Here is a 115,343-nt window from a genome sequence, read left to right as displayed (position 1 = left end):
ATAAAGGAAATAAATTATGGCTAGGACAACATTTAAACGTAACACCACGGCGATTGTGATGAGCGGGTTCATGGTCTGGACTGGCGTGATGGCAACGACCGCATCTGCTGGGGTAATTAGCACGGATCGTATGGTGGCGGAGTACGCAATTGATACGAATCGCGCAGAGATGAAAGCGGCACTTGCACAGGAGAATGTGCGTGAACGCTTAGTAGAATTAGGTGTATCGCCAGCGGACGTTGAGGCGCGAATTGATTCGCTGACCCCGACTGAATTGGCCATGCTGCAAGAAAAAATGGATCAATTGCCTGCCGGTGCAGGCGCGGTTGGTTTATTGGCCTTGATCGTCTTGATTTTCTTCATTACTGATATTCTAGGTATCACTGACATATTCCCGTTTGTGAATGCGGCTAACTAGTATTCTCCTCGCATGCCTGCTGTTGCAGGCATGCTCATCCATTCCATTAAATGACAACGTCAGCTCACTCGCCAAGCAGCGATTGTTGGCAGTGCCGTTTGTTGCTCAGCAAGACTTCTATTGCGGGCCGGCCGCGCTTACTGAAATTGCGCGCTTTTGGCATATCAATACTGATCAGCAATCCTTAGCGAAGCAGCTATTTATTCCAGGAAAGAAAGGCTCCTTGGCGATTGAAATGCAGGCCTCGTCACGACGGCTTGGTTTGCTTCCCTATCCTTTAGCTAAGAATTTGTCTGCGGTACTCACCGAAATAGACGCGGGCAATCCGGTATTGGTATTCCAAAATCTCGGCTTTGCTTGGTGGCCACAGTGGCATTACGCGGTTGCTGTTGGCTATGACTTAATGACGGAAGAGCTAATTTTGCATTCCGGCACCCATCAAAATTATCGCTTATCATTTGCCACATTTATGGCGACCTGGGCGCGCACGGATCACTGGGCGAGAGTCCTCGTTGACAGCCAGCGCTTGCCTGCAACAGCTAAAGCGACGCAATACATTGCGACAGCGTATGAGTTTGAGCAGGTGGGCGATGTTGAATTGGCCATGGCTTTTTACGCGCTGGCGGCGGAGCAGTGGCCAAATTCCAAACCGGTGCTCACCGCCTTGGCTAACGCTGCTCTCATGCAGGGCGACGCTAGTCTCGCGGTGGATTTGTTTGGCCAGTTGCTGCAGACCAACTCTGACGATCCCGCGCTGTGGAATAACTATGCCTTTGCACTGCTTGAAAATAATTGCGGCGGTGACGCGGTATTAGCTATTGATCAAGCGGTAAAACTTGCTGACAACAATCCAGCCTTTCAGCAGAGCCGCAAGGAAATTATGACGAGCAATGAAAGCAAAAATCAGCAGTGTGCTGGGGTGCTTTTACCCAGTCATTGATGTGGCTGAGGGAGAGGAAACGGGGCGGTGATACCGCCCCGTTTAGTTCAAAGACGACCGCTTTTGTTTTGCTTCGCTTGAGCGAATAGCGCTGCCATTGTTGAATTCACTTCTTTTTGTGGTGCTTGCTTCGGCGCGGCAGGCGACCTGCGGCTTCCGCGACGCTCGCCACCACTATTGCTCGACTCCTGCTCGCTAGCCTTGTCATCTAAACGCATGGACAACGCAATTCGCTTGCGCTGCGCGTCTACTTCCATGACCTTTACTTTGACAATATCACCGGCTTTGACGACGGTGCGTGGATCTTTCACAAATTGATTTGCCAGTGCCGAAATGTGAACCAAACCGTCCTGATGCACGCCAATATCAACAAATGCACCGAAGTTGGTGACGTTGGTCACGACTCCTTCCAGAATCATGTCAGGCTCAAGATCGGAGATCTTTTCGATGCCGTCTTTGAAGCTTGCCGTTTTAAAATCGGGTCGCGGATCGCGGCCGGGCTTGTCCAACTCGGCGATGATGTCGGTAATGGTGGGAATACCGAAGCGCTCGTCGGCGTATTCGCTAGGTTTGACGGTTTTGAGGAAGCTACTGTCACCGAGCACATCATTCACAGCGCGACCGCAACGCTTCACGATCTTTTCAACGACGCTATAGGACTCGGGATGCACTGCTGAGCCGTCTAGAGGATTATCACCGCCCATTACCCGTAAAAACCCTGCAGCTTGCTCAAAGGTTTTGGCGCCAAATCGGCTGACTTCCATTAATTGCGCGCGGTTTTTAAATGCGCCGTGTTGGTCTCGGTATTCAACGATATTGGCCGAGATACTTTGGTTCAGGCCAGATACACGGGCCAGCAAAGCCGGAGAGGCGGTGTTTACGTCTACACCTACGGCGTTTACACAGTCTTCCACCACCGTTTCTAGGGTGCGAGACAAGGCAGTTTGTGAAACATCGTGCTGGTATTGGCCGACGCCAATGGATTTCGGATCGATTTTCACTAGTTCAGCCAAGGGGTCCTGCAGGCGGCGAGCGATAGAAATTGCCCCGCGAATAGTCACGTCGAGGTTTGGAAATTCACGGGCAGCGTATTCGGATGCAGAATAAATAGACGCGCCAGACTCGTTAACCATTACGCTGGTGCAGCCTAGTTCTGGGTGTGCCGAAAGTAAATCTTTAACAAAGCGCTCTGTTTCACGACTTGCTGTGCCGTTACCAATCGCGATGAGTTCAACATTGTGGGTTTTAATCATGGCAAGCAGGATGGCAGCCGATTCTGCAATTTTGTTTTGCGGTGGGGTGGGGTAAATCGCGCAGTGGTCCAGTACTTTGCCAGTGGCGTCGATTGCGGCCACTTTTACACCGGTTCGTAAACCGGGATCGAGGCCGATAGTCGCGCGCTGCCCGGCGGGCGCTGCCAGCAGTAAGTCCTTTAAGTTTTGCGCAAACACGTCAATCGCGGCGGTGTCGGCCAGCTCACGCAGCTGCCCCAATAAGTCTGTTTCTAAATGGGTGTAAAGCTTTATGCGCCAGGTCCAGCGAATCACTTCTTTTAGCCAGCTATCCGCGGCGCGACCTTCATCAACGACGTTCCAATGCTTGGCGACCATGATTTCGCAGGGGTGAACACTGCCTTCTTCTTCGTTAAATTTTATGGCTAGGCTGAGAATACCTTCGTTGCGACCGCGGAACATGGCTAAAGCGCGGTGTGAGGGGGTCGTTTTCAAGGCTTCGCTGTGAGCGAAGTAGTCGCGGAATTTCTCACCTTCCGATTCTTTGCCTGTCATTACCGTACTGCAAAGCAGTCCTTCTTCCCACAGGAAGTTGCGCAGCTTGGCGAGCAGGTCGGCATTTTCGCTGAGGCGTTCCATAAGAATATATTTGGCGCCGTCCAAGGCCGCCTTCACATCTGCGACACCTAGTTCCGCATTGATATATTCCAGGGCAAGTGTTGCGGGGTCTTGGTTTGGATTGTCGAACAAGGTGTCTGCCAGCGGCAGCAGGCCCGCTTCGATTGCAATTTGACCCTTGGTGCGACGCTTTGGTTTGTAGGGCAGGTAGAGGTCTTCGAGGCGGTTTTTGGTGTCTGCGGTGAGAATGTCCCTTTCAAGTTCCGGGGTTAATTTTTCCTGTTCTTTAATGCTATTGAGTATGCTGGTGCGACGATCTTCCAGTTCCCGCAGGTAGCCAAGCCGTGTTTCTAAGTCTCGCATTTGAGTGTCATCGAGTCCACCGGTGACTTCTTTACGATAGCGAGAAATAAACGGAACGGTAGCGCCTTCGTCGAGCAAGGCAACGGCAGCGCTGACTTGCGCTTCTTTGACGCCCAGTTCTTGGGCTATACGGCTGGGAATGGAATTCATAGGTCTGCTTAGTCTGGTTTTAGAAGCCGGACATTATGCAAAATCTAGGGGGCGGGCGCGAGCCTTGACAGCTTAATTTAAGCTGGGTCGGAAATTGCGAGAGCCTCGAATAGCGCGCAGCATTCATCGTAAAAGTAGCGAAACTCCGGTCGTAGGTGCTGAGACACCAGCGACATCACCTGAAATACTCCCTGGTGAATTAATAATTCATTGCTGGTGTTACGCTCACGGAGTTGGTTGTAATTGAGCCAGAAGGTCAGCGACATGGCGACATTGTCGCAAAGTCGCTCTAGTAGTATGTCATCGACGTCGATAAAGTTTTGCGACCGCAACTCCAAAGCAACTGCGCGAACGGCCTGCACTTTTAGCTCTAACAGTTTAGAGAATTTTTTAGCAATTTGAGGATAGCGCTGAAGAATATCATTGAGATTGCGGTACAAATAGCGATGGTTGAAGATGTGCTCAAAAACGATATACAAATAAAACCAAGCGTCTTTTGCTCCCAATGTTTTCTCAATTGGCGCGGTTAAAATATCAATTAACTCAATTTCAAATGCGGCGAATAATTCTTGAATAATTTCTTCTTTGCCGTGGAAATGATAATAGAGGTTACCGGGACTAATATTGAGTTCATTGGCAATGTCGACGGTTGTGACGTGTGGTTCGCCTTCCGCGTTAAACAGACTTAGGCTGCGTAATAATATTTTGTCGCGGGTTTTCATTGGTACATCGATATTCTTGTGAGCGAGGCCACAAGGTGCCATGAAGCGATGGTGGTGTCTAGGGCTAAGCTTGTGGTTGGAATTTTTTGCGAAAAACCACAAGGCGAAAAAATAGCCCGCAACCTATTTGACTAGGAAGCAGGCTCTTATATGCTTTTTGCTGACCGTTGCTTGGACGATCTAGCTAATCAGCGTTAAACGGCTTTCTTGGCAGGTGCCTTGCGAGCAGCTTTTGCTTTAGGCGCTGCGGCTTTGGCAGCAGGTGCAGCAGCTTTCTTGGCAGGCGCTTTGGCGGCAGCTGGTTTATTCGCTTTGGCAAGTGCGTCTACTTTCTTGCTTAAAGCGTCTAGCTTTTTCTCTAAGCGCTCTACGTCATCTACGCTGGCAGTATGACCGAAGCCAAGACTGGCACGCATTTTACTAATGCGCTCTTCAATCGAAATTGTTTTGCCAATGCTAGTTACTTCACCGAGTTTTTCACGGGCCTGGCTTTCAAGGCGAGAGCCTTTGTCAACTAAGTCGGTGAATAGGCGTGGAGTTTCTTTGCTCGCCTTTTCATAGCGATCATGGGCTTCGTCGTAGGCGCGGCCATAGGCGCCAAGCCCGGCGAGCCAAATGCTTTTCGCTAATTCGCTAGCTTGATTTGTTACGTCTTTAAGATCTTGCAGGCTTTTTTTACTTTCTTTGCTCATGGTTTTCTCCATTGCAAACGGTTTACTAAATTAAGTGGCGTATGCTTTAAGTAACATACCAACTGAAACTTGTTCTGCGCTCAGGTATGAAAAAAGCACGATGGCCAAGCGGCGCATCGTGCAAAAGCATAGGTGAGATACAGACCTAGGATTTGATACCCGAAAATAGGTATCGAATGCTTACGATGCTACGGTTTCAACCACTTCATCGCTGTTGCGAGATACTTTGCTTTTAACTTTGTCAAAGCTTTCACGCAGGGTTTTCATTTGACCTTCAACAGCTGCGTTGCTTTCGCTTTTCAGTTCTTCAAACTTGGCGATAGCCTGTGCTTTGGTGTCTTTAAACTTAGCCACTGCTTGTGATTTGTTGCTTTCAATCTTGCTGCTTAGTTCAGTTTTGCCTTCTTCGAACTTGGCAATGGTGTCGTTCTGAACTTTTTCGCCGCGGGCGACCAGACTGTCAAAGAATTCGTTGCGCTTGCTGTAAGCGTCTTTGCATTTGCTTTCAGTTTCTTTAAGCTTGGCTTCAGTTTGCTTCAGCAGATCTTGGCTTTGTTCAAAAATTTTGCCTGCCAAACCAAGATTAGCTAAAAATACATCTTTCGCTAAGGCGTTGGCTTTTTCGATTTTACTTGCTTCGGTCATACTGATGTCCTCATCCAAAAATTAGGGGGTTTTGTTTAACCCGGTTCAGCCGAGAACGACATAAACTCGCTGATTGGAGCCAAGACTACGGATTAAAATTAGAAATCGCATACTAATAATTAAGTTCGCTCCGTGATTTCCCTTATTCAGCTGATGATGAACCCTTCGCTATTGTATTTACTCGGTAATTGACGATTGCACTGTTGGCAATATTACGGTTATATAACTGTCACTATTTGTAAGCCAGAGCTCTAGCAGCTTACGCCTGTGCTGCCAGTTAGCGCCAGCGTGGTTAAGGTAGGCTAAGGGGATAAGATGGATAATAAGAATAGCGTTGCCGGTGTTCGAGCGCCGAGTTTTTTAAGTACCGCAAAAGAATTGCGGGTTATCTTCGAAATGTTGGCGATGGCGTCTTTTCGCTCTCGCTTAGATAGTATTAAGTGCGGTGATGGCCATCCGATCGTTGTCGCGCCGTCGTTTATGACTGGCGACGGTGGTACCGCGGCTATGAGGGCGTTTTTACGACGGTCGGGGTTTGCAGCTTATGGCTGGGAGCAAGGTCGAAACACGGGTTTGCGCGAGCAGGTATACCTTGATTTTGAGCGCCATGTAAAAGACTTGGCCGCTCGTTACTGTCGAAAGGTCAGTCTAGTGGGCTGGAGTTTGGGCGGTGTCTATGCGCGAACCTTGGCGAACAAAAATCCAGATATTATTAGACAGGTAATCACCTTGGGCTCGCCTATCCATATTCCTGATATGAGCGGCGTTACTGGCCCTGTTTTAAAACTATATGAGATGTTAAATCCCGGTGCGATGACGGATCCTATGTTGGAATGGGGGGACTGCTGGCGTAATACGCCGAGTGTGCCATCAACGGCGATCTACAGTGAGGGAGACGGTATTGTAGATTGGAATTTGTGCGTCGATAAAACCCTGAGTGCGCAAACCGAGAATTTACGGGTGCCGGGAAGCCATGTTGGATTAACGCATAATTTGGCGGTGATGTACGCTATCGCCGATCGCTTGGCCCAGCGCGAAGGTCAGTGGCGGCCCTTTGATTTGAGCGGTTTGCGCGGGCGAGTGTATGGCCGTACTCCTACTTTGGCAGCGGTGTAGCGTTAATCGACCTGCTGGTTAAGGAGCTCTTCTAGGCAGTGTTCTTTAACGCCATAGAAGCGTTTTAAGTCGGCAATTTGTGTCAGTATCGCGCTATTGTCGCGCGGTACTTTGCGTTTTTGCGCCAAAATCATCTTATTCTTGTTAGTGTGTTCCAGTGAAATAAACTCAAAAACCTGCGTGTCGTAATCATGTGCTTCTAACAATAGGGCCCGCAGGCCATCGGTTAGCATTTCTGCTTCTTGCCCAAGGTGAATGCCATGTTGCAGCAAGGGCGCCAGTATCGACGGACTTTTTAGCTGAGGGCGAATTTGTTTGTGGCAGCATGGCGAGCACATAATAATGTCGGCGTTACTGCGAATGCCCATATTGATAGCGTAGTCGGTGGCGGTATCACAGGCGTGCAGCGCGATCATAATATTGATATTTTGCGCCGCGAAATGCTGAACATCCCCCTGCTCAAACTTGATTCCCTGCAAGGCTAATTTGGCGGCGGTTTGATTGCATAAATCGACTAAGCCCTGCCTAAGCTCGACGCCAGTGACTTGGGGTTTAACCGTCAATGTGTCACATAGGTAGTCGTGTACGGCGAAGGTCAGGTAGGCCTTACCTGAGCCAAAGTCTGCTATATGAATTTCTTGCCGCTCGACCAGCCCTGTGTTTTCAATCGCGCCGGACAGTACCTCGATAAATTTATTTATTTGCTTCCACTTGCGTGACATGGCGGGAATAATTTGGCCCCGCGCATCTGTCACGCCGAGCGCTGCTAAATAGGGACGATCCTGTTTCACAAAGCGGTGTTTCTCGCGGTTGTGCGCTAGGTTTTGACTAAGGTCGGGCTGTGCGAGTTCAGTCTTTGCGCCTATTACACGGTGTTCGTTAATTAGCGCCTTTCCTTTTTTACTGAATCGCAGTTGAATTTCCTTGGTGTCACTTACCATGTGGGCGTTTTTGTAATGCGTAGACAGCTCTTGTGTTAGCAAAGCCAGTGACTCATTGAGGCTTAGATTTTTGGTTACGTGTCGTGTTTGATATTCGTATAAAAACGACAGCGCGACAGCGTTCTTTAGTAAAACCGGTCGAATGGTAACGCGATTTAAGTCTGCCTCGTCGCCTTGGTATTTCGAGAGCACTACGCGTTGCAGGGTATTGTCGGTAAATGCCTGCTGATATTGATCCAAGAAATATTGTATTTGTTCAGGCTGGTTAGCTGCAGACATAAGCGCTTCGGTTCGGTGTGAATTAGTTGCTGACAGTATAGAGTAAAGACGGTACAGATTATTGGGACGAAAAAAAGGGCAGCCTGGCTGCCCTTAATATGCTTACCTTATTGCTCAGCCTTTAGGGCCTGCGGCAACGATAGCGTCAGAAACATCAAACTTCTTGATGTTCTCCTGGAACAACTTAGCCAATTTGCTGGCCTCGGTGTCATAGGCATCGACATCGCCCCACGCTTTGCGCGGGTTAATGTATTTTTCGTCGACACCTGGAATTGACTTGGGAATCGTCAAGTTCAAGGCTTCTAAGGTTTCGGTTTCAGCACCGATCAGCAAACCATTCTGGGCCGCCGCAACCACAGCGCGAGTGACTGGAATTGGGAAGCGTGAGCCAGTGCCGCCAGCGGCGCCTGAACCACCAGTCCAGCCAGTATTGATTAAGTAAACTTGCGAGTCGAAGTCGTCAATGCGCTTCATCAGCAATTCAGCGTATTCGCCAGCTGCGCGAGGCATAAACGGCGCGCCGAAGCAGGTAGAGAAGGTCGGGTGAATACCAGCTTCTGCGCCTAGTTCGGTTGAGCCAACACGTGCGGTATAGCCACTTAGGAAGTGGAATGCGGCAGCTTCTTTAGACAGAATGGAAATAGGTGGGATAACACCTGACACATCACAGGTTAAGAAGATAACGGTTTTCGGTTCGCCAGCGGCGTTTTCGATAACACGTTTCTCAACGTTCTCTAGCGGATAGCAGCAGCGGCCGTTTTCGGTCAGGCTGGTATCGTCGTAGTCAGCGTGGCGGCTTTGCTCGCCAATCACCACATTCTCTACAATAGAACCAAAGCGGATCGCGTCCCAAATAATGGGCTCGTTTTTCTGGCTTAGGTTGATCGTTTTTGCGTAGCAGCCACCTTCGATATTGAACACCGAGCCTTTCGCCCAGCCGTGCTCGTCATCGCCGATTAAGTAGCAGCTTGGATCCGCTGACAGAGTGGTCTTACCCGTGCCAGACAAACCAAAGAATAGGGTGGTGTTGCCTTGCTCATCTACGTTTGCAGAGCAGTGCATTGGCATAACGTCTTTTTCTGGCAGCAGGAAGTTCTGAACAGAGAACATCGCTTTTTTCATTTCGCCTGCGTAGCGCATACCGGCGAGTAACACTTTGCGCTGTGCAAAGTTAATAATGACACAGCCGTCAGAGTTGGTGCCGTCGCGAGCTGGATCGCAAACAAAACCGGCGCAGTTGAGGATAGTCCACTCTTCCTTGCCTTTTGGGTTGTACTTGCTGGGGCGCACAAACATATTGCGGCCAAACAGGCCTTGCCATGCGGTTTGGGTGTTCACAACAACGGGAATGTAGTGATCTTCGTGAGCGCCAACATGGAGATTAGAAACAAAGCTGTCGTGGTCTGCGAGGTAGTCTTCTACGCGATCCCAAAGAGCGTCAAATTTTGCTGCGTCGAAGGGACGGTTTACGCTTGTCCAATCGATTGAGTCAGAGGTAGATGGCTCTTGAACAATATAGCGATCGCCGGGAGAGCGGCCGGTGCGTTTTCCGGTAGTCACAACTAGCGCGCCGGTATCAGCTAATTGGCCTTCGCCACGGCTGAGGGCCTGCTCAATCAATTGCGCGGGGCTTAAATCTTTGTAAATCGTCGTTTCAGCACTCATTCTCTGTTTTCCTGTCACGTAATCCTGAGAGCAGCCTGGGTCTAGCAGCGGGGTCGGAGAGCAAGGAGAACCCCCATGATGGCTGGTAATTTGGGGCGCCATTATTACAAAAAACCCATAGCAGCGCTAACCTTTGATCACATAAATCTGCGTTTGGGTATTTTTGCGGATTTAGTGCCGCGTTATGGGGATGTTTTGATCGAACATGGCAGCGATGTCTGTCGGGCTAAATTGATATAAGCGATTGCAGAACTCACAGTTGGTTTCGATTTGCCCTTGTTCTTGAATAATGTCGTTCAATTCCGCCTGACCAATAGATATCAGCGCCTTTTCGACCCGTTCGCGGCTGCACTGACAGCGCGCGATCAATGGTTTGGCGTCGAATAAGCGCACGGCGTCTTGATGGTAGAGACGGTAAAGCAAGGTGTCGGCATTTAGGGTGAGTAGTTCTTCGTCTTTTACGGTATCGGCAATGGTAACGAGGTGTTGCCAGCGGTCTTTGTCTGGGGATTTGCTGGGTAGTTCTTGCAGCATAAGACCGGCGGCGCTATTTGCGTCAGCGCAAAGCCAAATGCGGGTGGAAAGTTGCTCGCTTTGTTCGAAATAGGCTTCTAAGCAATGCGCAAGGCTGTCGCCGGCCAGGCTAACGATCCCTTGGTAGCGCTTGCCATGTTTCGGCTCAATGGTCATCGCGAGCTGGCCATTGCCGATTAAACTTTTAAAGTCGAGATTCATTGCCTGATTTGCGTCGTGGGCGATGGCCCTGAGTTCGCGCTCGGAATTGGCCTCAGCCATAATCAGCGGAATTTCACCGTCACCGCGAACTTGCAGAATGAGGGAACCCTCGAATTTAATGGTTGCACTCAGCAAGCTGGCCGCAGCAAGAAATTCGCCTAGCAAATTGGCCACGCCAGGTGGGTAGTGATGGATAGTGAGAATTTCTTGATAGCTTTTTTCCAAACGAACGTGTTCTCCGCGGACATCGGTATTGTCGAAAATAAAACGGTTGATGCTGTCGCTCATAGGAATACGGACTTTGGTGACTTAATAAAGGCGGAATTATACGGCTTCTAGCGTAATTTATCTTTGCTCAGCGAGAAATAAGAGGCGTGCTTGAAGTTCACTAGACAATAACTAGGTTTGCAGCAGGTGGGCTGCAAAAAGGATCTTCACCTACGCTGAGTACGGACGGCTATTGAGCAAATTGAGAGAGCCGCCTTAGCGATGTCCGGGCAATAGGATCAAAACACTCGGCAATTTGCTAGGTTTCGTCAGTTATACGCTGAAAGCGATGAATTTGCCGGCGCTGCTTTTTATTCGGGCGCTCGGGATGTGCGAAGGCGCTGCCCAGTGCCTTGCGGTCTGCTGCGTCTTGCTCCCGGGCGGCGATACTCTCTGCTGTTTCAGTGTATAAGAGCGCCGCTTCTGGTGCACCGCGGCGCTGGTCTGACAGGGCAATAATGTCGACGACTTTGGTGTCGAAGCCAACGCGAATGGTAAGTTGGGTACCCACCTGCACTTCTTTACTCACTTTACAGCGGTCGCCATTGTATTGGACTTTACCACCCTCAATAGCTTGTTTCGCCAAGCTGCGGGTTTTAAAAAAGCGCGCCGCCCACAGCCATTTATCGATGCGAATTCCACTTTGGGGTGTTTTATTCATAGCATTGCTAATTTGGTCGTCGTCATCAAGATTGACGAGTAATGGGTAAAACTTCGGCAAAGCTTAACACCGCTGGATAGGTGAGTGAATCCCGCACGGCTTGCTTGCTATCTGGTTGGCGTAAGGTAAGCAGGTGGCGAATACCAAAGGCGGCTGCGGAGTCTAAAACGCTGGCGGTATCGTCGACGAGCAGACTGCGAGTGGGGTCAAAATGCCAGTGTTGTTGTAGCTTGCGCCAAAACTCCGTGTCTTCTTTTGGGATGCCGAGTTCGTGGGAGCTAATGATTTTGGATATATGCTCACCCAAATCTGTGTGTTCAAGTTTTAGGTCTAAGCTGCCGCGATGGGCATTCGTAACCAGCCACACGTCGCAATGACTGGCCTTTAGTGCATGGAGAAACTCATTGGTACTGGGGTGCGGGGCGATGAGGTGGGCAACTTCACGTTTAAGCGCAACAATGTCGAGTTTTAACTGATCAGACCAATAATCCAGGCAATACCAGTTAAGTGAGCCTTTCTCCGCCATGATGCGGCTCATAAGCTGGTCGTTAATTTTTTCTGGGTCGCCGCCGTGTATGTCTGCGTAACGGCGGGGTAGGTGTTGGGTCCAAAAAAAGTTGTCGTAGTGCAGATCTAACAGGGTGCCATCCATATCGAGGAGGACGGTATCAATTGCGTGCCAATCAATCATAGGGTGCCATCGTTAATGGCACGGGATTAATTTACAACCCGTACCTGTCTGAATTTCGTGCTAACCGCGTCGCGCATTTCAATAACTTCGGCATAGTTGACGTTTAACCACCATTCTGCGCGGTTACTACCAAATTGGCTGATAGCACTTAAGTTGCGACGAATTTCATGGAAAATTGCGCTGTCTTGTTTGCCTGAGTTATTCATTGTTGACGCCCTCATGTACTTAATGATCTGGTAAATCGCTTACCGAGTGATCAAGGTACGTGGGAGGAGCTGTTTGAAGTATAGGGAAAAGCACTTACTGAGTGAACCCGCGTATGAAAACTGTGAACAAGATCTAGTTTTTCTGTGTCACAGTGCGACCCGATTGGGCACTTTATATCAATCGGATCGCGATAAGCCTGTATTTGGCCTCAGCGGCTTTGATTTCCGCTGGGTATTTCGTTAAATGCGAGGCCTTTGTCGGCGCGGGGCTCTTGCGGCAGGCCAAGTACCTGTTCGGCAATGACATTGCGCATAACCTCATCGGTACCGCCTGCTAAACGTATGCCAGGGGAAAACAGCACGGTTTTTTGGAAGTGTGCTTGTTGTTCGGCAATGTTTGGCTCGCAAATAACGCCGGCGTCACCTAGCAGCTGTATCGCGTAATCGGCAATATCTTGATTCATTACCGCGCCCACCAGCTTACCTAATGCAGCTTCAGCGCCAGGCATTCCACCTTTGGCAACGGCGGTTAGCATGCGGTTTGTCGATGCCTTTATTCCCGCGTGTTTGTAGTACCACTCGGCAAGACGCTCGCGCACCGCTGGGTTAGCACTGATTGGCTCGCCGTCTATGTGCAGGGTTTTGACTAATTGTAAAAACTCTGGGAATCCATCGGGTTGAACACCAGCAATGGCTAATCGTTCGTTCATTAACACCAATAGCGCGGCGCCCCAGCCACCGCCGACCTCGCCCAAGCGATAGGCATCGGGTATAACGGCATTATTGAAAAATACTTCATTGAAATGGGCGCCGCCGTCCATCTGTTTGATGGGTTTAACTTCAACACCGGGCTGGTTCATGTCGATAAAGAACATGGTCATACCGCGATATTTAGAGATAGTCGGGTCGGTGCGGCAAAGTATTACGCCGTAGTCGGAATGCTGCGCGCCGGATGTCCAAATTTTTTGGCCGTTAATTATCCAATTGTCGCCGTCAGCGATCGCGCTGGTGCGCAAGCCGGCGACATCTGAGCCTGCACTGGGCTCAGAAAACATTTGGCACCACACCGTTTCAGCGCTGGCCATGGGTGGCAGCAGCGTTTGTTTCTGCTCCTCTGTGGCGAAATGCATGATGGCGGGGCCGCAATTGCCGATACCAATCACAAAATAGCCATCGGGTTCGGCGTAGTTTGCGACTTCTTGTGACCAAATGACTTTGTGAATATCGCTGAGGCCAGCGCCGCCGTATTGTTTGGGCCAATTCAGGCAGGCGTAGCCCGCATCGGCGACTTTTTTATACCAAGCTTTGGCATCTTCGTAGGCGTCGGATTGATCTTTGCGTCCGCCACCCGCAGATTTTGCGGTGGCGTTGGCTTGTAACCAGCTCCGTATTTCGGCGCGAAACGCGGCCTGTTCAGGTGAATCTTTAAAATCCATGCTTATTCCTCAGCAATACTATGGCGGCTTAGGCGGCGAGAAGTCGGTCGACAAGCAGGCTTTTCCAATAGGGATTGCCACCTAAAAGGGTCGACAGCGCTTGTGCGCGACGGTAGTAAAGGTGGCAGTCGAACTCCCAGGTAAAGCCCATGCCGCCGTGGGCCTGTATGTTTTCTTTGCTGCAAAGATAGTAGGCGTCTATGCCGCTAACCCGTGCTGTTGCTGCGGCGAGAGCCAGTTCTGGAGCATCGGCGGACAGCGCCCACGCGCCGTAATAGGCATTGGACTTGGCGAGTTCTTTTGCCACAAACATATCGGCCAGCTTGTGTTTAATAGCCTGAAATGAGGCGACTTGGCGACCAAAGGCGTAGCGATCGGTGGTGTAGGCTTTGGCCATGTCGATGGCGGCTTCGCAGCCACCGACTTGTTCAAATGCCAGCAAGACCGCCGCCCGGTCGAAAACACGACTTATCGCAGCTTTGGCAGAGAGTGTGCCGCTAAGCTTGATCGCGGGCGTGTTGTTAAAAACCAGCTCCGCACGCGGCAAGCTTGGGTCGAGGCTATTCTGAGTTGTACACTGAATACTATTGTGGTGTAAATCCACCAGATATAACTGCAGTTCATCTTGCTCGTCGCTAGCGGCGACAATAGCGCGATTTGCAATCATACCGTGTAAGACCGCTGATTTACTGCCATTGAGGGTGTCGTTGCTTGCGCGGCAGGATGACTTATCGCTGCCAATCGCCACCGTACTAATCACTTCTCCGCTTGCCAGTTCTGGTAGCCATTCAGCTTGTTGTTGCTCTGATGCTGCAGCTTTGATGATTTCGGTGCCGAGATACACCGAGGCGATAAACGGCACCGGCGCCAGAGAGCGGCCCAATTCGGTAGCGATAACGCATAGTTCGAGATAGCTGAGGCCGAGACCGCCGTGCTGCTCTGGGATACTAATAGCTGGCCAGCCCAAGGCAATAATTTGCTGCCATAAGGCCTCATCAAAGCCGCTGTTGGTATCAATAACTTGGCGTACAACGCTGCTATTGCACTCTTTAGCCAACATTGATCGCGCTTGATCCTGGATATTTTTCTGGTCGTCAGAAAAGTCGAAATTCATAGCTTGCCCCTTTGCATCTGACGCGGAATTACGATGCTCCGAAGCTTAGGCGGCTGGCTAATAAGGCACAATAGCAAAATTGACCAAGAGAATACCGGATGGGGCCAGCGGGCAAATTGCCCGCTGTGATTAAAGCGCTAGTGCTTTGAGGCTGGCTTTGAATTGTTCTTTCGTAGAGGGCAATTGGCGATAGGAGAGTACCAGCCGACCGACAATTGGAATGAGGTCTTCGAGATCTACGCTACGATTGTTACGCGCGTTGTAAGCTTCTAATGGTTCTTTTAGTAGCTCGCGCCAGTGCTCAACAGACTCATCTGTGTCTATATGCGGTGCGGTTTCTGGGCCATTCGCACCCGAAACAAGATCCAATTTACCAGCTTCAGGCGGTTTATAGCTGGCCGCAAACCATATGCACTCTTCGAGCATTAAGGGGAAGTTATTGTCGTACAGTTTGGCAATATCGTAAATTTTGACGAACATGCGTTCGCGCTCGATATCAATTAGCGCGGCAATGATGTCCGACTTGCCGTTAAAATAGCGATATACCGTGCGACGAGTGACGTTCGCCACTTTGGCTACATCTTCTATCGTCGTGGATTTGATGCCTTTGGTAATGAAACAATCAACGGCGGATTTGAGAAGGATTTTTTTACCAGTGTCGAGATCATCTACCCTGGCTCCGTTTCCCCAGCGTTTGTTTGTTTTCATCCTTTGCACCTTGCTAAATTTGCAGTGTCACTATCTTAGCATGTTGTAATCTTGTCTTTGCGTCTAAAAGGTGCTTATTTTATAGGGGATTGTACGTAGTTCTGCTGTCAATTTTGCCCGTTTCGCCCTTGTCGGCTGGGTGACAGTGCTAACATTGCTCGGCATAATGCCGATCATTCACACAGAATAAGAGGCCATTATGCAATTTGCGAATATCACAGGTTGGGGAAAATGCTTGCCGCCTGCGGTGCTTAGCAACGAAGATTTGGCCACGTTTCTAGATACCTCTGACGAGTGGATCTCAACACGTACTGGCATAAAAGAGCGCCGTATTTCCCATGTGTCTACCGCGACGCTCGCTAGTTTGGCTGCTAAGCGCGCCTTAGCCGCTGCGGGTTTAGATGCAGCCGAATTAGATATGGTGATTTTAGGCACAGCGTGTCCCGACACATTAATACCCAATGCGGCGTCTTTTGTTCAGGCCAGTATTGGCGCGGTGAATGCAGCGGTTTTTGACCTTAATGCGGCGTGCACCGGCTTTGTATACGGTTTGAGTATCGGCACCGCTATGATTCGCAGCGGCGCGATGAAAAAGGTGTTGGTCATTGGCGCTGACCGTATTCCTTACTTTCTCGATTACACGATACGGGATGTATCGGTGCTGTTTGGCGATGGTGCTGGCGCGGTGGTCTTAGAGGCCTGCGATGAAGAGTGCGGTTTGATCGCAGAAAAATTGGGCTGCGACGGCGAAGCGCGAGATATATTAGCGGCGCGAGATTCAGGTACGGTACGCGAGCGCTTTGCTGGAGTTGACGGTTTTTTTGATGTGAATTTTGAGGGTCAAGAAATTTTCAAACGAGCGGTTCGCGGCATGGGGCAGGCCATCACCAGTGTGCTGGAGAAGTTGGCATTAGAGCCCGAGCAAATTGACCTCTTGGTTCCGCATCAAGCAAATTTAAGAATTATCGATACCTTGGCGAAACGAATGAAATCCCCACCGGAAAAGGTGGTGGTTAATATAGAGAAGTACGGCAATACGTCCGCTGCTACCGTGCCGATTGCATTATGCGAAGCCTTGGAAGAGGGCCGTATTCAACCGGGTGATAAAATTTTAACCGCCGCCTTTGGCGCAGGTTTAACCTGGGGCGCTGCGGTCATTAAATGGGGCTCACGGATTAGGCCATTGGCGGAGTGTCACGACGAGCTGCCAGAAAATGACAAAACAGCCCTGGAACTACTTATGCCTTGGGTTGAGGGCTGTCGAGCGGCAGTGGCGGAAAAAGCGAAGTAGCTTTTCTCACTGGCAATAAAAAAGGCCGCTACATTCGCGCGGCCTTTTTTATTGCTGTTTTAACCGCTCGCTAATGTTGCGCTGGCTTTTCCAGCACGAACTGATAAACGTCGATGGAATTACCGCGGAAGCCGCCCTCGCAATAAGTTAAATAGTAATGCCACATTCTTTGAAAGCGTTTATCAAAGCCCAGTGGCGCAATCTCTTCCCATCGCTGATGGAATTTATCGCCCCACTCACGGAGGGTGCGGGCATAGTCTAAGCCGAAGGCTTCTTCATCGGCGACACTCAAGCCCGCTAGTTCCGCTTGTTTCTTGAAGATGTTTGGTGTTGGCAGCATGCCGCCGGGGAAAATATAGGTCTGAATAAAGTCGGGATTAGTGCTGTACTGCGCAAAACGTTTGTCTTCAATGGTGATAATTTGCACCGAGGCTTTGCCACCCGGCTTGAGGCGCTTGCAGACAGTCTCGAAGTAATTTGGCCAATATTTTTCGCCCACCGCTTCTAGCATCTCAATAGAGACAATGTGGTCGTACTCACCCTTGGTATCGCGATAGTCGGTGAGACTGAACTCGGCACTGCCCAGTGTCGCCGTTTTGGCTAAGCGCTGTTGAGCAAACTCTAGCTGTCGCTCAGAAAGCGTGATGCCATGCAGGGAGACTTTCTTTTGGCTGCAGACTTGTTCCGCAAACCCGCCCCAACCGCAGCCGATTTCGAGAATGCGGTCGCCGTCTTTGATATCAAGCAGATCTATGATCCGCTGATATTTAGCGTACTGCGCTTCGGCCAGCGTTTGATGATCGTCGGTGTAATAGGCAGCCGAGTAGGTCATGCTGGGATCTAGCCACTGCTGGTAAAATTCATTACCTAAGTCGTAGTGATAGGAAATATTGCGTCGGCTGCCACGTTTGCTATTGGCATTGCGTTGATGCCGCCACTTTTGGAAGGCACCCTCGATTTTGCCACTGTCCAGCATGCCGCCAAAATAGTCTTCGTTAATGACAATCCATTCCACTAACATCGCGACGTCGGGGCTGTCCCAGTCGCCATCCATATACGCTTCACTCCAGCCCACTGAGCCGCCGGTAAAGGCTTTGCGTACAGCCTTCCAGTTGTGCAGCACAATCACGGGGTTGAAATGATCGCAGGGGTGTTCGCCGAATTCAATGCTGTTGCCGTTGGGCAGGGTGAGCCGCAAAACACCTCGCTTTGCATGTGATAGTGGGGCGAGAACTTTCGCAACCATTTGCTGTTGGCGCTTCGCCCACCAGCCAGTACCGATATTATTTTCGAGAGCAGCAGTGGCTGTCTTCATAGTGAACCCTTAGCATTTTCTATCACAATTATTGGTCAATACGTGAAACTGACGCTTTCGGTTCAGCTGGGCGAGGTACTAATTTCACACCTTTGATAAAAAGTTTTAGGGCTTCCCAGTGAATACCGACTACGGCCTTAACGGTCATTAACGGCAAGCTGACAAGATTCTTAAGTAACTCCCAATCTGAGAAAGGACGTCTTTCGCCCCGGAATACGGCGTGAAGAAGCGGCTTTTCGTGCTCGGTCTCGCGAATTGCCAAGCTGATACGCTCAGTCGGCAGGTGCATTCGAAAATGATAGCGCACAGCCATGGGAATAAATGGCGATACGTAAAAATTTTTATCGCATTGCTGGCGGACTATACCTTTGCCCTGGTCGCTTTCAGATACGGGGATTAAGTAGGTATGGCGCTGCTTAAACGTGTTACTGACTTCGTACAAGATAGCGAACAGCTGCGAATCGTCACCGTAGCAATAATAAACGCTCAGCGGATTGAAGGTGAATCCTAAAATGCGCGGGTAGCAGAGCAGGCTTGCGGACTTAAGAGGGGTACTTACGCCGTGCTCGAGTAAGGTGCGCTCAAGATATTCGCGCGGCGCTTCACCGCTGCCATTGCCGACGTCGCGATTGTAAAAGCTAAAGAAGTTAAAACTATTAAACGAGAACAGCTTGCAGCGGTGTGCCGTCTCATCCAGTTTGTCTAGGTCGAATAAAAAGCTGCTCATGCGATACACAAAGCGATGTTTGCGCGGATAGAAGCGATGGTGCATCACTTCTCCACAGTATATCGCCGTGTGATCGTCGGCAGTCATGCCGCAGCGGTTAAGGTGCTTGCGGCGTGCACGTGGATGCGGTCGCTGGCCTTTTCCGTATTCCAAGGCCGCGCAACGCCACCTAATTGTTCGGCGACGGCAAGGCCTGATTGAATGCCATCTTCGTGGAAGCCATAGCCAAAATAACTGCCGCAAAACCAGGTACGCTGTTTGCCCTGCAGGCTCCAAAGGTGTTTTTGCGCATTGAGGGCGGCATCGTCGAACACCGGATGTTGGTAGCTAAACTGCTCGTAAACCAAATGTTTTCTCGGTCTGCGTAGCGGGTTTAGGGTAACAATTAACTGCTCGTTACAGGGCAAGTGCTGCAGGGAATTCATCCAGTAGCTAACCGATACTTTGCTACCATCTTGTTCTCTGTCGGCTAGATAGTTCCAGCTCGACCACACTTCACCGAGCACTGGCATTAGTTTTTCATCGCGGTGCAGTACGGCGTCATTTTGCTCGTAGGCAAAGGCACCTAGCAGGCGTTGTTCATCGGCATTTGCGTCGTCGAGCATCGCTAGCGATTGATCGGCGTGACCGGCCATCACGACATGGTCAAAGCGGTGATTTTCACCATTGTTGTCGGTGATTATGACGTGGTCGTGAAAGCGACGCACTTTGGCTACTTTGCAGTTTAGTCGGATATCGCCAGTGAAGGTTTGCTGAATACGCTTTACGTACTCCCGCGAACCGCCTATGACCGTTTGCCACTGGGGGCGCTCGTTAACTTGTAGCAAACCGTGATTGTCGCAGAAGCGCAGAAAGGTTTTGGCTGGGTAGGCCATGAATTTTTCTACCGGCGTTGACCAAATGGCGGCTCCCATCGGGAGCAGGTGATCTTGGCAAAAGCCGGGGCCAAATTTCTCGCGTTCTAGTAACTCGCCCAAGGACATATCGTCTGGCAGTGAATGCAGCCAAGCTGCGCTTTGTTTATAAAAGCGCAGTAGGTCGCGGATCATGCCCCAAAATCGCGGCCGGAAGAGATTTCGTTTTTGCGCAAACAAGGTCGATATTGAATTAGAGCCACTGTATTCCAAGCGGCCTTTATCTAGCGATACGCCGAAGGACATATCGGTGCCTTGATAGACAACGCCTAGCTCTTTGAATAAGGCGATCAAGTTGGGATAGCAGCGTTGATTAAACACAATAAAGCCGGTATCGACGGCAACGGTACCGGCGCTGGTCATCACATCAACGGTATTGGTGTGGCCGCCTAAGCGCGAGTCTTGCTCGAACAAGGTGACCTTGTGATGCTTGCCGAGCAGCCACGCGCTGCTCAGGCCAGAAATGCCCGAGCCTATGACGGCAATATTGAGAGGCGCGCTTGGTGTTAGTGTTTGCATAGAAATATCAGTGATCTCACAATCTCGTTGTTACGTATACTGCCATTGATCAGATCACTTTGCGTGAGTCTGCAATGGGCCGTCCTTGGCCGCTACGGAGTTTGTATGCGGAGTCCTTTAGCCTATTGGCGATTTATTCGCTATGCGCTGCCCGGCTTGCCGCTGGCGGCATTGGGGCTGCCGTTTTATATCTATGCGCCGCTGTGGTTGGCTGAGCAAGGTGGCTATGGTTACACCGTGGTGGGAACCATATTTATTCTAGCTCGCTTTAGCGATGTTGCCAGTGACCTGCCTGCTGGTGCGTGGGTAGATCGTCACGGCAGCGGTCGAGCACTGTGGTTGGGCTCTTGGCTTTTAATTGCTGCCAGCGCAATGTCATTGGCATTTATTCCTCATCCTTGGCCGCCAAGCATACTGGCGCTCGCGCTGGTACTACTCATGCTGGGTTGGACGGGTATTACTGTACCGTGGTTGGCCTTGCCTGTGAACCTCTCACAACACAATATGGATCGTCTGCGTTATAACAGTAGTCGCGAGGGCACGCTGTTATTAGGTACTTTAATAGCCATGTTAGCGCCCGCGCTCGTGGCGCCGTCATCTCTACCCTCGGCACTAATCGTGTTGCTAGCGGCGCTGTTTGTTGCCGTTTATTTGCAAGGTAGTCAGAATTTTTCTGCCGGCGCGAATAGTACCCTAAGTGTTAAGGTCTTGCTGGCTGATTGTCGGGTGCGGAGCCTGGCGCTGCCCTGGTTTGTGAACATGTTTGCAAATGCGATACCCGGAGCAGTCTTACTGTTGTTTATGCGAGAGGTGTTAGGCGCCGAAGATGCGGTGCCGATGGCACTACTTAGTTATTTTTTAGCAGGTTTAATTGGTGTGCCGTTTTGGTATTTTCTGGCGAAAAAGCTGGGTGACCTGCGCTCTTGGCGAATTGGTCTGTGCTGCTCGGCGCTGCTGTTTAGTTTTGCGGCATTACTTGGCGAAGGCGATGTGTACTGGTTTATCGCAATTAGTATTGGTACTGGCTTGATGCTGGGTGCAGATCAGGCTCTACCTTCAGCGATGCAAACCGGCTTGGCGCAAGCGTTGTCTAAAGAGCATGGGGGTGCTGCGCTGGGGGCAAGAATGTTTGCACTGTGGAGTATGCTGAGCAAAGCGGCAATGGGCTTGGCGGTGGGTGTGTCTTATTTATGGCTGGGTAGTCAGGCAGACATTGACGTGCCGCCAGTGTGGGCAATTACGGCGGCTTACGTGCTTGCGCCGGTAGTCCTGAAATTATGCGTGTTTTATATGCTGGGGCGCGAATCAGTGGCTTGGCTTGGAAAGAGGGCAGATGTATGAATCGCAAGCAAAAAGTGTGTGGCAGGGTTTGGCGCAGGACCTGGCTCAATTCTCTGATGATGGCGGGCGTGATATTCATGCAAAGTGTTGCCCAAGCCACCGAGTGGCAAACGGTCAGCAGCGAGACCTACACCTTGTTGTGGAAAGACCTGACCTTTACCCGATTACAAGTAGATCCTCAGCAAGCATTGCCCGAGAACGGTGATATTTTAAACCCGAGTTATGCAAAGCAAATTATTATTGAATACAAGGTCGGTGTGTCCGCCGAACGTTTTCAGAAAATGACCAATAAGGCTTTAGAGGGTGCGTTTAGCGAGCAGGAGTTGGCGCCGGCAGCTGCTGATATCGCCCGCTTTTGCAGCTGGTATTTAGCGGTTGAGAAGGGAGATCACTACCAACTCACCTGGGTGCCAGACGAGGGGCTTGGCTTGGCTTTGAATGGCCGGCAGCTGGGCATTGTTAGCTCACCTGAGTCGGCGGCGATTATTTTGAGCGTATGGTTGGGCCGAGCGGCGGTAAGTGAGGAGCAGCGCGACACCATGCTTGCCGCATGGCGCGAGGCGTTGAGTGGCTAAATACCATTGACTACCCTCCAAATTGGAAGGCAGTCACTGCGGTTAGCGCTTCCGAAGAATGAGGCTGCCGATGGAGTAACCGGCGCCGAAGGAGCAAATCACGCCGATATCGCCAGCGGCTAAATCTTCATGATGTTTTGCAAACGCAATGATCGAACCCGCTGAGGCGGTGTTGGCATACTCGTCGAGAACAATCGGTGCCTCTTCAAGGGTGGCGTCGCGACCCAGCAATCGCTTGCTGATCAAGAGATTCATATTGATATTGGCTTGATGCAGCCACCAGCGTTTCAACTCGGCGACTTGAATACCGTTGCTGTGCAAATGAGTCTCAATGTGGTCGGCGGCCATGGGGCACACTTCTTTAAAGACTTTGCGACCATTTTGATGGAATAGCATATCCGCAGCATAGGGGTCTTGGTCGGTTGTCCGCGATGTGTAGCCAAAGTTTGAGCGAATGTTATTGGAGTACGCCGTCACACATTTGGTGCTTACCACATCGAAGGCGTGGGCAGATTGGCACGATTCGCTGCTCTCGACCACCACGGCTGTTGCCACGTCGCCAAAAATAAAGTGGGAATCCCTATCCATGTAATTAACTTGCGGAGAGGTGAGTTCAGGGCTAATGACTAATACACCTTTTGACGTGCCGCATTTTATTGCGTCAACGGCTCGCTCCAAGCCAAAAGTGGCTGCCGAACACGCGACTAGCATATCAAAACCAAAACCTTCGATTCCTAAGGCCGCTTGTACTTCAATCGCAATCGCGGGATAGGAGCGTTGAGTGTAGGCACAGGACACAATGACCATATCAATATCAGCAGCCGTTTTATTTGCGGCTATAAGCGCCTTTTTTGCTGCGGAAATAGCCATCTCTGCTTGATGCGAGACCTGCTCATCATCGCGTACTTCCAGCAGCGGGCGCATACGATGGATATCTAAAATACCTTCTTTTGAATAGGCGTAGCGGCTTTTGATGCCAGATGCTTTTTCAATAAAGGCGGCAGTGGAGAGTGGCTTAGCGTCTAACTCGCCCGCTTCAATAGCAGCGTGATTCTCGTGGTTAAAGTGTTCGGCCCACGCGTTGTAGCTACTTACGAGTTCTTCGTTGCTAATGCTATTTGCTGGGGTCCATAGGCCCACTCCGCTAATAACGACTGAGGAGTTCATGTTTGTAATCCCGATATTATTTTAAAGTGGCTTATACACAATTGTTGCTTTGCTCTCTGCCAGTCCTACTTTTGCTTAAATCGTAGCCAAAGCGCTCGCTCCGCTGCGTACCGGGCATAAAGGGCAGGCTCTATTAAATCGGTCATTTATGATAATCAACCCGACGCCCTATTGCGTGCGATTTTTCTTTGTCAGAGAACAAAATTCCAGTTCGAGTAAGGGCCTCTTTCAATTAGTTAGAGGCGAGAGTGTGGCTGACATCGTTGATGCAGTCCATATTTTGGTATAACAAAATTAAATTTAGGCCGCGTCGTTACTGGTCTACGTGTGAACTTTCGATCGCCGCCTTTGCCTCATTAATGCAATAGTCACTGCGACAGCGTAGCATGGTAAGCACTATTCACTGATCTAAACGTTTGTATCGCAAACCACTACAGCTCAGAGAGGGTACTATGATTGGCCTGTTAGCATTTCTTGCAATTGTTATTGCCACCGCCTTAATTTTTTCTTTCCAGTTATCTCGGCGTCGCGGCTGCGCGGTGTTTGTTAGCGCTTGGTTGCTGGCTGGTTTGTGCAGTGACTTCTTTATTCATCCCATCGTTTTACTGGTCTTATTGGCCGTGCTGGCGGTGATTATTGTCGACAGCTTAAGAATCCGTTTTATCAGCGCACCGGCAAAAGTGGCATTGAAAAAAATGATGCCCGCGATGAGCAGTACTGAGCGCGAGGCGCTGGATGCCGGCACCACCTGGTGGGAAAAAGATTTATTTTCCGGTCATCCCGATTGGTCTAAGTTCGAGGCGATCGAGCTTTCAACACTGAGTGAAGCAGAGCAAGCCTTCCTTGATAATGAAACCGCAGAGCTCTGCGAGATGCTCGACGAGTGGCAAATTCATCATCACGATAAAGACCTGTCACCAGCGGTGTGGCAGTTTATAAAAGACAAAGGCTTTCTCGGTCTAATTATTCCCGGTGCATACGGCGGCCTCGAATTTACGCCTTACGCGCAAAGCCGCGTTGTGAGCAAAATTGCCAGTCGCTCGACAGTGGCGGCGGTCAGCGTGATGGTACCCAATTCATTAGGTCCCGGTGAGCTGTTGCTGAAATACGGAACCGATGAGCAAAAAGACTTTTGGCTGGCGCGTTTGGCTAAGGGCGAAGAAGTGCCCTGTTTTGGTTTGACCAGTCCCGAGGCGGGCTCGGATGCCGGTGCGATTCCCGATACTGGTGAGGTCTGCGAACAAGAATACAACGGCGAAAAAGTCCTAGGCGTAAAACTCAATTTTTCAAAACGCTGGATTACCCTTGCGCCGATCGCGACTGTTGTTGGGTTGGCATTTCGCCTCAGCGACCCCGACGGATTAATAGGTGACGAGGTTGAGCGTGGTATTACCTGCGCGCTGGTTCCCGCAGATTTGGCGGGGGTGGAAATCGGTCGCCGTCATTATCCGGGTTCGGCATTTATGAATGGCCCGATAACCGGTGTCGATGTCTTTATACCCATGTCGATGTTGATCGGTGGGCAAAAATATATCGGCCAAGGCTGGATGATGCTGGTGGAGTGTTTGGGTGCTGGGCGCGGTATTTCACTGCCCGCACTATCCACTGCCGGTGGCGAAATGAGCTATTTGATGGTCGGTGCTTTTGCGCGAATTCGACGCCAGTTTGGCATTTCGGTTGGCAAGTTTGAGGGTGTTCAAGAAGCCAGCGCAGACATTGCGGCGGGTGCGTATATGCTAGAAGCCTATCGTGCCCTAGTGACTCGCGCCTTGGCTGATGGCGCGCCGTCGGTCTTAACGGCGATGGCCAAATATCACGCGACGGAAACCATGCGCAGTTTGATTAATCACAGCATGGATATTCTGGGTGGTCGGGCTATTCAAATGGGGCCAAGAAATTTTATGGCGCTGGTTTACCAGACTATTCCCATCGCGATTACCGTTGAGGGCGCAAATATTCTTACCCGCTCGATGATTATATTCGGACAGGGAGCAATGCGTTGTCACCCCTATTTGGCGGATGAACTCGAAGCCCTGTCTGATGACGGCGACGGTGCTTTAGAGCGCTTTGATGGTTTGCTTAGCGCTCACTTAGCGCACACCGCTGGCGTGTTTAGTCGCGGATTTTTGCAGGGTTTGACGGCGAGCAAGTTTTCAAAAACGGATTGCGGAAATAGCGCTTTGTCGGCGCGCTGGTATCCGAGAATTGATCGCTACAGTGCCGTGTTTGCGGCGACGGCGGACTTTGCATTACTGCTACTGGGTGGCGATCTTAAACGTCGGGAGTTACTGTCGGCGCGACTTGGGGACGTGCATAGTCAGCTTGTTATCGCCTGCGCTATTCTCAAATTTCATGATAATCAGCATGCCAGCGAAGCAAATACGCTACATGCGGAGTTTGCCTTAAAACGCAGTTTTACAGCATTGAATAAAGCGCTAATGGGCTTTTATCAAAATATGCCACAGCGTTGGATGGGTTGTGTGTTACGCGTAGTATTTTTCCCCTGGGGTGTGCCGAGCTTCGACGTGTCGGATAATGATATTCGCGCTTTGGGCGATATGATTATGACCCAAAATCCGGTGCGGTCGATATTGGCAGATGCGGTACATATGAGCGACAACGACGAGGACGCCCAAGGCCGTATTCATCGCGCTTTTCAATTGTTGAGTGAAATTGAAAACGACTACGATGCGGTTCTTCATAGCAAATTACCAGGCGATAGCTTTGCTGAAAAATTACAATCGGCAGTGGCGGCTGGTCTGTTAACTGAGCAGCAGTCGCAGCGGCTTGCAGAGTACGATGAACGCCGTTATGACTGCTTGCTGACCGATGCCTTCGACGCCAAACTGAACGATATTGATGTGCGTCCGGTTCGGCCATAGTGTGCGGAGTGGTAGGTGGAAAAAATATTTACCGATCAGAATTTGATGTTGGTTGTGAATGTGCAAAATCTGTTGTCGGCAGAGGGAATAGCTGGCGAACTTCGCAATAGGTATGCAGGTGGCGCGTCCGGAAGCTTGGCCTTCACGGACGTGTGGCCAGAGTTGTGGATTGATGAGCGCCATTTGGCCAAGGCAAAAAGCTTGTTGACAGAGTTGAGCCAGCGGCCAGAGCAGGCTTGGGTTTGTTCTCGTTGTGACGAAGAGAGCCCGAGCAGTTTTGATTTTTGCTGGCAGTGCGGCGAGCCATCGCCCAGTTCAGGGCCATAGGTTTTGCGCTTGAATACTACTACAAAAATTAGGGGTAATTGCCTATCAAAAGTTGACCGTTTCTAGGCTATATTACGCCTACTGTCTTTTTAGCGGCTACTTGCTGAGAAGATAATGGGACGGGTTTTGTCTTCTGTTGCGTGAAGATACAGCCAAATTTAAAGGGGCCATTTGGCCCCTTTTTTATGCACTCAAAATAGCGGATTAAAGCTGGTTTATATCCCGCACTGCACCTTTGTCGGCGCTGGTGACCATTTTTGCATAGGCTTTAAGGGCTGCAGATACTTTGCGTGGACGCTCGTTAACGGGCTTCCAGCCATCGGCGCCTTTGGCGTCCATCGCTTTGCGGCGTTTATTGAGCTCACCCTCGTCGATCAGCACGTTAATGCCGCGATTCGGTATGTCGATTCGAATAATATCGCCCTGTTCCACCAAGCCAATAGCGCCGCCAGCGGCTGCCTCTGGCGAAGCGTGACCGATAGACAGGCCCGATGTGCCGCCAGAGAAGCGGCCGTCAGTTAATAGCGCGCAGACTTTGCCCAGTCCCTTGGATTTGATATAGCTGGTTGGGTATAGCATCTCTTGCATACCAGGACCGCCTTTGGGTCCTTCGTAGCGAACGATAACCACATCGCCGGCTTTAACTCGGTCGTGGAGAATATCGTCTACCGCGCCTTCTTGGCTTTCGCAGATATGCGCGGGGCCCTCAAATACCAAAATGCTTTCATCAACACCGGAGGTTTTTACGACGCAGCCGTCCTCAGCGATATTGCCGAACAGCACCGCCAAGCCACCTTCTGTAGAAAAGGCGTTCTCTAAATTGCGGATACAGCCATTTTCGCGGTCGGCGTCCAGTGAGCCCCAGCGTGTGTCTTGGCTAAAGGCAGTTTGGGTTGGGATGCCGGCGGGGCCTGCTTTGAAGAAATTTTTCACGGCATCGTTATCGGTGCTCATGATGTCCCACTGGGCTACGGCGGCGCCCATGGTGCTGGCGTGTACGGTTGGTAGGTTAGGCTCGAGCAAACCGGCGCGATGGAGTTCGCCGAGAATAGCGAATACACCGCCGGCTCGATGCACGTCTTCCATGTGGTAGAGCGGTGTATTTGGCGCAACTTTGCACAGCTGCGGTACTTCACGAGACAGTTTGTCGATGTCTTTTAAGGTGAAGTCCAGCTCGGCTTCCTGGGCTGCCGCAAGCAAATGCAGAATAGTATTTGTAGAGCCGCCCATGGCGATATCCAGCGCCATGGCATTTTTAAACGCGTCATACGAGGCAATGCTGCGTGGTAATACGCTGTCGTCATCTTCTTCGTAGTAGCGCTTGGCGAGTTCTACAATACGGCGGCCAGCTTCTAGGAATAACTTTTTGCGGTCGGCGTGGGTGGCTAACATTGAGCCGTTGCCAGGCAGAGACAAGCCGAGTGCTTCGGTTAAGCAGTTCATGGAGTTAGCGGTGAACATACCGGAACACGAGCCGCAGGTAGGGCAGGCGGAGCGTTCGTATTCAGCGACTTTCTCGTCAGATGCGGAGTCGTCAACGGCGATAACCATGGCGTCAACCAAGTCGAGCTTGTGCTCAGACAGCTTGGTTTTACCCGCCTCCATTGGCCCGCCAGAGACGAATACCACGGGAATGTTTAAGCGCAGCGCTGCCATCAACATGCCGGGGGTGATTTTGTCGCAGTTGGAGATACACACCATGGCATCGGCGCAGTGGGCGTTAACCATGTATTCGACTGAGTCGGCGATAATGTCTCGGCTGGGCAGGCTGTACAGCATACCGTCGTGACCCATGGCGATACCGTCGTCGACCGCGATGGTGTTGAATTCTTTGGCGACACCGCCGGCTTCTTCAATTTCTCGGGCGACTAGCTGACCCATGTCCTTTAGGTGGACGTGGCCGGGCACAAATTGCGTAAATGAGTTAACCACGGCAATGATTGGCTTCTCGAAGTCACCGTCTTTCATGCCGGTGGCGCGCCACAATGCGCGTGCCCCCGCCATATTGCGGCCGGAAGTGGTGGTTTTAGAACGATATACAGGCATAAATTCCTCTTTGGCGATCGCCGAGCCGTGTCGTGCATAGAGTATAAAAGCGCGTCAGTTTAACACATAGCCCCGTGTCGTCGCATGGACGAATCCGCCATACTCTGGGCTCTAATGTGCAATTGTCTGCGTACATTGGCAAGATGATCTACTTTGTAATTGCAGTAATCAAATTTTGCTTGGTTTGCTGCGTTCGCGGCCAATAAGAAATTCACAGCGGGAGTTAAAAGATGGATGAGGCACTGGGTGCAGTAAATAGCGTAGCACCCGATTGGCTGGGTGTTTGGGGGCCTTTTGCCGTCGTGATGCTCTTTTTGTTTGGCGTCTGGTTGTTTACCCGCAAGATATTTGCAGTTCAAAAAGATCACGGTGCGGATATTCGCTACCGTGAGCAGGGCACTAAACTTGTTTTTCGTTTGAGCGGTTTGCTACTGGGCATCACTACCTTCCCGATGGAAAGCGAACTCCGGGGTCAGTTGTTGAGCTTGGTGGGTTTGCTACTCAGTGCCGCTATTGCGCTGTCTTCTACCTCGGTGATGGGAAACTTAATGGCGGGTTTCATGTTGCGCACGGTCAATAGCTTTCGCGCCGGTGACTACATTGAATTTCGCAATGAGTTGGGCCGAGTTTCGCAGCGGGGCTTGCTGCACGTCGAGTTTCAGAACGAAACCAGCGAGCTGGTGACGGTACCGAATTTATTATTAGTGCAAGAACCCTACAACGTAGTGCGGTCATCCGGCACGGTGGTGTCTGCCGAAGTGTCGCTGGGCTACGACGTTGATCGCCGCGATATTGAAGAGGCGCTGTTGAAAGCGATTGAGGCCGCGGAACTGGGTGACGGTTTTGTGCAAATTCGCAATCTCGGCGACTTTTCGGTTAATTACCGCGCCAGCGGCTGGTTGAAAGAGGCGGGGCTTTTGGTCAGCGCCCGCTCCCGCTTGCGAGGCAAAATGCTAGATGCGTTGCACGACGCTGGAATTGAGATTGTATCGCCGTCATTTATGAATCAGCGACCTTTGCCGCCGGAATTAAAATTTATTCCAAAACGCAAGAAAGTAAATATGCCGGAAGAAGATAAAAACGGACACGCTGAAGAAATCCTGTTTAGCAAAGCAGAAGTGGCCAGCGCCGTTGAAAATCTTGAGGCAAAAATAAAAAAATTGAAGGAAAAATTAAAAATCGAGCCGATAGAGGGCGAGGAAGATATAGATCGAGAAGCCGTAAAAGAAGAACTATCTGCCTTAACCGAAGAGCTTGAGACGGCGCGGGAAAATGCCAAGGTAGAGTCTGCGCGAGATCGTCACGGCAAGGATGAAGATGATACCGAGGAAGTAAAGGAGGATAAACCGCTAAAAAAATAGGCTAGGCAATAGGATCGTTTACCGAAAATGATAATAGCGATGCCTAGCTTTTGTATAAGTGACCCGGTCAAGGTGATGAAGATCCGGCATGAATAAGGCCCGTTCTCGGCGTAGTAAGTTTAGCGTCGGTTTGAGCGATAAAAACTGAAAGCGTTGAACAAAGGTGAACGCTATGGATCAAGAAAAGCGTAGGGGAGATGCTCCTATTCCACAGGGCGCGGCAGACATGCTAAATGAGCTGCAACAACTGGCATTGCGCCAAATGGAGGGCTTTGGTTGGCGACTTCATTTTATCAGGAGGCCGCTTTTCCAAGAGCGCGTTGTGGTGGTGATCGACGCCTCTGGCGAGAATATTGGTATCTTAGAGGAAGATGGCAGCATCAATATGTCGCCCGCCATCGCCCATCGCTAATTAATACCCCTTAGCTGCCGATTTGGGTCTTTATCCAATCTGTTAACGCGAGCCCTGTACCCATCGGCCAAGGTTTAATGTCTGCTGGAGCAACAATTTTGTAATCATCTAATTCGTGGTTGAGTTTTATCTCGCCGGCTGCTTTTACGTGGTAGGCAATAATGACCTGATTTTGCTGCGCAAATGGGTAGACCCCAACTAGTGATGTCTCCAAAGCGTGTAGATTGAGTTCTTCCATGGTTTCACGGCGCGCGCATTCCTCGGGATCTTCGCCAGCTTCTAAAAAACCGGTGATAATAGAATAGAACGTTTTTGGCCAGGTCACGTTATGGGCCATGACAACACCGCCCTCGACTTCAACAATCATGGCGACCACCGGTACGGGATTATTCCATAATACAAACCCACAGGCGGGATCGGGACAACCCTTGCGGATTTCACTATCGATCAATCTTTCGGCAATGGGGCTGGCGCATTGGGGGCAGAAATTCATGGAGCAACCTCGATATTATTGTTGGGTAACATAGTCAATTCAGAGATTTTGCCACAGAGCGGCGGTATGCGACTATGTTTGTGGTAAATCAGTGGCTTACTTGCCCTTAATTCAGACACAAGCGGTATCTTGGTATGGATCTTAAATTAAAGAATAAAATCGCCTTAGTGACTGGAAGTCATCGCGGCACAGGCGAAGTGATTGCTCAGACTCTCGCCAGAGAAGGTGCAGTCGTTGTTTTTCATGGCAACGAAGAAGGTGCCGCTGAGCAAGTAGCGGCTGGTATCGAGAACGCGCATGCGGTTTGGGGCGACATAGCTAGCGATGCAGGTTGTGATCAAGTATTGCAACAAACCCAAAGCGCGGTGGGTGCCATTGATATTTTGGTAAACAATTATGGCACTGCAACGGCGGGTAAGTGGGCGGTAAGCAACACCGAAGGTTGGTTGGATATGTACCAGAAAAATGTGCTGTCGGCGGCCCGTTTGATTCAGGGCTTCAGCCCTGCAATGCGTGAAAAAGGCTGGGGGCGAATTGTTCAGCTGGGCACGATCGGCAGTCATCAACCCAATAGCATCATGCCGCACTATTATGCCTCCAAAGGTGCACTGGCGACTATGAGTGTGAGCTTGACCAAAGAGTTGAGTCATACCGGTATTACCGTTAACACCATCTCGCCAGGTTATATTCGAACCGCGGAATTGGAAGCGGGCTTTCGCCGTCGCGCGGAGAAAAAAGGCTGGGGTGATGATTGGAGTGATATTGTGAAAAATATTGTTGCAACGGAATACCCAAATCCCAGCGGTCGTATTGCCGAGCGTCAGGAAGTCGCCGACTTGGTCGCGTTTATTTGCAGCGATTTAGCGGGTTTTATCAACGGCCAGAATATTCGCATTGATGGTGGTGCGGTGGCGTATGTGTGAGATCTTTTGTGCTAGTCAGTCGGCTAAGAACTCGGCGAGCACGGAATCGAGCATATCGTAGCCGCGCGGTGTTGGTGAGTAATTGTCGCCAATCAGTTGCAGCAATTCATTCGCAATAAATTTTTCGATAGGGCGGCTAATGGTCTGCCAGTGCAAGCCCGTGCGAGATTCAAATAAGGTCCTAGAGAAGCCGTCTTGAAGACGTAGCGCATTCATCATAAATTCTAGTGGTAAATCTGCGCGGGCAATGACCTCTGTTTTACTTGTTCTAGACGGTGCGCGACTCAAATAATCTTCTGGTTTGCGAGTTTTTTGATAGCGAATAATATTGCCATCTGCCTGGCTGATTTTTCCGTGAGCGCCGGCACCGATCGCGAGATAGTCACCAAACTGCCAGTAGTTAAGATTGTGTCGCGCTTGGTGCCCAGCCTTGGCAAAGGCAGAGACTTCGTAACGCGTAAAGTTTGATTCAGATAAAAGGTCGACGCCGGCGCTTTGAATGCGGTGCATCTCCGTTTCTACGGGTAGGCTCGGCGGTCTTTTAAAAAACTCGGTATTGGGTTCGATGGTAAGTTGATACCAGCTAATGTGGGGTGCACCGGCGTCAATGGCAATCTGCAAATCACGCAAGGCATCGTCTTGGGTTTGCTCATTGAGGCCGTGCATAAGATCGACATTAAAATTATCGAAGCCGGCATTTCTTGCGCAGGCTATCGCCCTCAGCGCGTCATCGTTGCTGTGTATTCTGCCTAGTTTTTGAAGCTGCGTGGCATCAAAGCTTTGCACGCCAATGGATAGACGGTTGATTCCCGCATGGCGATAACTATCAAAGCGGGCTTGTTCAACCGTACCGGGATTTGCCTCTAGGGTAATTTCAATATCTGCTGCGAAGTGTAGCCGCGCGCGTAATTCTTTAAACAGGGTTTGGTATGCCTGCGGGCTAAACAAGCTGGGCGTGCCGCCGCCGATAAAAATGCTTTGTAACTCTCGACCTTGAATAAATTCTAAATCCTGATCAAGGTCCTCTAGCATCGCCTCGATATAAGCTTGCTCTGGCAACGCACCCTTTTTTTCATGGGAATTAAAGTCGCAGTAGGGGCATTTGCGAACGCACCAAGGGATATGGATATATAGGGAAAGTGGTATATGGGTTAGCAAGCTCGCTTCAGCATTGTGATCGGGCAATTTGGAATTGTTCATAGCCGGGGTGTTCTTAAGCTGCTTGTTGCGGACTGTCAGTTTAGCATTAATTGAGCGAGTGTTTTTGATTTTCGGATCTGACTCGAGTGACTTTCCGTTTGAAATTTTTACAATTAAAGGCACCTGACCTGAGAGGTAAATCGTGCTGAATAACTACGTCTTCCTGGAAGGGTGAGTAAACTTAGAGGAAACTGCAATAAAATTACGCAGAGGGATTGTTTATTCTAATGCTGAAATCACTTTTGTAAGAGATGGCTTAAGCTTAAATCGCCAGTTCGAGGTAAACGAAACGGGCGATTTAAGCTCGTACATTTACTTTGTGCTATTCCACAATAACTTGAATGGTGCCGGACACATCGCCGCTATTTTTCAGTACTTGTTCACCCGGGTCCTGTTGCGTTGCCGGGGGCGAGGCCAATACAGAATCAAAGAAGCTGGCATAAATCATTACTTGAGATCCACTAGCCATCGCAGGTATCGTCCAGCGTTTACCCGAAGGCAACACACCGTCTAAACAGGTCGTTGCGCCGCCTGGTGGATTTGTCAAAGGAAGCACATTTACTTCTTGGCCATTTTCATCGTAGGTATGTATAACGAAAATGATATTATTACCCGATTGAAGGCCTTCAACGGGTTTAGCAGAGCAGGCAAGATCTATTTTCAATTCGTAATCGGCTTCGGCTTCGTGATCGAAGACCCAGGCCATAATGTAACTGCCCAATGCGCCAGAGGTAATGCAATCGGTACCTTTTTCACCCTCCGAATATTCAACTTCAATACACCGCCCCTGCGTTTCGCTTGAGGTACCAAAGCCGATGGTGTTGTCGCCCATATTCTCTATAGTGCCGGCGCTGTCTGCAATCAACGCCACGCTCGTAGTTAGGCATTGATCGCCGCGCTCTTCAGAAAACACCAAATTGTCTGAATCCGACTGATCAAAATTAAATGGGCGGCCCTCAGACAGTGAGCCCATTTTTTGACGGATATTCGCCGGTGACAGACCCTGGTAATCGGGGTTTACCACACCAAAGATGGTTTCTACTTCGACGTCCTCAGGATTACTGTTGGTGCAATCTTCTCTTGGTGAGCTGGCATTCGTTACCACGTTTGCATTCATATAGACATTGCCCGCGCAATCTAGTGTATTGATTGTCACATTGGCCTTTATGCTGCTGTCTTCATTACTGGTGGCGGTGAGTACAAACGTGCCTACGTCCTCCGTACTGAATCGCACCGTATTATTGGCGAGCTCTGTCAGCGTGCCGCCATTGGAAGTCCAAGTTACAGAGTCATCATTGCTAAACCCGGTGATGATGGCGCGATTTTCTTCCGTGTAGACGGTTTCGTCGCAACTACCGGCTAGTGTTTCCTCAATACTTATCTTTAAGTCTGCCAGTTTAACTTCTGCGGTTGTCCTGCGAGGCTCTGTTGGCACTAGGGTTTTGGATGTAGAGGTTAATGTAATGTACTGAGGGTAGCCCTCTGGATCCGAGGGAGTTGCTATCCTTAATTGTAATGAGTCACCACTTCGTGTCTTGGACACGCTAAGATTACTGGAGGTCTGCATTTCATGTTTTTCGGGAAGCACTGAATTGAGAATGCTCACATTGACATCAATGACTTCTCCTGGTGTGTTGACAACAATTGGGCTAGAAGAAAACAAAAATGATTTCGCGAGGTTTTCCATCACGATGGTGTCTTGCTCCATCGCGAGCGTGTTGGTATATGAGGGGAACTTCCCTGACTTCAGTTTCACCTCGAGTTCAGATTGACCAACTTCCTGTGGCGTGATTTTACGATCTTGTCCGGTGTTTAAAGAAAATGCAGTGCCTGAAATAAACTTTGGCTCAGCATAGTCACTGCCAATCTGGATGTTATTCCAGCTGATAGGAGGCACAATTAGCTCGCAATCCTGAGCCCCCGCTTTAGACGTGACCCGGTTGGCGACTTCACTTGCCCCGAACATTAAATTGGGATCGACTGGACTCTTTGGGGCACCCAAGGCGGCAAAACCAGTGTCTACAACCAATTTAGAAAAGTCATATTCTTTGCTTCGCGCATCGACGCGGAAAAGCCAACTCGGTTCTGAAAATTTTTCGGTGTAATCTTCTTCGAGGCGTGGCTTCGGAATAATTGTCAGTTTGGCTTCCGTGATTTCAGATGGCAGCAGCGCTGCAACCATGTCAATTTCCATATTGTTGGTAATACTGCTAATCGCCATCGCGGTCGTCAATACCGCTAAGGGTGTTGCAGCTGCCCCTTTGCCTAATTGGCCACCTACGGTAAATAACGTGTTTAGTGCAGAGCTCTTTGCCGCCTGACTTGCGGCGGCACTTTGGGCGTTTCTTTGCTTAGTTTGCGCCTCGTAAGATAACTTCATGCCGCGAGACAATGTCTCGCCATTATTTATCGCTACTTTGTGCTTAGTATTATCTGCATAGCTGCCCGTGCATTGGGCGCGGCGTACCATCGGTTCCGCTGCGGCAACATTGGCTATTTCGCCTGAGTCTGGGGTTGTCGTAAAGATCGGCCCATCAAAACGGCTCGCAAAATTCTCTAGTAAAGTTTTGAGATCCAGTTTTTCCATTACTTGCGCGATGTAGGCCTTATCATTTGCGGACATCGTAGCGAACACGTTGCGCTGATAAGCCAAGCTAATTTCGCTGGCGGGATCGTTGAATAACTCGTGGATGTAGTGGGCCGCCAAAAGATAGGGGTCATTTTGAATATCTTCGTCTGATACTGTCTCCGGATCGTAACCGAAGGCCTCTTCAAACTTGATAAGCGCCTGCTCAAGGGTATCCAGTACATCGGCGTAATTATCGGTATCGCTAGCCGGTGGGAGGGCATCAACCGTGATAGCTGGGATGTTGCAGCGTGCGCCGCCCATTTCGGCAACTAGCGTAATTTCGCCACCGTTTGCCGCTAGGTCCGGTGTTATGGGCGCATTGACGATGTACCCCATGTCGCTAGTAATACTGCTCAATGGGACTTCGCTGTCTGACAGAACAATATAGACGGCGTCGAGGGTTTCGTTTGTTTTGAACTCTATCGGATCGCCGGGCAGTATGGTGTCCGTTGTCAGAAGAGTCAGCCTATCGCAGACCTGATTTGCACTACTTCCACCTCCGCCGCCTCCGCCACCACAGGCACCTAGTAATATGGTCGAAATCACCAGGATATAGCCTAGCGGTTTGCGAAGAAGTTGTTTAAATAGGAGAGAATTCAACTGGTTAAAATACATTATACAATTCCATTTGAGATGTTCATCATCTGAACGCTATTATGAAGATCTAGCAACGTCTTCGTATTCCGTCACTAAATTAAGTGCCCCCCATATAATGATACTCTTAGGGTCGTTTTATCAAGCCCAAATTGAGTAGTCCACCAGCAGCTAATAGGACATTTTGTTTGCGTATGTAGTGGCCAGCGGCAAATTCTTTGGAAGAAATTATCGAGCTCACAAGGGAGGGCCTGGCAAGTATCTGTTGATACCAAACCCTGGATTTTGTATCTAGATTCGCAAAATGATTATCTTTTTTTCGATACCAAATATGCGAAATGTTTTATAGATCTACGGCATCTTGGGTTTTCCCAACGAGTGAAAAACAGCGTCACGCCGAGCAGAATATCATTTAAGGTGAGCCAATTAATTTATAGCTGTGGAATTCACGTGCAGCGTGGGAGGCTTGCACAATATTCACTATTTCGTGAAGTGCTTTAGGTACTTAGTTTGTTCTTATTGCGGCGTTGATTTGAGAGGCGTCGTTGCCGCTTTTTCCACCATAAATAGACGCCGCTACCAAATAAAACGGTGGGCGTGATGCCGGTAATCAGAAGTAGCCAGCGACCACCTAAGCCAAGCGCATCGCCACTGTGTAAAGGGAATTGCCATATTAAAAATTTATTACCCATTGGCGCCGTCAGTGGGTTCCAGCTGGCTAATACTTCGCCAGTGTATTGATCTACCCACACCTTACTAGCGCCGTAATTTGTCCACGCCTCTTCGCTTTGCGTTAAGAGCAACTGGTAGCTGGCGGTGTCGCTGTCTGGTAAATAAATTCGTTTTAAGGTTGCGCCGGGGAAAACGGCTGATGCTTTTGCGACGGCGATATCTGCGCTAATCGCTTGGGTTTCAATCGTGTTTCTCGGTGCTGAGCTAGGCGACGGCAGCTTGCTTACGGGACTCACAAAATTGACTGCGGCTTCCATTGGGCCATGAAAAATTAAGCCAATACCTGTAAATGCGGATAATCCCAGCAGTACAGAGAAAAAAATACCAATGAATTTGTGTAGGTCGTAGTTTAATCGCATCGCGCCTTTGTGACGCTCAATACGCAGCGCGCCGCGCCATTGCCCGCGGCGTGGCCACCAGATTACGATGCCACTGAGACAAAAGAAAAGTAGTGCTATACCCATTGTGCCAACAATGTATTTGCCGGTTTGGCCAGCGGTTAAACTGTGGTGAAAACTGTATAGCCATGTCATTGGGTAGTTACCCCATACGCGCACGGCGAGAACGTCAGTTGAATCTGGAGCGATGCTAACTTCTAAGGCTTTGCCGTCATTTGCGCCGCCGGGAAAGCGGGCGACATGTGGACTGCCCGCTGCGCGAGACAGGTAAAGTCGGCTGAGAGTCGCGTCGTTTGGTGCCGCTTCTCTTGCAGCGCTAATAACTGATTCTAGCTCTATTGGCTTGGCCGATGGATTGCTGCGCAGTTCAGGTGTTAGGGCTTCATCGATAGCGTGATCGAATACCAGTAGACTACCGCTAATACCAATTAGGCTAAGTAGTACACCGAAGATCAATCCGGCGTACTTATGCAGCTTTAATAGAACATTTCGCATGTCGATATTTATGTTTAAAACTGTTTAGTAAACGACACGTTAACGCTACGTCCCAAGCCTTTAAAGTTTCGAGAATCAGATCCAGTGGTTTGTGAATAGTAGGTGAAATAATCTTCGTTGTTGAGATTTTGTATTCCTACGCTAATCGTTCCAAAGCTTGCAGCGTAATCGAGGTTGGTATCTACGGTGGTGTAGCCATCAAATTTCGTGCTGGTTTGGCCGCTGCTGTTTTTAAAATTGCGGTCTTGAACTTGACTGACTTGTATACGTGAACTCAATTTGTCAGTCCACTCGCGGTCCCAGCTAATATTGACGCGATTCGGGCCGATATTCGCACCGGCGAGGTCGGTGTCTACTTTGCCGTTGCCGTCAGAGTCGTATTCCCCCTCCTGACGAGCGATGCGAATATTGAGGGTGTCGGCGTCGCTGGCAAACCAACTGGCGCGAAGTTCGATACCGCTGATTTCAGTGCGTTCGCGTTTTACACTGTAAATGCCATTGGCGTCGGCCTCTAGGCGCTGGCCAAAATCAGAGTCCGATTGGTAGTAGCTCAATTGGGCTTGGAAATTGCGATTTGTATATTCTGCACCAATCTCGGTGTTGTCGGTAATAATGGGCTCTAGATCCAGAAAGGTTTCAACGCTTTGATTAGCGGTATTGATTCCTCGCAATACACGACCGACATCGGCCATAGAAAACCCTTCAGACATATTGCCAAACAAGCGCCAGTTGTCAGTAATTTTGTAGGTGGCGCCAACATTAAATAGGGTGTCGTCGAATTTTGGATTGCCACCTTTTACAAATTGGCCGCCGTTATATGATGCCAAGGTGTTGAAATCGTCGACCATTAATTCGGAGTTTTCCTGACGAACGCCGGCGGTAAGCGTGAGATTTTGAATGCCGACATACTCCGCTTGTAAGAATGGCGCGTAGTTTTCATACTCGGTTTTTGGCACCCAGTAGCGACCAGTGGTGATTAATTTTTGGTAAGTAGTGTCGGTAAAAATATCCATGCCGTAAACCAAGTTTAGTGGCATGCCAGCGATGTCATCTTTGATCAAAGTAATCTTAATACCTTGCTTCTCTGAGTTGTTTTGCGATTGATCAAATACCGATGGTCCGATAGTTGGGTCTTGGAAAGTTCCTGCGGCGCTTCCGCCGTAGGTCGCTGCAAATTCCTGGGTGAAAAAATGCGCACGCAACTTGTGGCCAAAGAAGGTTTCGTTACTATAGTTAAAGCTGAGCAGGGTGACTTCATTACTGACAGGCTCGCCCTGCAAATCGCCTTTTTCTGCAGTGGTCGGAACACCTGCATTGATGTCGCCATCGACACCAACCCAGTCATTGTTCCCGGCTATATCATAGTGGTTGATGGTCATTTCAAGGCGCTGTTCATCCCAGTTGTAACCCATTTTTAAAAACACGTTGGCCATGTCGGAATCGAGCGTGTCGCCCTGGGCATTATCGAAACCAATAATATCGCCGTTGGCGTCGTAGCCGATGCCGCTTTGGCGGTAGCCGATACTTGCAAGGGCGTCGAAGTCTTGCCAGCTACCCGCCACGCTGTAATTCACTCCGTATCCCAGGCTCTCGCTGATATCCTCTTCCTGAAAAAATGACTCGATGCGAATGCTTTGCTCGGTAGTGTCAGTCGGTTTTTTGGTAATGAGATTGATAATGCCGCCTGAGGCGCCCAAGCCGTGAATAGCGTTGGCACCGTGGATGACTTCTACCCGTTCAAGCATTAGAGGATCAATAGTGTGGGCATCTCGACCACCGTCACGCAGTGGGTTGGATTGTGGTACACCGTCTACTAGATATAGAGGCTTGCGGCCACGTAGGCTCTCTCCCGCATTAGTCATCTTTTGGCGACTTGGAGCAAAGCTAGGTATGAGGTTACCTAGAATGGTCGACATATCGCTGCTGACCCCCATCTGCTTAATAAGCTCTTGCTCGTTAATAACGGTAACGGTATTGGCAATGGTGCTGAGTGGTCGTTCTGAGCGGCTGGCCGTAACCACTATTTCTTCGGTGAACTCTTTGGCGATGGCAGCGCTGCTGGCAGCTATTAGTGCGAAGGTGGTTAAGGACAGCGATTTTTTGAGATTTGTCATGGAGATTTTCTACTCGAAATAGGAGGTCTTGTTAAGGCGGTCTTACCGAGGGTATTTGATAATCGCTAATTGTATAGATTATGAGAATCATTATCAATTGTGATTGGAGCGGTTTCACAGGCTGGGCCATTGGTTCAGAAGTAACTCGCCGTACCCCATCTCGATTGGGTATCCAGCGAAGGGAGCGGATGCTTTTCTTGGATTGGGCTAACTGCAAGAGCTGGTTTCGCCCAGCTGGGCGAAACAGTAGTTCCTAGAAAACTGAAATAATTATAAATAGTCACTTAGGAGCTAAAACGGGTGTTCTACACTGCCCCCAATTAGCTCAACCCCAACTGGTCCCAAATATCATCTATCTTTTGAATAACGGAAGGGTCCTTCACAATGGGCCTTCCCCACTCACGAGTGGTTTCACCGCCCATCTTATTGGTGGCGTCCATTCCCATTTTGGAACCTAGACCCGAAACAGGTGAGGCAAAGTCGAGATAATCGATCGGGGTATTTTCGACGAGTACGGTATCGCGTGCGGGGTCCATACGGGTAGTGATGGCCCAGATAACGTCATTCCAGTCGCGGGCGTTGACGTCGTCGTCGCAAACAATTACAAACTTGGTGTACATAAATTGTCGTAAAAATGACCAAACCCCAAACATGACGCGTTTGGCGTGACCTGGATATTGTTTTTTAATCGTCACCACGGCCATGCGATAGGAGCAGCCTTCCGGTGGCAGATAGAAATCGACTATTTCTGGGAATTGCCTTTGCAGTAGTGGGACTAACACCTCATTCAAGGCGACGCCGAGTACGGCTGGCTCATCCGGTGGCCGACCGGTATAGGTGCTGTGATAGATCGGTTTTTTGCGATGGCTGATGTGGGTGACGGTAAATACGGGGAAGCTGTCTACTTCATTATAGTAGCCCGTGTGATCGCCGTAGGGGCCTTCGTCGGCCATTTCCTCAGGGTCGATATAACCCTCTAGAATAAATTCTGCTGTCGCCGGCACTTGTAAGTCATTGCTCAAGCTTTTGGTGAGTTCGGTCTTGCTGCCGCGCAGTAATCCAGCAAAGGCGTATTCGCTCAGTGAGTCAGGTACCGGCGTAACCGCACCTAAGGTCGTAGCTGGATCGGCGCCAAGCGCAACCGATATTGGAAATTTTTCACCAGGGTTGCTGGCTTTAAATTCTTGGAAATCCAGTGCGCCGCCGCGATGTGAAAGCCAGCGCATTATCAGCTTGTTTTTGCCGATTAACTGCATGCGGTAAATGCCGAGGTTTTGGCGTTCTTTATTCGGGCCACGGGTAATGACTAGTGGCCAAGTGATCAGTGGTGCGGCGTCGTCGGGCCAGCAGGTTTGAATGGGCAGTGTGCGTAAATCTACCGCGTCGCCTTCAATCACGCATTCCTGGCAGGGCGCATTGCTCACCATTTTAGGCCCCATATTCAAAACTTGTTTGAATACCGGTAGTTTGCTCCACGCGTCGCGTAGACCTTTTGGTGGATCAGGTTGGCGTAAAAAAGCGAGTAATTCGCCGACTTCGTGAAGGGCCTTTATATCGTCTTTGCCCATACCCATTGCGACACGCTTTTCGGTGCCGAATAAATTCGCCAGTACCGGAATATCGTAACCAATGGGATTTTCAAACAATAGGGCGGGGCCGCCAGCGCGCAAGACGCGGTCGCAAATCTCAGTCATTTCCAGATTGGGATCAACGGGATGGCTAATACGTTTTAGCTCACCTTGTTTTTCTAAATGCCGGATGAATTCTCTGAGGTCTTTATACATGGCAGGCGTTACGCTGGATGGGAGACGGGGAGACGCAAAGTAAAATAATAGTGGGCGCGGATGGTGCAGCGCCCAACACATTGACGAGAGCTGAGAGTTTTGCTTTTTAGCATCTCCCGTCTCCCGTCAAGCATTCCGCGTTACTTACGCTTCATCGAGTCAAAGAAGTCCGCGTTGGTCTTGGTATCTTTGAGCTTGTCGATTAAGAATTCAATCGCTGCGGTGTCTTCCATACCGTGCAGTAATTTACGCAGAATCCACATTCTGGCCAGTTCTTCTTCACCGGTCAGCAATTCTTCGCGACGGGTGCCGGAGCGACGAATATTGATGGCGGGGTAAACGCGCTTCTCGGCAATTTTGCGGTCGAGGTGTAGTTCGTTATTACCCGTACCTTTAAACTCTTCGTAGATAACCTCGTCCATTTTCGAACCGGTATCAATCAATGCGGTTGCGATAATGGATAAGCTGCCACCTTCTTCAATATTACGAGCTGCGCCGAAAAAGCGTTTTGGGCGTTCCAAGGCGTGTGCGTCGACACCGCCGGTCAGTACTTTGCCGGAGCTGGGGATAATGGTGTTATAAGCGCGAGCTAGACGAGTGATAGAGTCGAGCAGAATAACCACGTCGCGTTTGTGTTCAACCAGGCGCTTGGCTTTTTCGATAACCATTTCGGCCACTTGAACGTGACGTGCAGGTGGCTCGTCAAAGGTCGAGGCGACCACTTCTGCGCCGCGAATACCGACGGAGCGCTGCATCTCGGTGACTTCTTCAGGACGTTCGTCAATCAGCAGAACGATAACGTAGCACTCTGGATTGTTGCGGATAATGCTCGAGGCAATATTCTGCAACATCAGGGTTTTACCCGCTTTTGGCGGAGCGACGATCAGGCCGCGCTGGCCTTTGCCGATTGGTGCAGCTAAATCGATGATGCGTCCAGTTAAATCCTCAGTCGAACCTGTGCCCATTTCAAGCGTTAAGCGCTCATTGGGAAACAGGGGGGTGAGGTTTTCAAACAGGACTTTGTTCTTGGACTGTTCTGGGCGGGTGAAGTTGACTTCGTCGACTTTCAATAGTGCAAAATAGCGCTCGCCTTCTTTTGGCGGCCGGATTTTGCCAGCAATACTATCGCCAGTGCGCAGGTTAAAGCGTCTGATCTGGCTGGGTGAAACATATATATCGTCGGGGCCGGCGAGGTATGAGCAGTCGGCTGAGCGCAGGAAGCCAAACCCATCTTGCAAAATTTCCAGTACGCCGTCGCCGTGAATATCTTCACCACTTTTGGCGTGTCGTTTCAGTATGGAGAAGATGATGTCTTGTTTGCGTGAGCGGGCAATGTTGTCCAGGCCGCTTTCTTTAGCAATGTCGAGTAGTTCTTGGGCTGATTTAGTTTTTAGATCGGTCAGATTCATAGGTATATGGGTTTAGTGGTATCAATTAGACAGGATATAAGCGAGACGTGGGATCGGCAAAAACCGGGAAGCCGGAACGAACTCGACGAGTTAAGCTGAAGCGAATATAAGGTTAATTATTGGGTGTTCTTTGAAGGATCTTGCGCACTCTATCACTGAAAAGTTAGGGCGTCTACCTTTTAGCGTGAGCCCGCTCAGTAAAACTGAGCGGGCTGCAGCGGACTTACAGTGCTGAATTCACGAAATCCAGTAACTGGGTTTTAGACAGTGCGCCAACTTTAGTGGCCTCTGCATTTCCGCCTTTGAAAATCATCAGCGTTGGAATACCGCGAACGCTAAATTTGGCAGGCGTGTCGCTGTTGGCATCGACATCGATTTTGCAGATTTTCAATTTGCCTGCGAACTCGCCTGAAATTTCATCCAGAATGGGTGCAATCATTTTACAAGGGCCACACCACTCAGCCCAGAAATCGACCAGCACAGGTAAATCAGACTTCAGCACGTCTTCTTCAAAGCTGCTGTCGGTGACGTGAACGATGTTGTCGCTCATGTTAGTTCTCCGAATAAACTTCACAAAATAAAGGATGTGCGATGATAGCACAGGAATTGGCGGGATGTGAAAAGGGGTAACAGTGTGAATTTGACCGTTGGCTCATATGTGGCGGCGATAGATATGGGGTCAAATAGCTTTCATTTATTGATCGCACAAGTGCAATCGAATGGTTGGTGTGCTGTGTATACCGAGGAGCGCAAAGTGCAATTAGCGGCGGGTGCCGATCAAGGTAGTTTACAAAGAGACGCCCAAGACCGTGCGTTATTGTGCCTGCAAGATTACAAGGAAATATTGGCGCGCTACCGCATTGCGGAACTGCACGTGGTTGCCACTGCGTCATTGCGCGGCGTGCGCAATACCTTGCCGTTTTTATCGGCAGTGGAGGATTTACTTGGCGTGCTGCCAACAATAATCAGTGGCGAGCAGGAAGCGGAGCTGGTTTATCTTGGTGTTAGCACAAAATTGTTGGGCAAAGCGGATACCTCGTCTCAGCAACATTGCCTGGTGACTGATATTGGTGGTGGTAGCACTGAACTCGCCTGGGGTTTCGCACATCGAATGGTGAAAGGGGTGAGTGTCGATGTCGGCTGCCTGCATTATTTGCGCTATTTTCCGGATGGTGAATTGCGACAAGAACATTTTAATGCAGCGCGCGATGCCGCGAAGGTGATATTTAAGCAGGCATTGCATCGTTTTCCGGCGGCTTTTTGGGAATCGTCTCCCCGTGTCGTTGGTTGCTCTGGCACCTTGTTGGCAGTTGAGCAAGTGCTCTTAGCGCAGCCTAAAAACCCAAGTAGCACGGGGATTTACTTGCAACAGTTGCAGGCACTGGCAGACAGTTTGTTCTCATTTAACGCCGTTGATGACGTTCGCTACCCCGGTCTGACTGAAGATCGCCGGTCTATTTTTGCCTCTGGCGTGGCGATTGTAATGGCCCTGTTCGAGACCTTAAATATTAGTAGTATGCAACTTTCGCAGCGCGGGCTGCGTGAGGGTATTATCGAAAATCGGCTCGCTGAACGCGGGCTGACATTCCAGCAAGGAGGACAGCAGCAATGAAAAAAGTCGCACTGATACTATCCGGTTGTGGTGTTTATGACGGTTCCGAAATATATGAATCGGTACTCACTATGTTGTCATTAGAAAATCATGGGGCCAGCTACCAGTGTTTTGCACCGAATATTGAGCAGCTCCATGTTATTAACCATTTAGTGGGTGAAGTGGCCGAAGGTGAAAGCCGCAATGTGCTAGTTGAAGCCGCGCGATTGGCCCGTGGCGAAGTGAAGGACTTGGCTGATGCACTGCCAGCAGATTTTGATGCGGTCATCGTGCCCGGCGGCTTTGGTGCGGCCAAGAATCTATCTGATTTTGCCGTAAATGGCACTGATATGACGGTGCAAAAAGATGTGCTGCAGTTTATTCAGGCCATGCATAAGGCTGGCAAGCCGGCCGGTTTGATCTGCATAGCACCGACCATGGCGGCCCGTATTTTTGGTGATGGCGTGAAATGCACGGTGGGTAATGACGCCGATGTTGCCGCTGCTATTAATAGCATGGGTGCGCTTCACCAGAGCTGCGCGGTCGATGAGGTTTGCATAGATGAGGCGATGAAGTTAGTGACAACGCCGGCCTATATGTTGGCGGGAAGTATTGCCGAAGCGGCTAAGGGAATTAATCGCTGTGTGCGAGAAGTCTTAAATATGGCCTAGGTGCGCGCGGGGTTTTGAGCTTACGGCTGGTCTGATTGAGCGCTGGCCGTTATGCTTGCCGCATTTGCTTGAGTATGGGAACGCATTCGCGACATGCCCCGATTTTTATACAGTGCTTTTTTCTACTTAATTTTGCCGCTGGTGTTACTGCGCCTGCTTTGGCGAGGGTGGCAGGCACCGGCGTATCGGCATCGTATTGCAGAGCGCTTTGGTTTTTTTCAGGCGCCAGCGCAAAAACACGGTTTGTGGATTCATGCGGTTTCAGTCGGCGAAAGCATAGCAGCGGCGCCAATCATTGAGTATTTCCTCGCAGAGCATCCAACCTTGCCTGTGGTAGTTACTACCATGACGCCAACCGGCTCTGAGCGGGTGCAAGCCATGTTTGGTGAGCGCGTGTTCCATGTTTATGCCCCCTATGATTTGCCTGATGCAGTAAGCCGGTTTTTAAAGCGTGTCCAGCCAAGCGTCGCGGTGATCATGGAAACCGAGATTTGGCCTAATATGGTTTGCCAAACGGCGTCGAAGGGAATTCCCGTTCTCTTGGCGAATGGACGCTTATCTGAGCGCTCCGCACGCGGCTACGGTCGTTTGGCGGCGTTAACACGGGCGGTATTTTCGCAGTTTTCACAGGTGGTGGCGCAATCTGCGGATGACGGAGCGCGTTTTGTGGCACTGGGTGTGGCAGCAGAGAACTTGACGGTTTCCGGTAGTATTAAATTCGATTTGGCCATTCCAACCCTGCTCCGAGATCAAGCGCGTGAGTTGCGTGCGCAGTGGTTTGGCGAGCGGCCGGTGTGGATCGCGGCGAGCACCCACGCCGGTGAAGATGAAATTTTATTGGCGGCACACAAGGCATTGCTTGCGAAGCAAGCAAATGCGCTGCTGTTATTGGTGCCGAGACACCCAGAGCGTTTTAGCAAGGTTGCAGAATTAATTACAGCCGACGGGTTTAGCCTTCAGCGTAGAAGCGAATATCGGCAAGGCAGCAGTGCTATTGATGCGCAAGTCATTTTGGGCGATACCATGGGCGAGCTATTGCTGCTGCTTGGTTGCGCCGATATTGCCTTTGTTGGCGGCAGCCTAATTGAGCACGGCGGCCACAACACTTTAGAGCCTGCAGCCTGGGGATTGCCGGTTCTGAGCGGCCCCAGCGATTTTAACTTTTCGGAAATTAGCGCTTTATTGCAAGGGGCGGGTGGCTTGCTAACGATAGTCGACGCGGAGGATTTAGCGGAGACGCTACAAGGTTTAATGGCAGATTCGCAGCGTGCTGGACAGCAGGGGGCGGCGGCAAAACAGGTGGTGGATAATAATCGGGGCGCTTTACAGCGCTTGCTCATGGTAATCGAACAAGCGCTGGAATTGCGTTAAGACTTTGCCGATCCAATCTCTTTTAGCTGCTCTCTTTTAGAGAGATGGGCTTAGGCAGTTGTAACCATTTATTCAGTGCAATAATGTCTGCTGGGCTCAATGTGCCGGCATTCAATTTTAGTTTTAGCACATCAATAACATAGTCGTAGCGGGCATTGGTGTAGTCGCGCATTGCGCCATAAAGGCGGCGTTGGGCATCGAGAACATCAACTATATTCCGTGTTCCCACTTCATAACCAGCCTCAGTTGCGTCTAGCGCACTGCGGGTTGAAATGATGTTCTGTTTACGGGCATTGACGGTTTGCACATCGGTGTATACCGCAATGTGCTGTGCACGGGTGCCGGTAATGACCTGGCGCTGGGTAGTTTGCGCATTGTAGTTGGCCGCGTTGTATTGCTCGTAGGCTTGGCGCCGACCAGCGCTGATACCACCACCGGCAAACAGCGGCATGGTTAGGGTTACGCGCAAAACATCGCTTTCAGTGTACGCGTCGGGTTGGGTGGCAAAGACACTTGGTGGCGTGAATTGTGTAGAGCCATCAGTATCATCTTTGCTACTCGTAAAGCTACCAACGATTTTGGGCAAATGCTCCATTTTTTTGGATTGTGCGGTTTCGTAGGCCGAACTCGCGCCGGCATTCGAGACTTGCAGCAACTTGTTGTTGGCTAGTGCGAAATCTACCCATTCGGCGCGGCTCGCAGGCTCAGGCATGGTGATGGGAAAATCTGTTTTCAGTGACCACAGATTGTTGTGCTCTTGACCGGTTAAACTGCTGAGATTCTCTCTAGCAATAGCCAAGGTACCTTCAAAGCCATAGCGCTGGGCAACCGTGCTGTCAAAAACGGCGCGGGCTTCATGGACGTCGGTGATAGCAATTAAACCAACGTCAAAGCGCTGCTGGGTTTGCTCTAACTGACGTTTTGCTGCGCGTTCTTCCGCCTTAGACGCGTCTAGGTTTTCACGGCCGCGCAACACATTGAAATAGGCTTCGGCGGTGCGTACGATCAATTGTTGTTGTTCGTAAGCTAATTGTGCTTCGGCTTGTTCAGTAACTTTTTTGCCGGCCTGAAAACTAAACCAAGCAGGTAAGTCAAATAGCGCTTGGCTTAGTGACACCGAATAAACCTCTGATTCGGTTCCGGTGGAGGCCTTTTGGTCAATGATGGTCGTAGTGCCACCAAGCCCAGTACTTTGTTGGATTGATTTGCGCTCTGCTTCGCTTTCGGAATCTTGATAATAGGCCTGCGCGGTAACCTGCGGCAACAGCGCGGCACGGCTTAAATTTTTGGTTTCAATGTTGGCTCGGTACGTTGCTTCGGCGGCTTGTAACTGCGGATCATTTTTCACTGCAAGTTCATAGACATCGAGTAATGTGTCAGCCTGAACAAGGTGGCTGCTTAGGAGTGCAGCGATGGCGATACTGAGTAGATGACGTTTGGCGATCATAGAGGTAACCTGTCTCCATAGAGGGAAGGTGATAAAGCGCTAAAGTGTATCAAACTAAAGCCCCTTGAGAATGTAAATTAACGAAAGTTATGGAATGTTTGGGTGTTCCATTAGGAGCGATGTGGATAAACATCAGTACCGCATAGACCTCAACGGTCATCTCGCCGACTGCGAAATGAATTTCCGCCGCCTGCAAAAACTGCTGCCTGTTGATGTGGCTGCGGGCGATTGTCTGCGTTTTGGCGTGGCGACTAACGCCGTCGAGTTGCATGTTAAAGAGCGAGCGCCGTACACCACCATGATTGAGCTGCGCTTGGAGAAGCCGCTATTCGCCGAGCTGCCAGTGCCGGTGCTACAAGTTAGAATTTATCACGACGCTAATCTCGCGGAGGTCATGGGGGCGCGGGGGTTGCGGCCGGTAAAGCCCCGTTACCGCTACCCTAATGCCAGCATGTACCACCGTGACGAAAAGGCGCAGCAAAACCGTTATCTCGGTGAATGGTTGAGTCTGTGCCTTAGTCATGGCCACTCTTTAGATAATCCGCTGAATATTCTTGAAATATGACGCCGTTCGCTTAATTTTACTGGCGCAAGGCTGGGGCATCCCGTATAAAACAAGCATTAATAATGGGGTTGTTCGGTGAATTTGCCTGCTCAAAAAGACCAAGCACTGCTGACGGTGGTGCAAATTAGCGATTGTCATCTCGGCGCCCAGCTGGGTGACAGCCTATTGGGTATGGATACCGATAATAGCTTAGAGCTAGTGCTGAGCACGTTGGCTGCAGAGTGCCCACATATAGATTTACTCGTGGTCTCTGGTGACATTGCAGCGCATGGCGATGCGGAATCCTACCGTCGTTTGTATGCGCGACTCGATGGTCTCGCGTCGCAAATGGTGTGGTTGCCGGGCAATCATGACGATGTGGACCTTATGAAAAGCATCGTTGGCGATCAAATGATGCCTACAACGGTGGATCTGGGCGCTTGGCGCTTGGGCTTTTTGAACTCTGCCGTCGAAGGTGAGGTTGGCGGCTGCTTGGCGGCTGATCAGCTTTCTGCGGTGGCGAGTATTGCAGAGGCAGAGCGGCCCAGCTTGGTGTTCTTGCATCATCACTTGCGAGCTTTGGGCTGTGCCTGGCTAGATGAGCAACGGGTAACAAATGCTGATCAAGTCTTTGCCCTGGTCGCTGGTAAGCCCCAAATCAAAGCCTTTGTGTCGGGTCATGTGCACCAGCAGTCTGAAATGCTTTTTGAAAATGTGGGGCTGTTAACCACGCCGTCAACGTGTATTCAATTTGCGCCGAATAGCGACAACTTTGCGCTCGATGACTGCAATCCAGGCTATCGAGTATTTTACCTGGCGGAAAATGGTCGATTTCAAACAAGAGTGTCGCGGGTAAAAGGTGTAACATTTGCGGTCGACAATCTGGCAAGTGGTTACGAATGACAGCAGGGCTTATTTATATTCACGGGTTTATCTCGTCACCGCAATCTTTAAAAGCACAGCAACTGGGGCGTTACGTCGCCGAGCACTACCCCAATATTCATTATATGGTACCGTCGCTGTCGAATACGCCGGCGGAAGCGCTTCGTGAGCTAGATCAACTAGTGCAAGATTTTTTGCAGAAGAAGACCGGACCATTGGGCTTAGTGGGAAGCTCCATGGGGGGATTTTTTGCCACTGTCTTGGCTGAGCGTTACCGCCTGCCCGCGGTGTTGGTGAACCCGGCGGTTCAACCCCACACCTTTGCGGAACATTTTATTGGCGAACACCACAATCCCTATACCGGTGTGGACTTTAGTTTGACGCAGGTCGACATTGATACGCTGCAGTCTTTGGTGGTAAAACCGGACACCGGACGTTACTGGGTGATGGTACAGGAGCAGGACGAAACCTTGGACTATCGCGATGCGGTGACGTTTTACCAAGGTGTTAAGATGACAGTGGAGGCGGGTGGTGACCACAGCTTTCAAAATTTTGATCGTCACTTAGAGCCAATAGTCGAATTTTTGCAATTGTCAGCGTCGACAGCAGAATAGTCAGCGGCGTGAGAAAATAATACGGATTCCGGTCCATTCAATGGCTGGATGTTTAGCTCAATTAGTCACTGCGGCGCGGCCGCTAACAATGGTTTTAGATGTCACAATATAATTCGCAATCCATCGAAGTCCTTACTGGTTTAGAACCGGTGCGCAAGCGCCCCGGTATGTATACCGATACCACCAGACCCAATCATCTAGCGCAAGAAGTCATCGACAATAGCGTCGACGAAGCACTGGCTGGGCACGCCAGTGAAATCATAGTCACCTTGTTCGCCGACGGTTCATTGGCATGCGGCGATAACGGCCGTGGTATGCCGGTAGACATTCACCCTGAGCAGGGTTTACCGGGTGTCGAGGTGATTCTGTGTACCTTGCATGCCGGTGGCAAATTCTCCAACGACAATTACCAGTTCTCGGGTGGCTTGCACGGCGTTGGTGTGTCCGTAGTTAATGCCTTGTCTGAGTCGCTAGAAATTATCATTAAACGCGACGGCGAAGTTCACCAGATGTTTTTTGCCAATGGCGACAAAACCTCTGAATTGGCCGTGATTGATAGCTGTGGCAAGCGCAATACAGGCACCTATATTCGCTTTACTCCCAATCCCAAATATTTTGATTCTGCCAAATTTTCGGTACGCCGTTTAAAACATGTATTACGTGCTAAGGCGGTATTATGCCCAGGATTGCGCGTCTGCTTTATTGATGAAACCGGCACCGAAAGCGAGGAGTGGTATTACGAAGACGGCCTGCGCGACTATCTCGCTGGCCACACCCGCGAATACGAAACCCTGCCATCCGAGCCGTTCATTGGCCATTTCAGCGGTCGCAGCGAGGCGGTTGATTGGGCCGTGCAATGGTTGCCTGAAGGTGGCGAACCTCTGGCTGAATCCTATGTAAACCTCATTCCCACCGCCCAGGGCGGTACCCACGTCAATGGTTTACGCAGCGGCTTATTAGACGCCATGCGTGAGTTTTGCGAGTTCCGCAGCCTGATTCCCCGGGGTGTGAAGCTAGCCCCTGATGATATTTGGGAAAAGTGCAGTTACGTGCTGTCGTCCAAGCTTGCTGACCCGCAATTTTCTGGGCAAACCAAAGAGCGATTAAGTTCGCGGGAAGCCTCGGCATTTGTTGCTGGTGTTGCCAAAGATGCCTTCAGTTTATGGTTAAACCAGCACACCGAAGATGCGGAAAAGCTCGCGGAGCTGTGCATTAACAACGCCCAAACTCGGCTGCGTAAAGCCAAGAAAGTGGTGCGTAAAAAAGTCTCAGCGGGGCCAGCTTTGCCCGGTAAATTAGCCGATTGTTCTGGAGTCGATACCGAGCGCGCCGAGTTGTTCTTGGTGGAAGGGGATTCGGCGGGCGGTTCCGCCAAGCAAGCCCGCGATCGCCAGTTCCAAGCGATCTTGCCGCTGCGCGGTAAAATCTTAAATACCTGGGAAGTCGACGCTCAGCAAATTTTGGCCTCGCAAGAAGTCCACGATATTTCTGTCGCGATGGGCATAGATCCCGACTCTGACGACCTAAGCGGACTGCGCTACGGTAAAATCTGCGTGCTGGCCGATGCAGATTCCGACGGACTTCACATTGCCACTTTGTTATGCGCTTTATTTCTACGTCATTTTCGCCCACTGGTTCAGCAAGGCCATGTTTATATTGCGATGCCACCGCTGTACCGTATCGATCTTGGTAAAGACGTTTTTTACGCGCTGGATAATGCCGAAAAGCAAGGCATTATGGACAGACTGGAAGCCGAGAATAAACGAGGCAAAGTCTCTGTCACCCGATTCAAAGGCTTGGGTGAAATGAATCCCTTACAGCTTCGTGAAACCGTCATGGACCCCAACACCCGACGCTTGGTGCGACTGTCAATTGATGACGGTGATGAAACCGATAGCTTGATGGATATGTTGCTATCTAAAAAGCGGGCGCCAGATCGTAAAACATGGCTTGAAGCCAGCGGTGACGAGGCGGAGGTTTTGTTGTGAGTATTTTTGCTAAATGTTTAGTTAAATAATTTAAGAGGAAAATAAAAAATGTTCAGTCATATTATGGTCGGTGCAAACGACATGAATGCATCAAAGAAATTTTACGATGCAATTTTAGGCGCACTGGGTTACGAGCCCGGTGTTATGGATGATAAGGGACGTTGCTTTTATTTTACTGAGAGTGGCATTTTCGCAATAACGTCGCCGATTGATGGCAAGCCTGCTAGCCATGGCAATGGCAGTACTGTAGGTTTTGCAGCCAAAGACCCTGCGCAGGCGGATGCATGGCATGCCGCGGGTGTGGCAAATGGCGGTACCACTTGTGAGGATGCGCCGGGCGTTCGCGAAAGTGGCTTAGGTAAGCTGTATCTTGCGTATTTGCGCGACCCATCGGGTAATAAACTCTGTGCTTTACACCGCGTAGCTTAAGTACGTTCTAGAAAAAAAGGGCGAGGCCTTAGGGTCTCGCCTTTTTTGGTTTTGGCTTGGCGGTTTTTGATCTTATATTGTAGGCCACACAATAAAAGCAGGATCTTCGCGATGAAAATTACCTTGTTTGGTGCAACCGGCGCGGTGGGTAGCCAGTGCCTGCGTCAAGCTGTCGATGCCGGTCATGAGGTGACGGTGCTTGTGCGCTCAGCGGCGAAATTACCGGCGGAGCTAAAGGAGCGTATTTCTATTGTCGAAGGTGATGCCCTGTGCGCCGATGACGTGTGGCGTGCTATTGGTGCTGATACCGAGGCAGTTCTATTTGCGATTGGGGTTGATAAGCACTCCATGCCAAATCTTTGTACAGAGGTGAGTCGTCATATTTTAGAAGCTTTGCGCGGCGAGTCTGCGGGCCGTTTTATTTGGTGTGGCGGCGGTAGTACCTTTGTGGAAGAAGACCAAATTACCTTGGGTGCACGTTTTGTTAGAAAATTCGCCGAGGTATTTATGAGCCTGCGGCACCACGACAAAGAACACCAGTACCAACTATTAAAACAATATATGGATGTGAAGTGGTTCGGCGTGCGGCCCTTGCAAATGCGAGAGGGCGAGCTCCGCCGTCAATATCGCATTGGTTTTGATCGCTTTAATGGGTTTTCGAACATCAGTTTTGCCGATTGCGCTCACGCTATGCTGGGGATGCTAGACGACGATACTTGGCTGCAAAAGGCGCCGATTATTCAGTACTGAGTTAAATCTAGAAATTGCTGCGCCGCCCGGTGAAATGTTAAGCCCTCTCCCAATATGCATAACCATCAATCAAGACTTGAGCATGTGGTTTTTACTACCTTGGCACATAAGCAGAACGCGCTATTGGAGTAATCGCGACCATGCCGTTATAATGCGCGCCAGAATATGATGCGGGCTGCTAGGCCTTGTGAGCAGAGAGGACGTTAACGGTGAATAGTGCAATGTTGAAGAAATTGGTCGCTGCCTTTGGTTTGGTGATGGTGTGTGTATCCGCTTGGGCGTTGACGGACAAGCAAATGGCTGAAGTAGAAAGCCGCATTCAGCCTGCCGGTAAAGTGTGTTTACAAGGTGATAATACCTGCGGCGCGGCGGTTGCCTCTGCGGGTGGCGCGGCTAAATCTGGCGAAGAAGTCTACAAAAGTAGCTGCCAGGGTTGTCATGCCACCGGTGCGGGCAACGCGCCTAAGCTAGGTGACGCGGCAGACTGGGGCAAGCGTGCGGAACAGGGTGTAGATACCCTTCACAAGCACGCTATCGAAGGCTTCAGCAATATTGGTATGATGCCAGCCAAAGGCTTGTGCATGAGCTGCTCTGACGAAGAAGTCATGGCGGCGGTAGATTACATACTGGAAAACAGTAAGTAATCGCCATCGAGCTCAGAAGCCGCGCACTGCGCGGCTTTTTTTTGCTCAGAATAAATCTGCTATAACACCGGCTGCGTAAGATTGGTGTCGATGTGGCGCCGATATAAGGTAAAAATACGCTAAATGTCCTGAATCTGCGCTACTCTGTTAATAATAATGTAGATGCATGGATATGACTGTGATGACTCGATGGGTGATTTTTGTGTTTGTGGCGCTTCTGGCGGCCTGCGGTGGTTCTTCAAGTTCATCTAATTCTACACCGCCAAACAGCGACAATTCAGCCGGTAGCAATAATCCCCCCCAAGAGAATGGCGGCGGCACTTCTAGCCCAGAAACCCCCGTGAGCTTTGGTGTTCCGGCGGGCGGCCAGATTCGCCCTGGCATGGAGATTAGTGCCGATGGCAGCGGTTGTACCGGTAATTTCTTGTTTTCCCCTAACGCGCAGACGGTGTATATCGGGGTGGCAGCGCACTGCTTCAGTATTGATACCAATGACGGTGTTGATCCCTGCGAAACCAATAATCTGCCCATTGGTTTTAACCAAGTCATAATTGAAAACGCAACTCAGCCCGGCGAGCTGGTGTATTCCAGTTGGCGCGCTATGCAGGAGCAGGGCGAAACGCCGGGCTCCAATGCGTGTGTTTACAACGACTTTGCCTTGGTCAAAGTACATTCCGACGATCTAGCGAATATTCATCCTGCCTCCTTTGCCTTTGGCGGGCCAGTGTCATTGTTTACGGGCTTAGCCTCAGTTGGCGACAATGTCTTTGCTTATGGTCGTTCGCCCTTTCACTTTGGCTTGCGCAATTTAGAGGCGAAAAGTGGCACGATCACGGCGGTCTTGGGTGGTGGTTGGGCGTATGAAATACGCACCGACAAAGCCAGTATTCCTGGCGACAGTGGTGGCCCCATCTTTGGCCCTACTGGGCAGGCACTGGCAGTGACCAGTGTGTTGTCGGTGGGTTTGGGCGGGCCTACTTTGATAAATGTGAGTAACGGTGTTGCCAATGTGGATCGCGCTTTGAAATATGCGATTGATGGTGGCTTTATCAACGCCAGCACAAAACTATTGGTATGGCCGGATTTTTATCCCTCGGCGAATTTTTAGCCGAGGATATCCCGCAAGCTAGCAAGGGTTTCGCCGCCGCGTTTTTGATTTTGGGCGGGGTCGTTGTCGCCGCGGCCCTCCCACTCCAAATCTTCCTGGGGCAACTCTGCTAAGAAACGGCTGGGTTCGCAGCTGGTGAACTCACCAAAACTTTTGCGCTTGGCGCAGTAGCTCATGGTGAGGGTGCGCTGGGCGCGTGTAATGCCAACGTAGCAAAGGCGACGTTCTTCTTCGATCATGCCGTCATCGATACTGTTTTGATGGGGCAAAATACCTTCTTCCAAGCCGATCATAAAGACGTGGGGAAACTCTAAACCCTTGGCCGCATGCAGGGTCATTAGCTGCACTTGGTCGTCGCTTTCTTTTTCGTCTTCCTGGCGCTCCATTAAATCTCGCAGCACCAAGCGGCTAATCGCACCTTCGATGGCATTCTCGCTATCGTCGTCCTTTATCGACTTTTCTAAGGAGCTTATTAGGATGTGAACGTTGGCCATGCGCCGCTCGGCGATGGCAATGGACGAGGCGTTTTGAATAAGCCAGTCTAAATAATCAATATCGCTTACTAGCTGCTTCACACTGGCAACGGGGTCGCCTTCATAGCATTGGCGACGCAGGGTGTTTAGCCAGCTGGTAAATTCGCGCAGGCGCGAGACTGCCGCTTCGGGCAGGTGTTGGCTGAGCCCCATTTCATCGCAGGCATCGTACATGCTCACTTCACGCTCGGTCGCGTAGCGCCCCAAGCTTTCTAGGGTAGAGGTGCCTATCTTTCTGCGCGGTATATTTACTATCCGCAAAAACGCGTTGTCGTCGCCGGGATTAATAATTAGGCGCAAATACGCCATGATGTCTTTGATTTCATTGCGGGCGAAAAACGAGGTGCCACCGCTAAGCTTATAGGGTATTTGGTGCACCTGTAGCTTCAGTTCTAGTAGGCGAGACTGATGATTGCCGCGATACAGCACCGCGTAATTGCCGAAGCGGCCCTGGGTGCGCAGCTTGTGATCGAGAATCTCGGTAACCACCCGCTCGCATTCGGCGTCGTCGTTGCGGCAGCGAATAATACGGATATGCTCGCCGTGTCCCAGCTCCGACCACAGCGCCTTATTGTGCTCGTGGGGATTGTTGGCGATGACAATATTGGCCGCTTTAAGAATGCGCGCCGTGGAGCGGTAATTTTGCTCCAGTTTCACCACTTTTAAGTGCGGGTAATCTTTGCCGAGCAACGATAGATTTTCTGGCTTGGCTCCGCGCCAGGCATAAATCGATTGGTCATCGTCACCCACCACGGTCAAACCACCGCGATCGCCCACCAGTTGTTTGACTAAATGGTATTGCGCGCCGTTGGTGTCTTGGTACTCGTCTACCAGCATGTAACGAATTTTTTGCTGCCATTTTTCGAGAATGGCGGGCTGCTGCTCAAATAGCAGCGCGGGCAGCATAATCAAGTCGTCAAAATCTAGGGCGTTATAGGCTTTTAGGGCATTTTGATAACGTAAATAAGCCTGCGAACACAGTATATCCGCGGGCCCGTCGGCGCTGGCGATTGCCTGCTGAGGCGTAATAAATTCATTCTTCCACTGCGAAATGCGGTGCTGGATGCGGTCGGCATTGTCACTTTCCGCACCGTGATCCTGCATCAGTAAATCGCGGATTAAGGTCTGCGCGTCCTGGCCGTCAAAAATCGAAAACCCTGATTTATACTGCAGTGCCTTGTACTCGCTGCGCAGTATCGTCAGACCTAAATTATGAAAGGTCGATACCGTTAAGCCCCGCGCTTCCTTCCCCTTAACCAGCTGAGAGACTCGCTCTTTCATTTCACGGGCGGCTTTATTGGTAAAGGTGACTGCGGCAATGTGACGTGCCGGCATGCCGCATTTTTCAATTAAATACGCCATCTTGCGGGTGATAACACTGGTTTTTCCACTACCTGCACCGGCCAACACTAATATCGGGCCGTCGATATAAAGCACCGCTTCGCGTTGTCTGTCGTTGAGTTTGCTCACGCGGTTGCTGTGTCCAAGGCCGAGGGGTGAAAAGGCTGGGCATTGTAGCAGGGGCGAAGCAGGGGAAGAACCGCTGCCTTGGATATTAATCAGGTGCTTCGCTCTGGTGCCTCAAAACTATCCACCGTCTTCATTACATGCGCTTTCGGGAATCAGTATGGCTGCGAGATACAGGTTTATGTGGCCTTTTATCGGGCCGGATAATTGACTGGGCTAGTACTATCGTTGGTCGAGCGAGAGTGAAAGCGTTGGGCGTGCTGCTAGCGCTCAGGTTGGCAGCTGGAAATGACTTGGTTTCTTCCCTGTTCTTTGGCTCGATAGAGGTTGAGGTCTGCGGCGTGGATACTGGCATCTAGCTTTTCACTTTGCACACTGGAAATACCAATACTGACAGAAAATCCGAATTGGTAGTTATCATCTTCTATGCGGCTGTCTGCCACTTTGCGCCTAAATTCGTCAAAGCGTTTATAAGTATCATCGCTACCGGTGGTGCTCAGAATACAGAATTCTTCACCACCAAAACGAGCAACGAGGTCATCTGGAAACTCACCACGTAGTAGATCCGCCATGTGTTTTAATGCGGTATCACCCGCCTCGTGGCCATAGCGGTCGTTAATTTTTTTAAAGTGGTCAATATCAATCATGGCTAAAGATAGCGGTGTTTCTTGAAACTGGGCTTTTTGGTGCAATAGTTTGCCGTGGTTAAAGAAATAGCGACGATTGTGAAGTTTAGTTAGGTAGTCGCGGTTGGCGGCGTCACGAATATCTTGAATGTGATCGAGGTAATCGAGATTTTGGTTGACGCGGCACAGCAACTCCTCATAGCTAAACGGTTTGCCAATAAAGTCATTGGCGCCACTCTTAAGGAGTTGGGCGGACAGTCGCGCCTCCCCAGAGCTGGATAGGCCAATTATAGCGAGCTGGTCTTTGGGATGGCGTGTTCTAAGTTGTTGAATAAGTTCGAAGCCATCCATTTCTGGCATATTGTAATCTGTGATAACGAGTTTGATATCGGGATGCGCTGTCATTTTTAGCAAGGCATCTTTTCCGTTTTCGGCGGTGATAACCTGCAGGCGTTGGATCTCCAGATGTCGCTTCAGCATTAATAATGCCGACTTCGAATCGTCGACGATAAGGACTTTGGTCGAGTAATTGCGATGCACACGCTGCGCTAGATGGCAGGCGTATTCATAGGCGCTCATGTTTTTCTTAAGCACGTAATCGACTACACCCAGTTCAATCATATTTTTGCGTAATTCGTCGCCGAAATAACCGGTGAGAACAATCACCGGAATATCGTATGACTGTACAACAGGGACTATTTCGCCGTTCGGCGCATCGGGAAGGTTCAGGTCAACCAGTGCGACGGTGAAGCGCTCGGGATTATTCTTTAGTAGGGATTTGGCCTCAGCGCCGTTTCGGGCGATACACGCCGTGAAGCCAAGAATATCTTCGAGGATCGCTTTCGCCATGCTAGCTAGCGCCGCGTTGTCTTCTACCACTAGGACGCTTGGCATTGTTTTTAGTGCCTTGTTATCTGTTTATAGCAAGGAGTCTACAATTCGCAACTAGCGAAGGGGATCAGTAATGTTGCCTATGCGGGTGAGTTAAAGCGGGCCTATTGGTCACCTCGATAAATCATGGCTTCCTGCAAGTGAGCAAGGCTGATGTTTTGGTCGCCAGCAAGGTCTGCAATGGTTCGCGCAATTTTAATAAGGCGGTGGTGGGCGCGGGCGCTGAGGCCTAATTTTTGCTCAGCGCGCAGCATGAATTGCTTGCTGGGCCTATCGAGCGGACAAAAATTGGCGACCTCGTCCGCACTCAGTCGAGCATTTATATTTGGACTGCGCTGATGCTGGCGAGCTCGCGCCTTGCATACCCGCTCTCGAACAGCTGCGCTACTTTCCGCCTTGTTATCGGATTGCAACACACCCGGTGGCAGCCTAGGTACGTTGATGCGTAAATCAATTCGGTCTAAAAGCGGCCCCGACAATTTGCTGCGGTAACGCTGAATTTGGTCGGGGGTACAGCGACAATCTTTGTTTTCATCGCCGTCATAGCCGCAGGGGCAGGGATTCATGGCCGCGACCAATTGGAATTTAGCGGGAAATTTTAATTGCTGGGCGGCGCGGGAAATAATCACTTCGCCGGATTCCATGGGTTCGCGCAGCACTTCTAATACCTTGCGCGGGTATTCCGGTAATTCGTCCAGAAATAAAACCCCGTTGTGAGCGAGGGAGATCTCTCCGGGGCGAGGATAGCTGCCACCGCCGACAAGTGCCGCCGCCGACGCGGTGTGGTGTGGGGCGCGAAACGGGCGATGTAGACGCAGTGGTTTGCCCGCCACCGATTGCACGGTGGCGATATCTAGACGCTCGGATTCTGTTAAGGGTGGCAAAATGCCGGGCAGGCGGTTTGCTAGCAAGGTTTTCCCCGTTCCCGGCGGGCCGCTTAACAGCAAGCTGTGGCCACCGGCCGCCGCGATTTCCAATGCGCGTTTGGCGCCGGTTTGTCCTTTTACGTCAGCGAGATCGGGGTAGTGATCGCTGTCGATGGGGTCTGCACTGGCGCCTGCAAATGGCAGCACTTGCTGGCCGTGTAGATGGGCGGCCACCGCAAGTAAGGACTCCGCTTCGCGCAGGCCGGTGTCGTCGACAATGGAGGCAAGTCCGCTATTGGCAGCAGGCAAAATCAATATATGACCTGCGGCATTAGCTTGGATGGCCGCCGGCAACGCGGCATCGACGGCGCGGAGTTCACCGCTCAGGCCCAATTCGCCAATCAATTCTAAATCTTTTAATGGCGCCGCTGGCACCTGTCCCGACGCGAGTAAAATGCCGATTGCAATGGGGAGGTCAAAGCGGCCGCCTTCTTTGGGTAAGTCGGCGGGCGCCAAATTGACGGTGATGCGGCTAACGGGAAAGTCAAAGCGCGAATTAATCAGAGCAGAGCGAACTCGGTCGCGACTCTCGCGAACGGTGGCTTCGGGTAGGCCAACAATATTGAAGGCGGGAAGTCCGCCGGACAAATGGACTTCAACGGTCACTAGCGGAGCGTTGATACCGAGTTTGGCGCGGCTGTATACAGTGGCGAGAGGCATGTCTTCATCCTTGAAGGCTGCGGAATGGTAGCTGCACGAATCCCTAGTGTAGCGATTGTAATACCTTTTTTATCGACGCTTAGCGATTGCTCGTGTTTTGGTTTTCCAGCTGGGCTGTTAGTTCGGCAAGCTGCTTTTCCAAGGCCTCCAGTTTGCTGCGAGTGCGATTAAGCACCGCGACTTGGGCGTCAAATTCGTCGCGCGACACCATGTTTAAGCGACTAAATCCGCCCTGCAGCAAGACCTGTACTTTTTCTTCTATGTCCTGCTGAATTTCAGGACCATTATTGATTAAGCGGCCAGCTTGTTGAGCGAGCTGAGAAATAAAATCGGGTTTGGCCATGTGTAGTCACCTCATTAATGCGGCTAAGTGTATCGTTTATTGGCGCTGGGTGGGAGGTGTATGGGCTCGCTTGACGTTGGAAGTCTGACGTCTGAGGCTAAATCGTCAGTCGCATTGCTTTCAATTGGTGCGACATCGGCAAATTCCAGAACCGATATGGCGCAGCGCCCATTTACCGTGCACAGTGATGGCCCAGATATTGCTTTTGCTTCTGCCTAAACTCGGTGTACGTGCTGCGTAATGCCCTTGAATGTTTCATAACGATAAGGATTGGCCGTTGACGGCTCTCGCTCCCACACAAGAGATACCGCCGCTTAGCGGCGCAGAATTGATACCGACCAAGTCTTGGCAGGCATCAATCGAGTTGCTGTTTCGTCCCAATAAAAATCGCACAGATTTGGTGCGGTCTTTACATAAGGGGCCGCTGCGGGTGCAGCGACCATTTTATCCGGAAGACGATTGCTGTCATGTCTATCTTTTGCATCCCCCCGGCGGCATGGTGCCGGGCGATGCTTTGCGTGTGAGTTTAGAGCTAGATACTCGTGCGCAGGCACTGTTGACCACCCCCTCGGCGGGCAAGGTTTATCGCAGCGACACCGCGAAGACAGCTCAGTCGCAGGGCGTGTCAGCCAGTGTGGCAAGCGGTGCCTGTCTTGAATGGTTGCCTCAGGAAACCATTGTTTTTGAAGGTGCTGAGGCAGAGTTGAGCAATCAGTTTCACCTGCATGGTGATGCTCGTTTATGTGCCTGGGATATTGTCGTGCTGGGTCGTCGCGCCAGTGGCGAGGGCTTTGGACGCGGACGTTGCTTACAGAAAATTGCTATCAGTCGCGATGGTGTGCCTGTCCTTAATGAGCGCACCGAATGGCTGGGTGGCAGCAGAATGCTAGACGCACCCTGGGGGATGGGTGGGATGTCGGTGTGCGGCACCCTATTTGCTACGGTGCAATGTGATCAAGATGTGATGGATACCTTGCGCGACGGTTTAGCAGAACTTGTTGCTAGCAAAGGCTGGTTGGCGGCGGAGTGGGGCTTATCTCAAAAGCGCGATATTTTCTTAGCGCGTTACATAGGCGATTCACCAGAGCAGTGTCGCAAAGGCTTTATTTGGTTGTGGTCGCAACTGCGGCCTTTGTTAAACGGACGGAAGGCGTGTCCGCCGCGAATTTGGAATACCTAAGCGCTGGTTAGCGATTACAAGATTGATAAAGACGGGAAGTTAAGCGATGGAACTGAGTCCTAGAGACAAAGATAAACTATTAATTTTTACGGCGGCGCTGCTGGCTGAACGCCGCAAAGCCAAGGGCCTGAAACTAAATTATCCCGAGGCGATTGCGCTGATTTCCGCCGAAGTGATGGAGGGCGCCAGGGAGGGCCGCACCGTGGCTGAGATGATGAGTGCAGGCCGCGAAGTATTGGGGCGCGACGATGTGATGGACGGTGTTGCTGAAATGATTCACGAGGTACAGGTTGAAGCCACCTTCCCCGATGGCACCAAACTCGTGACCGTGCACAATCCGATTGTTTGACGAATTTGGCAGCGCTTAGCTGCAGCAAGGGAGGCTTTATGATTCCAGGTGAAATGCAAATAGCGCAGGGTGATATCGTGCTGAACGCGGGACGCGAAACCTGCACGATAGACGTCGCTAACAGCGGTGATCGACCGATTCAGGTTGGCTCCCACTACCATTTTTTTGAAACCAATTTGGCGCTGAAATTTGACCGCGAGGCGAGTCGAGGTTTTCGTTTAAACATTGCGGCGGGAACAGCCGTGCGCTTTGAGCCGGGCCAGAGTCGCGAGGTTGAGTTAGTGGCCTTGGCTGGTAAGCGCGAAGTGTATGGTTTTCGCGGCGACGTGATGGGCGCCTTGGATAACGCGGCAGCAGGGGCAACATCATGACGACGATTGATCGCCGCGCCTATGCGGATATGTACGGCCCCACGGTAGGTGACAAGGTTCGTCTTGCCGATACCGAACTGTGGCTTGAAGTAGAAAAAGACTTCACCACCTACGGTGAGGAAGTAAAGTTTGGCGGCGGTAAAGTTATTCGCGACGGTATGGGGCAAAGCCAGCTGGGGCGCGAATTTACCCCGGACACGGTCATTACCAATGCGCTGATTTTAGATCACTGGGGTGTGGTGAAAGCTGACGTCGCGATTAAAGCCGGCCGTATTGTTGCTATTGGCAAGGCGGGGAATCCCGACATTCAGCCAAATATCGACATTATTATTGGCCCCTGTACCGAGGTTATTGCCGGCGAAGGTCAAATCTTAACGGCGGGCGCCATCGACGCCCATATTCATTTTATTTGTCCCCAGCAAGTTGAAGAAGCGCTGATGAGCGGCGTCACCACTATGTTGGGCGGCGGCACCGGCCCGGCAACCGGCACCAATGCCACCACCTGCACACCGGGTGCTTGGCATATCGGCAAAATGTTGCAGGCTGCAGAAAGCTTTCCGATGAATTTGGGGTTTCTCGGCAAAGGTAATGCGAGTTTGCCGGGTGCCTTGGAGGAGCAATTACAAGCCGGCGCAATGGGTTTAAAACTGCACGAAGATTGGGGCACCACACCCGCGTCGATAGACTGCTGTTTGAGCGTGGCAGAAAAATACGATGTGCAGGTGGCGATTCACACCGACACCCTAAACGAATCGGGTTTTGTGGAAGACACCTTAGACGCATTTAAAGGGCGGACGATTCACACCTACCACACCGAAGGTGCCGGCGGTGGTCACGCACCAGACATTATAAAAGCCTGCGGTTCCGCCAATGTACTGCCGTCTTCTACTAATCCAACACGGCCTTACACCGTGAACACGGTGGACGAGCATTTGGATATGCTCATGGTCTGTCATCATCTCGATCCAAATATTCCGGAAGACGTTGCGTTTGCCGACTCGCGGATTCGCAAAGAGACCATTGCGGCAGAAGATATTCTTCATGATCTCGGCGCGTTCTCGATGATTTCGTCAGACTCCCAAGCCATGGGGCGGGTCGGCGAGGTGGTGTGCAGAACGTGGCAGACCGCCCACAAAATGAAAGTACAGCGCGGTCCGCTCGCCGAAGACAGCAATGGCAGCGATAACTTTCGCGCCCGCCGCTATATTTCTAAATACACCATCAATCCCGCTATAGCCCACGGTATTTCCCATGAGGTGGGCTCGATAGAAGTGGGTAAGCTGGCGGATTTGGTACTGTGGAAGCCGGCATTTTTCGGCATTAAACCGTCGATGATTATTAAAGGTGGTGCCATCGCTGCGGCGCCGATGGGCGATCCAAATGCGTCTATTCCCACGCCGCAGCCGGTGCACTACCGCATGATGTTTGGCGCCTTTGGTAAAGCCTGTGTGCAGACCTCGGTGAGCTTTGTGAGCCAGGCGGCCATCGATGCAGATATCGCAAGCGAGCTGGGTTTAGAGCGACCTTTAGTCGCGGTAAAAAATTGCCGCAAGGTAAGCAAGGCCGACATGGTGCTAAATAATTATCAGCCGGTGATGGAAGTGGATCCCGACACCTATGAAGTGCGTGCAGACGGTCAGTTGTTGATTTGTGAACCCGCTAGTGAGCTGCCGTTAGCGCAATTGTACTGCCTGTTTTAATGGGGCTGTGTGAATAAGGATTTAACCATGTTGGAATGCTACAAACTAGGTGTTGGTACTAGCGATATTCGCTTGGTATTAAATTATCAGGAGCGGCAGCGCAGCCGTTTCCGCGCAAAAACGCTGTGCGGTTTAGATGTCGCGTGGTTTGTTGAGCGGGGCAAAGTGCTCGCCGATGGCGAAATTCTGGTCGCAAACAGCGGCGAGAACGTGTTGGTGGTCGCGGCTGAAGAAACCGTGTCAGAGGTGCGCAGTGACGACGCGTTGCTGTTAGCCAAGGCAGCGTATCACTTGGGCAATCGCCATGTGCCATTGCAAATTGAAGTCGGCGAATTGCGCTATCAGCACGATCATGTATTGGACGATATGCTGCGAGGCTTGGGCCTTACAGTGTTAGTCACCGATAAAACCTTTCACCCTGAAAATGGGGCATACCACAGTAGCGGCGGTCACAGTCATTCCCATGACCATTCCTCCGGTCATTTCCCTGAAAGTAAGCACACCCACTCCCACGAGCACGCCCATGGCTAAGCCGCTATTGCACCTTATGCAGTTGGTTAGTCCGGCATTGCCAGTGGGCGCCTACGCGTATTCGCAAGGTCTGGAATATGCGGTAGAGCGCGCTTGGGTTCGCGATATGGATGGCGCAGTCGATTGGATTGGCGAAGTCTTGAGTCACAGTATGGGAGGTTTAGATCTGCCGGTCATGTTGCGGCTTTTAGCCGCGTGGCGGCGAGGCGATGTGTTAGCAGTGCAGCATTGGAACGACACATTGCAGGCGGCAAGGGAGTCCCGTGAATTGCTGTTAGAAGATGTGCAAATGGGCGAGGCACTATTACGTCTATTGGTTTCCTTAGAACTACCCGCAGCCTTGCAATGGCCCAAGGGTGAGGCCATCAGTTTTGCTACAGGCTTTGCGATGGCGGCGCAGCATTTCGAGATAAATGACGATGATGCCTTGTATGGATTTGCGTGGAGCTGGCTGGAAAATCAGACGGCGGCGGCAATTAAATTAGTCCCGCTTGGGCAAACCGACGGTCAGCGATTACTTATGGCCTTGATGCCGTGTTTAGAAAAGACGGTTGCCGATGCCTTTAAGCGTAATGACGACGATATTGGCGCCGGCCTGCCAGGATTGGCGATGGCCTCGATGCAACATGAGACCCAGTATTCAAGATTGTTTCGCTCTTAGCAGAGCGCGAGAATTTCGCAAAATTTTTGATTTTTAGCGTTGGAGTAAGAATTATGAAAAAGCCTGCTTTGCGGCTCGGGATTGGCGGTCCGGTTGGTTCGGGAAAAACGGCCTTAGTTAAAACCTTGTGTGCAGAATTGCGAGAGCGCTTTGATATCGCGGTTATTACTAATGATATTTATACCCGTGAAGACGCGGAGTTTTTATTGCGCCACGAGGTGCTTTCGCAAGATCGCATTCTTGGGGTAGAAACCGGCGGCTGTCCACACACAGCAATTCGCGAAGACGCCTCTATGAATCTATCTGCGGTGGCAGAGTTAAACAATCGTTTTCCCGACCTTGAACTGGTTATGATCGAAAGTGGCGGAGACAATCTGGCGGCCACCTTCAGCCCCGAATTATCTGACTTAACCATCTACGTTATCGACGTCTCCGCAGGCGATAAAATCCCGCGCAAGGGTGGCCCCGGTATTACCCGCTCAGATTTATTGGTCATTAATAAAACCGATTTGGCACCTTTGGTTGGCGCCGATCTGGGTGTGATGGAAAGAGACGCCAAAAAAATGCGCGGTGACAAACCATTTATTTTTAGTAATTTAAAGGACGGTAGTGGCGTTGCAGACATTGTCAGTTTTATCGTTGAACAAGGCATGTTAGGACGTTAGGTGACAAGAATATGAACAATGCGCTGGCAGGGAGTAATACTAAATGATGGAAGTAGCACCTTTGTTAAGTATTTTACTACTCGGGTTTTCTGCTGGTGTGATACACGCGTTTGACGCGGATCACATCGCCGCGGTGAGTGGTATTAGCGGTCAGAATGGCGGCCGTTATAGTTTTCATTTTGCCCTGCACTGGGGGTTTGGACATGGCTTGGCAGTGATTGCGGTAGCGAGCTTGGTACTACTTGCCGGTGCGGCAATTCCAACCCAGTTTAGTGCAATGGCAGAAGCCGCTGTTGCGTGGATGTTGATTGTGATTGGTGCGATGACGTTTGCGCATTTGTGGAGACAACATCAACACCAAGCGGAAGCTCAGCCGCGTAGCTACAATGCTATTTTAGTTGGTTTGGTCCACGGTAGTGCAGGTTCGGCACCCTTGTTGGCGGTCATTCCAGCCGCAGGTATGGCAAGCCCGACTTTAGGAATGCTGCATATTTTGGTGTTTAATGCGGGCTTAATATTAGCGATGGCGGGCGTTGGTGCGGCGCTACGTAGCGGCTTGTCGGCGGCTGGGCGTTATCACCACGCTTTGCAATTTTCTCTTCAGTCAGCTCTCGGCGTTTTCGCGACCAGCTTTGGTGTCTTTTTGCTGCTATCGCATTAAGTTGCAATAAGTTTATTTTGGTGCGGGCGCACAAATAGTGTGCGCGCGACTGCACTTCTTCAGAAAGATCGCTGGGCCTTATGCTTCCTCGGTGTTCAGTTCTTATTCTTAGCGCGCATTGACTGCGTAGTCTTATCCCTTTCTATGCCGTGTTTTTAAATCGGTTTTATATATCCGCTCGGTGGTTGGCACTAATTCTGCAGATAGTGGTGGGAGTTTTGCCAGGGTTCATTAATCGCATAGCGCAGATTAATGATATATACAAAAAAGAGTATGGAGCTAAGCATGAAGAGTCCTAAATCTATAAAGGCTTTCGCTAAACACAGCAGTATTGTGTTGGCCGCCGCGACGCTGTCGTTAAGCGCCTCGATTGCACAAGCCGCAGACACGATTAAAGTCGGCGTACTACATTCCCTTTCCGGGACAATGGCCATCAGTGAGACAACACTAAAAGATACGGTGTTGATGCTGATTGAAGATCAAAACAAAAAAGGTGGTATTTTAGGTAAGAAATTAGAAGCAGTTGTTGTAGACCCCGCATCTAATTGGCCCTTGTTCGCAGAGAAAGCCAAAGAGTTGCTAGACAAGGATAAGGTCGATGTCATCTTTGGTTGCTGGACGTCGGTTTCGCGTAAATCGGTATTGCCCGTTATTGAAGAATTAAACGGTTTGATGTTTTACCCAGTTCAGTATGAAGGTGAAGAATCCTCTAAAAACGTTTTCTATACTGGGGCTGCACCCAACCAACAAGCTATTCCCGCCGTAGATTATTTAATGAGCGAAGCCGGCGGCTCAGTTAAGCGCTGGGTACTGGCGGGCACGGACTATGTTTACCCTCGTACTACCAACAAAATTCTTGAGTCTTACCTGAAAAGCAAAGGCGTTGCTGAAAAAGATATCATGATCAATTACACGCCGTTCGGTCATTCTGATTGGCAGACGATTGTGTCTGATATTAAGAAGTTTGGGTCACAAGGTAAGAAAACCGCCGTGGTTTCAACCATTAATGGTGATGCCAATGTACCTTTCTACAAAGAGCTGGCTAACCAGGGTATGTCTGCTGAAGATATTCCTGTTGTGGCATTCTCTGTTGGTGAAGAAGAGCTAAGTGGTTTTGATACTGGCCCGCTCGTTGGTCACCTCGCGGCGTGGAATTACTTTATGAGCGCAGATGCTGAAGTTAATGATGAGTTCATCGACAAGTGGATTGCGTATATCGGTGACGACAAGCGTGTGACGAATGACCCAATGGAAGCGACTTACATCGGCTTTAATATGTGGGTAAAAGCGGTAGAGAAAGCGAAAACGACAGATGTAGATAAAGTATCTGCTGCATTGATCGGTATAAGCGTTCCTAACTTAACTGGTGGCGTTGCAACGATGCTGCCAAATCACCACCTGACTAAGCCAGTGCTGATTGGCGAGATTCAGGAAAATGGCCAGTTTGATATTGTTTGGCAAACTGAAGGTGCCGTACCTGGCGATGCTTGGACTGACTTCCTGCCTGAAAGTGCCAAGCTGATTGCGGATTGGCAAGATCCAAAAATCATGTGCGGTAACTACAACACTGAAACTAAAAAGTGTTCAGGTCAAAACTACTAGTCCAGTAAAAAGCACTTATATCGAGGTGCTTTTATCAACGTTGCCCCGCCGCTGAAAGGCGTCGGGGCCTTGATCGTCAATGGATGTTTCCATGAAACTCAGCCACGTTTTTCGTGTATTTGTCGTACTCGCACTTTTTGTTGCTCAGGTAGTGCAAGCGGAACAAATTACACCAGTAAAGAGTGAAGTCGCAGCGGATAACGCGCTGTTACTCAATGAATTGATATCGGCACGCTCGACGTCAGACAAAAAAAATCTCATTAATCTTATCGCCAATTCCAACTTTCCTCAGCGTGCAAAAGTACTAAGTGCATTGCAGGATGGCGACTTGTATTACACCAAAGCCGACGAGCAGCTGGTATATGCCTTCAGCCACCCAGATGGTTATCAGATTACATCTGTTATTGATGGCGAAAACCTGGGTGTTATTGGCAGCAGAAAAGTCAGGAAAATTAGTATTAATAATGAACTGCGCACGGTATTGCGTGGCGTGTTAGCCGAGTTGTCACTGCGCAGCGAAGATGTTTTTGTGCGCTTGAGTGCGGCCAAGGATTTGATACGAAGCCCATCGCCAGAATTTCTATATGCGATTGAACGTGCAAAAGCGGTGGAGGTTAACGAAAAAGTGTTAGCGTCTCTTAATATCGCGACCGCGATGATTAACCTGAATTCTGAAGAACAAGTATTGCGCCTAGACGCAATCGAAGCTTTCCGAGGCACCCTGGATAGCGATGCGATGTCGATTTTGGCCGCAATGCAACTGAAAGACAGCGAAGGAAATTATTTAGAACAAGATGACTTGGTTAGAGAGTCAGCCGCGGCAGTGCTAAGTGAAATGCGCGGTGAGGCAGAGATGTACAAATTAGTAGAAAATGTTTTTTTCGGATTAAGTTTAGGATCGGTATTACTCCTCACAGCCGTGGGGCTGGCCATCACCTTTGGGGTCATGGGCGTGATCAATATGGCTCACGGCGAAATGATGATGCTGGGCGCGTATACGACATACGTCATTCAGTTGCTGATGCCAAATTACATTGATTATTCCATTGTGGTAGCCATACCCGCTGCATTTTTGGTGTCGGGCCTGGTCGGTATAGTGATCGAGCGCGGGGTGATTCGACACCTCTACGGTCGACCGTTGGAAACTTTATTAGCCACCTTTGGTGTGAGCTTAATTTTACAACAAGCGGTGCGAAGTATTTTTTCGCCACTGAATAAATCAGTAAGCGCGCCGAGTTGGCTTAGCGGTTCGTGGGAAATCAACGGTGCATTGTCGTTAACGTATAACCGCTTATACATCATTATTTTCAGTCTTGTTGTGTTGTTAATGCTGGTGTTTTTGTTGAAGAAAACCTTTGTGGGTCTGCAAATGCGAGCGGTGACGCAAAACCGCGCTATGGCAAATTCTATGGGGATTCGCACGGGCTGGGTAGACGCGCTGACCTTTGGCTTGGGTTCCGGTATTGCAGGTATCGCCGGGGTTGCCTTGAGCCAGTTGACCAACGTTGGTCCCAATCTTGGTCAGTCCTACATTATCGATTCCTTTATGGTGGTGGTGTTTGGCGGCGTAGGTAATTTATTCGGCACCTTCTTCGCGGCGATGAGTTTGGGTGTGGCCAATAAATTTTTGGAACCGTTTGCAGGTGCGGTGCTGGCAAAAATATTTGTGCTGGTTTTCATCATTCTGTTTATTCAGTGGCGACCGCGGGGACTGTTTGCCCTGAAAGGTCGTTCGGTAGAGGATTAATCGGCAATGATAAATTCAAAAATATTCGAGCGCAGCGCCATCGGCAGATTGCTCTTGGCCGATAAAGCGGGACGCTATTTGATTGCCGCTTTATTGGTGATAACAGTACTTGTTCCGCTATGTAATTTACTTATGCCTGCTGGCAGTTTTCTACATATTCCGACCTATGTCGTGGTCTTACTTGGCAAGTATCTATGCTATGCCTTGCTCGCCTTAGCCTTGGATTTAGTTTGGGGATATTGCGGCATTCTCAGTTTGGGTCACGGTGCCTTCTTTGCCTTGGGTGGCTATGCCATGGGCATGCACTTGATGCGTCAGATTGGCGAGCGCGGTGTTTACGGCAACGCAGAACTGCCAGATTTTATGGTGTTTCTAAATTGGACGGAATTGCCGTGGTATTGGTATGGCTTTGATAATTTTTTCTTTACCATGTTTATGGTTGCCTTGGTGCCTGCCGCACTTGCGTTTGTGTTTGGCTGGCTGGCATTTAGGTCGCGGGTTACCGGCGTGTATTTGTCTATTATTACTCAGGCCATGACGTACGCCTTGCTGCTAGCATTTTTCCGTAATGACATGGGTTTTGGTGGCAATAACGGCTTGACCGATTTTAAAGATATCTTGGGCTTTAGTTTGCAGTCTGATGCGACTCGTTGTGTCTTGTTTGCCTTGTCGGCATTGAGCGTGGCGGGGGCCTATGTTTTGTGCCGCGCTATTGTGACAAGCAAATACGGTCGCGTGCTGATCGCCATTCGCGACGCGGAAAGTCGCACCCGTTTTATGGGTTACCGAGTTGAGCACTACAAGCTATTTGTCTTTGTGGTATCGGCGATTCTTGCGGGTATCGCTGGGGCGTTATACGTGCCACAGGTGGGCATTATTAACCCCGGAGAGTTTGGCCCGATCAACTCTATCGAGATTGTTATTTGGGTTGCTATCGGTGGGCGGGGCACCTTGTTTGGTGCGGTAATTGGCGCGGTTGCCGTTAATTATGCCAAGACCTATTTCACCGGTGCTTTCCCTGAAGTGTGGTTGTTCATGCTCGGGGCACTGTTTGTTATTAGCACTTTATATTTACCGAAAGGTATTGTCGGCGTCGTGACGCAGATACGCGAACGCCGAGCCGAAAGCAACGCAACGTCAATACCGGAGCAGGGAGCAAAGTCATGAGTGCAGTGGTAAAAAGCCCTGGCTTTCACAGCGCAGAGATGCAGAGCATGTTGTATCTCAATGGTGTGACTAAAAGTTTTGATGGTTTTAAAGCGATCAATAATCTATCGCTGGATATCGCGCCAGGTGAACTGCGCGCCATTATCGGCCCCAACGGTGCGGGTAAAAGTACCATGATGGATATTATCACCGGCAAAACCAGACCAGATTCCGGGCAGGTTAGATTCCGCGACAGCATCGACCTCACGCAATACGACGAGGCGGATATCGCCAACCTCGGTATTGGGCGTAAGTTTCAGAAGCCTACGGTGGTAGAAACGCTGAGCGTGTGGCAAAACGTCGAGTTGGCACTGGCGGGCACACGCAGTGTTTTACATGCCTTGTTTCATACGCTCAGCAGCGAGCAGACCGACAAGGTAAATGATGTGATTAAGCTGGTGGGACTTAAGGAAAAGGCCGGCGATATTGCGGGCAGTTTGTCCCACGGTCAAAAGCAGTGGTTGGAAATTGGCATGTTGATTGTGCAGGGGCCGGAGTTGCTGTTAGTCGATGAACCGGCGGCGGGTATGACCGACCACGAGACCATGGAAACAGCAGCGCTGCTAAAAGAAATAAACAAAGACCACACCGTAGTGGTGGTGGAGCACGACATGGATTTTATCAAGGCGTTAGATAGCAAGGTCACTGTATTACACGAGGGCAGCGTTCTGGCTGAGGGCCGCCTCGAGGTGGTGTCTGCTAATCCTCGTGTTATCGAAGTGTATTTGGGGCGCTGATATGTTGGTCGTAAGTGAAATTGATCTGTATTACGGCGCCAGCCAGGCGCTGCGAAAGGTGGATGTAGTTGCAGAGAAGGGCAAGGTTACCTGCATACTGGGTCGTAATGGCGTTGGCAAGTCGAGTTTGGCGCGGGCGATCACCGGTCGTCACCCGATCCGTGGCGGCACGATTATGTGGGAAGACAAAGGCATAAGCAGCATGGGGCCGGCGGATCGTGCCCGTGCTGGTATAGCCTATGTCCCGCAGGGTAGAGAGGTTTTTTCGCAGCTTACAGTTCAGGAAAATTTGTACACTGGCTATGCGCCCTTAAAGCGGAGTCAGCGGAACATCAATCCAGAAATATTCGATTTGTTTCCCGTGTTAAAAAGTATGTTGAAGCGACGTGGTGGCGATTTATCTGGCGGTCAGCAACAACAGCTGGCGATTGCGCGGGCCTTAATTACTCGGCCCCGTTTGCTGGTGTTGGATGAACCCACTGAAGGTATTCAGCCCTCTATTATTAAAGATATCCAGAATGTCATCAGTATTTTGCGTCAGCAGGGTGACATGGCCATTGTGCTCGTTGAGCAATATTTTGACTTTGCGCGAGCCTTAGCAGACAACTACGCGGTAATGGACCGTGGCGAGGTCATTCTCTCCGGTCGCGGTGACGAAATGGTGGAAGAAGATGTACGCCGTCATATGACCGTGTGACTCCAAGGTTTATACTAGCGCCGGTTGAAAACCTAGCTGCATTGCCACTTTGCCTAATAGCGCCTATTTTTGTTTTATCCTCGGCTTTTCAGTCTATGCTTCTCAACTGTCTGTTTTTTTGCCACCCGTTTAAGGAAACATTGCTCATGAAACACCTTGCTGTACTTGCCTTGGCGTTGACACCGCTTGCGGGGCTGGCCGCCGACCTTACCATTCCGGCGGGCAAAACTTATGTTGTCGGTATAGATCAACAAGAATTAGTGCTAGAAAACCTCCATATTGGCGACGGCGCAAAAATCACATTCTCGCCTGCGGTTGGTGATTGGCGAGTGCAGGCGAGGCATGCCTATATAGGTAAAGGTGTGGTGATCGATGGCAACGGTGTTGAGGGTGAGGCAGGTACAAGCAGTGCCGGCGCTAAATGCTCAGATGGCATAGCTGGTGGTGACGGCGGTGATGGTGGTGACGGTGTCGCTATTCGATTACAGCTTGGGCTCGAATCGCTAGGTGATCTTTATGTGCTAGCGAACGGCGGTGTTGGTGGTAATGGTGGTGCTGGCGGCGATGGCGCAGATGTAAGTGAAGATTGCGATGGTGTTCCTGCGGGCGAGGGCGGCAATGGTGGCGACGGCGGTCAGGGCGGCCGTGCTGGTGACGTGACGATTCTTTATCAAGTATTGTCAAAAGTAAGTCGTGGCGATGATATTGCTGCGCGAATAAAAATTGATAATCAAGGTGCTGCGGGAGGCGATGGTGGCGATGCGGGTTCCGGTGGTGTTGGCACGGGCGGACACTATATCAGTAGAAAGACCTTAGCAGGTGGCCGGAAATGGGTTGAAGGCGGTGATGGTGGTTTGGCGGGCAGTCCTGGTTCGGCTGGCTCGGCAGGCAATCCTGGGCGTATTTTGGTAGATCAGCTCATTTTGTCGTCAGCGCAGACAGTTGATGTTAAATCTCCGGCAACGACTTTGCTGGAACTGCAGCGTCAAATTGAACGTTTGCGCGCGCGCGTAGAGAGGTTGGAGGCCGCAGCTGCAGCTCAATAATATGGTTGCTAAGAATGAATAAAAAGGGGTGCCATCCGGCGCCCCTTTTTTCGTTTTAGTCGTTGGATTGTTGGTGTATCCGCTGGCAAATGGTGCGAGTGATCAAACTTGGTGCAATTTGATACGGCGGGTCTGGTGCAGATGTCTATTGTGGTGCCATTTAAGACCTAAGTCACTGTTTCTATTGTATATGTTGATAACTGTTTTGATTACTCCCTGCTCCTAATAGCATCTTTTCATAATATATTTGCATGTTTATGATGCATAAAAATAAGACATTTTTTAAAAGTGCTCTATATTTGAGCGTATTCAAACCCACAAAGGAGGGCTCGTAATACCTCATTAACCGAATAATAAAATTTATTGATTGAAGTTTTCGATAAGTTATTGTTTTTAAAAATAAAAATCATAGTTGGCATTGAAAGTGCTAAAGCTTGGGCAGGACAGTGCTTGATCACTTTCTTATACCTTAGTGGAGACTAACAACATGAAAACAATGAAAACCTTAATCGCTGCAAGCGTTGCAGCTGCTTCAATGACTATGGTTGCTGCCCCTGCGTCAGCAGAGCTGAGTGCAAGTGTCAGCGTTGCTAGCATGTACTTGTGGCGTGGCTTCGATCTTAGCGATGGTTCACCTGCTGTTTCTGGCGACCTGACCTATAGCACTGGTGGTTTTTACGCTGGTGTTTGGGGTTCAAGTGGCGACGATACATACGGTCAGGAAGTTGACTACTACGCCGGTTTCGCAACTCAAGCAGGTCCTATCAGCATTGATCTGAGCGTTTGGAACTACGTGTACCCAGGTGCTTCTGCTGGTTTCGCTGACAATGGCGATACTTTCGGTGACCTGAGCGAAATAATCTTAGGTTTGGGTGCGGGTCCAGTTAGCCTGACTATCTATGACAACGTTGCTGGTGGTTCTGGTTATTACTACTACACCTTGGGTTATGACGTAGATAAGTTCTCGTTCTTACTTGGTGGTACGGACAACAAGAATGAAGACTCTAACTACAGCCATTTCGATGTTTCGTATGCATACAACGACAAAGTTAGCTTCACTTTCAGCCAAATGATTGATGAAGATAACGATGACGATTTGAAATTCGTTGTTTCTTACAGTTTGCCAATCGACATGTAATACCCCTGCTGGCGGCGTAAGCCGCCAGCGATTTCTTAACTTATTCCTCATGTGTTAACGCATATTGATAGGAGATTTCCGATGAAATTGATTACGGCTGTTATCAAGCCATTCAAACTCGATGATGTGCGCGAAGCGCTATCAGACATCGGCGTACAGGGCATAACTGTCACCGAAGTGAAAGGTTTTGGTCGTCAGAAAGGTCACACTGAGCTGTATCGTGGTGCTGAGTATGTTGTTGATTTTCTACCTAAGGTGAAGATCGAAGTTGCTGTAGCCGACGGCTCGGTTGAACCGACCATCGAAGCAATTAGCAAATCAGCAAACACGGGTAAAATTGGCGATGGCAAAATTTTCGTCACTGCGCTTGAGCAAGTTATTCGTATTCGCACCGGCGAGACTGGCGAAGAAGCTATTTAGTAAAACCGTTGCAATTTGTATTAACTAATTTAATTAAAAGACTTATCTCTTTCCCTTTGGAGGGCATGTGATGGAAGACATCATACAGGTCAAGTACGCCCTGGACACATTTTACTTCCTAGTTATGGGCGCGTTCGTAATGTGGATGGCAGCAGGTTTTGCCATGCTCGAAGCCGGTTTGGTTCGTGCAAAAAACACCACAGAAATCTTAACTAAAAACATCGCGTTGTTTGCGGTGGCTTGTACCATGTACTTATTGTGTGGTTACACAATCATGTACGGTGGTTCTGAAGGCGGCATATTGCCAGATGCATGGTTCGGCAACTCAATCGCAGATGCGACTGTTGAAGAAGTGCTAGCGTCAAATGGCGATACTTACTATTCAGGTTCGTCTGACTTCTTCTTCCAAGTGGTATTCGTAGCAACAGCTATGTCTATCGTGTCGGGTGCAGTAGCCGAGCGTATGAAGCTGTGGGCTTTCTTGGCTTTCGCTGTCGTGATGACTGGCGTCATCTACCCGCTACAAGGTTCTTGGAGCTGGGGTGGCGGTTTCTTGTCTGAAGCAGGTTTCTCTGACTTCGCAGGTTCCGGCATCGTGCATATGTGTGGTGCTTCTGCAGCACTGGCTGGTGTACTGCTGCTTGGCGCTCGTAAAGGCAAGTACGGTGAGAATGGCCACGTTAATGCGATTCCTGGTGCAAACCTGCCAATGGCGACATTGGGTACCTTCATCCTGTGGATGGGTTGGTTCGGATTCAACGGTGGTTCTGAGCTGATGGTGTCTAACATCGAAGAAGCCAACGCAACTGCGCAAGTATTTGTAAACACCAATGCAGCGGCAAGTGGCGGTTTGATTGCAGCACTGATCGTTGCTCGCTTGTTGTTCGGCAAAGCTGACTTAACTATGGTTCTAAACGGCGCCCTGGCTGGTCTAGTTGCGATTACTGCTGACCCACTATCTCCTGATCCAGTGATATCTACCTTAATCGGTGCGGTTGGCGGTGTGTTGGTTGTGTTTTCAATCCTCGCCCTGGACAAACTTAAAATCGATGATCCAGTGGGTGCAATCTCTGTCCACGGTGTGGTTGGTCTTTGGGGTGTGATGGCAGTGCCATTCAACAACAGTGACGCCACTTTCGGTAATCAGATCTACGGTGCTTTCGTGATCTTCGCATGGACCTTCGTGGCCAGCCTAGTGATCTGGGGTATCTTGAAAGCAGTTATGGGCTTGCGCGTAACAGAAGAGGAAGAGTACGAAGGTGTCGACCTCTCTGAATGCGGTATGGAAGCTTATCCGGAATTCACCAACAAGTAAGTCTCCCCCGTTTGGTGATTTTTAGGGCGCTCTATTGAGCGCCCTTTTTTTTTGCGGGATATTTGACGGGAGAGGTGAGAAGCAAAGGCGGTTTTAGGCACTTTGCTTTTCTCGGCCTACGAAACAGCGCAAAGCCCGAGGTTTATGGATTCCCGTTCAGGGTCGAGGATGGCGACTGCAGAAGCTCGAACTGCGAACGTAAGCACGCTATACAGGCAGCGACCGAGCACACAAACCAGCCCCCGCCAAACTCGGCTACTTTCGAGCACACAAACCAAATCTTCGCCATACTTGGCCACGACCGGGTATCCAAGGGAAGCGAATGCCTTAGCTTTTCTTGGCCTACGAAGCAGCGCAAAACCCGAGGTTTATGGATCCCCGATCGGGGTCGGGGATGACGACGGGGAAAGCCTGCACTGCGAACGTAAGCACGCTATACAGGCAGCGACCGAGCACATAAACCAAGCCCCCGCCAAACTCGGCTACTTTCGAGCACACAAACCAAATCTTCGCCATACTTGGCCACGACCGGGTATCCAAGGGAAGTGAATGCCTTAGCTTTTCTTGGCCTACGAAGCAGCGCAAAACCCGAGGTTTATGGATCCCCGATCGGGGTCGGGGATGACGACGGGGAAAGCCTGCACAGCGAACGTAAGCACGCTATACAGGCAGCGACCGAGCACATAAACCAAGCCCACGCCAAACTCGGCTACTTTCGAGCACACAAACCAAATCTCCGCCAAACTCGACTACCATCGATTACACAATTCAAACCTCCGACATACTCGGCCGCGACCGAGTATCCAAGTGAACAAAAGCGTTTTCCATCTCCCGTCTAGCGTAGCGACAGGCAGCGCGGATGCCCCATCTACCACCTATAGCTAAACAATCTCCGCTTTCCTAGCCTTTTTTAAGGCAAAAGCAGGTATCACCTTGCAAATCCCGTGTCGCCTGAGCTAACTTAAGAGCAGGTAATTATCCTTTTTACGTTCTTATTAATTACTGCGTTCGGCATTTTCGATGCTGGCTGTGCTCGGAATAGTCATTTACCCAAGTGTAAATTCTATTTTCAATACATCAGTCGCCTTATAACCGCCATCGCTGCTACATTAATTTGAGCCCCGTTATCATAAAAGCAAGAGGAAGAGTCTGCGATGAAACTAGTCAGTGCGGTGATCAAACCGTTTAAATTAGATGATGTCCGTGCCGCATTGTCAGAAATTGGTGTGCAGGGGGTTACAGTAACCGAAGTCAAAGGTTTTGGTCGTCAGAAGGGGCATACCGAGCTGTATCGTGGCGCGGAGTATGTGGTCGATTTTTTGCCGAAAGTGAAATTAGAAATTGCTGTGTCTGATGACCTTGTCGAGAAAGTGATCGATACGGTTACTAAGGCAGCGAATACTGGCAAAATTGGTGATGGCAAGATATTCGTGACAGCCCTCGAGCAAGTTATTCGTATCCGCACCGGGGAAACCGGCGAAGACGCTATCTAGCGATATGTTAGATAAGTGTGGGGGTGGCTTAGGCCACCCTTTTTTATGCGCCAGCGGTTTTTATAGCTCAAAAAGTGATGACGAGATTTGTTCGTAATAACAAAAAACTCTAATCCCCCCTCTTGCCAAAAAGCCTTGTATACAAGTATAAATCGCCTCGTAAACGCGGGATTCTTATTTCCGGGAGGAGGTCGTATGGGGTCGCGTAATCGTAGTACAAGTAATCAATCTTCAAGTGCGCAGCAGTATGTGTCAGCACCTACTATGCATGATCGTATGCGTGAGCAGCTCGCCAAAGATGTAGAGGCTTTCCTCGCCATTGGCGGTGAAATAAAGCATTTAGATCCGCATATGCGCAGCAACTTAAACGATATCGATACAGAATCAGACAGTTACTGATTTGCTCTTGTAAAGGTATCTGTCAGCAACTAGCTGCCAGCTAGTTGCTGTATTTTGCTGGGCAATTCCCGCCAATCACTAAAGTGCGTATCAGCTAACTCATGGGGTGCTGGTGAGTCCGGCTTAAGTCGAGCTTGAATGGTGTGTAAGCCAAGCGCTTTCGCTCCACTGATATCATCAATCACGTGGTCACCTATATGTATGGCTTCCTCAGGGTCACAGCTGGCAACATCTAAGGCTTTTAAGAATAGCGGTGCGCTTGGTTTAGCTGCATTGACATCCTCTGCTTGGTAGCTGGCACTGAAATATCGGCTAATGGTTTGCACTCCGAGGTCGGCGTTGCCATTGGTGAGACTGATTAACATAAACTGCTTACTCAGCTCGCCGAGAATGGTTTCGCAATGTGGAAACAAGGTGACCTTTTGCCGCTCTGCAAGAAATACAGAAAAGGCCTGTTGGGCAATTGTGGCGCTTTGATGGCGGTATCCACAGAGCGCTAAAGCGTCGCTTAAGCTAGCGATACGCCACTGTGAAATTTGATGCTTAAACTCAGGGTGGCTATCCAGAAAAGCTAGGCGATGAGCGCGAAGTGACGTTGGACTAAAGCGTTCAGTGAGTCGCGGTGCGACAGTGGCTAGATAGGCGTAAAAAACCTGCTCGGCCTGTTCAATGACGGGTTTGCTTAACCACAAAGTGTCATCTAAGTCGAAACACAGTAATTTTATGTTTTTCATGTGAGCGGTCTAATTGATGGCTGCAAAGGGGAATCTTAACAGCCTGCTATCGAGGTGGACATGCCGCGTATCATCCGGTTTTTACTTGCGCTCAAGACCTGGGTTTAAAAAGTATGGTACAACTAGGGCTGTTCACACAAAATTTGAACTTCGCGCTTAAATCGGCGTTTTTTCATAATAATGACAGGCAAATAAGTGCTGAAGCACCTTAGTTTTAAATAATGCGGGTTGCAGCTTAAGCCTAGTAATAAAAACAGACAATCGGTAGAGACACATTTTATGGTAAAAACCGCCTTGCAGCCGGTAAAAAATTCACCACCTTGGTGGCGCAGCTTACCGGACGATTTCTATTGCCAGTCTGATGGCACCGAGCTCGATAGTGAATATCCCTTTAAAGTATATGGCACCGCGGCAATGGATCGCATTATGCGCACCGGCTTGTCGCTTATGATTTCCGGTACATTATTGCCTCAGCTCGTGAAGCGTGATGGCATGGCCCGCGAGCGCGAGTGGATGGATTTCTATGCAAAATTAGCGGAACAGCGCGATGTTGACCTTGTGTTTTTACCGCCACCGAAGGTCGATATTACAGAACATAAAATGCCTAAGTTTGGCTATAAGCCCAAAGATATCCCCGCCGTAGAGCTGCGATTTGAAAGTCCATTTACACCGTTAAACCCAGATCTGAATGACAGCTATTTAAGTTATAAGCGCAATCGCACCGCGAGAGCACAATACTGGACCCATCCAGCTGGGCCGCGGCCGACGCTCATATTTGTGCACGGGGTGATCGAAAGTTGGTACGGCTTTAATAGTTTATTTTTCTCCCTTAGATGGTTTTACGACAATGGCTATGATGTCGTCCTAATGACCCAGCCCTTTCACGGTGACCGAGCGGAGCGCTATCACCCCTTTAGTGGCTATGGGCTGTTCGCCGGCGGTTTTTCGCAGCTCAACGAAGGCATGTTGCAAGCGGTCACCGACCTGAGGGTGTTGGTAAATTACTTGTATGAGCGCGGCGCACCCCATGTCGGTATCAGTGGTTTGAGTTTGGGTGGCTACTTAAGCTCGGTGATGGCGGTGGTAGAGCCGCGTCTGGCATTTTGTATCCCCAACTCACCCTTGGTTGCACCGGTAGATACCATGCGCAGCTGGGTGCCGACGGGTGGCGTAATGGATCTTATCGGCAAGCGCACCGGTTTGACGCCTTTGGAGTTACGTAGAGGCTTAGCAATACACAGCCCCCTAAGTTATCAGCCTAAGCTTGACCCGGACCGGGTGATGATAATCGGCGGCGCGGGTGACCGATTTACCCCGCCGCGCTTTGTTAGATTGCTGCATGCGCATTGGCAAGAATCCCATTTGCACTGGTTTCCCGGTAATCATATTGTGCATTTGGGGCGGGCTGAATACTTGAAGCTAATGCGGCGTTTTATGGATAGTCATTGTCAGAATATCTAGCCTGATGGTGGATGTCTGACGTCGGACGAAAAGTTGCTTGTACCTTGAAGCCCGAGCGGCAATCCTGCGTCGGACGTCAGACCTCAGGCTTGTTTTTACAAAAACGGCCCTTTCATCAATTTTGGCAGCGTGCGGTTCACAACATCGGCGATATACTCTAAAAATATCGTACCCATGCTGGATTTAAAATGCTGTGGATTCTTACTTGCGATGGCGATGACGCCGTCAATATTGCCGGGCTGGATGGGCATAAGCGCCGCTGATCCGATGTGATCTGCGTGCTTGCCAAACAAAAAGCTCAGTTCCTCGCCGCGCAATACCCCGCATACCGATTTCTTACCGCGCAATAGGCTGCCGATTTGCGTGTGGGCCTGTTCTGGGCTGACCACCCGCAACGAGTTGCCGCCGACCCGATTGGGATCGGCGAATATAATCAAACTAGCGTAGTCGATATCTTCAAAATCGCTTACCAGATGGCGGCAAAGGGTGTTGCTTAACTCTTCGGCTCGACGTGCTTCAATCAGCGACAAAATAAGCGTTTTACTGCGTTCAAATAGCATGTCATTGCGCTGCGCATTATCTAACATGCCGCTGATACGACCGCGCATATCCATATTGCGCTCGCGCAATACTTCTACCTGCCGTTCTAGCAAGCTGACCGCCTTTCCCGTTTTGTGGGTGATTTTAAGCTCGGTCAGCAAGTCTTCGTTATTTAGAAAGAAACCGGGATGGTTGCGCAGATAACGTGCGACTTCACTTTCGCTGGGTAATCCGTCTTTTTTCGGGCTTGCACTGTCCACAGGGAGTCCTATATTTGTATCTGGCCTTCAAAAACCGTTGTTGCTGGTCCCGTCATGATAACGGGCTGCCCTGGGCCTTGCCAGCGAATACTTAGGCTGCCACCGGGGAGGTGAACGGTCACGGTTGAGTTCAATTTGCCCTGCACAATACCGCTAACCACCGCAGCGCAAGCCCCTGTGCCGCAGGCAAGGGTTTCACCCACGCCGCGTTCAAAAACACGCAGCCGAATGGTGTCCCTATCGACAACCTGCATAAAGCCAACGTTAACACGCTGCGGGAAGCGGGGGTGGCTTTCCGTAACCGGGCCAACGCTCTCTACCGGTGCAGTATCGACGTCAGTAACCGGCAAAATCACATGGGGGTTGCCCATCGACACGGCGCCAACCTGCCACGCACTGCCATCGATATCCAGTGCGTACTCTGTGGCTTGTTGATCGGCGGTGAAGGGAATTCGCTTGGGATCTAAAATCGGCTCGCCCATATCCACACGGACCTGCCGATTTTCCGTCAACTCAAGCTCAATAATGCCGGCCAGCGTTTCGACTTTAATTTTTTGTTTGCCGGTTAGTCTTTTATCGCGAATAAAGCGAGCAAAGCAGCGCGCGCCGTTGCCGCATTGCTCAACTTCGCTGCCTTCGGCATTGTAAATGCGATAGCAGAAGTCGACATCCGGTTGAGTTGGAATTTCAACGGTAAGAACTTGATCACAGCCAATGCCAAAATGCCGATCGGCAATTTTGCGAATATGGTGTGGCTTAAGCTTGAAACGCTGGGTAATGAGGTCAATAACAACAAAATCATTGCCCAGGCCATGCATTTTGGTAAAGCGTAACTGCATCGTAAAACCCTGTGGTGCGCCTCACCGATGGCGCTGATTAACGATGCGGGCGCGATGCCATTATGTGAGAGTGCTAAGTGAACAGCGTCCTCTTCGTCTCAGGGCAACACAGTTTCGCCACGCATCAAGTCGGTGACAGTTTCTCGCGCGCGGATTAGGTGGTATTTGTCGCCATCCACCATGATTTCAGCTGCACGTCCTCGGCTATTGTAATTGGAACTCATGGTAAATCCATAGGCGCCGCTTGACGCTAGTGCCAGTAGATCCCCTTCTTCGATGCAAAGTTCGCGATCTTTGGCCAAAAAATCGCCGGTTTCGCACACCGGTCCTACGAAGTCATAGTGGCGCAGAACACCGTCTTCACGGGGGCGGACGGCCAATAAGTCCATCCACGCCGAATAGAGCGAGGGGCGAATCATGTCATTCATTGCGGCATCGATGATGGCGAAATTTTTATGATCGTTGAGCTTTAAATATTCCACTCGAGTTAGCAAAACACCGGCGTTGGCGGTAATGGAACGTCCCGGTTCAAACATCAGGGTAACTTGGCGGTCGCCCAGCTTTTCTCTAATCGCGCGAATGTAGTCGCCGGTGACCGGCGCGGTTTCATCGCGATAGCGAACACCCAAGCCGCCACCAAGGTCGAGATGAGAGATAGTGATGTCCATACTTGCCAACACATCAACTAACTTTAAGACCCGCTCCAGTGCATCTAAAAACGGGCTGGTATCGATAAGTTGGGAGCCGATATGGCAGTCGACCCCTTTGATTTCAATATTTGCCAGAACCGCGGCGCGACGGTAAACCTCTGGAGCGCGCTCGATATCAATACCAAATTTGTTATCGCGCAAACCGGTTGAAATATAGGGGTGGGTTTTGGCGTCGACATCGGGGTTAACACGCAGGGAAATTGGCGCAACGACGTTCATTGCGGCGGCAACGCTATTCAGGCGCTCTAACTCGGCCTCTGACTCAACGTTAAAGCAGTGAATGCCCACCTCAAGTGCGCGCTGCATTTCCGGGGCGGTTTTGCCAACGCCTGAAAAGACGATGCGTTCAGGTTTGCCACCAGCGGCCAGCACTCGCTCTAGTTCACCACTGGAAACGATATCAAAGCCGGCGCCAAGGCGTGCCAGTACATTTAATACCGCAATATTGGAATTGGCTTTAACGGCATAACAAACCAAATGGTCTTGGCCGGCTAAGGCGTCGGTGTATTCAGTGAACCGCTGCTCAAGATAGGCGCGGGAATACACATAACACGGGCTGCCAAACTCTGCGGCAATCTTGCTCAGTGGCACAGCCTCGGCGTGTAGTTCGCCGTCGATGTATTGAAATGGAGACATATAAATTTACTCTGCAGGCGACGTCGTCGCCGTATCGGTGGTGGCTTGCTGACGATCGGGGCCCGCGGTGGATGAGTCAGTGGTCTCGACATCCGCCTTCTTGTCATTGTCGTCTGGTAGCGTAAGTGGGCCGGTTTGACCGCAGGCGCCCAGTAGAACCACGCTGCACAATATAAACGTGCGAATGCTGACCATAACAATGTCCCGAAAATAACTGTGTCGCGCATTATACCTAGCTCGCGCAACAAGCCCAATGCTTGTCGTGGTATGCGGATTGAGCACAGCCTTAGTATACTGCCGTCAAGATTCTAAACTGTAAGCTGAATACTGGGCACACAAAATGAACGAAGTTGAATTCAACGACAATATTGACGAGCTATATACTACGATCGAAGACGCCATTGACGACTTAGAAGCCGACGTAGATTGTGAGATAAGCGGGGGCGTACTCACCTTGCAATGCCCAGACGGCAGCGCCTTAATATTCAGTCGTCAGAGTGCAAGCAAAGAACTCTGGTTAGCCGCGCGCTCAGGTGGATTTCACTATAGCTGGCAAAACAATGAATGGTACTGCGCCCGCACAGAACAAACACTAAGTGAAATGCTGGCAGAAATCAGCAAAGAACAAATGGGCGAAGCCTTACTTCTATAATAATGCCTAACTTGCGCCTAATCTCGCGTGCGGAACAAATACCATGATACCGGCGGCTATGTAGTGATAAGTATGAGCGATAGCTGTTTTCCTCGAATACACCTTTAGCTCTAAGCTATTTGGCTCGGCAACGGACATGATTCCGAGTTCGTATGGTTGTCAAGAAACCTGCCTACTTTTAGTGAATTTATAAGCGGTCGAAACACTTTGTGTATTGTTTGTCTACGCGGCAAGACGCTTGAATAAGTATTCACTTGTCTTGCGGTTAGCTCCATAGATATATAGCTTTGGCTTTCGTTCGTTAGCAAAGATTTACATACAAGATAGCTGAGAGTTAAATTTTATTACCTCAATTAATTTACTTTCGAAATTTTAAATATCAACTACCTATAAAATCATGGCAAATTATTTTTAATAATATTTAGTTGATACTAAGCTGATTAATATCCACCGTAATTATTCTGATGAATAAAGGTATGGTAATTATTATTTGCTTTTATTTCTTTCAAAGGTACACTTAGTTTTGCCTAGGATGGGCACTTGGCAGGGACGCTGACCAAGGAACGGTCATGCACACAGGACGTGAGTATTGGAATAGAACTCTGGGCGTTCCTGCCACCTTTTTTTGTATCTTCTAATTTCTTGCTTGTTAAATAGGCAGGTTATCTTGCGCCTAATAGACTTATATACAAGCGTCTTCAATTAGATTTCCCCCATAATTAATGAATAGCTAAGAGCATGAACACATGCGTATAAATAATTTCGCCAGTTTAACGACACAATTTTTAGTAAGTGTAATTTAGCAAAAAACTTTTACACATTATATGGAAGGTGGGTCGTTGTGAGGTGGTTATTACTATTTTAAATCTGTGTAAGAGCGGTTTTTTAAACGAATGTATCTAGCCCACGACACTAGGCTTTAGGTATTTGGCTGATTACTAGCGCCCGATCTCAGACTAATCGCAGGCAAAGATCTTTGTTATAGGCGACGCTCCCCGCTGCAAAGTTCGAGGGCTCGGGATCCTCAATCGAGTTGAGGATGACGGGTTGGTAACGTTGAGGATGACATCACCACCCCACGTCTTCGAGGATGACACCACCACCCCACGTCATCCCCGACCCCGATCGGAGATCCAGTGTGAGCGGCAGCGAATGCCTCTAGCGTCTGACGTCAGACTTCTGGCGTAAAGCGGAGTATGTGGGGTGCTGCAAAGTCCGAGGACTATGGATCCTCAATCGAGTTGAGGATGACGGGTTGGTAACGTTGAGGATGACATCACCACACCGCGTTATCGAGGATGACACCGCCACACCACGTCTTCGAGGATGATACCACCACCCCATGTCATCCCCGACCCCGATCGGGGATCCAGTGTGAGCGGCAGCGAATGCCTCTAGCGTCTGACGTCAGACTTCTGGCGTAAAGCGGAGTATGTGGGGTGCTGCAAAGTCAGAGGACTATGGATCCTCAATCGAGTTGAGGATGACGGGTTGGTAACGTTGAGGATGACACCGCCACACCACGTCTTCGAGGATGACATCACCACACCGCGTTATCGAGGATGACACCACCACCCCACGTCATCCCCGACCCCGATCGGGGATCCAGTGTGAGCGGCAGCGAATGCCTTTAGCGTCTGACGTCAGACTTCTGGCGTAAAGCGGAGTATGTGGAGTGCTGCAAAGTCCGAGGACTATGGATCCTCAATCAAGTTGAGGATGACGAAGTAGGAGAGTTGAGGATGACGAAGTAGGAGAGTTGAGTATGCCAACTGTGAACTTTGGGGGGACCACCTAGCGTTACTTCACGCTCGATCTCCCGCAGCCACGTCGTCCGCGACCCCTTGATATCATCCATAATCAAGGCTGGGAATACCCTACAAGCGCAGCGATTGCTTTTAGCCTCTGACACCAGACGCCCGACATCTGACCAGGCACCAGCATCCTGCCAAGCACCAACGCCTGGGCTCCGAAGAATCACTAGCGTTCGACACCAGACGTCAGACGTCCGGCGAACCAAAAGCGTGGGCCAGCACGGAGGTATTCAAAATCTCTTCAATATGCTGCTTGTAGCGCATGTAAACGCAGGTTTGCTGCGGCAGCATGATGCTGAGGTCTATGCGGTTTAGTTGGAAGTGCTGGGGTTGTTTGCTGAGTAGCTGCAGTTGTTCGGCGAGTTCGTCGAACAACTTTTGTCCCGCTTGCGCGTAGCGAAATAGTTGGTCATTGCAGCGCATATCAAACACCAAACGACCAGCTTCTTGGGTTTGTGCTAGGGCTTCAAGATGAAGCTGAGGTGTATTGTGAGCTCTTTTATCTATGGGATCACCAAAGTCTGTGATTGGCTCACAAGACCATGCTTCATTTTCTTGGCGCAATTCAAATACGTGAAATTGATGCTTGCCGCCCTGCTCCTTTTTACATTCGTAGAGAAAGGCGAGCAGTGGTTGAATCAGTGCCTCGACACTGGTAAATGCGGCGCTGCTGTGGTGCAGCGAGCCGCGCTCATCGCGCAAAAATAGCTCGGCGCTATCGCCAATGCGGTGGAAGAATAGGTAGCAGTCGGGTGTACTGGCGGTATTAATAATGGCGGCCAGCGCGGTGTTGGGTACGCAGTAGCGATCCAAGATCACTGGGCTATACTCGCGTTGACCGCGGCCTAAGCATTGGATCAGTGTGGCGTAGTTGTTGGCATGGATACTGTGTAGCTCGTCATTTTTGGATTGCAAAATATAGAAGCCGCTGCTCAGTTTAATAACAAGGCGTTTATTCGCAGGCTTTGTATAAAAAACGCGATACAACAATTTAGGAAGATGTTGGGCGCGTTTCAATAATCTGTCGTCAGTATCATTAAAAGACAGTGCGTGAATACTGGGTGGGTGACTGCCGCGGGAGGCGGCCACCATGAGTTGCTGGTAGGTCCTAAACGCATCTAATACGGTTTCTGTGCCTGTGTAAGCTAGGGTCGCGACCTCGCCCCAGCTATTGATAATGACGATTTCAATCTGATCAATTGGATAGCTATTGGTGTGCTTACTAAGCCCCGCCGCCCCCAGGGCATTCAACGCGTGTTGGCCCAAATTGAGATACAGCAGCAGTGTCTCTGGCACCTTGGGACGATTAAAGAATTCGTGTTTGTCGGGATCGGCAGCGTAGGCGTGGCGCGGCAGGTGCTTGCAGAGGTGATCGGCTAAGCGTCGCAAATCCGATTCCTTAACACCGTCTTGTCGTCCATTTAGTCTCAGCCGACTGTAATCATTGATCAGACCATTGCAGTAACACCAGCAAAGCAAGCCACTAAGATGGTCGTGCTCCTGCAGAATGGCGTCCGCTTCAAAGTCGTGGCGGGCGCTGGTGCTCACCGCCCAGCGACGCTGGCTACCAAAGCCGGAAGAGTGAAAAAATAATTGTTCTTCTGACAAATCGGGAGCAATGCCGGGGTTTAGCCACTCTACTTTATTGCGCTTGCGTTCAAAGGCGGCATAAAGTTTTCGACCGAGCAGTGTCATTTCTTGCGATTTAATCAAGGCGGGGCGTTTGCTTCGCTGGGCAAAGTCCTGCAAAAAGCGATAACTATTAGTGAGCTCTGCCACTAGGAAACGATGCTCCTCTCGTACTCGGCGCAATTTCCAGCGGTTGCGGGTATCTAAGTTAAGCAGTTGCTCTGGCGGCCATTGCCATTCGCTTATTAATTTTTCCAGCAGTTGGCGCCGCCATGTGGTGTTGCTGATATTGAGCTGCGACAGGTGAATACCAACCTTGAAATAAAAGGCGCGGCGAACTAGCTCCAGGCGGTCAAACTCATTTCTTTCTTGTAGATAATTTGCTAATCGTTGATACACCATGACATAGGGGTCGAGGGTGTCGGCGTCGGTAATACCGTCGTGAATAGATTGCTTAAGGCTGACTGAAAGCGGCAGTACTCGGGGAAAATCGCGGGCGTAAACTTCCGTTAGAAGTAGTTTTAGTACCGCTTTGTACGGCGAGCTAATCGCTTTATACAGCTGCCAAACACCGGCACCTATAAACTCACCGGCGGGGATGTCGGAAACACCGCCGAAATCAATCGACTCGTCAGGTCCCACAAAGCCCTGCGAATGCAGCAGTGCGGTGTACTCCTGGTAATTCACCTCTTCCTCTGGCGGCACCAGCCACCAAATCGGGTATCGCCCCGCAACGAGTAGTGCGCTGCGGTAAAACTCATCCAGCAGTAAAAAATGCTGGCTGGTACCGGCGGATTCGGCGCTGAGCTGATCGCGTTGGCCCCGCCGAAACTGATCGTTGTTCATCAGGAAAAAATGGATTTCCAAGCCCAGCGTTTTCGCCCACTCGGTAATGGCGCTGGCCTTGTGATAGAGCTTTTCTAAACCGATTTCATCGATAGTCGCGTGGTGACAAAGCCAAACGTCTAAATCAGAATTTTCTGCTTGCGCAACCGTACCGCAGGAACCCATCAGAAAAACGCTGTGAATTAGCGGCGGGGCTTGATCTTCTGGCCGGTATTCCATGCTGCGGGCAATGTTTTTGCGCACCCGGTCCAGCGTCAGCGTGTCGGGTTGGTAGCCGTCGATTCCACAGGGCGCACTCTGACTGTTATAGCCAGGTAAGATGGGATGGTTTATGTGGATGAGCAGCGGCAGCAGGTCCAGGAATATTTGCTGGCGAGGTAGCAGGGCGGTGCGAGTGCGAAGCATACGTTCGTGATTGAGCTTTAAGAACCGGTCGCGAACCAGCTTCAATCCGTCGTGGGTGATGCCACGATCGAACAGGGGATTGTGAATGTGATTGTTGCTAGACGTATCCGTCATGCTCTGCGACCCGATGTAACTCTGCGTCCACTGTACCGGCATTCACTGCCTGTTGTCATGTTCGGTCTTGTCGCAGATTTTAGCCGCATAAAGATAAAATTAGTTGAGTTGACTTAGCAGTAAATGACCTTGGCGATCCACCTTAGCTTGCCATTTCTGTTCCAGCCAAAGGGTGGCAACGGCATCACTGATGAGCGCTGGACCGCGAATAATCTGCGCGCAAGCAAGTTGTGCGCGTTCATAGCGCGGCACGTGGCTATTTTTCTCTAGGCGGTTTTGGGTGGAGGCCATCATCACGGTTTGTGTGTCGAGCGCCTCGGCTGGCGTGTTATTGATGATATCCGGCAGCGCTATCGCGAGGGTATCTGCACGCAGAGCTTGCCGAATATTGATTAGCTGAATCGGGATGTCGAGCTCGTGTCCATAGAGGTCGCGATGAGCGCGATGAAAGGCATTCTCAAGAGTACCTATGTCGTCCTGCCACGCCAAATTAAGAGTATAAGACTGGCCCACATAGCACAGGTCGACCGAGGGGTGGGCGACTATCTGCGCAGAATCAATGCCCTCAGCCTCTAATTGCTGGCGACCGGTATCTGCGAGCTCGTCTAATGATTGCCGCAAAACGCGCTTATCAAGATCCGTGAGTCCGGTATTGATGGTGCGGGAAAGTTGCCGCTCGCGCGGCGCCAACAGCATACCCAGTGCGGAAAAAACACCTGCGTAGTTCGGAACGACAATCTCAGGGCAGCCCAAGGCGTCTGCCAATGCGCAAATATGAAGTCCACCTGCACCGCCAAAACAGCAGAGACTAAATTCCTCCGGGTCGTGACCGCGCTGCACAGAAATAACTCGCAAGGCTCGCACCATATGTTCATTGGCGATATCAATAATACCGGCGGCAGTCTCTTCAATACTGACGCCAAGCGCATTGGCGAGCTCGCTCACGGCTAGACTCGCTGCCTCGCTATTGAGCGGCATGGCGCCGCCGAGTCGCGCATTGGCGGGCAATCGCCCTAACACGACATTGGCGTCGGTTACAGTGGGTTTTATTCCGCCCTTGTTGTAACACGCGGGGCCGGGGTCGGCGCCCGCAGATTCTGGCCCCACCCGCAACATGCCGCCTTCGTCCAGATAGGCAATGGAACCGCCGCCGGCGCCAATGGTGTGCATATCTACCATTGGCACGGCCACCGGGTATGGGCCAATGCGACCCTCACTGGTCAGCTTGATGTCGCCGTTGATTAAGGCGACATCACTGGACGTGCCGCCCATATCGAAGGTTATTAATTTTGCGCGCTGCAAGGAGTCGCCCAGATGCTTCGCCGCGGCAAGCCCGCCGGCAGGGCCGGAGAGTAATAAATTCACCGCGCGTTGCGAGGCATTAGCGGCATCCGTTGTGCCCCCGGATGACTGCATCACGGATATCGGCGTGGTTTTTAAGGAGGCCTGCAAATTACCCAAGTACCGGGCTACTTTTGGGCCAAGCCAGGCATTAAGCCACGTTGCCATGCCGCGCTCGTACTCTTTGTACTCTGGCAGTACCTCTGAGGAGCGCGACACAAAAATGCCGTCGGGGATATGCGCGGCAATCACCTTTTCAAACTCGGGATTGATAAACGAGAACAATAAATTTATTGCCACCGCCTCGGGTTTGAGCGCGGCTATCTCACTGATTAATGTGTCGATATCGTGTTGGGTGAGCGGCTCAACAATACTGCCATCGGCGCCAATGCGACCGCCGGTTTCCAGGCAATACTCAGCGGGAACCGGAGTGGACTTGGCTTTTGGTTTGAGGTCATAAAGCGCTTCACGAGTTTGGCGGCCAATGCTTAACATATCGGCAAAACCACGGTTGGTAATAAACACCGTCTTAGCGCCTTTGCCCTCCAGCGCCGCATTGGTGGCTACCGTTGAACCGTGCACGACCACGAGGCGGCCTTGCCCGATCAAATCCTGCAAACCTAACTCGCGGATGCCGTTCAAAATCGCCAGCTCCGGACTCGCTGGCGTCGATGGACACTTAAAGCAGCGAATCTGCTGATCGTGAAACAACACAAAATCAGTAAACGTGCCGCCGGTATCGACACCGAGATAAGCGAGAGAAGCAGAATTAGACATAAGAAACTCAAATGAAGACGTGTCGCTATTGTCGCTAGTGGGACGGCGTTTGTCACCGGCTGCGGATAAGGTATGTCGGGTGTTTGACATCTGGCGTCGGGGGACAAAGGCATTCGCTTAAGAGACGTCAGAAGTCAGGAGTCTGACGCCCGACGCCAAAGGCATTCGCTTCGCTCACACTGGATCCCCGATCGGGGTCGGGGATGACGGAGTGCGGAGCGTCTGGGATGACGTGTTACGGTGTTGTCGTCACCCTCAACGTACCGTCGTCATCCTCAACTCGATTGAGGATCCATAGACCTCGGGCTTTGTCGCACGGCATAATGTGCGGAAATTGACGCCGGAAGTCAGACGTCTGATGCACGATGCAACAGGCATTCGCTTCGCTCACTTGGATCCCCGATCGGGGTCGGGGATGACGTGGTGTGGCGTCGGGGATGACGTGGTTTTTAAAGGTCGGGGATGACGTGGTGTGGCGTCGGGGATGACGTGGTTTTTAAAGGTCGTGGATGACGTGGTGCGGCGTCGGGGATGATTTGGTGTGGTGCTTCGGGGTGACGTAGTTTGGTCGTGTCATCCTCAACCCGCTAACCCGTCATCCACGACGTAACTCACCGTCACCCTCAAAGCACCCAACCGTCATCCTCAACTCGATTGAGGATCCATAGACCTCGGGCTTTGTCGCACGCCACAATGTGCGGAAATTGACGCCGGAAGTCAGACGTCTGATGCACGACGCAAAAGGCATTCGCTTTGCTCACACAGGATCCCCGATCGGGGTCGGGGATGACGTGGTTTTTAAAGGTCGTGTATGACGTGGTGCGGCGTCGGGGATGACTTGGTGTGGTGCTTCGGGGTGACGTAGTTTGGTCGTGTCATCTTCAACCCGCTAACCCGTCATCCACGACGTAACTCACCGACACCCTCAAAGCACCCATCCGTCATCCTCAACTCGATTGAGGATCCATAAACCTCGAGACCAACACCCCTGCCGAATGACGACAAACGCTATGCTGCGATACAATCGCTGTCCCGCCACTGTGTTTGAGATTGTCGTGCCTGAATTACCCGAAGTAGAAACCGTTAAACGTGGTATCGCACCGCATTTGGTGAAGCGGCGTTTTAAAAACGTCATCGTTCGAGACCACCGCTTGCGCTGGCCGGTCGATCCTAATTTAGCGGATTATCTTGTAAACCAGGAAATCGTAAGCGTAGAGCGCCGTGCGAAATACGTCTTAGTGCGCTTGGCTACTGGGTATTTGGTGATTCATCTTGGTATGTCGGGGCGCCTGTTTTTTGTTGGCGACAATACGCCGGTTGCTAAACATGATCATCTAGACTGGCAACTAAGTGACGGGCAGACCCTGCGCTACACCGACCCCCGACGATTTGGTGCGGTTATTTGGATCTCTGGCGACGATGTGTCAAGCCATAAACTATTTGCCAAGCTTGGTCCTGAACCACTGCTAGACGAATTTAACGCGGAGTATCTTTTTAAACGCTCTAGAAAGCGTAAAGTGCCGATCAAAAGCTTCCTAATGGACGCGCACGTTGTGGTCGGCGTTGGTAATATATACGCCAACGAAGCCCTATTTATGGCCGGCATATCACCCATTCGAGAGGCGGGTAGCATCAGCTTGGCGCGCTACACCCGACTGGTTGTCGGAATAAAACAGGTCTTAGACAAGGCCATATTACAAGGTGGCACAACCTTGAAAGACTTTGTTGGCGGAGATGGCAAACCAGGCTATTTCAAACAAGAATTACAAGTGTATGGGCGCGGTGGCCTAGCGTGTAGTCATTGCGCGAAAATACTGCAAGAGATAAAACTGGCGCAGCGTACCACCGTATTTTGTAAGGCGTGCCAGCGGTGAATAACTAAGCGTCAAAAGTGGTTGTTTCCACACCGAGCCACGCTATCCCCGACGCCCTAAAACTCCGTCATCCCCGACCCCGATCGGGGATCCAGTGTGAGCGGTAGCGAATGTGTTCACCTAAGCATGAGACTCTTCGCTGCAGCGCGTAAATGTCGTTGGCATAGTCATAGTGCGGTGTGACGGAAGGCCCGAGGTTTATGGATCCTCAATCGAGTTGAGGATGACGGTGGTGGTACGTTGAGGATGATGGTGGTGGGGGGGTGAGAATGACGGTTGAGGAGTGTTGAGAATGACGGCGGAGGAGCCTTGAGGATGACCATAGCGAACCACGTCACCCCCGGTTCCCTAAAACTCCGTCATCCCCGACCCCGATCGGGGATCCAGTGTGAGCGGTAGCGAATGTGTTCGTCTGAGCAAGAGACTCTTCGCTGCAGAGCGTAAATGTCGCTGGCATAGTCATAGTGCGGTGTGACGGAAGGCCCGAGGTTTATGGATCCTCAATCGAGTTGAGGATGACAGGCTGGGAACGTTGAGAATGACGGTGGTGGGGGTGAGAATGACGGCGGAGGAGTCTTGAGGATGACCATACCGAGCCACTACACCCCCGGTTCCTCAAAACTCCGTCATCCCCGACCCCGATCGGGGATCCAGTGTGAGCGAAGCGAATGCCTGTGGCGCCTGACGTCAGACACCCGACTTCCGACATTCCGAAACCCCGCCATCAGTCGAAAAATCGCATCAAAACCCCAGCGCCTGCCCCTCTCGACGTGGATCGGCAGCACCCTCCAAACCAGAAGCCTTAATCAAAATCCCGTGTAATCCGCTGGTTTGCGCACCTTCGGTAAACTGGTGACCGCGTTCCTTCAGCTGACTTTTTATCTCATCGGTGAATCGGCCGGCTTCTAACTCGGTGGTGTCGCTCATGGCAATGACATGCCCAGCGCTTATCGCCGTTGCGATATCGTCGTCTTCAGCAAGAATGTGATATAGGCTGCCGGCTACGTAATCGATAATTCTTGCGCCGCCGGGCGAGCCAATGGCCAATACGGGCTGATCATTTTTAAACACAATAATGGGCGACATCGACGAGCGTGGTCGTTTACCCGCCTGTATGCGATTCGCAATCTTGCTGCCGTCGCTGTTCTTCGGGGTAAATGAGAAATCCGTCAGTTGGTTATTCAGCAAAAAGCCGCCGACAAAAATGCGGGAGCCAAACGCGGTTTCGATACTGGTGGTCATACTCAGAACATTCCCTGCAGCATCCACAATACTGAAATGGCTGGTGGAGGGGAGCTCCGGCGAGTTACTCATGGCATGTTTTGGTGCTGCAGGTGGGCTGCCTGCTTCCACCGAAACAGCGCGCTTTTTAGGATCAATAAGCTTGGCTCGTTGAGTTAAATACGCAGAATTAACAAGCCCTGGCGTCGGCACATCAACAAAATCCGGATCGGCAACATAGGTATTACGATCTGCAAATGCCAGACGAGAGGCTTCAATAAATGTGTGGTAGAAATCTGCCTTATTAGAGTTCGCGCCCTTGGCTTCTGCCGCTTCAATCATCTTTAAAATGGCGATAACGGTTGTACCGCCGGACGAGGGTGGTGGCGCACCGCAAACCATATAAACGCGAAAGGTCGCACAAACCGGGGGTCTTTGCTTTGCTTGGTAGTTTGCCAAATCTTTAGCGCTAAGTTGGCCTGCTCGGTTTGGGTCTGTTGCTACTGCTTTTACAATATCCTTTGCGATTTCACCTTTATAAAAAGCAGCACTTCCATGACGTGCGATCGTCTTTAAAGTAGCGGCATACGCTGGGTTTTTCAGGCGTGTACCGATGGCTTTTGGTTTGCCGCTGCGATCAAAGAAGTAGCGTTTTATCTCTGGATTCACTGCCACCTTCGGCATTTTGACCAATAGGGTATGAAGGCGCGGCGAGATATAAAAACCCTTATCTGCAAGCGCAATAGCGGGTGCAAATAAATCGGCCCAAGGCAGCGTGCCAAATTTTTTGTGAGAGTCTTCAAGCATGGCGATAACGCCCGGAACCCCAACGGAATGCCCTCCGATAACGGCCTCAAAGAAGCCCATCGCTGTATTGTCAGCCTTCAAAAAATAGCTCTCGTCGGCTGCCTGCGGCGCGGTTTCACGGCCGTCCCAGCTGCTAAGTTGCTTTTGTTTGGCGTCCCAATAAAGCATAAACGCGCCACCACCAATGCCAGATGATTGCGGCTCAACAAGCCCGAGCACCAGCTGCGCAGCAATACCCGCATCAATAGCTGAACCGCCAGCCCGCAAAATTTTATCCGCGGCGGCGGTCGCGTAAGGGTTTGCGGTTACTGCCATCGCAGACTTGGCGTGAACCACCTTTGAATCGCTAAAACCACTGGCAGCCTCCGGCACAATAACCGGATCACTGGCAAACACGGCGGGACTTAACAGTGCGGCGACATAAATTGATGCTACGGCTAACAGCCGACGAGGATTTCTTTTTAGTAAAGCAGGCATAGGGAAAATCACTTCAAGCGCAAGATAAACCAGCTTGCCACGCAAAAAAGGAAAGCGCAAAGCGCCGGTGGTTTAAGTGCAGGATTGCTGGATCCTCAATCGAGTTGAGGATGACCACGGTGGTACGTTGAGTATGACGACGGTGGTACGTTGAGTATGACGGTCGGTTACGTTGAGGAAGACGGCTGAATGCACATTGAGGATGACGCCGCCACTCTATGCCATCCACGACCTGTAAAAACCAGGTCATCCCCAACCCTCCGCACCACGTCATCCCCGACCCCGATCGGGGATCCAGTGTGAGCAAAGCGAATGCCTTTAGCGTCGGACGCCCGACTTCACCACGGTATATTGTTGAGTGCTACAAAACCCGAGGCCTATGGATCCTCAATCAAGTTGAGGATGACGACGGTGGTGCGTTGAGGGTGACGACGGTGGTACGCTGATGACGGTCGGTTACGTTAAGGAAGACGGCTGAATGCCCATTGAGGAAGACGCCACCACTCTATCACAACCTTTAAAAACTACGTCATCCCCGACCCCGATCGGGGATCCAGTGTGAGCGCAAGCGAATGCATTTAGCGTCAGACGCCCGACTTCACCACGGTATATTGTTGAGTGCGACAAAACCCGAGGTCTATGGATCCTCAATCAAGTTGAGGATGACGACGGTGGTGCGTTGAGGATGACGGCTGAATGCACATTGATGATGACGCCGCCACTCTATGGCATCCACAACCTTTAAAAACTACGTCATCCCCGACCCCGATCGGGGATCCAGTGTGAGCGGCAGCGAATGCCTTTAGCGTCGGACGCCAGACGCCTGACTTCCGACGTCTCTTAAGCGAATGCCATTATCTCCAGCTCGTAGCCATTAACGCGGGTCTTAATCACAAAATACGCAAATAAAGGTCTTCCCATGTCGGGTTACTAGCCTCAATCAGCTGAATCTTCCACGCTCTGTTCCAGCGCTTTAACTGTCGCTCTCTGCATATTGCCGTGTACATATCTTCGTATTGCTCGTAATACACCAGCAAATGCACGCGATATTTTTTACTAAAACCGTCGACTAAGCCGCTCTTATGCTGCCATAAACGCTGCGGTAAATTACTGGTTGAGCCGATATAAAGTGCGCCATTTCGCGCATTGGCAAGAATATACACTGCGGGGGAAATCATACGTGACCATCCTTGGTGACGTGATTTGGAAGAAACGTTTAGCCTACGGCAATTAACTTCTCGTACTTTGCCATCAACTGCTCTTCGGTTTCCATACGATTAAGATCGAGGGGAATACAATCAACAGGGCACACTTGCTGGCATTGCGGTGCATCAAAATGGCCAACGCACTCGGTGCAGCGGTCGGGGTCGATCTCGTAAATACTGTCACCCTGATAAATCGCCTCATTCGGGCACTCGGGCTCACAGACATCACAATTAATGCACTCGTCGGTGATGATCAGTGACATAAAAAGCTCATTTACGGGGAGAGAATCGAGTATTGAGTGCTTTGCTCACATTGTCTGGTACAAAGCGCGACACATCGCCGCCCATACTTGCAATCTCCCGCAACAGAGAGGAAGAAACATAAGAGAGCGACTCACCGGGCGTGAGAAAAACCGTTTCAATCCCAGGGGCCAGTGAACGGTTCATATTCGCCAACTGCAATTCATACTCATAGTCGGCCACCGTGCGAACGCCGCGCAATATAATCTTACAGTTTTGCGCCTTCGCTAATTCAACCGTTAAGCCAGAAAAGCTGCACACCTCAATATTAGGCACATGCGCCAAGGCCTCTGCACATAAATCCATACGCTCTTTAAGCGCAAACATCGGCTGCTTCTTTTCGCTGTTCGCCACCGCAATGACCACAGTATCGAATAACTTAGAGGCGCGCTCCACCAAATCGATATGGCCGCGAGTGATCGGGTCAAACGTGCCAGGATAAACAATACGTTTCATAAATCACCGCTGGGTTTGTGGGTCGGAAATGGTAGCGAAAATAGGCGGGGGTAACAAGGTGATACTAATCGCCCATTGAATAGATTGAAGAACGACGTAGAGTAAAGCGAAAGAACCATGGATCCTCAATCAAGTTGAGGATGACGACGGTGGTGCGTTGAGGGTGACGACGGTGGTACGCTGATGACGGTCGGTTACGTTAAGGAAGACGGCTGAATGCCCATTGAGGATGACGCAGTCACTCTATGCCATCCACGACCTGTAAAAACCAGGTCATCCCCAACCCTCCGCACCACGTCATCCCCGACCCCGATCGGGGATCCAGTGTGAGCGAAGCGAATGCCTTTAGCGTCAGACGCCCGACTTCACCACGGTATATTGTTGAGTGCGACAAAGCCCGAGGCTATGGATCCTCAATCGAGTTGAGGATGACCACGGTGGTACGTTGATGATGGCGACGGTGGTACGTTGAGGATGACGGTTGAGTGCACATTGAGGATGACGCCGCCACTCTATGGCATCCACAACCTTTAAAAACTACGTCATCCCCGACTCCGATCGGGGATCCAGTGTGAGCGGCAGCGAATGCCCTTAGCGTCGGACGCCAGACACCTGACTTCCGACGTCACTTAAGCGAATGCCTTTAGCTCCCGACGTCAGACTCACCGCTCCGACGAAAACATACCTACGCTTTATCAGACTTATACTCGTAGTGGTAATAACCATAGCCATATCCGTAGCCATAGCCATAGCCAGAAGCACGACGCTCTACCGCATTCAATACAACGCCTTTAACGGTAATACCATTCTGCTCAAATCGTTGCTTGGTCACTTCCAGCTCTTTAATCGGGTTTAAACCAAAGCGCGCAACAATCATGGTTGTACCGCACTGCCGGCCTACAATCGCCGCATCGGTTACCGCCATAATGGGCGGGGTATCCACAAGGATCATGTCGTAATCACCGCTAACCGCTTCCAGCAATTCTGTTAAACCCTTGCTCATTAGCAGCTCAGACGGGTTTGGCGGAATGGAGCCGCGCGGCATAATCGACAGCTCGGCTATTTTGGTCGGCTTAATGGCTTCTTTTATGGAAATCCGTTTGCTAAGCACCTCAGACACACCGTCTTCAGGCCCCATATCAAACATTTTGTGCATATAGCCTTTACGCAAATCCATGTCGATTAGCAGTACGCGTTGTCCTGCCTGAGCAATAACCGCCGCGAGGTTACCAGATACAAACGACTTACCGACGTTAGGGCTAGGACCAGAAATCATCATGATATTATTACTGGCTTCCAGCATGGCAAAGTGCAAGCTTGTTCTCAGGCTGCGCAGTGCCTCTATGGTAATGTCAGTCGGATTTCTGTGGGCAAGAAGCGCCGTGGGGTGCTGATTTTTGGGGCGACGACTAAGGCTCTTTTTGCCAAGTACAGCACGATCTAATTTGCTTTGCTCATTCGATAATGGAATAGACGCATATACCGGAAGACCAATCGCCTCAATATCGTCTGGGTTTTCAACACCGCGATTTAGCGCTGCTTTAACAAGAACAATCGCTACACCCAAAAATCCACCTAGCAAGGTCGCAATAACAGCAATCAATGCCTTTTTCGGTTTAACCGGCTCTTCTACATCAACAGCGGCATCATCAACAATACGAACATTACCCACGGTGCCGGCACGTACTATATCCAGTTCTTGGATATTGTTAAGCATTTGAGTATAAATCTCTGTACCCACTTCAAGATCACGCTTTAAACCAAGCAGCTCCTGTTGAGTTTCCGGCAAGCCTTTTACGCGCTCACTAAACTCGGCTTTACGAGCCCTTTGCTCGGCCATCTGCTCGCGCCAGGCTTGGTAGGCGGGGTGGTCACGGGTATATAAGCGATCAAGTTCCGCCTTCTTCAATTGAAGCTCGGCAATGCCAGATTCAATTTCCACAACCTGCTCAAGTAGCGCTTCTGCCTCGGCGCTAATGTTTACCGAACCCGCTTTAACCTGATATTCATTAAATTTACGCTCGGCTTCTTCTAAATCTTTTTTGATCGTTGGCAATTGCTCTTTTAAAAAGTCCAAGCTTTTTGCTGCCTCGGCTGACTGACGCTCTACATTCTGACGAAGATACGTCTTGGCAATCACATTAAGAATATCTTCTGCATGGCTAGGGTCCGTGTCTTCTAAAGACAAGGCAATAATGCCGGAGTCTTTGCCCTTTTCAGATGCGCCAAGTACTTCTTGTAAATCTATGATAGCGCTGAGGCGACGGAGCTTGGTTAACGAAAATTGCGTACCTGGGCGGGCGTTTAATGCGCTAACGTATAGCTCATAGCCTTGCTCAGTAATGGTTTCGCCAACCTTGCCAGTCAGAATTTCCTCATCGTCTGGTGACATTAGCGTATAGCTGCCGTTTTCGCCGGCGATCAAGGTGTGAGTCTTGTTAAATAAAGAGGCTGGAACCGTAAAGCGGCTCGCGGCTATAACTTCGCCACCCCAGGCGTTGCTGCTTGTTCCCAGTAGCGGGTTGTTTAACGAACCTTCTTCACCACTAAAACGCCTGGCAATAGCATGACCAATCACCGGAAAATAATGCGGCTCTATAATAATATCTAAATGCAGATCATCTACCGCAGTACCAATTACCTTGCGGCTTTTAAGCAGTTCAATTTCTGTAACGGCGGCAGATTCACCGCCAAACATTTCCGTCACATCACTCATACCTGGCAGGCTAGGTGACTTTTCTTCTACTTGAACAATGGCATTCGCGCGGTAAACCGGCGTCGCTATTAGCGCATAAGCCACACCCAAAACCATAAATACAGCAGTGATGGCAGCAATAAGAATTTTAGATTCCCACAAGGTACCAAACAGGGCGAGTAAATCAATTTCGTCGTCTTGGTGCTGACGTCCGCTATTGCTGGAGGGATTGTTGTTACTTGCTTGCGGCGCTATTGGGGTTTGGCTTGTCATAAAATCCGGTACCGAATTCAGGTAAGAATAGGTGGTGTTTTAGTCGTGCGCGCCGCTTTGTAATGAATGTCGGCGCTCACCAATTCGCATAATTAGTAGAGCTGGGTGTTCCTGTTGCTATTAATTATTTTCAACGTCGCCAATTCTATCGGTTGCGAGAATAGATGGAAGCAGCTGGCTTAAGAAGCGGTTCCAACGAGTAATTGGCGCAGGCGATACATAAACAATATCCCGCGCTTCAAGTGGGAACTTATCGGCTAGCATAAAGCCAACAGCAGATGCTGCATTTAGATTGTAAATGGTGGCGTGGTACACAGGAAGGCCGTCCGCATCATTAGTTATTCCGGTGTTGCGCAGCACATAAACACCACGGCCGTCGGCGCGGTTTTCGTCGATGCCATTCGCTTCTGCCAAGGCTTCCGCTAGGCTCGTACCATTGCGAGACATCAACAAACTTTGCGGCCGATTAACTTCGCCCAGTACAAAAATCTTCTCGGCGTCGTTGCGTGGCACATGAATTACGTCGCCGTCTTGCAATAATAGGTTTTCGCTCCAGCGACCATCTTCATATAAAGACCGCAAAGAAATATCAGTTGTTACTCCGTTACGGCTAAGAGTGATACTGCCCCAGCTAGCGGTATCAGTGAGACCGCCTAAGCGGTCAATGGCGTTGATAAGAGTTAATGGAACCGAAGAAATAGGTACTATACCGGGCTGCTGTACAGAGCCGCTCACATAGACTCGCTGGCTATTAAAAGATGCTACTCGCACATCGATTTGTGGCTTTTTGATTACAGAGCTTAAGCGGTCTACTAAGAGCGCTTTGACCTCACCGGTGGTTAAACCTGCTACCGCGATATTGCCGGCGTAGGGATAAAACACAGTGCCATCAGATTTAACCTCATTACCGCCTTCTGCGGCAGTTCTAAAAGAACCTGCAGGAATTGTAAGTTCCGGATGCTCCCAAACTACGATGGTGAGAATATCGCCGACGCCAATGCGGTACTGATAATTGGCAATTGCTTGCTGCAGCTCTAAATTAGGCGCTGCAATAACTGGAGTATCGATGTTTAAATGGTTCAATACCGTGGCATTAATAGGTATGAACTTGGTGTTGATGGTGGCGGGGGTGTAATCCTCAGGGGTGTCATCAAACCAGCGCGAATTCAAAGAACTCATATTACTGCCGGGTACAATGGTACACGCTGAGATGCCGGCAATAAGAATAGCCAAAGTGCTTGCTTTCAAAATATTCATGCAGAAAAGTCCGTTGCTGCGATGTTTGTACCCTAAGTTTGCACGCGCATAACTAAGGTATGAATTTAAATGGATAGTGCAGTGCACTTGATCAGACGGCAGTCACCAAGGCGCCATTATAGCGACAAACTCCTGACATTTCCTTTTGGTATATCCGCTAATCCCTTACGAGCCAAAAAACGTTAATGAAGGCCCACTTACACGAAGACGCAATCATAGCGACCAAGCCTCCTTCACACCAGCGCTGTTTTTGTGCAACAAAGCACAAACCGAGCCAAAGTGCTAAGCAAGTTGCGCAAAATACCACCCTTTGTGTAAAAAAAAATAGCACCAACAAGAAAATTCACAAAAATGTAGTCATATAAAGGAAGAGCAAAAAGCGACACCTCCACCTTAGTCATCATCCCCATCCCAGAAAGCCGCCATCCCCGGAATAACTAAGTCGTCATCCCCGACCCCACCCACTGCCATCCCCGAGTTTTATTACTCGTCATCCCCGACCCCGATCGGGGATCCAGTGTGAGTGGCAGCGAATGCCTTTCGCGTCAGGCCCCAGACATCAGACATCCGTCTAAACCCCCGCGAATGGCTCTGCTTCCGACGTCAGCTCCCCGACGTCCGGCGGCCCCCTGCGAATACCCTTAACCACCGAGCAAACAAAACAGAGAACCAAACATCAAAACGGCGGACTAAAGAACCGCTCTACCCCCTTAAATAGGGGTATTCCCAAGCCAGAAAACAACAGTACCATTGCGCCTTATCGGCATTCTCCAAGGACGGAAGTGCACTCTTGGCCCACTAATTGCTTTGTGGCTGTAGTGGTTAATGCGCAATGGGCAGTTCGATGCCAGTGCTACTAGCCGTAACAATTCGTGCTTATCATCTAATCGCAACAAAATGCGGGCCGAAATTGTTGCATGAACGTAAAAGCGCAGTAATTACATGGATTTACCCTTGGATTCTGCCCTTAATTAGCGCAAAATTGCGCGCTCAATCGGAGCGGTAGAACAAATTTAGTGCAAAACTCCAAATTGCAACTAAACTTTAATGCCCCTGATATAAGCTTTCAGGCTGAGCGGGAATTGCTAGCGGTTCCACTAGATATCTGTAAGTTGAAAGAAACACCCTAATGAAGGCTGTCAACGGATTGCCCGCTTTCCATGAATGAAGAATAGAATTCCTAAGCGAGGGAGTTGCTGTGAACACAGAACGATTAAACGTAAGCAATACCATACAGTCCGGTGGTTTTATAAAGCAGCATCGCTCGATGCTAATCGGTATGCATCAACTTGCCGACGTATTGCTTATATGGGGCTTATTAACAGTACTGGTTAATATAGCGGGCTACAGTTGGGAAGTATGCTACCAAGTCGCGGCGTTCTTTGGTTCTCTCAGTTACCACATCCTTGCTCATAAAAATGGCCTGTACTTTTCTTGGCGTGGCCAATCTATATTCCAAGAAGTCAAAACCGTCTTCTTGACGTGGTTAATTGTACTCGGCGCCTTGTTAACCGTTGTATTCCTGTTTGAGTTAAACGAATCATACGGTGGCGGCATTATGGTTGCGTGGTCTGTCGCTGTGCCTGTCGCTATCAGTTTTTACCGCGTATCTGCACGTATTGTTCTCAGAGAAATGCGCCGCACCGGCGTCAATACCCGCAAAGTCGCTATTGTGGGCGCCAAAGAACCCGGCCTTACCTTGGCAAGAAGTATTTTGCAAAGCCCGTGGATGGGGATGCACATAGCGGGCTTTTATGACAACCGCGTCAAAATCGGTGGAAGGCCATTAGAAGGTGAAAAGCTCCAAGTACTTGGCGACATAGAATTCTTAAAAGAGCAAGCCAGGGCAGGTGAGTTCGACGACATCTATATTGCCTTACCAATGCGAGAAGAAGAAACTATTAAAGAGCTGGTTGAATTCTTAGCGAACAGCTCATGTTGCGTTCACATAGTTCCCGACGTATTCACCTTTAAAATGCTCAATGCCCGAAGCCGAGAGATCGGCGGCTTACCAGTTGTAAGCGTTTACGACACCCCATTTGACTCATTCGACGCCGTCGTCAAGCGATTAGAAGATGTAGTGCTTAGCTCAATCATTCTATGCCTCATTGCAATTCCGATGTTGTTTATCGCTGCTGCAGTAAAATTTACGTCTAAGGGCCCTGTAATCTTCAAGCAGCGCCGCTATGGAATTAACGGTGAAGAAATTATGGTGTGGAAGTTCCGCTCCATGACCACCTGCGACAACGGCGATGTAGTGGTGCAAGCCACAAAAGGTGATGCGCGTATAACCAAAGTCGGTGCCTTTATTAGAAGAACCTCGCTTGATGAACTCCCTCAGTTCATCAACGTATTGCAGGGCAAAATGAGTATCGTAGGCCCTCGCCCCCACGCGGTTGCTCATAATGAGCTATATCGCGATCAAATCAGTGGCTATATGCAGCGTCATTTAGTTAAACCTGGTATCACCGGTTGGGCTCAAGTAAATGGCTGGCGTGGTGAGACTGATACCCTCCAAAAAATGCAAAAAAGAATTGAGTTTGATTTGTTCTATATTAGGAATTGGTCTGTTTTTCTAGATATAAAAATCATTTGGAGTACTTTGTTTACTGGTTTTGTTGGTAAAACTACTTATTAATCTTTGGTTCTATAGCAGCTGAGGACTCCTAAAATTTTACTTTCGTACGTTTCTCTGGGTTGGGTAAGGGCATAAATTTTATGGGGCGGCTGGTGGAGAGCAAGCGGCATTCTGTTGGGCTAAACAATGGATCAATATTTTTAAAGTTGGGCTTTAATGCATTAGCGATTTTTAGCTTGATGTTAGGCAATGTAGCTTTTTTTATAATTCTGGCTCGGAGCTTGATGCCTGCAGACTTTGGAGAGTTTGTTTACTACTATTCTTGCGCGTCACTTCTAGTTCTAATTGTTGATTTTGGTTTTACGCAGCGCGTGCTTAAAGATTACTATGGGCTTTCAAGTAAAGCAAAGTGGGCTTTTAGCGTTCGGGCGGTTCAATACAAGTCAGTAGCAGCATGCATCATTTTATTATTGTCTTTCTTGGGCCTTATGCTTGGTTTTGATGCTTATTTTTTGGGATTGGTTGTTGCAAGTATATTTAGTTCTTTTGGTGACTACTCTTCAGCGACATTAAAGGCGCAGGGTGAGTACTCGATAGATGCACTTGTGTTGATTGTATCGAATATTATTTTATTTTTATCAATAGTATTTTTGTGCATATATGTTAGTAATACTGTTGTTGCTGGTGTCTCCGCATTAATGATCGGTAAATTCGCTTATTTTTTTATTGCAACAATAATTTCGAAAAATATATCTAAAGCTAACATTTTTCTGATGCCTGTTCTTTATTTTCGTGGTTTGAGGAGAATTGTTTCTCATCATTGGAGTTACGCCATTGATGTTGCCGTTACGAGATCCTTTGGGATTGTGGATACAATTATCGTTAACGCTGTTGTAGGAGCGGCGGCTGTTGGCTTGTATCAAAGTGGTCAAAGAATACTGCAGGGAATACTTCCAATGGCGCAGGTATTAAATAATGTTTTCCTGCCTCGAATTTCTAATAGGGGGAATGTTAAGTTAAAGAGAGATAATTTACTGTTCTTGCTTTTTACATTCTTAGGTGCAGCTGGCTGTACAGTTGCTTTTTCCGTATTTGGTGAGATTATTGTTTCTATTACTTTTGGTGATCAGTATGCCGCGATATATGGGTATCTACCATTAATCGGGTTTAACGGGGCAATTCGATTTTTGTGTTCATGGGCTGCTATCAGACTTACAGCTGCAGGTAGGCAAAGGTATCGGGCAAGAGCCAATGTGATTTCAGTGCTTTTGTTAATGATATTTATGTCTTTAGGTGGCGGATTTTATGGGTTATCGGGTGTGCTTTATGGTGCGCTGATTGCCAATTCCATGTTGTTTGTATTTTTGGTAATGGGTATAAATCTACGGAGAATATTGTGAGCTTTAATAATAAAGTACTTAAGGCGGTATATAAGGCTTTTAAAAAAATAATAAAAGATGAAATGTCTAGTGTACTGCTTCGTGATTTATATCGTTCTGCTTATGGTGTAGACGTCGGTTTGTATAGTTATGGGTGTTTTGATTCTACAAGATTCCCAGCTAAAACAGTCGTGGGACGTTATTGTTCTGTAGCTCCAACTGCAAGAAGGTTTAATGGCAATCACGGGATAGAGTATTTGTCTCTTCATCCGTACTTATATAACGCTAAGCTTGGGCTTGTCGGTAAAGAGTGCATAAAGCGTACGCATTGTGAGATTGAGGATGATGTATGGCTTGGGCATAACTCAATATTGTTGCCGTCTGTTACTGTCGTTGGACGAGGTGCTGTAATTGCGGCCGGAGCGGTGGTAACGAAGAACGTACCGAAATATGCGGTTGTAGCGGGGAACCCAGCAAAGATCGTGAAGTATAGATTTCCAGAAGATGTTATCGAGCAAATAGAGCGTACTAATTGGTGGTTATTGGACAGAGAGGAAATTGCCGAAATGATATTGAACAAGCGTGAATTAATGTATTCACCGAAAGAGTATTTCCTGGGTGTGGGTGAATCATGAAAATTGGTTTAATGTGGCATTCTTTTGGGAATGGAAATTTGGGAGTTGTAGCATTAAGTATTTCCAATATGTCTATTATTTCAGAAGCAGCGGAGTCGCTTGGGGTAACGCCAGAGTTTATTGTCTTTGGGCCTAAATTACAGAGTGGAGGTAAGTTGGAACTAGATGATATTTCAAATGTAAAGTATGTTGAGTTGTCGATGCCGGTTTTGTTTAGCTCTAAAGTGTTGCGCGTGGTTCGTGAGTTGAATTGCTGTGATGTTTTGTTCGATATTGGATCTGGGGATAGCTTCTCAGATATATATGGAGTAAAACGGTTTTCGAAGATGATTTTCTCAAAGTTTTTGATACGTAATAGTACAATCAAGCTAATTATGAGCCCTCAAACTATAGGGCCGTTTAAAAACCGTTTCTTTAAGTGGCTTGCAGCCTTGTCGATTAGTCGTTGTCGTTTAGTTTATGCCCGGGATAAGCCTTCCTTTGATTACGCAAGAATATCAATGTCATGTAAGAATGTGCAGCTATCTACAGATGTTGCTTTAACTATGCCTTATACAGTTAAAAATAATTTAGCTAGTACAGGTAGTATTAGAGTTGGGGTGAATGTATCTGGGTTGCTCATGTCCGGTGGATATAGCGGAGAAAATCAGTTTGAGTTAAGTGTCGATTACCGAGTGCTAATGACTGATTTTATAAGCTACTTAGTGTCGCATAAAAGTGTCGAAGTGTACTTGGTGTCTCATGTTTTCGGCTCGGGAAGTATGGTGGCCGAGGATGATTATGCCGCTGCTTGTGAGTTACATAATTTATACCCAAGTACGATTTTGTGTGGCAAATATTCTGATCCTAGAGAGATTAAAGGTCTGATTTCCGAAATGGACTTTTTTGTCGCTGCAAGAATGCACGCATCAATCGCTGCTTTTTCTAGTGGTGTCCCTGTTATACCTCTCGCATATAGTAGGAAATTTAAAGGCCTGTATGGCTCGCTAGGATACGATCGAGTAGTGGATATGAAATCGGTAAATAATGACGAGGCACTTCGGGCGCTTATCGATGCATTTTGTGACCTGGAAAAAGTTTCAGGAGAGGTGTCGATATCAAATGCTAATGGCAGAAAAGTTATAAATACTTATAAACGTGATGTGCAGGAAGTTTTAAGAGGCTGCGGGGCCTGAGTATGAATAAAGTAAGTGAAGTCGTCAAAAGCGGCCTGTGCACGGGTTGTGGGTTATGTGCGACTGCAAAGTCAGCTCATGTAGTAATGGAACGTTCCGGGGGGTTTTTGAGGCCGTCAGGCGTAGAGAAAATTTCAGTGATAGAGCAGAAGGGAATATTTCATGCTTGCCCTGGAGTAAGTTCCGGATACATGGATGTTGAGTTGGAAAGTGGGCAGCTCGAGGACCGCTTGTGGGGTAAACATTTAAGTGTAATGGCGGGACATTCTACTGATTCACGAGTTAGGAAAAGAGGCTCATCAGGTGGAGTTATCACTGAAATAGCCACTTATCTTTTAGTAAATGGATTGGTGAATGGTGTTGTAGTTACTATTTATGATGAAGCCAACCCAATCGCCACGTTAACTAAGATCGCGCGGACACCGGATGAGGTTTTGGAGGCTGTAGGTTCAAAATACTCACCCTCATCACCTTTAACCGTTTTGGATACAATTCATAATGCTCAGGGGCGGTTCGCGGTTGTTGGTAAGCCATGTGATGTTGCAGCATTTAGAATGCTTATAAATGAAGATGCAAGATTGTTAGATAAGATCCCGTACTTACTTTCATTCTTTTGCGCTGGAGTGCCTAGTGATATTGGGAACACAAGGCTTGTAGAAAAAATCGGGGTTCCAATTGAAGAGCTTGCGAAATTTCAGCATAGGGGTGACGGTTGGCCTGGAAGTGCAATCGCTACTTCAAAAGAGAACATAGAAAAGAAGTTAAGTTACAATGAATCTTGGGGGCAAGTATTGAGTAAACATCTTCAATATAGGTGTAAACTTTGTGGAGACGGTGTTGGTGAGGCCGCTGACATAGTTGCGGCAGACGCTTGGGAGTGCGATGAGCTGGGTTACCCTCAGTTTTCCGAGAAGGATGGGGAAAGTTTGATAATAGCTAGAACTAGCAAGGGTATGGAGTTGCTGACTTCAGTAATTGAAAGAGAGGTTGTGAGGGCGAGTGATATTGATATTAGGCTGATTGACAAAATGCAACCTGGGCAATTGATAAGGCGTCGCGGTTTGCATGCTCGTATTTTAGCTTTAAAAATTTTAGGTAGGAATACGCCAAGATATTCAATGTTTCGGTTGTTGAAGTACTGTAAAAAAGTAAGTTTGTCTGAGTATTTAAAGAATTTTACTGGTTCGTTTTGGCGAGCTATAAAAAGGTAGTGACGTGAACATGGTGCAATTATTTCGTCATAGAAGTGTATTTATTGTTGCCGTAGCATTGTTTATAAATTCCCAAATATTCAGCGCGACAACCGGGAATCCGCTGGGCATAAAGGGGCTTCAAGAAATATTCTATGTTTGTTTGGTTGTTTATACTATTGGCCATTTTTATACGTTACTGAAAAAAGGTAAGGCTTCTAGGTGGGATTTATTTGTAATCGCGATAGTTTTGCTTAGCTGGATATATTCTGCGCTGTTGTCAGCACTTCATTTTGGCCAGCCCTTTATATATGGTTTGATAGAGGAAAGGCGAATTCTTTCTTTCCTGATATATTTCCCAGTAATTTCGGTATTACGTTTAGGTGTTCTTTCGGAGGAGGGTGCGTTTAATTTTATAATAGTGGCTACAATTGTATGTGTGATTGCATTAGTTTTGGTTGCTATTGGCATTATACCTTCACTGCAGGAAATCGAAGTAGGACAGTCACAGATACGTCAAGAGAGATATGGAATAGGACATCATTATATGGCTATAGCCATTTTGTATTGTTTCTATAATATCTCAAAGAATGTCAATAAAGTAAATTCTTCATTTGTGATTCTGATTTGTTATTTTGCCCTTATTTTGATTGTTCAGACGCGGCAGGTGATTTTAGGTGTTTCTTTGGCCGCGTTTGTCATTATTGGCAAGTTGAGTCAGAGGGGCTTGGTGCAGGTTGCTATTGTCATTGTTTTAGTGGCGATTGCAGCATTGGTCATGGGCACGATTTTTCCTGAATATATTGAGCGTTATAAGCTCTTAATGGAGCAAACTTTCTCGGATGATTATTTGGTCTATAGCGCGCGTTCCATGAGTATAAGAAACGTGTTTGATTTTGTAAGTGAGGGTAATTATTTAGGGGGTGGCGCTCTCTCGCCATTGTGGCAAGGAGGATTTACTAAAATTTATGGCGAATATTTTTTCCTCGCAGATATTGGGGTTTTCGGTACAATTTATAAGTTTGGAGTTTTCGGATTGCTTATATATCTGTTGTATTTTCCTGCGCAGATTTATTTGATTAAAACCTCGGGTGACCCTGACAAAAGGAAGTTATATTTGGCTATATTTTTGTATTTGTTGGTGGCTTTCCCATTCGCAGCGATTATAGAATATAGAGGTTTTATTTCGGGACTTTTGTTCAGTTTGACTGTATTTTCTAGTGAAAAATCTAAAATGGAAAAGTTATCATGGGCAGGGTGACGGATTTTTTTGTCGTTGGAGCTCCTAAATCAGGAACGACTTCACTTTATTTTTATTTAAAGCAGCATCCTCAAATATTTTTGCCCTCGAAGAAAGAACTTCATTATTTTTCCTTTCCCGAGTTGAAGCAACGAGAGTCCGGGCCGGGGGATAAATATGTGCTCCGAAGCTGTATTGAAACGGTAGAGGAATATTTGGAGCACTATAAAGGTTCTGACGGATTACAATGTGGCGATATATCGCCATCTTACTTGTTTCATTCAGGAAGTGCGTTGCGAATCAAGGAGTTCAACCCTAGTGCCAAGATAATAATCCTCCTTCGGAATCACGCGGAAAAAGCATTCTCTCAGTATAGTCATCTGCGAGGAGTTGGCCGCGAAGCTCTTGGTTTTAAAGAAGCATTACTAGCAGAAGATGAGCGTGACAAAGCTGGCTATTCTGATTTTTGGCTTTATAAGAAGTCGACTTTATACGCCCCTTGTGTAGAAAATTATCTGGATATTTTTGGGGCAGAGTCAGTGCGCGTGTATCTTTTTGATGATCTAGTTAATGATCGGAAAAAGGTTTTGACCGAAGTGTGTGGTTTTTTAGGTGTCGACAGCAGTTTTCACTTTTTAAGCGAAGACGCGCACAATGTGTCTGGGAAGCCGAGGTCGTATTTTGTCGCTAAATATATTTTGGCTCCAAATTTGTTTACTTCGTTCCTGCGCAGAATCATTCCTTCAAGTGTTGGAGCGCCTATCAGAAGTTTTATTAAGGGGTTTAATACCGGTGGGAAAGAGAAAATGTGTCCAGTTGTTCGAGATGAATTATATGATTTATTTGCCGAAGACCGATTGGAATTGGAATCTATATTAAAGCGGAAACTGCCGTGGTGAAGGTTAGGTGTATGAATGCTCTGCTAGTGACTGGGATGCACAGGTCGGGCACAACGTTTGTTGGGAAGATTCTTTCTGAAGCACCAGAAGTCGTGTCACTTCATGAGCCATTTAATAAAGAATTTGGTATTCGCGGAGTTGAAGCAGTATATCCAAGTGTCTTAGATAGTTATCTTCGAAATCAGATTTGTCAGGTATTATCGTTAAACTTTAAAGTTAAGAGCGTAGCGCCAGGCGATTCATTTTCAAAAAGTATTGCTCGCCGACTTGTTGGTGGTAGAACTAATATAGATAAATACAAAGCAAAATGGCAGATATTTAAAAATAAAGAAATTAATACTCTTATTATTAAAGATCCATTTTTAATTCTTAACTGTGCGCAACTTGCTGATGACTTCGGTATTCCGTCGGTCGTAACATTAAGGCATCCTGTCGCGATTTGGCGAAGTATTCGTCGTATGAACTGGGTTTTTAATTTTGAAGAGTTTGGTAATGAGGAAGTCACAAAAAAATATTCTTCGTTAACTAGAGTAGAGTTAAATAAGCTTAGTGAAATTGAAAAGTTTTCTTATTTATATTTGATGCTATATTCGTCAGCGTTGGACGCGAATAAGGCGTCTAGCATGGTTCATTTATTCAGGCACGAAGATATTTGCGTTAGGCCGATTGATGCATTTTCTGAAATGGCTGCCATGTTGAATATCAATTACACAAATTCCATGAGTGAGCTTGTTCATCAGAAGACCAGTGCTGAAAAGGCAGAGTATGATAATGACAAGTTACACAATTTTTATAGGGATTCAAAGGCGCTAGCGTGGTCGTGGTGTGATGCCGAGTGTTCGGAAGAGGAAAGTATCATTAAGCGGATTTGTGGTGATTTAGTTGATGACCTGTATGGGTCTTGGCGGCCGGAGTCTTGTTTATGAAATACGAGATGGCAATAGTTGTAGTAACTTTTAATAATGAGAGGCATGTAGGCCAGCTTCTAGATAGCATTGTTAAGTATGTTGACACTACCTCAACCCCTGTAGTTATTGTCGATAATAATTCTTGTGATAAAACTGTAGAGCTATTGCTAGAAAGAAAGATAGAAGGTGTAACGGTTGTATGTGAATCATTTAACCATGGTTTTGGCGTTGGAAATAATATTGGAATAGGAAAGGTTGATGCTGCGTACTATTTTTTACTTAATAGCGATGCTTTCCTTGTTGCAGGTAGTCATGTTCAAGCGTTGAATTTTCTCAAAAGCAATCCTCGCATAGGTGTTGTTGGATTGCCTCTTGTTTTTCCCGATGGATCACCGCAGACGTATAGTTATCCTTATACATCTCCAACGAAAATGCTAATGCAGGCTGTCGGAGTGCAGCATGTATTTATGTGGTTTGCTCGGTTTAGCTTGGTCAAAAAGGCGATGCTTAGAGTTTCTATTTCTAGGGACTACATCGAATCGCAAACTCGTAAAAATATAGACTTCAATAATTTGAATATTTCAAAAGATATAAACTTCGTTAGATCTGACTGGGTCTGTGGTGCGGCGATGATTTTATCTAGAGATTTGGTGAAAGAGACCGGAGGATTTGATCCTAATATATTCCTATATGGTGAAGATGAGGATTTATGTATTCAAGCTAGCGCCCTGGGGTACGATGTTGGTGTTTTAAACGTGGTGCCGATTGTGCACGAGTTCGGTTGGGGCAAAAACAAATCGAAGTCTAGCTACTCAGACGCTAAATATAAGTCGCTATCATATTTCATTAAGAAGAATCATTCTGGGTTTCGGCGACTTTTGATGCTGGTTATTATTCGATTTAAGTTTAAAGGCATTTTTAATTAAATTATGAGTATTGGCGGCGTTGTACCTTCATTGCTAGAGAAGATATCAATTTTTGATAGTAGTAGTGATGCACTTGATGAAATTCAGAAGTTGCGTGACCAAGCTAAGGGGGCACTGATTCTTTCATTTGTTAATGCTCATGCCATTAATTTGGCGTACAAAGAACCGGATTTTTGTTCTGCATTGCAGAATTCGGATATTTTACTTAGAGATGGTATCGGCGTGAGTATTCTTTATCGCGCCGTTTCAAAAGCCGCGGGTATCAATCTAAACGGAACGGACTTAATTCCCTCATTACTCAATACGACAACAGGGCTTCGCGTTGCTGTGTGGGGTACAAGGGATCCAAATTTGAGCCTTGCTGTTGAAAAAATACAAGGTTTAGATCACTGCGTTACTAGTGTATTAAATGGCTTTCACGACCTAGATCGGTATGTTTCAGAGTTTTCAAATATTGATGCTGATATTGTTGTTCTTGGTATGGGGATGCCCAAGCAAGAAATATTGTCAGCTTTGTTAAAGGAGGTTCCACCAGTTCGTGGAGGTTGTCTAGTAGTTTGCGGTGGTGCCATCTTAGATTTTTTATCTGGGAACATAGAAAGAGCACCCGATATCTGGATAAAGCTTCGGTTTGAGTGGCTTTACCGATTGGCTAAAGAGCCAAAACGGCTATGGCGTCGTTATTTATTGGGTAATATTGTATTTCTTTATCGAGTGATATTGATTTCACTGAGGACGAGGTTTGAAAAGTAAGTTGCAGGTTTTAGTCACCGGCGGCGCCGGCTTTATCGGCAGTGCCGTTGTTCGCCATATTTTGGCCGACACTGACGCCTCGGTCATCAACGTCGACGCGCTGACCTATGCGGGCAATCTGGAATCCATTCCCGACACGGAAGCGTCAGCGCGTTACGCATTTGCGCAGGTGGATATTTGCGATTTTGCCGCCCTGAGTGCGGTGTTTGCCGAGCACCAGCCTGATCTTGTGATGCATCTGGCGGCAGAGAGCCATGTTGACCGCTCAATCGATGGCCCGGGCGCCTTTATCCAAACCAACGTCGTCGGTACCTACAATCTGCTGGAAGCGGCCCGCGCATACTGGCAAGGGCTTGATGTCGACAAAAAGGCCACTTTTCGTTTCCATCATATCTCCACCGATGAGGTTTATGGCGATCTTCACGGTACCGACGATCTCTTCACCGAAACCACCTCGTATGAACCGAGTTCACCCTACTCCGCGAGCAAGGCGGGATCTGATCATTTAGTTCGGGCGTGGGGGCGCACCTTCGGTTTACCCATTGTGGTTACCAATTGCTCAAACAACTACGGCCCCTATCACTTTCCGGAAAAGCTCGTTCCCCACATTATTTTGAATGCATTGCACGGCAAGCCGCTGCCAGTGTATGGCGACGGTAGTCAGATTCGTGATTGGCTGTATGTCGAAGACCATGCTCGTGCACTGTTTAAAGTGGTTACCGAAGGTAAGTTGGGTGAGACCTATAACATTGGCGGCCACAACGAGAAGCGCAATATTGAGGTGGTGCATACCATCTGCGACTTGTTGGAGGAGCTTGCACCGGAAAATGAAAACTCTCTTGCCAGCGGCAAGGGCTTTAAGGACTTAATCACCTTTGTGAAAGACCGTCCAGGTCATGATGCTCGCTACGCGATCGACGCGAGTAAAATTCAGCGCGAGTTGGGCTGGGTGCCCCAAGAAACCTTTGAATCGGGGATCCGTAAAACCGTGCAGTGGTATCTCGATAATCCTGAGTGGTGGCAGCGGGTGCTGTCGGGGGATTACAAATTGGATCGGATTGGTGATAAAGGGGTGGTCTGAAGTCTGGCGTTGGACGTGGTCGCATAACGCTGGACGGGAGACGGTACACGCTGAAAAGTCCTGATGTAAGGGCTGGCATCAGCTGCGTCTTCCGTGAAGCGTTGAACTGCGTCTGGCGTCAGACACCCGACGTCAGGCTTATCTAAATTTAAAGGGATGGCAATGAGCAAAAAATACAAAGGCATAATTCTGGCTGGCGGCTCAGGTACTCGCCTGCACCCGATTACGATGGGGTGTTCCAAGCAGTTGCTGCCTATCTATGATAAGCCGATGATTTACTATCCCTTGTCAGTTTTGATGCTGTCTGGCATCAAAGATGTTTTAGTAATATCCACGCCAACCGATTTACCCGGCTTTCAGCGCCTGTTGGGCGACGGTAGTCAGTTCGGTATTAATATTAGCTACGAAGAGCAGCCAAGTCCCGACGGGCTGGCTCAGGCTTTTACCATCGGTGCCGATTTTATTGGTAACGACAATGTCAGCTTGGTGCTGGGGGACAATATCTTCTACGGGCAACACTTCTCAGACAACCTTAAAAGCGCTGTCTCCAAAGATACAGGGGCTACGGTATTTGGTTATCATGTGACCGACCCGGAGCGCTTTGGT

The 115,343-nt window shown here is 49.6% G+C and carries 102 protein-coding genes; 58 read left to right on the top strand and 44 right to left on the bottom strand.

Annotation, left to right across the window (positions count from 1 at the left end; translation table 11 throughout):
• Positions 1 to 16: 16 nt before the first annotated feature.
• Both KXJ70_RS09300 and KXJ70_RS09295 read left to right on the top strand, forming a co-directional pair.
• Positions 17 to 418: a PA2779 family protein gene (locus tag KXJ70_RS09300; protein ID WP_219043232.1), complete on the top strand. Its 402-nt coding sequence runs from the start codon at positions 17 to 19 to the stop codon at positions 416 to 418.
• Positions 405 to 1,358, top strand: a complete 954-nt coding sequence (locus tag KXJ70_RS09295) for a PA2778 family cysteine peptidase (protein WP_219043231.1) — start codon at positions 405 to 407, stop codon at positions 1,356 to 1,358. The genes KXJ70_RS09300 and KXJ70_RS09295 overlap by 14 nt, the downstream gene beginning before the upstream one ends.
• Positions 1,359 to 1,405: 47 nt before the next feature.
• On the opposite strand, the gene KXJ70_RS09290 is transcribed toward KXJ70_RS09295, so the two are convergent.
• The 4 genes from KXJ70_RS09290 to KXJ70_RS09275 all read right to left on the bottom strand — a co-directional run bounded on the left by KXJ70_RS09290 (position 1,406) and on the right by KXJ70_RS09275 (position 5,780).
• Positions 1,406 to 3,721, bottom strand: coding sequence for a Tex family protein (locus KXJ70_RS09290; protein ID WP_219043230.1), 2,316 nt, complete (start codon positions 3,719 to 3,721; stop codon positions 1,406 to 1,408).
• Between the two features lie 77 nt (positions 3,722 to 3,798).
• Positions 3,799 to 4,443 (bottom strand): TetR/AcrR family transcriptional regulator, encoded by a 645-nt coding sequence (locus tag KXJ70_RS09285; RefSeq protein WP_219043229.1) that lies wholly within the window; start codon positions 4,441 to 4,443, stop codon positions 3,799 to 3,801.
• 194 nt (positions 4,444 to 4,637) lie between these two features.
• Complete coding sequence (locus KXJ70_RS09280; RefSeq protein ID WP_219043228.1) at positions 4,638 to 5,135, bottom strand: phasin family protein; 498 nt, start codon at positions 5,133 to 5,135, stop codon at positions 4,638 to 4,640.
• Positions 5,136 to 5,315: 180 nt separating this feature from the next.
• Positions 5,316 to 5,780, bottom strand: a complete 465-nt coding sequence (locus tag KXJ70_RS09275) for a hypothetical protein (RefSeq protein WP_219043227.1) — start codon at positions 5,778 to 5,780, stop codon at positions 5,316 to 5,318.
• A gap of 315 nt (positions 5,781 to 6,095) precedes the next feature.
• Between KXJ70_RS09275 and KXJ70_RS09270 the strand changes: the two genes are divergently transcribed.
• Positions 6,096 to 6,896, top strand: a complete 801-nt coding sequence (locus KXJ70_RS09270) for an alpha/beta fold hydrolase (RefSeq protein ID WP_219043226.1) — start codon at positions 6,096 to 6,098, stop codon at positions 6,894 to 6,896.
• Positions 6,897 to 6,898: 2 nt separating this feature from the next.
• Here KXJ70_RS09270 and KXJ70_RS09265 read toward each other — a convergent pair whose 3' ends face one another.
• The 9 genes from KXJ70_RS09265 to KXJ70_RS09225 all read right to left on the bottom strand — a co-directional run bounded on the left by KXJ70_RS09265 (position 6,899) and on the right by KXJ70_RS09225 (position 15,599).
• Positions 6,899 to 8,116: a class I SAM-dependent methyltransferase gene (locus KXJ70_RS09265; RefSeq protein ID WP_219043225.1), complete on the bottom strand. Its 1,218-nt coding sequence runs from the start codon at positions 8,114 to 8,116 to the stop codon at positions 6,899 to 6,901.
• A gap of 114 nt (positions 8,117 to 8,230) precedes the next feature.
• The gene (locus KXJ70_RS09260) at positions 8,231 to 9,883 is read right to left on the bottom strand and encodes a phosphoenolpyruvate carboxykinase (RefSeq protein ID WP_255558379.1); all 1,653 of its coding nucleotides are present in this window, start codon (positions 9,881 to 9,883) and stop codon (positions 8,231 to 8,233) included.
• Between the two features lie 69 nt (positions 9,884 to 9,952).
• The gene (hslO, locus tag KXJ70_RS09255; RefSeq protein WP_219043223.1) at positions 9,953 to 10,804 is read right to left on the bottom strand and encodes an Hsp33 family molecular chaperone HslO; all 852 of its coding nucleotides are present in this window, start codon (positions 10,802 to 10,804) and stop codon (positions 9,953 to 9,955) included.
• A 238-nt stretch (positions 10,805 to 11,042) separates the two neighbouring features.
• Positions 11,043 to 11,444, bottom strand: a complete 402-nt coding sequence (locus tag KXJ70_RS09250; protein WP_219043222.1) for an RNA-binding S4 domain-containing protein — start codon at positions 11,442 to 11,444, stop codon at positions 11,043 to 11,045.
• Between the two features lie 25 nt (positions 11,445 to 11,469).
• A complete protein-coding gene (yrfG, locus tag KXJ70_RS09245) occupies positions 11,470 to 12,135 on the bottom strand; it encodes a GMP/IMP nucleotidase (RefSeq protein WP_219043221.1) in 666 nt (221 codons plus the stop codon).
• A gap of 26 nt (positions 12,136 to 12,161) precedes the next feature.
• The gene (locus KXJ70_RS09240; protein ID WP_219043220.1) at positions 12,162 to 12,341 is read right to left on the bottom strand and encodes a hypothetical protein; all 180 of its coding nucleotides are present in this window, start codon (positions 12,339 to 12,341) and stop codon (positions 12,162 to 12,164) included.
• A gap of 209 nt (positions 12,342 to 12,550) precedes the next feature.
• Complete coding sequence (locus KXJ70_RS09235; RefSeq protein ID WP_219043219.1) at positions 12,551 to 13,777, bottom strand: acyl-CoA dehydrogenase family protein; 1,227 nt, start codon at positions 13,775 to 13,777, stop codon at positions 12,551 to 12,553.
• Between the two features lie 28 nt (positions 13,778 to 13,805).
• Positions 13,806 to 14,891, bottom strand: a complete 1,086-nt coding sequence (locus KXJ70_RS09230) for an acyl-CoA dehydrogenase family protein (RefSeq protein ID WP_219043218.1) — start codon at positions 14,889 to 14,891, stop codon at positions 13,806 to 13,808.
• A 129-nt stretch (positions 14,892 to 15,020) separates the two neighbouring features.
• Entirely contained in the window at positions 15,021 to 15,599 is a 579-nt protein-coding gene (locus KXJ70_RS09225) for a TetR/AcrR family transcriptional regulator (protein ID WP_219043217.1), read from the bottom strand.
• Between the two features lie 199 nt (positions 15,600 to 15,798).
• On the opposite strand from KXJ70_RS09225, the gene KXJ70_RS09220 reads away from it, so the two are divergent.
• A complete protein-coding gene (locus KXJ70_RS09220; RefSeq protein WP_219043216.1) occupies positions 15,799 to 16,890 on the top strand; it encodes a ketoacyl-ACP synthase III in 1,092 nt (363 codons plus the stop codon).
• 70 nt (positions 16,891 to 16,960) lie between these two features.
• Here the strand turns inward: KXJ70_RS09220 and KXJ70_RS09215 are convergent, their stop codons facing one another.
• From KXJ70_RS09215 to KXJ70_RS09205, 3 genes are read right to left on the bottom strand one after another with little or no spacing between them, the layout of a single operon-like run.
• Positions 16,961 to 18,205: an SAM-dependent methyltransferase gene (locus KXJ70_RS09215; RefSeq protein ID WP_219043215.1), complete on the bottom strand. Its 1,245-nt coding sequence runs from the start codon at positions 18,203 to 18,205 to the stop codon at positions 16,961 to 16,963.
• A 28-nt stretch (positions 18,206 to 18,233) separates the two neighbouring features.
• Entirely contained in the window at positions 18,234 to 19,019 is a 786-nt protein-coding gene (locus KXJ70_RS09210) for a DUF1365 domain-containing protein (protein ID WP_219043214.1), read from the bottom strand.
• Entirely contained in the window at positions 19,016 to 20,365 is a 1,350-nt protein-coding gene (locus KXJ70_RS09205) for an NAD(P)/FAD-dependent oxidoreductase (protein WP_219043213.1), read from the bottom strand. Before KXJ70_RS09205 ends, KXJ70_RS09210 begins: the two co-directional genes overlap by 4 nt.
• A 105-nt stretch (positions 20,366 to 20,470) precedes the next feature.
• On the opposite strand from KXJ70_RS09205, the gene KXJ70_RS09200 reads away from it, so the two are divergent.
• Together KXJ70_RS09200 and KXJ70_RS09195 are read left to right on the top strand one after the other, a co-directional pair.
• Complete coding sequence (locus KXJ70_RS09200; RefSeq protein ID WP_219043212.1) at positions 20,471 to 21,706, top strand: MFS transporter; 1,236 nt, start codon at positions 20,471 to 20,473, stop codon at positions 21,704 to 21,706.
• The gene (locus tag KXJ70_RS09195) at positions 21,703 to 22,281 is read left to right on the top strand and encodes a chalcone isomerase family protein (RefSeq protein WP_219043211.1); all 579 of its coding nucleotides are present in this window, start codon (positions 21,703 to 21,705) and stop codon (positions 22,279 to 22,281) included. Before KXJ70_RS09200 ends, KXJ70_RS09195 begins: the two co-directional genes overlap by 4 nt.
• A 42-nt stretch (positions 22,282 to 22,323) precedes the next feature.
• Here the strand turns inward: KXJ70_RS09195 and KXJ70_RS09190 are convergent, their stop codons facing one another.
• The gene (locus KXJ70_RS09190; protein WP_219043210.1) at positions 22,324 to 23,448 is read right to left on the bottom strand and encodes a beta-ketoacyl-ACP synthase III; all 1,125 of its coding nucleotides are present in this window, start codon (positions 23,446 to 23,448) and stop codon (positions 22,324 to 22,326) included.
• A gap of 452 nt (positions 23,449 to 23,900) precedes the next feature.
• On the opposite strand from KXJ70_RS09190, the gene KXJ70_RS09185 reads away from it, so the two are divergent.
• Together KXJ70_RS09185 and KXJ70_RS09180 are read left to right on the top strand one after the other, a co-directional pair.
• Complete coding sequence (locus KXJ70_RS09185) at positions 23,901 to 26,330, top strand: acyl-CoA dehydrogenase (RefSeq protein WP_219043209.1); 2,430 nt, start codon at positions 23,901 to 23,903, stop codon at positions 26,328 to 26,330.
• A gap of 15 nt (positions 26,331 to 26,345) precedes the next feature.
• Positions 26,346 to 26,657, top strand: coding sequence for a putative signal transducing protein (locus KXJ70_RS09180; RefSeq protein ID WP_219043208.1), 312 nt, complete (start codon positions 26,346 to 26,348; stop codon positions 26,655 to 26,657).
• 204 nt (positions 26,658 to 26,861) lie between these two features.
• On the opposite strand, the gene ilvD is transcribed toward KXJ70_RS09180, so the two are convergent.
• A complete protein-coding gene (gene ilvD / locus KXJ70_RS09175; protein ID WP_219043207.1) occupies positions 26,862 to 28,703 on the bottom strand; it encodes a dihydroxy-acid dehydratase in 1,842 nt (613 codons plus the stop codon).
• 230 nt (positions 28,704 to 28,933) lie between these two features.
• Here ilvD and KXJ70_RS09170 point away from each other — a divergent pair, with 230 nt between their 5' ends.
• Together KXJ70_RS09170 and KXJ70_RS09165 are read left to right on the top strand one after the other, a co-directional pair.
• A complete protein-coding gene (locus KXJ70_RS09170) occupies positions 28,934 to 30,064 on the top strand; it encodes a mechanosensitive ion channel family protein (protein ID WP_219043206.1) in 1,131 nt (376 codons plus the stop codon).
• Positions 30,065 to 30,236: 172 nt separating this feature from the next.
• Positions 30,237 to 30,476 (top strand): hypothetical protein, encoded by a 240-nt coding sequence (locus KXJ70_RS09165; RefSeq protein WP_219043205.1) that lies wholly within the window; start codon positions 30,237 to 30,239, stop codon positions 30,474 to 30,476.
• Between the two features lie 10 nt (positions 30,477 to 30,486).
• On the opposite strand, the gene KXJ70_RS09160 is transcribed toward KXJ70_RS09165, so the two are convergent.
• A complete protein-coding gene (locus tag KXJ70_RS09160) occupies positions 30,487 to 30,969 on the bottom strand; it encodes an NUDIX domain-containing protein (protein ID WP_219043204.1) in 483 nt (160 codons plus the stop codon).
• 134 nt (positions 30,970 to 31,103) lie between these two features.
• Between KXJ70_RS09160 and KXJ70_RS09155 the strand changes: the two genes are divergently transcribed.
• Positions 31,104 to 31,892, top strand: a complete 789-nt coding sequence (locus tag KXJ70_RS09155; protein WP_219043203.1) for an SDR family NAD(P)-dependent oxidoreductase — start codon at positions 31,104 to 31,106, stop codon at positions 31,890 to 31,892.
• A 15-nt stretch (positions 31,893 to 31,907) separates the two neighbouring features.
• Here KXJ70_RS09155 and hemW read toward each other — a convergent pair whose 3' ends face one another.
• The 7 genes from hemW to trxA all read right to left on the bottom strand — a co-directional run bounded on the left by hemW (position 31,908) and on the right by trxA (position 43,797).
• On the bottom strand, positions 31,908 to 33,092 hold the full coding sequence (gene hemW / locus KXJ70_RS09150; RefSeq protein ID WP_219043202.1) for a radical SAM family heme chaperone HemW: 1,185 nt from the start codon (positions 33,090 to 33,092) through the stop codon (positions 31,908 to 31,910).
• A 322-nt stretch (positions 33,093 to 33,414) separates the two neighbouring features.
• Positions 33,415 to 36,336: a hypothetical protein gene (locus KXJ70_RS09145; protein ID WP_219043201.1), complete on the bottom strand. Its 2,922-nt coding sequence runs from the start codon at positions 36,334 to 36,336 to the stop codon at positions 33,415 to 33,417.
• A 476-nt stretch (positions 36,337 to 36,812) separates the two neighbouring features.
• Positions 36,813 to 37,940, bottom strand: coding sequence for a PepSY-associated TM helix domain-containing protein (locus KXJ70_RS09140; RefSeq protein ID WP_219043200.1), 1,128 nt, complete (start codon positions 37,938 to 37,940; stop codon positions 36,813 to 36,815).
• A gap of 14 nt (positions 37,941 to 37,954) precedes the next feature.
• Positions 37,955 to 40,054, bottom strand: a complete 2,100-nt coding sequence (locus KXJ70_RS09135) for a TonB-dependent receptor (RefSeq protein WP_219043199.1) — start codon at positions 40,052 to 40,054, stop codon at positions 37,955 to 37,957.
• A 320-nt stretch (positions 40,055 to 40,374) separates the two neighbouring features.
• Entirely contained in the window at positions 40,375 to 41,838 is a 1,464-nt protein-coding gene (ubiD, locus tag KXJ70_RS09130; RefSeq protein ID WP_219043198.1) for a 4-hydroxy-3-polyprenylbenzoate decarboxylase, read from the bottom strand.
• 140 nt (positions 41,839 to 41,978) lie between these two features.
• A complete protein-coding gene (gene rho / locus KXJ70_RS09125; RefSeq protein WP_219043197.1) occupies positions 41,979 to 43,247 on the bottom strand; it encodes a transcription termination factor Rho in 1,269 nt (422 codons plus the stop codon).
• A 223-nt stretch (positions 43,248 to 43,470) separates the two neighbouring features.
• Positions 43,471 to 43,797 carry a thioredoxin TrxA gene (gene trxA / locus KXJ70_RS09120; RefSeq protein ID WP_159238771.1) on the bottom strand — a complete coding sequence of 109 codons (327 nt, stop codon included), beginning with the start codon at positions 43,795 to 43,797 and terminating at the stop codon, positions 43,471 to 43,473.
• Between the two features lie 84 nt (positions 43,798 to 43,881).
• Here trxA and KXJ70_RS09115 point away from each other — a divergent pair, with 84 nt between their 5' ends.
• From KXJ70_RS09115 to waaA, 3 genes are all read left to right on the top strand, one after another.
• On the top strand, positions 43,882 to 44,859 hold the full coding sequence (locus tag KXJ70_RS09115; protein ID WP_219043196.1) for a Ppx/GppA phosphatase family protein: 978 nt from the start codon (positions 43,882 to 43,884) through the stop codon (positions 44,857 to 44,859).
• A complete protein-coding gene (elbB, locus tag KXJ70_RS09110; RefSeq protein ID WP_219043195.1) occupies positions 44,856 to 45,509 on the top strand; it encodes an isoprenoid biosynthesis glyoxalase ElbB in 654 nt (217 codons plus the stop codon). The genes KXJ70_RS09115 and elbB overlap by 4 nt, the downstream gene beginning before the upstream one ends.
• A 93-nt stretch (positions 45,510 to 45,602) precedes the next feature.
• Positions 45,603 to 46,880: a lipid IV(A) 3-deoxy-D-manno-octulosonic acid transferase gene (waaA, locus tag KXJ70_RS09105; protein ID WP_219043194.1), complete on the top strand. Its 1,278-nt coding sequence runs from the start codon at positions 45,603 to 45,605 to the stop codon at positions 46,878 to 46,880.
• A 22-nt stretch (positions 46,881 to 46,902) separates the two neighbouring features.
• On the opposite strand, the gene KXJ70_RS09100 is transcribed toward waaA, so the two are convergent.
• Positions 46,903 to 48,327, bottom strand: coding sequence for a TolC family outer membrane protein (locus KXJ70_RS09100; RefSeq protein WP_219043193.1), 1,425 nt, complete (start codon positions 48,325 to 48,327; stop codon positions 46,903 to 46,905).
• A 121-nt stretch (positions 48,328 to 48,448) separates the two neighbouring features.
• Here KXJ70_RS09100 and KXJ70_RS09095 point away from each other — a divergent pair, with 121 nt between their 5' ends.
• The 8 genes from KXJ70_RS09095 to KXJ70_RS09060 all read left to right on the top strand — a co-directional run bounded on the left by KXJ70_RS09095 (position 48,449) and on the right by KXJ70_RS09060 (position 55,286).
• On the top strand, positions 48,449 to 48,892 hold the full coding sequence (locus KXJ70_RS09095) for a DUF1249 domain-containing protein (protein WP_369409765.1): 444 nt from the start codon (positions 48,449 to 48,451) through the stop codon (positions 48,890 to 48,892).
• Positions 48,893 to 48,967: 75 nt separating this feature from the next.
• Positions 48,968 to 49,774 carry a phosphodiesterase gene (locus KXJ70_RS09090; protein ID WP_219043191.1) on the top strand — a complete coding sequence of 269 codons (807 nt, stop codon included), beginning with the start codon at positions 48,968 to 48,970 and terminating at the stop codon, positions 49,772 to 49,774.
• Positions 49,771 to 50,367: a YqiA/YcfP family alpha/beta fold hydrolase gene (locus tag KXJ70_RS09085; protein WP_219043190.1), complete on the top strand. Its 597-nt coding sequence runs from the start codon at positions 49,771 to 49,773 to the stop codon at positions 50,365 to 50,367. Before KXJ70_RS09090 ends, KXJ70_RS09085 begins: the two co-directional genes overlap by 4 nt.
• A 98-nt stretch (positions 50,368 to 50,465) precedes the next feature.
• Entirely contained in the window at positions 50,466 to 52,355 is a 1,890-nt protein-coding gene (parE, locus tag KXJ70_RS09080; RefSeq protein WP_219043189.1) for a DNA topoisomerase IV subunit B, read from the top strand.
• 48 nt (positions 52,356 to 52,403) lie between these two features.
• Positions 52,404 to 52,784: a VOC family protein gene (locus KXJ70_RS09075; protein WP_219043188.1), complete on the top strand. Its 381-nt coding sequence runs from the start codon at positions 52,404 to 52,406 to the stop codon at positions 52,782 to 52,784.
• Between the two features lie 111 nt (positions 52,785 to 52,895).
• The gene (locus tag KXJ70_RS09070; protein WP_219043187.1) at positions 52,896 to 53,534 is read left to right on the top strand and encodes an NAD(P)-dependent oxidoreductase; all 639 of its coding nucleotides are present in this window, start codon (positions 52,896 to 52,898) and stop codon (positions 53,532 to 53,534) included.
• Positions 53,535 to 53,755: 221 nt separating this feature from the next.
• On the top strand, positions 53,756 to 54,178 hold the full coding sequence (locus KXJ70_RS09065) for a c-type cytochrome (protein ID WP_219043186.1): 423 nt from the start codon (positions 53,756 to 53,758) through the stop codon (positions 54,176 to 54,178).
• Positions 54,179 to 54,359: 181 nt separating this feature from the next.
• Positions 54,360 to 55,286, top strand: a complete 927-nt coding sequence (locus KXJ70_RS09060; protein WP_255558414.1) for a trypsin-like peptidase domain-containing protein — start codon at positions 54,360 to 54,362, stop codon at positions 55,284 to 55,286.
• On the opposite strand, the gene rep is transcribed toward KXJ70_RS09060, so the two are convergent.
• From rep to KXJ70_RS09040, 4 genes are all read right to left on the bottom strand, one after another.
• Positions 55,283 to 57,289, bottom strand: coding sequence for a DNA helicase Rep (gene rep / locus KXJ70_RS09055; RefSeq protein WP_219043184.1), 2,007 nt, complete (start codon positions 57,287 to 57,289; stop codon positions 55,283 to 55,285). The genes KXJ70_RS09060 and rep overlap by 4 nt on opposite strands.
• Positions 57,290 to 57,549: 260 nt before the next feature.
• Positions 57,550 to 58,806, bottom strand: coding sequence for a response regulator (locus KXJ70_RS09050; RefSeq protein WP_219043183.1), 1,257 nt, complete (start codon positions 58,804 to 58,806; stop codon positions 57,550 to 57,552).
• Positions 58,807 to 58,907: 101 nt separating this feature from the next.
• Positions 58,908 to 60,389: a YifB family Mg chelatase-like AAA ATPase gene (locus KXJ70_RS09045; RefSeq protein ID WP_219043182.1), complete on the bottom strand. Its 1,482-nt coding sequence runs from the start codon at positions 60,387 to 60,389 to the stop codon at positions 58,908 to 58,910.
• Positions 60,390 to 60,468: 79 nt separating this feature from the next.
• On the bottom strand, positions 60,469 to 60,732 hold the full coding sequence (locus KXJ70_RS09040; RefSeq protein ID WP_219043181.1) for an accessory factor UbiK family protein: 264 nt from the start codon (positions 60,730 to 60,732) through the stop codon (positions 60,469 to 60,471).
• 60 nt (positions 60,733 to 60,792) lie between these two features.
• Between KXJ70_RS09040 and KXJ70_RS09035 the strand changes: the two genes are divergently transcribed.
• The 20 genes from KXJ70_RS09035 (at position 60,793) to KXJ70_RS08940 (ending at position 78,650) form a co-directional block, all read left to right on the top strand.
• Positions 60,793 to 60,951, top strand: a complete 159-nt coding sequence (locus tag KXJ70_RS09035; protein ID WP_219043180.1) for a hypothetical protein — start codon at positions 60,793 to 60,795, stop codon at positions 60,949 to 60,951.
• 58 nt (positions 60,952 to 61,009) lie between these two features.
• Positions 61,010 to 61,912, top strand: a complete 903-nt coding sequence (locus tag KXJ70_RS09030) for an urease accessory protein UreD (protein ID WP_219043179.1) — start codon at positions 61,010 to 61,012, stop codon at positions 61,910 to 61,912.
• A gap of 46 nt (positions 61,913 to 61,958) precedes the next feature.
• Positions 61,959 to 62,261, top strand: a complete 303-nt coding sequence (gene ureA / locus KXJ70_RS09025; RefSeq protein WP_219043178.1) for an urease subunit gamma — start codon at positions 61,959 to 61,961, stop codon at positions 62,259 to 62,261.
• 38 nt (positions 62,262 to 62,299) lie between these two features.
• Positions 62,300 to 62,632: an urease subunit beta gene (locus KXJ70_RS09020; RefSeq protein WP_219043177.1), complete on the top strand. Its 333-nt coding sequence runs from the start codon at positions 62,300 to 62,302 to the stop codon at positions 62,630 to 62,632.
• Positions 62,629 to 64,332 carry an urease subunit alpha gene (gene ureC / locus KXJ70_RS09015; protein ID WP_219043176.1) on the top strand — a complete coding sequence of 568 codons (1,704 nt, stop codon included), beginning with the start codon at positions 62,629 to 62,631 and terminating at the stop codon, positions 64,330 to 64,332. The genes KXJ70_RS09020 and ureC overlap by 4 nt, the downstream gene beginning before the upstream one ends.
• A 27-nt stretch (positions 64,333 to 64,359) precedes the next feature.
• Entirely contained in the window at positions 64,360 to 64,863 is a 504-nt protein-coding gene (ureE, locus tag KXJ70_RS09010; protein ID WP_219043175.1) for an urease accessory protein UreE, read from the top strand.
• Complete coding sequence (locus KXJ70_RS09005) at positions 64,856 to 65,524, top strand: urease accessory protein UreF (RefSeq protein WP_219043174.1); 669 nt, start codon at positions 64,856 to 64,858, stop codon at positions 65,522 to 65,524. The genes ureE and KXJ70_RS09005 overlap by 8 nt, the downstream gene beginning before the upstream one ends.
• 53 nt (positions 65,525 to 65,577) lie before the next feature.
• Positions 65,578 to 66,189: an urease accessory protein UreG gene (gene ureG / locus KXJ70_RS09000; protein ID WP_219043173.1), complete on the top strand. Its 612-nt coding sequence runs from the start codon at positions 65,578 to 65,580 to the stop codon at positions 66,187 to 66,189.
• 43 nt (positions 66,190 to 66,232) lie between these two features.
• On the top strand, positions 66,233 to 66,850 hold the full coding sequence (locus KXJ70_RS08995; RefSeq protein ID WP_219043172.1) for an urease accessory protein UreH: 618 nt from the start codon (positions 66,233 to 66,235) through the stop codon (positions 66,848 to 66,850).
• Positions 66,851 to 67,135: 285 nt separating this feature from the next.
• Positions 67,136 to 68,452 (top strand): urea ABC transporter substrate-binding protein, encoded by a 1,317-nt coding sequence (gene urtA / locus KXJ70_RS08990; protein WP_219043171.1) that lies wholly within the window; start codon positions 67,136 to 67,138, stop codon positions 68,450 to 68,452.
• A gap of 91 nt (positions 68,453 to 68,543) precedes the next feature.
• The gene (gene urtB / locus KXJ70_RS08985; RefSeq protein ID WP_219043170.1) at positions 68,544 to 70,199 is read left to right on the top strand and encodes an urea ABC transporter permease subunit UrtB; all 1,656 of its coding nucleotides are present in this window, start codon (positions 68,544 to 68,546) and stop codon (positions 70,197 to 70,199) included.
• A gap of 6 nt (positions 70,200 to 70,205) precedes the next feature.
• Complete coding sequence (gene urtC, locus KXJ70_RS08980) at positions 70,206 to 71,366, top strand: urea ABC transporter permease subunit UrtC (RefSeq protein ID WP_219043169.1); 1,161 nt, start codon at positions 70,206 to 70,208, stop codon at positions 71,364 to 71,366.
• On the top strand, positions 71,363 to 72,142 hold the full coding sequence (gene urtD, locus KXJ70_RS08975) for an urea ABC transporter ATP-binding protein UrtD (protein ID WP_219043168.1): 780 nt from the start codon (positions 71,363 to 71,365) through the stop codon (positions 72,140 to 72,142). The genes urtC and urtD overlap by 4 nt, the downstream gene beginning before the upstream one ends.
• A gap of 1 nt (position 72,143) precedes the next feature.
• Positions 72,144 to 72,839 carry an urea ABC transporter ATP-binding subunit UrtE gene (gene urtE / locus KXJ70_RS08970; RefSeq protein WP_219043167.1) on the top strand — a complete coding sequence of 232 codons (696 nt, stop codon included), beginning with the start codon at positions 72,144 to 72,146 and terminating at the stop codon, positions 72,837 to 72,839.
• A 146-nt stretch (positions 72,840 to 72,985) separates the two neighbouring features.
• Entirely contained in the window at positions 72,986 to 73,885 is a 900-nt protein-coding gene (locus tag KXJ70_RS08965; RefSeq protein ID WP_219043166.1) for a hypothetical protein, read from the top strand.
• 487 nt (positions 73,886 to 74,372) lie between these two features.
• Complete coding sequence (locus KXJ70_RS08960; RefSeq protein ID WP_219043165.1) at positions 74,373 to 75,023, top strand: TorF family putative porin; 651 nt, start codon at positions 74,373 to 74,375, stop codon at positions 75,021 to 75,023.
• An 81-nt stretch (positions 75,024 to 75,104) separates the two neighbouring features.
• The gene (gene glnK, locus KXJ70_RS08955; RefSeq protein ID WP_159270252.1) at positions 75,105 to 75,443 is read left to right on the top strand and encodes a P-II family nitrogen regulator; all 339 of its coding nucleotides are present in this window, start codon (positions 75,105 to 75,107) and stop codon (positions 75,441 to 75,443) included.
• A 70-nt stretch (positions 75,444 to 75,513) separates the two neighbouring features.
• Positions 75,514 to 76,758, top strand: coding sequence for an ammonium transporter (locus KXJ70_RS08950; RefSeq protein WP_219043164.1), 1,245 nt, complete (start codon positions 75,514 to 75,516; stop codon positions 76,756 to 76,758).
• A gap of 1,154 nt (positions 76,759 to 77,912) precedes the next feature.
• Positions 77,913 to 78,251 carry a P-II family nitrogen regulator gene (gene glnK / locus KXJ70_RS08945; RefSeq protein ID WP_219043163.1) on the top strand — a complete coding sequence of 113 codons (339 nt, stop codon included), beginning with the start codon at positions 77,913 to 77,915 and terminating at the stop codon, positions 78,249 to 78,251.
• A gap of 195 nt (positions 78,252 to 78,446) precedes the next feature.
• Positions 78,447 to 78,650, top strand: coding sequence for a hypothetical protein (locus KXJ70_RS08940; RefSeq protein WP_219043162.1), 204 nt, complete (start codon positions 78,447 to 78,449; stop codon positions 78,648 to 78,650).
• A gap of 29 nt (positions 78,651 to 78,679) precedes the next feature.
• On the opposite strand, the gene KXJ70_RS08935 is transcribed toward KXJ70_RS08940, so the two are convergent.
• On the bottom strand, positions 78,680 to 79,384 hold the full coding sequence (locus KXJ70_RS08935) for an HAD family hydrolase (protein WP_219043161.1): 705 nt from the start codon (positions 79,382 to 79,384) through the stop codon (positions 78,680 to 78,682).
• Between the two features lie 279 nt (positions 79,385 to 79,663).
• Between KXJ70_RS08935 and KXJ70_RS08930 the strand changes: the two genes are divergently transcribed.
• On the top strand, positions 79,664 to 80,845 hold the full coding sequence (locus KXJ70_RS08930) for an alpha/beta hydrolase family protein (RefSeq protein ID WP_219043160.1): 1,182 nt from the start codon (positions 79,664 to 79,666) through the stop codon (positions 80,843 to 80,845).
• Between the two features lie 95 nt (positions 80,846 to 80,940).
• Here the strand turns inward: KXJ70_RS08930 and KXJ70_RS08925 are convergent, their stop codons facing one another.
• From KXJ70_RS08925 to lptM, 4 genes are all read right to left on the bottom strand, one after another.
• A complete protein-coding gene (locus KXJ70_RS08925; RefSeq protein ID WP_219043159.1) occupies positions 80,941 to 81,645 on the bottom strand; it encodes a DUF484 family protein in 705 nt (234 codons plus the stop codon).
• A gap of 8 nt (positions 81,646 to 81,653) precedes the next feature.
• Entirely contained in the window at positions 81,654 to 82,484 is an 831-nt protein-coding gene (gene dapF / locus KXJ70_RS08920) for a diaminopimelate epimerase (protein ID WP_219043158.1), read from the bottom strand.
• Between the two features lie 98 nt (positions 82,485 to 82,582).
• Entirely contained in the window at positions 82,583 to 83,830 is a 1,248-nt protein-coding gene (gene lysA, locus KXJ70_RS08915; protein ID WP_219043157.1) for a diaminopimelate decarboxylase, read from the bottom strand.
• A 6-nt stretch (positions 83,831 to 83,836) separates the two neighbouring features.
• Positions 83,837 to 84,025, bottom strand: coding sequence for an LPS translocon maturation chaperone LptM (gene lptM, locus KXJ70_RS08910; protein ID WP_219043156.1), 189 nt, complete (start codon positions 84,023 to 84,025; stop codon positions 83,837 to 83,839).
• 145 nt (positions 84,026 to 84,170) lie between these two features.
• On the opposite strand from lptM, the gene cyaY reads away from it, so the two are divergent.
• The gene (gene cyaY, locus KXJ70_RS08905) at positions 84,171 to 84,482 is read left to right on the top strand and encodes an iron donor protein CyaY (protein ID WP_219043155.1); all 312 of its coding nucleotides are present in this window, start codon (positions 84,171 to 84,173) and stop codon (positions 84,480 to 84,482) included.
• 2,000 nt (positions 84,483 to 86,482) lie between these two features.
• Here cyaY and KXJ70_RS08900 read toward each other — a convergent pair.
• Both KXJ70_RS08900 and KXJ70_RS08895 read right to left on the bottom strand, forming a co-directional pair.
• A complete protein-coding gene (locus KXJ70_RS08900; protein WP_219043154.1) occupies positions 86,483 to 89,290 on the bottom strand; it encodes a class I adenylate cyclase in 2,808 nt (935 codons plus the stop codon).
• 99 nt (positions 89,291 to 89,389) lie between these two features.
• Positions 89,390 to 91,408 carry a hydantoinase/oxoprolinase family protein gene (locus KXJ70_RS08895; protein ID WP_219043153.1) on the bottom strand — a complete coding sequence of 673 codons (2,019 nt, stop codon included), beginning with the start codon at positions 91,406 to 91,408 and terminating at the stop codon, positions 89,390 to 89,392.
• A 1,055-nt stretch (positions 91,409 to 92,463) separates the two neighbouring features.
• On the opposite strand from KXJ70_RS08895, the gene mutM reads away from it, so the two are divergent.
• Complete coding sequence (mutM, locus tag KXJ70_RS08890; RefSeq protein WP_219043673.1) at positions 92,464 to 93,282, top strand: bifunctional DNA-formamidopyrimidine glycosylase/DNA-(apurinic or apyrimidinic site) lyase; 819 nt, start codon at positions 92,464 to 92,466, stop codon at positions 93,280 to 93,282.
• A 741-nt stretch (positions 93,283 to 94,023) separates the two neighbouring features.
• Here the strand turns inward: mutM and ggt are convergent.
• Positions 94,024 to 95,787 (bottom strand): gamma-glutamyltransferase, encoded by a 1,764-nt coding sequence (gene ggt, locus KXJ70_RS08885; RefSeq protein ID WP_219043152.1) that lies wholly within the window; start codon positions 95,785 to 95,787, stop codon positions 94,024 to 94,026.
• 299 nt (positions 95,788 to 96,086) lie between these two features.
• On the opposite strand from ggt, the gene KXJ70_RS08880 reads away from it, so the two are divergent.
• Entirely contained in the window at positions 96,087 to 96,233 is a 147-nt protein-coding gene (locus KXJ70_RS08880) for a hypothetical protein (RefSeq protein WP_219043151.1), read from the top strand.
• Between the two features lie 444 nt (positions 96,234 to 96,677).
• Here KXJ70_RS08880 and KXJ70_RS08875 read toward each other — a convergent pair whose 3' ends face one another.
• From KXJ70_RS08875 to KXJ70_RS08855, 5 genes are all read right to left on the bottom strand, one after another.
• Entirely contained in the window at positions 96,678 to 96,965 is a 288-nt protein-coding gene (locus KXJ70_RS08875; RefSeq protein ID WP_219043150.1) for a GIY-YIG nuclease family protein, read from the bottom strand.
• A gap of 38 nt (positions 96,966 to 97,003) precedes the next feature.
• Positions 97,004 to 97,255, bottom strand: coding sequence for a YfhL family 4Fe-4S dicluster ferredoxin (locus KXJ70_RS08870; protein WP_219043149.1), 252 nt, complete (start codon positions 97,253 to 97,255; stop codon positions 97,004 to 97,006).
• Positions 97,256 to 97,262: 7 nt separating this feature from the next.
• Positions 97,263 to 97,748 (bottom strand): pantetheine-phosphate adenylyltransferase, encoded by a 486-nt coding sequence (gene coaD / locus KXJ70_RS08865; protein WP_219043148.1) that lies wholly within the window; start codon positions 97,746 to 97,748, stop codon positions 97,263 to 97,265.
• A gap of 685 nt (positions 97,749 to 98,433) precedes the next feature.
• Positions 98,434 to 100,716 carry a polysaccharide biosynthesis tyrosine autokinase gene (locus KXJ70_RS08860; protein ID WP_219043147.1) on the bottom strand — a complete coding sequence of 761 codons (2,283 nt, stop codon included), beginning with the start codon at positions 100,714 to 100,716 and terminating at the stop codon, positions 98,434 to 98,436.
• Between the two features lie 120 nt (positions 100,717 to 100,836).
• Positions 100,837 to 101,973, bottom strand: coding sequence for a polysaccharide export protein (locus KXJ70_RS08855; RefSeq protein WP_219043146.1), 1,137 nt, complete (start codon positions 101,971 to 101,973; stop codon positions 100,837 to 100,839).
• Positions 101,974 to 103,171: 1,198 nt separating this feature from the next.
• On the opposite strand from KXJ70_RS08855, the gene KXJ70_RS08850 reads away from it, so the two are divergent.
• The 12 genes from KXJ70_RS08850 to KXJ70_RS08795 all read left to right on the top strand — a co-directional run.
• A complete protein-coding gene (locus KXJ70_RS08850) occupies positions 103,172 to 104,611 on the top strand; it encodes an undecaprenyl-phosphate glucose phosphotransferase (protein ID WP_369409764.1) in 1,440 nt (479 codons plus the stop codon).
• Between the two features lie 80 nt (positions 104,612 to 104,691).
• A complete protein-coding gene (locus tag KXJ70_RS08845; protein ID WP_219043145.1) occupies positions 104,692 to 105,951 on the top strand; it encodes a lipopolysaccharide biosynthesis protein in 1,260 nt (419 codons plus the stop codon).
• A complete protein-coding gene (locus tag KXJ70_RS08840) occupies positions 105,948 to 106,565 on the top strand; it encodes a CatB-related O-acetyltransferase (protein ID WP_369409763.1) in 618 nt (205 codons plus the stop codon). The genes KXJ70_RS08845 and KXJ70_RS08840 overlap by 4 nt, the downstream gene beginning before the upstream one ends.
• Complete coding sequence (locus KXJ70_RS08835) at positions 106,562 to 107,740, top strand: polysaccharide pyruvyl transferase family protein (RefSeq protein ID WP_219043144.1); 1,179 nt, start codon at positions 106,562 to 106,564, stop codon at positions 107,738 to 107,740. Before KXJ70_RS08840 ends, KXJ70_RS08835 begins: the two co-directional genes overlap by 4 nt.
• Before the next feature lie 2 nt (positions 107,741 to 107,742).
• Positions 107,743 to 108,951: a Coenzyme F420 hydrogenase/dehydrogenase, beta subunit C-terminal domain gene (locus tag KXJ70_RS08830; protein ID WP_219043143.1), complete on the top strand. Its 1,209-nt coding sequence runs from the start codon at positions 107,743 to 107,745 to the stop codon at positions 108,949 to 108,951.
• Between the two features lie 4 nt (positions 108,952 to 108,955).
• Positions 108,956 to 110,191: a hypothetical protein gene (locus tag KXJ70_RS08825; protein ID WP_219043142.1), complete on the top strand. Its 1,236-nt coding sequence runs from the start codon at positions 108,956 to 108,958 to the stop codon at positions 110,189 to 110,191.
• Positions 110,179 to 111,069, top strand: coding sequence for a sulfotransferase family protein (locus KXJ70_RS08820; protein ID WP_219043141.1), 891 nt, complete (start codon positions 110,179 to 110,181; stop codon positions 111,067 to 111,069). Before KXJ70_RS08825 ends, KXJ70_RS08820 begins: the two co-directional genes overlap by 13 nt.
• 11 nt (positions 111,070 to 111,080) lie before the next feature.
• Positions 111,081 to 111,995 carry a sulfotransferase gene (locus KXJ70_RS08815; protein ID WP_219043140.1) on the top strand — a complete coding sequence of 305 codons (915 nt, stop codon included), beginning with the start codon at positions 111,081 to 111,083 and terminating at the stop codon, positions 111,993 to 111,995.
• Positions 111,992 to 112,903: a glycosyltransferase family 2 protein gene (locus KXJ70_RS08810; RefSeq protein WP_219043139.1), complete on the top strand. Its 912-nt coding sequence runs from the start codon at positions 111,992 to 111,994 to the stop codon at positions 112,901 to 112,903. Before KXJ70_RS08815 ends, KXJ70_RS08810 begins: the two co-directional genes overlap by 4 nt.
• Before the next feature lie 3 nt (positions 112,904 to 112,906).
• A complete protein-coding gene (locus tag KXJ70_RS08805; RefSeq protein WP_219043138.1) occupies positions 112,907 to 113,656 on the top strand; it encodes a WecB/TagA/CpsF family glycosyltransferase in 750 nt (249 codons plus the stop codon).
• 1 nt (position 113,657) lies between these two features.
• Positions 113,658 to 114,737 (top strand): dTDP-glucose 4,6-dehydratase, encoded by a 1,080-nt coding sequence (gene rfbB, locus KXJ70_RS08800; protein WP_219043670.1) that lies wholly within the window; start codon positions 113,658 to 113,660, stop codon positions 114,735 to 114,737.
• A gap of 162 nt (positions 114,738 to 114,899) precedes the next feature.
• On the top strand, positions 114,900 to 115,343 hold a 444-nt coding region (locus tag KXJ70_RS08795; protein WP_219043137.1), incomplete at its 3' end, for a sugar phosphate nucleotidyltransferase.

Source organism: Zhongshania aquimaris (assembly GCF_019312595.1).
GTDB lineage: Bacteria > Pseudomonadota > Gammaproteobacteria > Pseudomonadales > Spongiibacteraceae > Spongiibacter > Spongiibacter aquimaris.
This window is presented reverse-complemented; position numbering and strand designations above follow the sequence as displayed.

Bases quoted from the DNA above. Each gene is read 5' to 3' on its own strand.
- KXJ70_RS09300 (WP_219043232.1), top strand. From the start codon at position 17: ATGGCTAGGACAACATTTAAACGTAACACCACGGCGATTGTGATGAGC.
- KXJ70_RS09295 (WP_219043231.1), top strand. From the start codon at position 405: ATGCGGCTAACTAGTATTCTCCTCGCATGCCTGCTGTTGCAGGCATGC.
- KXJ70_RS09290 (WP_219043230.1), bottom strand. From the start codon at position 3,721: ATGAATTCCATTCCCAGCCGTATAGCCCAAGAACTGGGCGTCAAAGAA.
- KXJ70_RS09285 (WP_219043229.1), bottom strand. From the start codon at position 4,443: ATGAAAACCCGCGACAAAATATTATTACGCAGCCTAAGTCTGTTTAAC.
- KXJ70_RS09280 (WP_219043228.1), bottom strand. From the start codon at position 5,135: ATGAGCAAAGAAAGTAAAAAAAGCCTGCAAGATCTTAAAGACGTAACA.
- KXJ70_RS09275 (WP_219043227.1), bottom strand. From the start codon at position 5,780: ATGACCGAAGCAAGTAAAATCGAAAAAGCCAACGCCTTAGCGAAAGAT.
- KXJ70_RS09270 (WP_219043226.1), top strand. From the start codon at position 6,096: ATGGATAATAAGAATAGCGTTGCCGGTGTTCGAGCGCCGAGTTTTTTA.
- KXJ70_RS09265 (WP_219043225.1), bottom strand. From the start codon at position 8,116: ATGTCTGCAGCTAACCAGCCTGAACAAATACAATATTTCTTGGATCAA.
- KXJ70_RS09260 (WP_255558379.1), bottom strand. From the start codon at position 9,883: ATGGCGCCCCAAATTACCAGCCATCATGGGGGTTCTCCTTGCTCTCCG.
- hslO (WP_219043223.1), bottom strand. From the start codon at position 10,804: ATGAGCGACAGCATCAACCGTTTTATTTTCGACAATACCGATGTCCGC.
- KXJ70_RS09250 (WP_219043222.1), bottom strand. From the start codon at position 11,444: ATGAATAAAACACCCCAAAGTGGAATTCGCATCGATAAATGGCTGTGG.
- yrfG (WP_219043221.1), bottom strand. From the start codon at position 12,135: ATGATTGATTGGCACGCAATTGATACCGTCCTCCTCGATATGGATGGC.
- KXJ70_RS09240 (WP_219043220.1), bottom strand. From the start codon at position 12,341: ATGAATAACTCAGGCAAACAAGACAGCGCAATTTTCCATGAAATTCGT.
- KXJ70_RS09235 (WP_219043219.1), bottom strand. From the start codon at position 13,777: ATGGATTTTAAAGATTCACCTGAACAGGCCGCGTTTCGCGCCGAAATA.
- KXJ70_RS09230 (WP_219043218.1), bottom strand. From the start codon at position 14,891: ATGAATTTCGACTTTTCTGACGACCAGAAAAATATCCAGGATCAAGCG.
- KXJ70_RS09225 (WP_219043217.1), bottom strand. From the start codon at position 15,599: ATGAAAACAAACAAACGCTGGGGAAACGGAGCCAGGGTAGATGATCTC.
- KXJ70_RS09220 (WP_219043216.1), top strand. From the start codon at position 15,799: ATGCAATTTGCGAATATCACAGGTTGGGGAAAATGCTTGCCGCCTGCG.
- KXJ70_RS09215 (WP_219043215.1), bottom strand. From the start codon at position 18,205: ATGAAGACAGCCACTGCTGCTCTCGAAAATAATATCGGTACTGGCTGG.
- KXJ70_RS09210 (WP_219043214.1), bottom strand. From the start codon at position 19,019: ATGACTGCCGACGATCACACGGCGATATACTGTGGAGAAGTGATGCAC.
- KXJ70_RS09205 (WP_219043213.1), bottom strand. From the start codon at position 20,365: ATGCAAACACTAACACCAAGCGCGCCTCTCAATATTGCCGTCATAGGC.
- KXJ70_RS09200 (WP_219043212.1), top strand. From the start codon at position 20,471: ATGCGGAGTCCTTTAGCCTATTGGCGATTTATTCGCTATGCGCTGCCC.
- KXJ70_RS09195 (WP_219043211.1), top strand. From the start codon at position 21,703: ATGAATCGCAAGCAAAAAGTGTGTGGCAGGGTTTGGCGCAGGACCTGG.
- KXJ70_RS09190 (WP_219043210.1), bottom strand. From the start codon at position 23,448: ATGAACTCCTCAGTCGTTATTAGCGGAGTGGGCCTATGGACCCCAGCA.
- KXJ70_RS09185 (WP_219043209.1), top strand. From the start codon at position 23,901: ATGATTGGCCTGTTAGCATTTCTTGCAATTGTTATTGCCACCGCCTTA.
- ilvD (WP_219043207.1), bottom strand. From the start codon at position 28,703: ATGCCTGTATATCGTTCTAAAACCACCACTTCCGGCCGCAATATGGCG.
- KXJ70_RS09170 (WP_219043206.1), top strand. From the start codon at position 28,934: ATGGATGAGGCACTGGGTGCAGTAAATAGCGTAGCACCCGATTGGCTG.
- KXJ70_RS09165 (WP_219043205.1), top strand. From the start codon at position 30,237: ATGGATCAAGAAAAGCGTAGGGGAGATGCTCCTATTCCACAGGGCGCG.
- KXJ70_RS09160 (WP_219043204.1), bottom strand. From the start codon at position 30,969: ATGAATTTCTGCCCCCAATGCGCCAGCCCCATTGCCGAAAGATTGATC.
- KXJ70_RS09155 (WP_219043203.1), top strand. From the start codon at position 31,104: ATGGATCTTAAATTAAAGAATAAAATCGCCTTAGTGACTGGAAGTCAT.
- hemW (WP_219043202.1), bottom strand. From the start codon at position 33,092: ATGAACAATTCCAAATTGCCCGATCACAATGCTGAAGCGAGCTTGCTA.
- KXJ70_RS09145 (WP_219043201.1), bottom strand. From the start codon at position 36,336: ATGTATTTTAACCAGTTGAATTCTCTCCTATTTAAACAACTTCTTCGC.
- KXJ70_RS09140 (WP_219043200.1), bottom strand. From the start codon at position 37,940: ATGCGAAATGTTCTATTAAAGCTGCATAAGTACGCCGGATTGATCTTC.
- KXJ70_RS09135 (WP_219043199.1), bottom strand. From the start codon at position 40,054: ATGACAAATCTCAAAAAATCGCTGTCCTTAACCACCTTCGCACTAATA.
- ubiD (WP_219043198.1), bottom strand. From the start codon at position 41,838: ATGTATAAAGACCTCAGAGAATTCATCCGGCATTTAGAAAAACAAGGT.
- rho (WP_219043197.1), bottom strand. From the start codon at position 43,247: ATGAATCTGACCGATCTAAAAACTAAATCAGCCCAAGAACTACTCGAC.
- trxA (WP_159238771.1), bottom strand. From the start codon at position 43,797: ATGAGCGACAACATCGTTCACGTCACCGACAGCAGCTTTGAAGAAGAC.
- elbB (WP_219043195.1), top strand. From the start codon at position 44,856: ATGAAAAAAGTCGCACTGATACTATCCGGTTGTGGTGTTTATGACGGT.
- waaA (WP_219043194.1), top strand. From the start codon at position 45,603: ATGCCCCGATTTTTATACAGTGCTTTTTTCTACTTAATTTTGCCGCTG.
- KXJ70_RS09100 (WP_219043193.1), bottom strand. From the start codon at position 48,327: ATGATCGCCAAACGTCATCTACTCAGTATCGCCATCGCTGCACTCCTA.
- KXJ70_RS09085 (WP_219043190.1), top strand. From the start codon at position 49,771: ATGACAGCAGGGCTTATTTATATTCACGGGTTTATCTCGTCACCGCAA.
- parE (WP_219043189.1), top strand. From the start codon at position 50,466: ATGTCACAATATAATTCGCAATCCATCGAAGTCCTTACTGGTTTAGAA.
- KXJ70_RS09075 (WP_219043188.1), top strand. From the start codon at position 52,404: ATGTTCAGTCATATTATGGTCGGTGCAAACGACATGAATGCATCAAAG.
- KXJ70_RS09070 (WP_219043187.1), top strand. From the start codon at position 52,896: ATGAAAATTACCTTGTTTGGTGCAACCGGCGCGGTGGGTAGCCAGTGC.
- KXJ70_RS09065 (WP_219043186.1), top strand. From the start codon at position 53,756: ATGTTGAAGAAATTGGTCGCTGCCTTTGGTTTGGTGATGGTGTGTGTA.
- KXJ70_RS09060 (WP_255558414.1), top strand. From the start codon at position 54,360: ATGACTCGATGGGTGATTTTTGTGTTTGTGGCGCTTCTGGCGGCCTGC.
- KXJ70_RS09050 (WP_219043183.1), bottom strand. From the start codon at position 58,806: ATGCCAAGCGTCCTAGTGGTAGAAGACAACGCGGCGCTAGCTAGCATG.
- KXJ70_RS09045 (WP_219043182.1), bottom strand. From the start codon at position 60,389: ATGCCTCTCGCCACTGTATACAGCCGCGCCAAACTCGGTATCAACGCT.
- KXJ70_RS09040 (WP_219043181.1), bottom strand. From the start codon at position 60,732: ATGGCCAAACCCGATTTTATTTCTCAGCTCGCTCAACAAGCTGGCCGC.
- KXJ70_RS09035 (WP_219043180.1), top strand. From the start codon at position 60,793: ATGGGCTCGCTTGACGTTGGAAGTCTGACGTCTGAGGCTAAATCGTCA.
- ureA (WP_219043178.1), top strand. From the start codon at position 61,959: ATGGAACTGAGTCCTAGAGACAAAGATAAACTATTAATTTTTACGGCG.
- KXJ70_RS09020 (WP_219043177.1), top strand. From the start codon at position 62,300: ATGATTCCAGGTGAAATGCAAATAGCGCAGGGTGATATCGTGCTGAAC.
- ureC (WP_219043176.1), top strand. From the start codon at position 62,629: ATGACGACGATTGATCGCCGCGCCTATGCGGATATGTACGGCCCCACG.
- ureE (WP_219043175.1), top strand. From the start codon at position 64,360: ATGTTGGAATGCTACAAACTAGGTGTTGGTACTAGCGATATTCGCTTG.
- KXJ70_RS09005 (WP_219043174.1), top strand. From the start codon at position 64,856: ATGGCTAAGCCGCTATTGCACCTTATGCAGTTGGTTAGTCCGGCATTG.
- ureG (WP_219043173.1), top strand. From the start codon at position 65,578: ATGAAAAAGCCTGCTTTGCGGCTCGGGATTGGCGGTCCGGTTGGTTCG.
- KXJ70_RS08995 (WP_219043172.1), top strand. From the start codon at position 66,233: ATGATGGAAGTAGCACCTTTGTTAAGTATTTTACTACTCGGGTTTTCT.
- urtA (WP_219043171.1), top strand. From the start codon at position 67,136: ATGAAGAGTCCTAAATCTATAAAGGCTTTCGCTAAACACAGCAGTATT.
- urtB (WP_219043170.1), top strand. From the start codon at position 68,544: ATGAAACTCAGCCACGTTTTTCGTGTATTTGTCGTACTCGCACTTTTT.
- urtC (WP_219043169.1), top strand. From the start codon at position 70,206: ATGATAAATTCAAAAATATTCGAGCGCAGCGCCATCGGCAGATTGCTC.
- urtD (WP_219043168.1), top strand. From the start codon at position 71,363: ATGAGTGCAGTGGTAAAAAGCCCTGGCTTTCACAGCGCAGAGATGCAG.
- urtE (WP_219043167.1), top strand. From the start codon at position 72,144: ATGTTGGTCGTAAGTGAAATTGATCTGTATTACGGCGCCAGCCAGGCG.
- KXJ70_RS08965 (WP_219043166.1), top strand. From the start codon at position 72,986: ATGAAACACCTTGCTGTACTTGCCTTGGCGTTGACACCGCTTGCGGGG.
- KXJ70_RS08960 (WP_219043165.1), top strand. From the start codon at position 74,373: ATGAAAACAATGAAAACCTTAATCGCTGCAAGCGTTGCAGCTGCTTCA.
- glnK (WP_159270252.1), top strand. From the start codon at position 75,105: ATGAAATTGATTACGGCTGTTATCAAGCCATTCAAACTCGATGATGTG.
- KXJ70_RS08950 (WP_219043164.1), top strand. From the start codon at position 75,514: ATGGAAGACATCATACAGGTCAAGTACGCCCTGGACACATTTTACTTC.
- glnK (WP_219043163.1), top strand. From the start codon at position 77,913: ATGAAACTAGTCAGTGCGGTGATCAAACCGTTTAAATTAGATGATGTC.
- KXJ70_RS08940 (WP_219043162.1), top strand. From the start codon at position 78,447: ATGGGGTCGCGTAATCGTAGTACAAGTAATCAATCTTCAAGTGCGCAG.
- KXJ70_RS08935 (WP_219043161.1), bottom strand. From the start codon at position 79,384: ATGAAAAACATAAAATTACTGTGTTTCGACTTAGATGACACTTTGTGG.
- KXJ70_RS08930 (WP_219043160.1), top strand. From the start codon at position 79,664: ATGGTAAAAACCGCCTTGCAGCCGGTAAAAAATTCACCACCTTGGTGG.
- dapF (WP_219043158.1), bottom strand. From the start codon at position 82,484: ATGCAGTTACGCTTTACCAAAATGCATGGCCTGGGCAATGATTTTGTT.
- lysA (WP_219043157.1), bottom strand. From the start codon at position 83,830: ATGTCTCCATTTCAATACATCGACGGCGAACTACACGCCGAGGCTGTG.
- lptM (WP_219043156.1), bottom strand. From the start codon at position 84,025: ATGGTCAGCATTCGCACGTTTATATTGTGCAGCGTGGTTCTACTGGGC.
- cyaY (WP_219043155.1), top strand. From the start codon at position 84,171: ATGAACGAAGTTGAATTCAACGACAATATTGACGAGCTATATACTACG.
- KXJ70_RS08900 (WP_219043154.1), bottom strand. From the start codon at position 89,290: ATGACGGATACGTCTAGCAACAATCACATTCACAATCCCCTGTTCGAT.
- KXJ70_RS08895 (WP_219043153.1), bottom strand. From the start codon at position 91,408: ATGTCTAATTCTGCTTCTCTCGCTTATCTCGGTGTCGATACCGGCGGC.
- ggt (WP_219043152.1), bottom strand. From the start codon at position 95,787: ATGCCTGCTTTACTAAAAAGAAATCCTCGTCGGCTGTTAGCCGTAGCA.
- KXJ70_RS08875 (WP_219043150.1), bottom strand. From the start codon at position 96,965: ATGATTTCCCCCGCAGTGTATATTCTTGCCAATGCGCGAAATGGCGCA.
- KXJ70_RS08870 (WP_219043149.1), bottom strand. From the start codon at position 97,255: ATGTCACTGATCATCACCGACGAGTGCATTAATTGTGATGTCTGTGAG.
- coaD (WP_219043148.1), bottom strand. From the start codon at position 97,748: ATGAAACGTATTGTTTATCCTGGCACGTTTGACCCGATCACTCGCGGC.
- KXJ70_RS08860 (WP_219043147.1), bottom strand. From the start codon at position 100,716: ATGACAAGCCAAACCCCAATAGCGCCGCAAGCAAGTAACAACAATCCC.
- KXJ70_RS08855 (WP_219043146.1), bottom strand. From the start codon at position 101,973: ATGAATATTTTGAAAGCAAGCACTTTGGCTATTCTTATTGCCGGCATC.
- KXJ70_RS08845 (WP_219043145.1), top strand. From the start codon at position 104,692: ATGGGGCGGCTGGTGGAGAGCAAGCGGCATTCTGTTGGGCTAAACAAT.
- KXJ70_RS08835 (WP_219043144.1), top strand. From the start codon at position 106,562: ATGAAAATTGGTTTAATGTGGCATTCTTTTGGGAATGGAAATTTGGGA.
- KXJ70_RS08830 (WP_219043143.1), top strand. From the start codon at position 107,743: ATGAATAAAGTAAGTGAAGTCGTCAAAAGCGGCCTGTGCACGGGTTGT.
- KXJ70_RS08820 (WP_219043141.1), top strand. From the start codon at position 110,179: ATGGGCAGGGTGACGGATTTTTTTGTCGTTGGAGCTCCTAAATCAGGA.
- KXJ70_RS08815 (WP_219043140.1), top strand. From the start codon at position 111,081: ATGAATGCTCTGCTAGTGACTGGGATGCACAGGTCGGGCACAACGTTT.
- KXJ70_RS08810 (WP_219043139.1), top strand. From the start codon at position 111,992: ATGAAATACGAGATGGCAATAGTTGTAGTAACTTTTAATAATGAGAGG.
- KXJ70_RS08805 (WP_219043138.1), top strand. From the start codon at position 112,907: ATGAGTATTGGCGGCGTTGTACCTTCATTGCTAGAGAAGATATCAATT.